97 protein-coding genes and 4 tRNA genes (2 of these 101 running past the window's edge) are annotated in these 115,343 nt (G+C 60.6%); 64 read left to right on the top strand and 37 right to left on the bottom strand.

Going from position 1 to position 115,343, the window contains the following annotated elements; translation table 11 throughout:
- Both lon and hupB read left to right on the top strand, forming a co-directional pair.
- On the top strand, positions 1-425 hold the 3' end of the coding sequence (gene lon, locus ACQZ6J_RS19525) for an endopeptidase La (protein ID WP_163986154.1). It extends 1,996 nt beyond the left edge of the window; 425 of the gene's 2,421 nt are visible here — the last part of the coding sequence; the start codon falls outside the window, past its left edge; it ends in the stop codon at positions 423-425.
- A gap of 201 nt (positions 426-626) precedes the next feature.
- Positions 627-902 (top strand): DNA-binding protein HupB, encoded by a 276-nt coding sequence (gene hupB, locus ACQZ6J_RS19530; protein ID WP_163986153.1) that lies wholly within the window; start codon positions 627-629, stop codon positions 900-902.
- An 89-nt stretch (positions 903-991) separates the two neighbouring features.
- Here the strand turns inward: hupB and ACQZ6J_RS19535 are convergent, their stop codons facing one another.
- Positions 992-1,744 carry an SDR family oxidoreductase gene (locus ACQZ6J_RS19535; RefSeq protein WP_449085268.1) on the bottom strand — a complete coding sequence of 251 codons (753 nt, stop codon included), beginning with the start codon at positions 1,742-1,744 and terminating at the stop codon, positions 992-994.
- A 139-nt stretch (positions 1,745-1,883) separates the two neighbouring features.
- Positions 1,884-2,870, bottom strand: a complete 987-nt coding sequence (locus ACQZ6J_RS19540) for an aldo/keto reductase (RefSeq protein WP_449085269.1) — start codon at positions 2,868-2,870, stop codon at positions 1,884-1,886.
- 222 nt (positions 2,871-3,092) lie between these two features.
- Here ACQZ6J_RS19540 and ACQZ6J_RS19545 point away from each other — a divergent pair, with 222 nt between their 5' ends.
- Entirely contained in the window at positions 3,093-4,328 is a 1,236-nt protein-coding gene (locus ACQZ6J_RS19545) for a metallophosphoesterase family protein (protein ID WP_449085270.1), read from the top strand.
- Positions 4,328-7,783, top strand: a complete 3,456-nt coding sequence (locus ACQZ6J_RS19550; protein WP_449085271.1) for an AAA family ATPase — start codon at positions 4,328-4,330, stop codon at positions 7,781-7,783. The genes ACQZ6J_RS19545 and ACQZ6J_RS19550 overlap by 1 nt, the downstream gene beginning before the upstream one ends.
- 27 nt (positions 7,784-7,810) lie before the next feature.
- Here the strand turns inward: ACQZ6J_RS19550 and ACQZ6J_RS19555 are convergent, their stop codons facing one another.
- From ACQZ6J_RS19555 to ACQZ6J_RS19585, 7 genes are all read right to left on the bottom strand, one after another.
- Positions 7,811-9,997, bottom strand: coding sequence for a glycosyltransferase family 2 protein (locus ACQZ6J_RS19555; RefSeq protein WP_449085272.1), 2,187 nt, complete (start codon positions 9,995-9,997; stop codon positions 7,811-7,813).
- 46 nt (positions 9,998-10,043) lie between these two features.
- Positions 10,044-10,976 (bottom strand): hypothetical protein, encoded by a 933-nt coding sequence (locus ACQZ6J_RS19560; RefSeq protein ID WP_449085273.1) that lies wholly within the window; start codon positions 10,974-10,976, stop codon positions 10,044-10,046.
- A gap of 197 nt (positions 10,977-11,173) precedes the next feature.
- Positions 11,174-12,256: a capsule biosynthesis protein gene (locus tag ACQZ6J_RS19565; RefSeq protein WP_449085274.1), complete on the bottom strand. Its 1,083-nt coding sequence runs from the start codon at positions 12,254-12,256 to the stop codon at positions 11,174-11,176.
- 212 nt (positions 12,257-12,468) lie between these two features.
- A complete protein-coding gene (locus ACQZ6J_RS19570; RefSeq protein ID WP_163986146.1) occupies positions 12,469-13,122 on the bottom strand; it encodes an ABC transporter ATP-binding protein in 654 nt (217 codons plus the stop codon).
- Positions 13,123-13,135: 13 nt separating this feature from the next.
- The gene (locus tag ACQZ6J_RS19575) at positions 13,136-14,440 is read right to left on the bottom strand and encodes a capsule biosynthesis protein (RefSeq protein WP_449085275.1); all 1,305 of its coding nucleotides are present in this window, start codon (positions 14,438-14,440) and stop codon (positions 13,136-13,138) included.
- Between the two features lie 16 nt (positions 14,441-14,456).
- Positions 14,457-15,329, bottom strand: a complete 873-nt coding sequence (locus ACQZ6J_RS19580; protein ID WP_348643454.1) for a hypothetical protein — start codon at positions 15,327-15,329, stop codon at positions 14,457-14,459.
- Positions 15,330-15,649: 320 nt separating this feature from the next.
- Entirely contained in the window at positions 15,650-16,486 is an 837-nt protein-coding gene (locus ACQZ6J_RS19585; RefSeq protein ID WP_449085276.1) for a class I SAM-dependent methyltransferase, read from the bottom strand.
- A gap of 675 nt (positions 16,487-17,161) precedes the next feature.
- On the opposite strand from ACQZ6J_RS19585, the gene ACQZ6J_RS19590 reads away from it, so the two are divergent.
- The 7 genes from ACQZ6J_RS19590 to ACQZ6J_RS19620 all read left to right on the top strand — a co-directional run bounded on the left by ACQZ6J_RS19590 (position 17,162) and on the right by ACQZ6J_RS19620 (position 31,792).
- Positions 17,162-18,340: a polysaccharide biosynthesis/export family protein gene (locus ACQZ6J_RS19590; RefSeq protein ID WP_163986142.1), complete on the top strand. Its 1,179-nt coding sequence runs from the start codon at positions 17,162-17,164 to the stop codon at positions 18,338-18,340.
- A gap of 393 nt (positions 18,341-18,733) precedes the next feature.
- Positions 18,734-26,191 (top strand): type I polyketide synthase, encoded by a 7,458-nt coding sequence (locus ACQZ6J_RS19595; protein WP_449085277.1) that lies wholly within the window; start codon positions 18,734-18,736, stop codon positions 26,189-26,191.
- A gap of 62 nt (positions 26,192-26,253) precedes the next feature.
- A complete protein-coding gene (locus ACQZ6J_RS19600; RefSeq protein ID WP_449085329.1) occupies positions 26,254-27,612 on the top strand; it encodes an aminotransferase class I/II-fold pyridoxal phosphate-dependent enzyme in 1,359 nt (452 codons plus the stop codon).
- 18 nt (positions 27,613-27,630) lie between these two features.
- Positions 27,631-28,440 (top strand): SDR family oxidoreductase, encoded by an 810-nt coding sequence (locus tag ACQZ6J_RS19605; RefSeq protein WP_449085278.1) that lies wholly within the window; start codon positions 27,631-27,633, stop codon positions 28,438-28,440.
- 173 nt (positions 28,441-28,613) lie between these two features.
- The gene (locus ACQZ6J_RS19610) at positions 28,614-30,191 is read left to right on the top strand and encodes an LTA synthase family protein (RefSeq protein WP_449085279.1); all 1,578 of its coding nucleotides are present in this window, start codon (positions 28,614-28,616) and stop codon (positions 30,189-30,191) included.
- Positions 30,188-31,483, top strand: coding sequence for a capsule biosynthesis protein (locus ACQZ6J_RS19615; protein ID WP_449085280.1), 1,296 nt, complete (start codon positions 30,188-30,190; stop codon positions 31,481-31,483). The genes ACQZ6J_RS19610 and ACQZ6J_RS19615 overlap by 4 nt, the downstream gene beginning before the upstream one ends.
- Positions 31,484-31,498: 15 nt before the next feature.
- Positions 31,499-31,792, top strand: a complete 294-nt coding sequence (locus tag ACQZ6J_RS19620; RefSeq protein ID WP_449085281.1) for a hypothetical protein — start codon at positions 31,499-31,501, stop codon at positions 31,790-31,792.
- Positions 31,793-31,867: 75 nt separating this feature from the next.
- On the opposite strand, the gene ACQZ6J_RS19625 is transcribed toward ACQZ6J_RS19620, so the two are convergent.
- Positions 31,868-31,943, bottom strand: a tRNA-Val gene (locus ACQZ6J_RS19625).
- A gap of 390 nt (positions 31,944-32,333) precedes the next feature.
- Here ACQZ6J_RS19625 and ACQZ6J_RS19630 point away from each other — a divergent pair.
- From ACQZ6J_RS19630 to ACQZ6J_RS19750, 25 genes are all read left to right on the top strand, one after another.
- Positions 32,334-32,410, top strand: a tRNA-Asp gene (locus tag ACQZ6J_RS19630).
- 50 nt (positions 32,411-32,460) lie between these two features.
- A tRNA-Asp gene (locus ACQZ6J_RS19635) sits at positions 32,461-32,537 on the top strand.
- A 259-nt stretch (positions 32,538-32,796) separates the two neighbouring features.
- Complete coding sequence (locus ACQZ6J_RS19640) at positions 32,797-33,162, top strand: NADH-quinone oxidoreductase subunit A (protein WP_113392144.1); 366 nt, start codon at positions 32,797-32,799, stop codon at positions 33,160-33,162.
- Complete coding sequence (locus ACQZ6J_RS19645) at positions 33,153-33,734, top strand: NuoB/complex I 20 kDa subunit family protein (protein ID WP_015339504.1); 582 nt, start codon at positions 33,153-33,155, stop codon at positions 33,732-33,734. Before ACQZ6J_RS19640 ends, ACQZ6J_RS19645 begins: the two co-directional genes overlap by 10 nt.
- A gap of 18 nt (positions 33,735-33,752) precedes the next feature.
- Complete coding sequence (locus ACQZ6J_RS19650; protein ID WP_163986136.1) at positions 33,753-34,355, top strand: NADH-quinone oxidoreductase subunit C; 603 nt, start codon at positions 33,753-33,755, stop codon at positions 34,353-34,355.
- A 66-nt stretch (positions 34,356-34,421) separates the two neighbouring features.
- Positions 34,422-35,612, top strand: coding sequence for an NADH-quinone oxidoreductase subunit D (locus tag ACQZ6J_RS19655; protein WP_047627059.1), 1,191 nt, complete (start codon positions 34,422-34,424; stop codon positions 35,610-35,612).
- Positions 35,612-35,932 carry a hypothetical protein gene (locus ACQZ6J_RS19660; protein ID WP_449085282.1) on the top strand — a complete coding sequence of 107 codons (321 nt, stop codon included), beginning with the start codon at positions 35,612-35,614 and terminating at the stop codon, positions 35,930-35,932. Before ACQZ6J_RS19655 ends, ACQZ6J_RS19660 begins: the two co-directional genes overlap by 1 nt.
- A gap of 15 nt (positions 35,933-35,947) precedes the next feature.
- Complete coding sequence (locus ACQZ6J_RS19665; protein ID WP_449085283.1) at positions 35,948-37,069, top strand: NADH-quinone oxidoreductase subunit E; 1,122 nt, start codon at positions 35,948-35,950, stop codon at positions 37,067-37,069.
- Positions 37,070-37,079: 10 nt separating this feature from the next.
- A complete protein-coding gene (gene nuoF, locus ACQZ6J_RS19670; protein ID WP_163986133.1) occupies positions 37,080-38,384 on the top strand; it encodes an NADH-quinone oxidoreductase subunit NuoF in 1,305 nt (434 codons plus the stop codon).
- Between the two features lie 8 nt (positions 38,385-38,392).
- The gene (locus ACQZ6J_RS19675) at positions 38,393-39,151 is read left to right on the top strand and encodes a 5' DNA nuclease (protein WP_449085284.1); all 759 of its coding nucleotides are present in this window, start codon (positions 38,393-38,395) and stop codon (positions 39,149-39,151) included.
- 242 nt (positions 39,152-39,393) lie between these two features.
- Positions 39,394-41,475 (top strand): NADH-quinone oxidoreductase subunit NuoG, encoded by a 2,082-nt coding sequence (gene nuoG / locus ACQZ6J_RS19680; RefSeq protein WP_449085285.1) that lies wholly within the window; start codon positions 39,394-39,396, stop codon positions 41,473-41,475.
- 12 nt (positions 41,476-41,487) lie between these two features.
- Entirely contained in the window at positions 41,488-42,531 is a 1,044-nt protein-coding gene (gene nuoH, locus ACQZ6J_RS19685; protein WP_034507519.1) for an NADH-quinone oxidoreductase subunit NuoH, read from the top strand.
- A 40-nt stretch (positions 42,532-42,571) separates the two neighbouring features.
- Positions 42,572-43,063, top strand: coding sequence for an NADH-quinone oxidoreductase subunit NuoI (gene nuoI, locus ACQZ6J_RS19690; protein ID WP_068385913.1), 492 nt, complete (start codon positions 42,572-42,574; stop codon positions 43,061-43,063).
- 150 nt (positions 43,064-43,213) lie between these two features.
- Entirely contained in the window at positions 43,214-43,828 is a 615-nt protein-coding gene (locus ACQZ6J_RS19695; protein WP_163986130.1) for an NADH-quinone oxidoreductase subunit J, read from the top strand.
- 31 nt (positions 43,829-43,859) lie between these two features.
- Positions 43,860-44,168: an NADH-quinone oxidoreductase subunit NuoK gene (gene nuoK, locus ACQZ6J_RS19700; protein WP_007689961.1), complete on the top strand. Its 309-nt coding sequence runs from the start codon at positions 43,860-43,862 to the stop codon at positions 44,166-44,168.
- A gap of 7 nt (positions 44,169-44,175) precedes the next feature.
- On the top strand, positions 44,176-46,170 hold the full coding sequence (nuoL, locus tag ACQZ6J_RS19705) for an NADH-quinone oxidoreductase subunit L (RefSeq protein ID WP_449085286.1): 1,995 nt from the start codon (positions 44,176-44,178) through the stop codon (positions 46,168-46,170).
- On the top strand, positions 46,170-47,681 hold the full coding sequence (locus tag ACQZ6J_RS19710; RefSeq protein ID WP_163986128.1) for an NADH-quinone oxidoreductase subunit M: 1,512 nt from the start codon (positions 46,170-46,172) through the stop codon (positions 47,679-47,681). The genes nuoL and ACQZ6J_RS19710 overlap by 1 nt, the downstream gene beginning before the upstream one ends.
- A gap of 18 nt (positions 47,682-47,699) precedes the next feature.
- Entirely contained in the window at positions 47,700-49,142 is a 1,443-nt protein-coding gene (gene nuoN / locus ACQZ6J_RS19715; RefSeq protein WP_163986127.1) for an NADH-quinone oxidoreductase subunit NuoN, read from the top strand.
- A complete protein-coding gene (locus ACQZ6J_RS19720) occupies positions 49,142-49,906 on the top strand; it encodes a biotin--[acetyl-CoA-carboxylase] ligase (RefSeq protein ID WP_449085287.1) in 765 nt (254 codons plus the stop codon). The genes nuoN and ACQZ6J_RS19720 overlap by 1 nt, the downstream gene beginning before the upstream one ends.
- 14 nt (positions 49,907-49,920) lie before the next feature.
- The gene (locus tag ACQZ6J_RS19725) at positions 49,921-51,594 is read left to right on the top strand and encodes a ribonuclease J (RefSeq protein WP_163986125.1); all 1,674 of its coding nucleotides are present in this window, start codon (positions 49,921-49,923) and stop codon (positions 51,592-51,594) included.
- Positions 51,595-51,625: 31 nt separating this feature from the next.
- Positions 51,626-52,030: a methylmalonyl-CoA epimerase gene (mce, locus tag ACQZ6J_RS19730; protein ID WP_449085288.1), complete on the top strand. Its 405-nt coding sequence runs from the start codon at positions 51,626-51,628 to the stop codon at positions 52,028-52,030.
- Between the two features lie 99 nt (positions 52,031-52,129).
- Complete coding sequence (locus ACQZ6J_RS19735; protein WP_449085289.1) at positions 52,130-52,405, top strand: DUF1467 family protein; 276 nt, start codon at positions 52,130-52,132, stop codon at positions 52,403-52,405.
- 611 nt (positions 52,406-53,016) lie between these two features.
- Positions 53,017-54,339, top strand: coding sequence for a proline--tRNA ligase (gene proS, locus ACQZ6J_RS19740; RefSeq protein ID WP_449085290.1), 1,323 nt, complete (start codon positions 53,017-53,019; stop codon positions 54,337-54,339).
- A 26-nt stretch (positions 54,340-54,365) separates the two neighbouring features.
- Positions 54,366-55,676, top strand: a complete 1,311-nt coding sequence (locus ACQZ6J_RS19745; protein WP_449085291.1) for a lipoprotein-releasing ABC transporter permease subunit — start codon at positions 54,366-54,368, stop codon at positions 55,674-55,676.
- A 14-nt stretch (positions 55,677-55,690) separates the two neighbouring features.
- A complete protein-coding gene (locus ACQZ6J_RS19750) occupies positions 55,691-56,374 on the top strand; it encodes an ABC transporter ATP-binding protein (RefSeq protein ID WP_163986120.1) in 684 nt (227 codons plus the stop codon).
- 9 nt (positions 56,375-56,383) lie between these two features.
- Here ACQZ6J_RS19750 and ACQZ6J_RS19755 read toward each other — a convergent pair whose 3' ends face one another.
- Complete coding sequence (locus ACQZ6J_RS19755; RefSeq protein WP_449085292.1) at positions 56,384-56,851, bottom strand: DUF5680 domain-containing protein; 468 nt, start codon at positions 56,849-56,851, stop codon at positions 56,384-56,386.
- Positions 56,852-56,930: 79 nt separating this feature from the next.
- Positions 56,931-57,524 (bottom strand): hypothetical protein, encoded by a 594-nt coding sequence (locus ACQZ6J_RS19760; protein WP_449085293.1) that lies wholly within the window; start codon positions 57,522-57,524, stop codon positions 56,931-56,933.
- Positions 57,525-57,879: 355 nt separating this feature from the next.
- Between ACQZ6J_RS19760 and dnaE the strand changes: the two genes are divergently transcribed.
- Positions 57,880-61,374, top strand: a complete 3,495-nt coding sequence (gene dnaE / locus ACQZ6J_RS19765) for a DNA polymerase III subunit alpha (RefSeq protein ID WP_449085294.1) — start codon at positions 57,880-57,882, stop codon at positions 61,372-61,374.
- A gap of 60 nt (positions 61,375-61,434) precedes the next feature.
- On the opposite strand, the gene ACQZ6J_RS19770 is transcribed toward dnaE, so the two are convergent.
- The 3 genes from ACQZ6J_RS19770 to ACQZ6J_RS19780 all read right to left on the bottom strand — a co-directional run bounded on the left by ACQZ6J_RS19770 (position 61,435) and on the right by ACQZ6J_RS19780 (position 65,414).
- Positions 61,435-62,706 (bottom strand): L,D-transpeptidase family protein, encoded by a 1,272-nt coding sequence (locus ACQZ6J_RS19770; RefSeq protein WP_449085295.1) that lies wholly within the window; start codon positions 62,704-62,706, stop codon positions 61,435-61,437.
- A gap of 186 nt (positions 62,707-62,892) precedes the next feature.
- Positions 62,893-63,933: a glycoside hydrolase family 25 protein gene (locus ACQZ6J_RS19775; protein WP_449085296.1), complete on the bottom strand. Its 1,041-nt coding sequence runs from the start codon at positions 63,931-63,933 to the stop codon at positions 62,893-62,895.
- Between the two features lie 191 nt (positions 63,934-64,124).
- Positions 64,125-65,414 (bottom strand): DNA polymerase IV, encoded by a 1,290-nt coding sequence (locus ACQZ6J_RS19780; protein WP_163986114.1) that lies wholly within the window; start codon positions 65,412-65,414, stop codon positions 64,125-64,127.
- Between the two features lie 83 nt (positions 65,415-65,497).
- Here ACQZ6J_RS19780 and ACQZ6J_RS19785 point away from each other — a divergent pair, with 83 nt between their 5' ends.
- Positions 65,498-66,076, top strand: a complete 579-nt coding sequence (locus ACQZ6J_RS19785) for a GNAT family N-acetyltransferase (RefSeq protein WP_449085297.1) — start codon at positions 65,498-65,500, stop codon at positions 66,074-66,076.
- A 17-nt stretch (positions 66,077-66,093) separates the two neighbouring features.
- On the opposite strand, the gene ACQZ6J_RS19790 is transcribed toward ACQZ6J_RS19785, so the two are convergent.
- Both ACQZ6J_RS19790 and ACQZ6J_RS19795 read right to left on the bottom strand, forming a co-directional pair.
- Complete coding sequence (locus ACQZ6J_RS19790; protein WP_163986113.1) at positions 66,094-66,741, bottom strand: hypothetical protein; 648 nt, start codon at positions 66,739-66,741, stop codon at positions 66,094-66,096.
- Between the two features lie 2 nt (positions 66,742-66,743).
- Complete coding sequence (locus tag ACQZ6J_RS19795) at positions 66,744-67,052, bottom strand: DUF3572 domain-containing protein (protein WP_163986112.1); 309 nt, start codon at positions 67,050-67,052, stop codon at positions 66,744-66,746.
- A gap of 131 nt (positions 67,053-67,183) precedes the next feature.
- On the opposite strand from ACQZ6J_RS19795, the gene ACQZ6J_RS19800 reads away from it, so the two are divergent.
- Positions 67,184-67,555, top strand: coding sequence for a response regulator (locus ACQZ6J_RS19800; protein ID WP_028754034.1), 372 nt, complete (start codon positions 67,184-67,186; stop codon positions 67,553-67,555).
- A gap of 16 nt (positions 67,556-67,571) precedes the next feature.
- Positions 67,572-68,945 carry a PleD family two-component system response regulator gene (locus ACQZ6J_RS19805; RefSeq protein ID WP_163986111.1) on the top strand — a complete coding sequence of 458 codons (1,374 nt, stop codon included), beginning with the start codon at positions 67,572-67,574 and terminating at the stop codon, positions 68,943-68,945.
- Positions 68,946-69,750: 805 nt separating this feature from the next.
- Here the strand turns inward: ACQZ6J_RS19805 and rpmG are convergent.
- The 9 genes from rpmG to ACQZ6J_RS19850 form a co-directional block, all read right to left on the bottom strand.
- A complete protein-coding gene (gene rpmG, locus ACQZ6J_RS19810; protein ID WP_003587245.1) occupies positions 69,751-69,918 on the bottom strand; it encodes a 50S ribosomal protein L33 in 168 nt (55 codons plus the stop codon).
- Positions 69,919-70,014: 96 nt separating this feature from the next.
- The gene (locus ACQZ6J_RS19815; RefSeq protein WP_163986110.1) at positions 70,015-71,199 is read right to left on the bottom strand and encodes an MFS transporter; all 1,185 of its coding nucleotides are present in this window, start codon (positions 71,197-71,199) and stop codon (positions 70,015-70,017) included.
- 305 nt (positions 71,200-71,504) lie between these two features.
- On the bottom strand, positions 71,505-71,960 hold the full coding sequence (locus ACQZ6J_RS19820; protein ID WP_163986109.1) for a DUF983 domain-containing protein: 456 nt from the start codon (positions 71,958-71,960) through the stop codon (positions 71,505-71,507).
- Between the two features lie 33 nt (positions 71,961-71,993).
- Positions 71,994-74,372, bottom strand: a complete 2,379-nt coding sequence (gene rnr, locus ACQZ6J_RS19825) for a ribonuclease R (RefSeq protein ID WP_449085298.1) — start codon at positions 74,370-74,372, stop codon at positions 71,994-71,996.
- Positions 74,369-77,041 carry a type I DNA topoisomerase gene (gene topA, locus ACQZ6J_RS19830; RefSeq protein WP_449085330.1) on the bottom strand — a complete coding sequence of 891 codons (2,673 nt, stop codon included), beginning with the start codon at positions 77,039-77,041 and terminating at the stop codon, positions 74,369-74,371. Before topA ends, rnr begins: the two co-directional genes overlap by 4 nt.
- Before the next feature lie 175 nt (positions 77,042-77,216).
- Positions 77,217-78,365: a DNA-processing protein DprA gene (gene dprA / locus ACQZ6J_RS19835; RefSeq protein ID WP_449085299.1), complete on the bottom strand. Its 1,149-nt coding sequence runs from the start codon at positions 78,363-78,365 to the stop codon at positions 77,217-77,219.
- Positions 78,365-78,985, bottom strand: coding sequence for a glycerol-3-phosphate 1-O-acyltransferase PlsY (gene plsY / locus ACQZ6J_RS19840; protein ID WP_348643453.1), 621 nt, complete (start codon positions 78,983-78,985; stop codon positions 78,365-78,367). Before plsY ends, dprA begins: the two co-directional genes overlap by 1 nt.
- Positions 78,986-79,015: 30 nt before the next feature.
- A complete protein-coding gene (locus tag ACQZ6J_RS19845; RefSeq protein ID WP_449085300.1) occupies positions 79,016-80,305 on the bottom strand; it encodes a dihydroorotase in 1,290 nt (429 codons plus the stop codon).
- A complete protein-coding gene (locus tag ACQZ6J_RS19850) occupies positions 80,302-81,258 on the bottom strand; it encodes an aspartate carbamoyltransferase catalytic subunit (protein ID WP_113351558.1) in 957 nt (318 codons plus the stop codon). The genes ACQZ6J_RS19845 and ACQZ6J_RS19850 overlap by 4 nt, the downstream gene beginning before the upstream one ends.
- A gap of 185 nt (positions 81,259-81,443) precedes the next feature.
- Here ACQZ6J_RS19850 and ACQZ6J_RS19855 point away from each other — a divergent pair, with 185 nt between their 5' ends.
- From ACQZ6J_RS19855 to ACQZ6J_RS19880, 6 genes are all read left to right on the top strand, one after another.
- Positions 81,444-83,102, top strand: a complete 1,659-nt coding sequence (locus ACQZ6J_RS19855; RefSeq protein WP_163986104.1) for an acyl-CoA dehydrogenase family protein — start codon at positions 81,444-81,446, stop codon at positions 83,100-83,102.
- A gap of 82 nt (positions 83,103-83,184) precedes the next feature.
- Positions 83,185-83,430, top strand: coding sequence for a type II toxin-antitoxin system ParD family antitoxin (locus ACQZ6J_RS19860; protein WP_163986103.1), 246 nt, complete (start codon positions 83,185-83,187; stop codon positions 83,428-83,430).
- The gene (locus ACQZ6J_RS19865; RefSeq protein WP_449085301.1) at positions 83,420-83,719 is read left to right on the top strand and encodes a type II toxin-antitoxin system RelE/ParE family toxin; all 300 of its coding nucleotides are present in this window, start codon (positions 83,420-83,422) and stop codon (positions 83,717-83,719) included. The genes ACQZ6J_RS19860 and ACQZ6J_RS19865 overlap by 11 nt, the downstream gene beginning before the upstream one ends.
- 50 nt (positions 83,720-83,769) lie before the next feature.
- Positions 83,770-84,387 (top strand): GNAT family N-acetyltransferase, encoded by a 618-nt coding sequence (locus tag ACQZ6J_RS19870; RefSeq protein ID WP_449085302.1) that lies wholly within the window; start codon positions 83,770-83,772, stop codon positions 84,385-84,387.
- A 104-nt stretch (positions 84,388-84,491) separates the two neighbouring features.
- Positions 84,492-85,148, top strand: a complete 657-nt coding sequence (locus ACQZ6J_RS19875) for a TetR/AcrR family transcriptional regulator (protein WP_163986100.1) — start codon at positions 84,492-84,494, stop codon at positions 85,146-85,148.
- 300 nt (positions 85,149-85,448) lie between these two features.
- Positions 85,449-85,781 carry a DUF6105 family protein gene (locus ACQZ6J_RS19880; protein WP_449085303.1) on the top strand — a complete coding sequence of 111 codons (333 nt, stop codon included), beginning with the start codon at positions 85,449-85,451 and terminating at the stop codon, positions 85,779-85,781.
- Here the strand turns inward: ACQZ6J_RS19880 and ruvX are convergent.
- A complete protein-coding gene (gene ruvX, locus ACQZ6J_RS19885; protein WP_163986098.1) occupies positions 85,718-86,212 on the bottom strand; it encodes a Holliday junction resolvase RuvX in 495 nt (164 codons plus the stop codon). The genes ACQZ6J_RS19880 and ruvX overlap by 64 nt on opposite strands.
- 220 nt (positions 86,213-86,432) lie before the next feature.
- Here ruvX and ACQZ6J_RS19890 point away from each other — a divergent pair, with 220 nt between their 5' ends.
- The 5 genes from ACQZ6J_RS19890 (at position 86,433) to ACQZ6J_RS19910 (ending at position 93,258) form a co-directional block, all read left to right on the top strand.
- Positions 86,433-87,143: a metal-dependent hydrolase gene (locus ACQZ6J_RS19890; protein WP_449085304.1), complete on the top strand. Its 711-nt coding sequence runs from the start codon at positions 86,433-86,435 to the stop codon at positions 87,141-87,143.
- Between the two features lie 92 nt (positions 87,144-87,235).
- A complete protein-coding gene (gatC, locus tag ACQZ6J_RS19895) occupies positions 87,236-87,523 on the top strand; it encodes an Asp-tRNA(Asn)/Glu-tRNA(Gln) amidotransferase subunit GatC (RefSeq protein WP_015339557.1) in 288 nt (95 codons plus the stop codon).
- 59 nt (positions 87,524-87,582) lie between these two features.
- Positions 87,583-89,064 carry an Asp-tRNA(Asn)/Glu-tRNA(Gln) amidotransferase subunit GatA gene (gene gatA / locus ACQZ6J_RS19900; protein WP_163986096.1) on the top strand — a complete coding sequence of 494 codons (1,482 nt, stop codon included), beginning with the start codon at positions 87,583-87,585 and terminating at the stop codon, positions 89,062-89,064.
- A gap of 1,253 nt (positions 89,065-90,317) precedes the next feature.
- A complete protein-coding gene (locus ACQZ6J_RS19905; protein WP_449085305.1) occupies positions 90,318-90,692 on the top strand; it encodes a hypothetical protein in 375 nt (124 codons plus the stop codon).
- Positions 90,693-91,248: 556 nt separating this feature from the next.
- Entirely contained in the window at positions 91,249-93,258 is a 2,010-nt protein-coding gene (locus ACQZ6J_RS19910; protein ID WP_449085306.1) for a DUF4139 domain-containing protein, read from the top strand.
- Positions 93,259-93,330: 72 nt separating this feature from the next.
- Here ACQZ6J_RS19910 and ACQZ6J_RS19915 read toward each other — a convergent pair whose 3' ends face one another.
- Complete coding sequence (locus ACQZ6J_RS19915) at positions 93,331-93,588, bottom strand: YjhX family toxin (RefSeq protein ID WP_163986094.1); 258 nt, start codon at positions 93,586-93,588, stop codon at positions 93,331-93,333.
- A gap of 301 nt (positions 93,589-93,889) precedes the next feature.
- Between ACQZ6J_RS19915 and ACQZ6J_RS19920 the strand changes: the two genes are divergently transcribed.
- The 6 genes from ACQZ6J_RS19920 (at position 93,890) to ACQZ6J_RS19945 (ending at position 98,037) form a co-directional block, all read left to right on the top strand.
- Positions 93,890-94,399 (top strand): GNAT family N-acetyltransferase, encoded by a 510-nt coding sequence (locus ACQZ6J_RS19920; protein WP_449085307.1) that lies wholly within the window; start codon positions 93,890-93,892, stop codon positions 94,397-94,399.
- 88 nt (positions 94,400-94,487) lie between these two features.
- Entirely contained in the window at positions 94,488-95,993 is a 1,506-nt protein-coding gene (gene gatB / locus ACQZ6J_RS19925) for an Asp-tRNA(Asn)/Glu-tRNA(Gln) amidotransferase subunit GatB (protein WP_449085308.1), read from the top strand.
- Between the two features lie 3 nt (positions 95,994-95,996).
- Positions 95,997-96,500, top strand: coding sequence for an N-acetyltransferase family protein (locus ACQZ6J_RS19930; RefSeq protein ID WP_449085309.1), 504 nt, complete (start codon positions 95,997-95,999; stop codon positions 96,498-96,500).
- 20 nt (positions 96,501-96,520) lie between these two features.
- Positions 96,521-96,988, top strand: coding sequence for a GNAT family N-acetyltransferase (locus ACQZ6J_RS19935; RefSeq protein WP_449085310.1), 468 nt, complete (start codon positions 96,521-96,523; stop codon positions 96,986-96,988).
- A 106-nt stretch (positions 96,989-97,094) separates the two neighbouring features.
- Positions 97,095-97,493, top strand: a complete 399-nt coding sequence (locus ACQZ6J_RS19940; RefSeq protein WP_163986088.1) for an NADH:ubiquinone oxidoreductase subunit NDUFA12 — start codon at positions 97,095-97,097, stop codon at positions 97,491-97,493.
- A gap of 103 nt (positions 97,494-97,596) precedes the next feature.
- Positions 97,597-98,037 (top strand): DUF2155 domain-containing protein, encoded by a 441-nt coding sequence (locus ACQZ6J_RS19945; RefSeq protein ID WP_449085311.1) that lies wholly within the window; start codon positions 97,597-97,599, stop codon positions 98,035-98,037.
- Between the two features lie 79 nt (positions 98,038-98,116).
- Here the strand turns inward: ACQZ6J_RS19945 and ACQZ6J_RS19950 are convergent, their stop codons facing one another.
- The 6 genes from ACQZ6J_RS19950 to ACQZ6J_RS19975 all read right to left on the bottom strand — a co-directional run bounded on the left by ACQZ6J_RS19950 (position 98,117) and on the right by ACQZ6J_RS19975 (position 102,982).
- Complete coding sequence (locus tag ACQZ6J_RS19950) at positions 98,117-98,656, bottom strand: DUF1062 domain-containing protein (protein ID WP_449085312.1); 540 nt, start codon at positions 98,654-98,656, stop codon at positions 98,117-98,119.
- A gap of 421 nt (positions 98,657-99,077) precedes the next feature.
- Positions 99,078-99,707 carry a leucyl/phenylalanyl-tRNA--protein transferase gene (gene aat / locus ACQZ6J_RS19955; RefSeq protein ID WP_449085313.1) on the bottom strand — a complete coding sequence of 210 codons (630 nt, stop codon included), beginning with the start codon at positions 99,705-99,707 and terminating at the stop codon, positions 99,078-99,080.
- Positions 99,708-99,710: 3 nt separating this feature from the next.
- The gene (gene accC, locus ACQZ6J_RS19960; protein WP_449085314.1) at positions 99,711-101,063 is read right to left on the bottom strand and encodes an acetyl-CoA carboxylase biotin carboxylase subunit; all 1,353 of its coding nucleotides are present in this window, start codon (positions 101,061-101,063) and stop codon (positions 99,711-99,713) included.
- A 9-nt stretch (positions 101,064-101,072) separates the two neighbouring features.
- Positions 101,073-101,546, bottom strand: coding sequence for an acetyl-CoA carboxylase biotin carboxyl carrier protein (gene accB / locus ACQZ6J_RS19965; protein WP_163986086.1), 474 nt, complete (start codon positions 101,544-101,546; stop codon positions 101,073-101,075).
- A gap of 24 nt (positions 101,547-101,570) precedes the next feature.
- On the bottom strand, positions 101,571-102,008 hold the full coding sequence (gene aroQ, locus ACQZ6J_RS19970) for a type II 3-dehydroquinate dehydratase (protein WP_163986085.1): 438 nt from the start codon (positions 102,006-102,008) through the stop codon (positions 101,571-101,573).
- 206 nt (positions 102,009-102,214) lie between these two features.
- On the bottom strand, positions 102,215-102,982 hold the full coding sequence (locus tag ACQZ6J_RS19975; protein ID WP_163986084.1) for a DsbA family protein: 768 nt from the start codon (positions 102,980-102,982) through the stop codon (positions 102,215-102,217).
- Positions 102,983-103,194: 212 nt separating this feature from the next.
- On the opposite strand from ACQZ6J_RS19975, the gene ACQZ6J_RS19980 reads away from it, so the two are divergent.
- Complete coding sequence (locus tag ACQZ6J_RS19980; protein ID WP_449085315.1) at positions 103,195-104,352, top strand: pyridoxal phosphate-dependent aminotransferase; 1,158 nt, start codon at positions 103,195-103,197, stop codon at positions 104,350-104,352.
- A 158-nt stretch (positions 104,353-104,510) separates the two neighbouring features.
- Here the strand turns inward: ACQZ6J_RS19980 and ACQZ6J_RS19985 are convergent, their stop codons facing one another.
- Positions 104,511-107,420 (bottom strand): Rne/Rng family ribonuclease, encoded by a 2,910-nt coding sequence (locus ACQZ6J_RS19985; RefSeq protein WP_449085316.1) that lies wholly within the window; start codon positions 107,418-107,420, stop codon positions 104,511-104,513.
- Between the two features lie 644 nt (positions 107,421-108,064).
- Here ACQZ6J_RS19985 and ACQZ6J_RS19990 point away from each other — a divergent pair.
- From ACQZ6J_RS19990 to prfB, 3 genes are all read left to right on the top strand, one after another.
- Complete coding sequence (locus ACQZ6J_RS19990; protein ID WP_449085317.1) at positions 108,065-109,315, top strand: N-acetylmuramoyl-L-alanine amidase; 1,251 nt, start codon at positions 108,065-108,067, stop codon at positions 109,313-109,315.
- A gap of 259 nt (positions 109,316-109,574) precedes the next feature.
- The gene (locus ACQZ6J_RS19995; protein ID WP_163986080.1) at positions 109,575-112,034 is read left to right on the top strand and encodes a penicillin-binding protein 1A; all 2,460 of its coding nucleotides are present in this window, start codon (positions 109,575-109,577) and stop codon (positions 112,032-112,034) included.
- 128 nt (positions 112,035-112,162) lie between these two features.
- A protein-coding gene (prfB, locus tag ACQZ6J_RS20000) for a peptide chain release factor 2 (protein ID WP_163986079.1) occupies positions 112,163-113,294 on the top strand; the annotation gives its coding sequence in 2 pieces (ribosomal slippage) (positions 112,163-112,231 and positions 112,233-113,294; 1,131 coding nt in all).
- A gap of 71 nt (positions 113,295-113,365) precedes the next feature.
- Here prfB and ACQZ6J_RS20005 read toward each other — a convergent pair.
- Entirely contained in the window at positions 113,366-114,139 is a 774-nt protein-coding gene (locus tag ACQZ6J_RS20005; RefSeq protein WP_449085318.1) for an NAD kinase, read from the bottom strand.
- Between the two features lie 157 nt (positions 114,140-114,296).
- Here ACQZ6J_RS20005 and ACQZ6J_RS20010 point away from each other — a divergent pair.
- The 3 genes from ACQZ6J_RS20010 (at position 114,297) to ACQZ6J_RS20020 (ending at position 115,174) form a co-directional block, all read left to right on the top strand.
- Positions 114,297-114,372: transfer RNA gene (locus ACQZ6J_RS20010), tRNA-Thr, on the top strand.
- A 133-nt stretch (positions 114,373-114,505) separates the two neighbouring features.
- Positions 114,506-114,775 carry a hypothetical protein gene (locus ACQZ6J_RS20015; protein ID WP_449085319.1) on the top strand — a complete coding sequence of 90 codons (270 nt, stop codon included), beginning with the start codon at positions 114,506-114,508 and terminating at the stop codon, positions 114,773-114,775.
- A 105-nt stretch (positions 114,776-114,880) separates the two neighbouring features.
- On the top strand, positions 114,881-115,174 hold the full coding sequence (locus ACQZ6J_RS20020) for a hypothetical protein (protein ID WP_449085320.1): 294 nt from the start codon (positions 114,881-114,883) through the stop codon (positions 115,172-115,174).
- Positions 115,175-115,190: 16 nt separating this feature from the next.
- On the opposite strand, the gene ACQZ6J_RS20025 is transcribed toward ACQZ6J_RS20020, so the two are convergent.
- Positions 115,191-115,343 carry the 3' end of a class I SAM-dependent methyltransferase gene (locus ACQZ6J_RS20025; RefSeq protein ID WP_449085321.1) on the bottom strand. The gene runs 642 nt beyond the window's last position, so only the last 153 of its 795 coding nucleotides appear in the window; its start codon lies beyond the right edge, outside the window; it ends in the stop codon at positions 115,191-115,193.

Consider the following 115,343-nt stretch of genomic DNA (forward strand, 5'->3'; position numbering starts at 1 on the left):
TCCATGTGCACGTGCCGGAAGGTGCGACGCCGAAGGATGGTCCGTCTGCTGGTGTCGCCATGGCAACCGCGATCGTTTCGATCATGACCGGCATCCCGGTTTCCAAGGATGTCGCGATGACCGGCGAAATCACGCTGCGCGGTCGCGTGCTGCCGATCGGCGGCCTGAAGGAAAAGCTGCTGGCAGCAATGCGCGGCGGCATCAAGAAGGTGCTGATCCCGGAAGAAAACGCCAAGGATCTGGCGGAGATTCCGGACAACGTGAAGAACAGCATGGAAATCATCCCCGTGTCGCGCATGGGCGAGGTTATCAAGCACGCGCTTGTTCGCCGGCCCGAGCCGATCGAGTGGGATGGCACCGTGGAAACGCCTGTAATTGCTACGGTTGAGGGCGTTGACGAAGTGGGTTCGACCATCGCTCATTGAGGCCCTTTGCCTCAATTCCGTCGAATTGACCTAAAAGGCGAAAAGACCGGCAATTTTGCCGGTCTTTTTTTGTGAAAAGCGTATGGCAACGCTTGCTTTTCCTTGATTTGCAGGGTTTTTGGGGGTGCGGCGGGTAAGAGCATTCCTATTTGCGCCCCGCTTACTGATAAGTCGTTTCATACCAAAGAAAGGGGTGGAAACATGAACAAGAATGAGCTCGTGTCCGCAGTGGCTGAGAAGGCCGGTATCACGAAGGCTGACGCTGCTTCCGCTGTTGACGCTGTTTTCGAGACCGTCCAGGCTGAACTGAAAAAGGGCGGCGACATTCGCCTCGCTGGTTTCGGCAGCTTCACCGTTTCCCACCGTGCAGCCACGAAGGGCCGTAACCCGTCCACCGGCGCTGAGGTCGATATTCCGGCCCGCAACGTACCGAAGTTCACGCCCGGCAAGGGCCTGAAGGACTCGGTCAACAGCTAATTCGTTTTCACCCGCCGCGAGGCTTTTGCCTTGCGGGTGGATACATTGGGGCCCGCCTAAGCGGGCCCTTTTTTATTGCCTTCGTGCCGTCAGAGCAGCGTCCGGCCACCGTTGACGGCGAGCTTCTGTCCCGTGATGAAATCCGCCTTACTCGAGGCAAGGAACGCCACCGCATTGGCGATATCTTCAGGCCTGCCGAAGTGGGCCAGCGGCGTGTGGGCGAGATAGCCGTCCTTTGCCTGCTGCGAAGCGTCGGCATGGCGCTCCACCGGAATCCACCCCGGAGCCACGAGGTTGACGGTGATCCCTTCCGGCGCCAGCTCTCTTGCCCAGGAGCGCGTCATCGCCAGCATGGCGCCCTTGGCGGAGGCATAGTTGCCGAAATTGGGATTGCCGAGCTCCGCGACTTCCGAGCCGATGTTGATGACGCGGCCCGACTTGCGCGCCCGCCAATCCGGCAGAACCGCCTGCAGCAGTTCCAGCGGCGCCTTGACGAAGAACTCGAGCTGATCGAGATAGGTCCGCCAGGATTGCTCCATGAGAGGCATTTCCGGCTGCTGGCCGGTCGCATTGTTGACGATCAGGTCGACCGGCCCGAGCGACGCCTTGATCTTCTCGATGCCGCCAACGATCTGGTCCTTGTCGATCACGCTGAATTGAGCGGCATAAGCCTGTCCGCCGCGCTGCCGAATGGTGTCGACGACCCTCTCGGCTCGCTGCGTGTCGCTTGCGTAATTGACGGCGACCGCCCAGCCGGCCTCGGCAAGCTCCAGCGCAATCACCGCGCCCAGGCCGCGAGAGGCGCCCGTTACCAGCGCTACCTTCATTGCATCCTCCTCCATGTCCGCTCCTAACGCGGACCTCTTCTCCCATATGTCTCCCGACCGGGCGGGCCCCGTGCATCGGTAAGGCCGAGCCGACCGAAAGACATCGTCAGGGTGGCCGAAGGCGTGCCCCCGGCCACCCGTTTCGAACCGGCTGCTACCAGCGGTGATGAACGTGCGGCGCGATCAGGCGTTCGTAGATTTCGCGCATCGCCGCCATGACGTCGGCGGAAAGCGGAGCCAGGCCGGCCGCGGCCGCATTGGCCTTTGCCTGCTCGGCATTACGCGCGCCGGGGATAACGACGGTAACGGCCTCGTTCATCAGGATCCAGCGCAGGGCGAAGGCCGCCATGCTGGCGCCGGCCGGCACCAGCTTGCGCACTTCTTCCACGGCCTGGAGGCCCACGTCGAAGGGAACGCCCGCAAAGGTCTCGCCGACATCGAAGGCCTCGCCATGACGGTTGAAGTTGCGGTGATCGTCGCTGGCAAACTGCGTATCGCGGGTAATCTTGCCGGAGAGCAGGCCGGAGGCGAGAGGCACGCGGGCGATGACCGCCACGTTCTTCCGCTTCGCTTCCTTGAAGAACAGATGGTCGGGCCGCTGGCGGAAGATGTTGTAGATGATCTGGATGCTGAGCACGCCCGGATATTCGATCGCTTTCAGCGCCTCTTCGACCTTCTCGACGCTGACGCCGTATCCCTTGATCTTGCCGGCCTTCTGCAATTCGTCGAGACCGGCGAAAACCTCCGGCCGATAGAGAACCTCGGTCGGCGGGCAGTGAAGCTGCACCAGGTCCAGGCTTTCCACGCCGAGGTTCTTCAGGCTGCGGTCGATGAAGCCTTCGAGATTGGCCTTGGTGTAGCCATCGGCTACATGCGGGCTCAACCGGCGGCCGGCCTTGGTCGCCACCATCGGGCGCTCGCCGCCACGGGCCTTCAAGACGTCGGCAATGATCTTTTCCGAGCGGCCGTCGCCGTAGACGTCGGCCGTATCGATGAAGGTCATGCCGGCATCGAGAGCGGCGTTGAGGGCCGCACGGCCATCGGCCTCGCTGACATCGCCCCATGCGCCGCCGATCTGCCAGGCGCCAAAACCTACATCCGTAACGATAAAGGGCGTGCGTCCGAAAGCATGATGTCTCATGAGATGTCTCCTCTCTTTTGATCGCTGGATAACAGCGCAGTAGCAGCCGCCCGGGCATGCCACAAGCGCGCATCCGCAATGAAGGATCGCAATCGCGTGAACCAGGCGTATGACAGCCCGGCTTCCCCGACGAAACCGTTGGATGACGTCGCCGGCGCGGTATTCATCGCGCCTCCGTTTCCTTAAGAAGGAAAGATCGCATATCTGACGCCATCGGAACCCATGTCCTCTTTCAGCTTCATCCATGCCGCCGATCTGCATCTTGGCAGCCCCTTCCAGGGCTTGGCCCTGAAGGACGCCGCCGTCGCTGCCGTCTTCGTCGAGGCCAGCCGCAAGGCCTTCTCGACGCTCGTCGGCTTGGCGATCGAAAAGCGCGTCGATTTCTTCGTGATCGCCGGCGATGTCTATGACGGCGATTGGAAGGACAACAAGATCGGCCTGTTCTTCAATCGTGAAATGGCGCGGCTGGAGCGGGCGGGAATTCCCGTTTATCTGCTGCGCGGCAATCACGACGCGGCAAGCGTCATCACCAAGACCATCACCTTGCCGCCGAACGTCCATGAGTTTCCGACCGCCAAGCCGGGCAGCTTCAAGCTCGAAGCGCTCCGGGTGGCGCTGCACGGCCAGGGCTTCGCCGAGCGCTCCGCCAACGACAATCTGGCGCTTTCCTATCCGGCACCCGTCGCCGGCTGGTTCAACCTGGGCATTCTCCACACCTCGCTCACCGGCCGAGAGCCGCATGCGCCCTATGCGCCGTGCTCGGTCGATGATCTGCGCTCGCGCGGTTATGATTACTGGGCGCTTGGCCACGTTCATGACTATGAAGTCGTGGCGCAGGATCCGCTCGTTATCTTTCCCGGCAACCTGCAGGGGCGCAATATCCGCGAGCGCGGTGCCAAGGGTGCTGTGCTGGTGACGGTCGAAGACGGACGGATCGAGCACGAGCGCCTGATCGTCGATGAGGCGCGCTTTGCACAGGTCGATATCGTCATCGGTCCGGAGGACGATCAGACGGCGATCCTGCGCCGTGTCGAGCATGCGGTGCAGCCCATGGCTGACGACATGGCTGGACGGATGACCGCGCTGCGCGTCCGGCTTTCCGGCGAAACGCCGCTGCACGGCGCGATAGCCGCCAACCGCCAGCAATGGCGCGACGAGGTGGAGGCCGCCTGCCATCGCGTACATGAGGATATCTGGCTCGAAAAGCTGGAACTGAGGCTGGAACCGCCAGCGGAGAGAGCTGCGGATGCGGACGGTGCGCTGGATCTGCGTCAGCTCCTGGCCGAACATGCCGGCGATACCGATATCGCGGTGGAAGCGGGCCGCCTGATCGATGAGATCGCGGTGCGCCTGCCGGGCGGCCTTGGTGCGACGGAGCAGCCGCTGGACGACAGCATGGAAGCCCTCATCGAAGAGGCGCGGCAATTGCTGCTTGCCCGCGGGCAGGGGGCAGCCTGATGCGCTTTACCCGGCTCGATATTCTCCGCTATGGCGCGCTGACCGATCGCACGCTCGATTTCCGGGCCGGTGCAAGGCTGCATGTCATCTATGGCCCGAACGAGGCGGGGAAATCCTCGGCGCTGAGCGCGATCTCCGATCTTCTTTTCGGCTTCCCGACCGCCGCCGAACAGAGTTTCCTGCACGAACCCAATACATTGCGGATCGGAGCCGATATCAATGCACGCGACGGCGCGCGGCTGAGCTTCCGCCGCCGCCGTGGCCGGAAGGGAACGCTTCTCGCCCCTGACGACAAGGAGACGCCGCTGGCCGAGGATGCGCTTGCACCCTTCCTCGGCAATTTGAGCCGTGACGTCTTCGAACGCGCCTTCGGGCTGGACTCGCAACGACTTCGGCAGGGCGCGACCGCGATGCTGCGCAGCGGCGGCGAGATCGGCAGCCTGCTGTTTTCGGCGGCGTCCGGTCTGACCGGCCTGTCCCGGCTGCGTCAGTCGCTGGAAACGGAGGCCGACGGCATCTATGCCGCCAGGCGTTCGAAGGATCGCGGTTTCTACCAGGCTCTCGATCGCTACGAGGATGCGCGCAAGGCCGAGCGGGACAACGAGCTGAAGTCCGGCGATTGGAAGAAGCTCCTCGCAGAAGTGGCCGAGCTGGAGACTGAGCTGGAGCGCCTGCGGACGGAACGTCGCGGCACGCGGGAGGCACTGGACCGGTTGAAGAGGCTCAAAACCTTGCAGCCCTTGCTCGCCGAAATCGATGCGGAAAGCATGGCGCTCGATCGCCTTGCCGATCTCGCCGCCATACCGGACAGTTTCGCCGATACGCTTGAACAGAGGCTGCGCGACCGGCAAGCGAGCGAAGAAGAGCTGCGCCGGGCCCGGCAGGCCGTTGCGCGCGCGGAAGAGGATCTCTCGCGCATACAAGTCGATGACGCGCTGTTGCAGATATCAGGCGATGTAACCCAGCTCTTTGCCGATACAGGCAACTACCGCGCCCAGCGTCACGACCTGCCGCGCGTCGATCAGGAGCTTGCCGGTTATGACACGACGCTTTCGCAGCTCGCCCGCCGCCTCGGTCTTGCCGAGATCGAGCTGGAGCGGCAGCAACCGAGCGATATCGATCGTGTACGCCTGTCCGAGCTGGTGGAGCAGGGCAGGCAGCTTGCGCGGCAGATGCAATCTCTTGCCGAGCAATCCGAGAACGAGCGCAGACAGCTGGCTGCTTTGGAGAGGGACAGCCTTGCGGGCCGGTTGATCGATCCCAGACCCTATATCGATCAGCTTGAGGCATTGGCTGGCGATCTCTCGGCCTTGAGCAGGCTTGACGGCTTGGAAACGCAGATACGGCGCATCGAGGTCGATCTCGATGAAGCGGCCCGGCGGCTGCAGCCACCGGTTGGTGACATCGATGCCCTTTTTTCGGTGCCGCTTCCGGAAGCGACGGAGATTACGGGACATCGCGACGTCATCGATGACGCTCGTTCGAAGATGCGCGAGGCGGCCGGAAAACTGCAGAGCTATGATGAACAGCTGGCGGAGATAGAACGCACGCTTGCCGACGCGGAACGTACCGGGCCGATCGTCACGCGCGAGCAGATCGCAGCGGCACGCGAGGGCCGTGACGGGCAATGGGTTTCGATCCAGCAAAGATGGTCGGATGGCGCCGCTCCCGAGGCCAAGCTGCTTGCCGCCCTGACCATGAGCCTAGCCGAGGCCGACCGTCTCGCCGATGCCGCCTTGAGCGATGCGGATCGTGTTGCGCGCCACGCCGATTACCGCCTGCGTCAGGCGCGCTTGCTGCAGGAGCGGGAAGAGGCCTCTCGCCGCCTCAAGATCTGCGAGAAGTCTTTCAAGGACGCTCAGGCGACCTTCGCTGCCCTTTTCGAGCCCTGCGGTATCAATGCCCTCGACCCTTCGACGATGCTGGAGTGGCGACGCGGAGTGGAATTGCTGCGCCGCGAGCGCAAGGCGTTGCGGGATCTGCTCGACGAGCGCGATGAGAATGCGCTGGCGGAAGGCCGCGTCCTGCCTGCCTTGCAGGACATCGTCGAAGCGACCGGCTACAGGAGCGGCCGCCTTCCGCCCGCTGCGATTGCCGAAGGGCTGCGCAAGCATCTGCGCCTTCTTTCGGAACGCTGGAGCGAAAGCCGGACACGCGAAGGAGAGATCGGTGCTGCGCGCGACCGGCTGGCCCGGTTCGACGATCAGCAACAGATATTGGAACGGCGGCATGCCGACTGGCGCGGCGCGTTCGGCAAGGCCGTGGAGCTTTTGGGCCTGCCATCCGATACGACGCTGGACATGGCGAATGCTGCGCTGAAGGCATGGGAGGAGCTGCCCGATCTTCTGGCGGAGCGAGAAAACCGTTTGCGCCGGGTCAATGGCATGCGGCGTGACATGGCGGATTTCGAGCGGCGGCTGGCGACGCTTGCTGCCACCAGCGGTTACGAACTGGACCATCTGCCGCCGGATGGTGCTGCCGAGGCGCTGCACACCCGCATCAACGCCATGCGCGGCGAATTGAAGAAGCGCGACAGCCTCGAAGAGGAACGGCAGCGCGGGGAAGGGCTGGTGGCGCGCCAGGAAGCAGCGCTTGCCGCCATCGCGACCGATCTCGACCTTCTGACTGGCGATCTGGGCGGCGTGGAGGACCTGCCGGCCTTGCTATCGCGACTGCGCGAGCGCCTGCGTCTCTCCGGACGGCTTGCCGAAAGTCGCGACCGCTTCCGTCAGCAGGCCGACGGCAAGGCCGAAGACGACCTTCGTGCCGAGCTTGCCGGCTTCGAACGGGTCGCTGCCGATCTCGAAATCGAGCGCCTGACCGAAGAGGATCAGCGTCAGTTCGCCATGCATGGCGAGCTTTCGGCGCGACTGGCGGAGAACCGCCGTCAGCGGCAGTCCTTGGAAACGGGCGTCAGCGCCGAATACGCGGTCTTCGAAAAGCTCTCGGCCGAGCAGGAGGCAAAGGACCTCGCGCGGCAATGGGTGGTGCTGAGGATTGCGGCCCGCATGCTGGCAGGCTCGATGGAGGCCTATCGCGAGAAGCAGGCCGATCCCGTCGTCAGGCGGGCCGGCGAGCTATTCTCGCAGTTGACCGGCGGCCGCTTCTCCCGTCTCGTGGAGGCGCACGACGAAAGCGATGCGCTGCAGCTGCTGGCGGAACGCGCCGCCGGCGAACGCGTGCCGCTGGATGGCTTGAGCGAGGGTACGGGCGACCAGCTCTATCTCGCCTTGCGTCTGGCGTTTCTCGAGGATTATTCCGCCCGCAACGAGCCGGCGCCGCTGATCGTCGACGATATATTCCAGACGTTCGACGACGAACGCGCGCGCGCCGGACTGCAGGTTCTGGCCGCAACGGCCGACCGCTTCCAGACGATCCTGTTTACCCACGAGAAGAGCGTGGTCGAGATCGCTGAAAGCGAGATCGGCAAGGGGCTCGACCTGATCCAGCTCTGATCGGGGCCGGCTGCGGCCCCGGGGTTTCTACGAGGCCGACGGGATGTGCAGTCGTGTCGGTATCACGATCCTTGGATCTGACTTGTCCCGGCTGTAGGCCGGATTGAGCGAGCGGTCGATGAAATTCTGCGTGGCGTGCAGCCGTCGCAGGTTCTGCTTCTCCTGCTCGAACCGCTTCTTGCGCTCGCCGGATTTGTCGGACCCGCGCGACAGCGATTCGTGATGATATAGGCAGGCAAACGGTGTCCAGACGATGCGATAGCCAGCCTTGTGCGCGCGCAGGCAATAGTCGACGTCGTTGTAGGCCACCGCGAAATTCTCCTCGTCGAACAGGCCGATCTTCCGGAGGCAATCGCCCGAAATCAGCATCACCGCCCCGGTCACGCAGGTCATGGTGTTGCGCACATGCAGCCGGTTCATCGGCCCGCCGAACTCCTTCGGCTTGTTCATGTACCAGTGGCCGGCCAGCCCGCCGAAGCCGATCACCACGCCGGCGTGCTGCATCTTGTCATTCGAGAATAGCAGCTTGGCGCCGACGATGCCGGTTCTGTCGTAAGCGAGGCAGGAGACCATTTCCTTCAACCAGCCTGGTTCTATGACTTCGACATCGTTGTTGAGGATGAGGCAGTGTTCCCCGGTCGCCGCCTGCAGGCCACGATTGATCGAGCGGGAGAAATTGAAGGCCTCCGCCGTAACGGATGCGGAGAATCGCGGCTCGGTCTGGCGGTAACGATCGTAGAGATCGAGAACCGATTGATCCGTGGAGCCGTTGTCGATGACCAGAACTTCGAAGTTGGGATAGTCGGTCTTTGTGAAGATATCGCCGAGGATGCGCGAGATCAGATCCAAATTATCCTTGCTCGGAATGACGATCGAAATCTTCGGCCACTCGCGCGGCGCTTCAAAAATGACGCGATGGAGCGTCTTGGTGAGAGCGCCTTCCACATCGATCGCCTGCTGCAGCCGCTCGAACCTCTCGGTCAACGCCTTCCTGGCATTGCTGGTGGCGGCATCCATGAATTTGCGCGAGTAGGTTTTGCCGTTCCGGCGCCACCAGTAGGCGGGATAGGGCAAGTGGAGAATGCTCTCCTCGGGAAGGCTCTCCAGATAGCGCAGCAGCAGATCATAATCCTGCGAGCCGTCGTAGCCGGTGCGCAGATAGCCGATCTCGCGAAGCCGGCTGTGGCGATAGATGGAGAAATGATTGATGTAGTTCACGCCCGTCAGCAGTACGGAATCATAGGCCGGCTTCAGCATGACGCCGGTCGGCTTCAGGGTGTCGTCCACCACCAGTTCGTCCGTATAGAGGAAGTTCGCCTCCGGATTTCGCTCCAGCGTATGCCGGATGAGCCTGAAGGCATGGGGCGCGATGACATCGTCATGGTCGAGAAAGGCGATCCATTGTCCTTGCGCATGCGCCAATCCGGCATTGGTGGCAGCAGCGATCCCACCGTTGCGCTCGTTCAGTACGAAGCGGATGTTATCCTTCGATTGCTGGCTTTCATACCATTGCCGCGTTTCCGATGAGGTCGAACCATCGTCGCTCAGGATAAGTTCGGTCCCTTGCTCGCTTTGTGCTTCGAAGGATTTGACGAGGTCGTCCAGATAGCGAGGCGGCGCGTTGTAGACGGGAACGACGATGCTCAGCCAGTTCCCGGCGGTTGCCGATACCGGTGGCGCGGCCAACTCGGCGGCGAGCCGATAGTTCGCGTCGGCATATTGCACGGTCAGGCTTGCTCCGCGCCGGCCAAAGCGCAGCCTGGGCAGCTTCATCCAGTGCCGCGGCAGCTTGCCGAGATCGATGCGTCTGGTTGTTTCGTCCGCGCCGAGGACCTCGGAAATATATCTCTCGGCCGACTTGGCGGATGCAAAGGTCCTGGCATCGAACTGGAAACGCGTTGGAAACGTCGCTGGATCGGCGCGCAATGAGCAGATGGTGCCGACCGAACCGATATCTGCCGTGACGATGAAGCGACGGCCCTCCGGGAATGAGACGGCATCCTTTTCACGGAAGCCATAACCGCGGTTGATATAGAACTTCGGGTCTATGGGCTCGTCAACCGCGGCAATATGAATGACCAGCAGCCTTTTGCGTACCGGCGAAAACCTGATCTCGAACGCGGGATCGTCGCCCACGGACGTCCATAGGTCGGGAGGAGCATCGGCGGATATTTCGCGTTCGAGGTCGGCGTTCGGTACGATTTTGAGTGTCATCGAAATATTGTTTATCCGGACGCCTTGAGGCGTCGTTTATGAGATTTCAGATCTGGGCTACGCCGCTGAGCGGCTCGAAACATATGCCGGGAAATGCCGGGTTCGCATGCAGGCGCATTTTCTCGATCGAATTTCTTGTGGCATCGCGAGCGGCGAGCCGACGCTCCCGGTTGCCCACCAGCTGGTCTATGGCTGTCAGCCACGCCTCCGGAGTATTGTCGATGTGAAACTCTCCGGCGACGGCGCAACGCGCGAACGTCGGGCATCGGGAGAAGATCGCGGCCGCCTGCAGGCGGCTGATGTCGATCCGCTTGGTGTCGGAACGGCTCGCATTCGTCTTTCCCGCCAGGAGGGGCGCCAGGGCGATGTCGGCGGCATGATGCGTTGTCTTGGCAAGATAGGCCGGCCACGACAGGGGTGGCCTGATCGCAATCCGCGTGGCATCGATTCCCTGCCGGCTCCATCGGCGCGCGAGGCCGCCCCCGGCGAACACTTCAAAATGCAGGTTGACGTGCTTTTCCATCGCGGTTCTGACGACGGGCATCAGGAACTCATGCTCGCGGCGATGAACGCCGGTGGCGTGATAGACCATCTGCAGCGGGGCAGCAGCCTGGTCTTCGGCAGATGCCGCGCCGTGAGCCGGCTCCGCCGGCAGCGGGGCGAGAACATCGATCCGGTGGCCCGCAGTAGCGAGGGAATCCGCCAGGGTTTCGGTGGAGGACCAGATGTCCGTCAGGAGCCGGTTGACCCGGGGCAACGGGCGAATGGCCAATCTCAGCAATCTGAACTTATAGTCCCAGTTTGCCTCGTTGCCGGCGACCACGGCGGCGATATCGTCGTCAACGAAGTACGCCACTCCGGCGAGACGTTCGCGCCGCTGCTCCAGCCAGCGAATATGCGGCGGCTTGATGTAACGGCAAATAATCACAAAAAGCCCGTCGCTTTCGATCCCATCCAGGGGGTCGTCGAGGCCTTTCATGATCACAGGGATCTCGCCCAGCGTTTTGGTTCGCTCGTCAAGATAATAGCTGACGCTGGGATTGGGATATCGCGACAGGATAAGAAGCCGTTTCGCGATACGATGCCTATTCTCCGCCGGCCTTCCCAGCGACCGGGGCCGGGGAAGCAGTTTGTAGATGACGTTGCGTAGAATCTGCATGGGGCCGCCTGCGCAACTTACGTCAAACGACTTCGGATATTCGACAGCACGCCGACGACGATGCCCCAGATCGCCAGGCTCGCCGCAAGAATGACGCCGATCCAAAGCGCTCGCTTGGGATATTCGGCCTCGTCCGGCAGGCTGGGTGCGAGAAATGTGTCGAGGTAAAGAAGCTGCTGCTTGCTTACGAACTGAACCTGTTCCAGCGTCTTCATGCTCGTTGCGAACTGCTGCTCCGCAAGACTTTGCTCGAGCTCCCGCTGGGACAGATCCACCGACACATCCGCGAGGTTCTGTTCCGATTTGTTCTGCCCGGCAATCTGGCTGTTCAATTGATCCAGCTGCTTCTGCTTGCTATCGATTTCGCGTTTGAGAATGCGCATCTGAGGAGCATCGGCGGACACCGTGCCCAGCATCGCATCATATTTTTGTTGGAGGCCTATTCTCTCGGTTTGCACCGTCGATATCAACGTCGACAAGATGGTCGACGACCCTTCGACGCTGAGAACGCCCGATTGATTGCGGGCGCTCAAAAGATGTTCTCGCGCCGTCTGCAATTGATTTTTTGCGTTGTCCAGGTTGGTTTGCGCCGTGGTGATGACATCCCGCCAGATGCGATTGTTGACCTCGTTGACCGCCCCTTCGGAAGCCTCGACGACCGCCTCTAAAACCCGCTGGGAATCGGCCGCCGAAAAAGCGCGTAGCTTGACCGTTACGATACCGCTGTTCGCGTCGACTTTCACCGATACGATATCTTCCCAGTAGTCGAGCAGCTTTTCCGAGCTGGCATCCTTTTTCAGCCGCGCGATCGGATCGATCGATGAATCGCCATAGATTTTCCGCAGATCGATCTTGCCCTCAAGAGCCGTCAGCATGTCCTTGCTTTGAATGAAGTTCGTGACGATCTGGGTATCCTGGACGATTTGCGTGGTCGGCAAGCCGGTGACCTTCGCCAACTGGTTCTTGCCGAGCGCCGGGCTCGATGAACGGACCGTGAAGCGTGCTTCGGATTGATATTGATCGGAAGCCACGCACGTAAAATAATAGATGGAAGCCAGGTTGGGCACGACAAGCAAAAGAACAGCCGAAAGCAGCGACACTTTTTGAATGACTTGCTCTAGCGGGCGCGGTCTGAGGCCGACAGCCTTGAACAGCTGACTCCTTCTCGACGTCGAGAAACGCAGTTTGCGCGCAGTAACCGACAGCCTCGCCGCAACCTCGCGGCTTTGCTTGGTCGCCGTGAGCTCAACGGCCTTGGACGTGTTTCCGCTATCTTGAGCCATATTGGGCCGTACCGGCAATCCTTCTAACGTTATCGGTTCAATCTGTAATAGGCTTCAATAGCTTGCTCGACCTTGTCGAAAACAACAAGCCTGCCGTCCACGAGCACCATGCCTTTATCGCAGTGCTTCTTAATCATGTTCATGCTGTGCGAGACCATGATGATGTCGGAAGTCTTGCGTCGACTTTCGAATGCCGCCCGACAGCGCTCTTGAAACCGGGCGTCGCCGACGGCCAGCACCTCGTCGACCAGATAGCATTCGAACTCGATCGCCATCGAGAGCCCGAAGGCCAGTCGCGCGCTCATCCCCGAAGAGTAAGTGCGCACCGGCGCATCAATATAATCGCCAAGCTCGGCGAACTCCTCCACAAAACGGGAGACGCGTCGCACGTCTTCGCCGTAAGCCCGGGCGACGAAATGCAGATTGGCCCGGCCGGTCATGTAGGGATTGAAGCCGCTGCTGAGCCCCAGGGGCCAGGATACCCGCACATCCTTTGAAATCTTTCCGGAGTTGGCCAGGATGGTGCCCGCGATCATTCGGATCGTCGTCGATTTTCCCGCGCCGTTCACGCCGAGAAGGCCGTAAGAGTAGCCGGACGCAAATTCACAGCTCACCCGGTCCAGAATGATCTTCCTGCCGTTTGGGGTCTTGAAGAACTTGGAGACGTTCTTGAAGCGGATCATGGTGCATCGCCGCTCATACTCGGTGATCCTCCACGGACGCCCAGATGAGCGAGAGGGTCGCCCAGGCAACCGTGAGGGCGAGCAATATGATCAGCGGCGTGCTGATGCGCCTGGGGAACATTGCTTCTTCCGGTAGCGTCGGCCTGACGAAGACTGCGAGATACAGCGTCTTGCGCAAGGCTTCCGCGAGCACGGTGTCGTAGTTCTTCTGCGAACTCTCGTATAGCTTTTGCGCTATCATGCGATCGGTATCGAGCCTGGAATATTCCAGCAAAGCCTTTGCAAGGCTTGCGTTCTCAGGACCGGTCAGTCCCGATTTCATCTTGTCGATCTGGGCATCCAAGCTGTCTTTGGCGAGACTCAGCTGTTGATAGGTCGGAGAGCCGTCGGCGTTGGATTGCCGCATGACGAAAAGGCGCGTTTCGAAGTCCAGCTTCTGCGCCAGAAGGCCCGTGAGAATTGCGCCGCTGTCCTTGGCCTGCGCTTCGGGGCTGAGCAGGCCCGATGTGTGCTGAAACTGGTTCAACGCCAGTAGCGCGTCGCTGTAGGTCTTTCCGCTCTTCTCAAGGTCGGCCTTCATGCTCTGCACGATATCGTTGCGTGCTCGTTCGGACAGCTCATTGATAAGCTTTTCGCTTTCCTGAATGACCGCATTCGCGAGCCTCACCGAATCCTCGGGAGAGAATGCCCTGATCTTCAGCGTTATGATGCCGGAGGAGACGTCGATATAGGCGCTGACATGATCGTTCCAATACTTCAGGAATTCCTCGTCAGGCTCGGACGCGGAGAAGCGGGAAAGAAAATCCGTATCGCCTTTCGTGAATATCGCCTTGTAGTCGATCTCGCCACTGATCCTCTTTAGGATCTCTGAGGAGTGGATAAAGCTGGTGACGACATAGGCGTCCTGGGTGGCGGAGCGCATGGAAAGAGCACCGACGCCCGAACCGGTATTCTGTGCGGTGTCGTTATTGTCCGATTTGTCATCCGCATCGGAACCGGAACCCGAGACCGAGCGAACGGCAAAGCGGGCCTCGGCAACATATTGGTCCGAAGCGATGAAGGCATAATAGACGGAGCAGGCCAGGAACGGCAGAACAACGAGCAACAGGAAGCCCAACAGCCTGAGCGGCGGCTTTCCTCCGGATTGCGTCTTGGGCGCCGGTCCGTCAAGAACCGGGATATATTCAATCTCTTCGATGTCGTTGCGGTCGCGGCTGGCAGGCGTGCGACGGCGAAACAGCGACGGCAGCAGATGCCTGCCTGAGACCGCTTTCGTAAACGATTCTTTCGTCTTATCTTCAATCGCTGCTTTAGGCATGTTGGCTTACATCCGTCTATCGCAATCCGGGCGTAGTCGGTTTGATCGCCTCCCGCACGTAGTGATCGAAAATCAGATCCTCTTCAAGCATCAATTCGGCAATATGCAATGAACGCAACCTCGCTGCAATCTCCTCCAGCGTACTATGTCTTGCATGTAGCGGAAGATCTCCGATCGAAATTCCAAGTAATTCCCCGAGCGCATTCTGAAACCGGATGCTATCGGTGTCATGACCGACAATAGCAAATCGGGACAATAGGTCTATCGCGGCAGCAACATCGCCGCGTGTGATGTGTTGTTCCGGTGTCGTTGTGACCAGCTGTCGTGTCACCGGGGATACCAGAACATTTCTTACATTTTGCGACGCCTTTTTCAGCGCCATCTTTAGTGCGGTTTCGCTGACGAGATCGATGTCCGCAAAGTGCTCGGCAGCCGGAGCCAGGATGATCTTGTCTCGATCGCCAAAAAACGAAATCTGGGTCGTCGCCATCCGCTTGAGAAGGAAGATGCGCAAGGCCATTTCGTAGTAAGGGTCGGTGAGCAGGACGAACGCCTTGAAGCCCTTATCCAGAAACTCCTCGTAATTGCGCATCAGCAGGCGCCCGCTGATGTAGATCGACTGGATCGCGTTCAGGTGAAAGGCTTGGAGCGCGGTCTCATGGCCGAAGCGTTCGACGGACGAGAGTTCATACTGGAACTGGCGGCCGCAATGGTAGTCGAATTTCACCATGGGCAGAAGCTGGGTCTCGAGCCGCACGACTTTCATCGGCACCACTTTCGGCACCTGGGGGCGCCGATATATCAGCAAGCCGGATTTTGCGTCGTGGATCATGAGCGTGGTGCGGCTCGCAAGATCGGGAATGATCTTCGTATCCAGCTTGAATCCCACTCGCCCGTTCTCATGCCTGCCGGAATCGATGACCGCCTGCTTGATCTGGTCGCAGGGAAGGACCATCAGTTCGCCGTCGGCATCCGATACTCTGATGGACGGGAGGTCGGAAAAGCCATCGGGAATAAGGTAGCCTTCGAGAACCGTGCCGCGATCGTATTCGAGATTAAAAAGCAAACAGATCCTCCGGCATCTCGGCACGGCTCGTTCCGCCAGTGCTGCCGCAGTTGAAAGATGGAGAATTCGCAAGCATGGGTCTCAAGACGGCAAGGCGCATCGCGTTGCTGCTGGGATCAATCCACGGCATGGCCTTCCCTCCGTCAAGGCGTGGCAGAGGCTTTACGGGCAAGAAGCGAAAAACTCGGGCCGCCAGCGTGCTTGAGGTTCTCGTCCCTGATGGTGATTTCGCTATAGCCGAGTTTCTCCAGCAGCATCAATATGTCGTCACGATGCATCCAGAAATGGCGATCTTTCATGCCGCCGCAGAACGATGCATTGGCGTTGGCGTGCTGGTAGCTCCGCTCATAGTAGCGAAGCGGAACGCCGTCGATTATCTTTGTTTCCACTTTGCCGCTGAAAGGGATTCGGCGTACGTCGCCCTCGGGCATCGCCTCTTCCAGAAAAAAATGCGTCCAGATGAACACGGCGTTCGCGCGGGCGGCCAGCAAGCGGAGAAATTCGCCGGGATCGGCCATATGGTAGAGCACGCCGGATGCCAGCGCGAAATCATACGCGTCTTCTTGCTCTATCAGCCATTTTTGTATGTCGCCCAGCATGAACGAAGCACTGCCGATATTCAAAATCTGCTTCGTGACGAGGCATCTGAGAAAACAGAGACGATTCGCCTCGATCGAGTCGATATGTGCCGGGCGTCGGCTGTGCAGCATGTAGGTATGCATCCCTTCCAGCGGCCCGACTTCCAGGATCTTTTTTCCTTCGATAGAGCCGAAGGTCTTCAAAGCCCATTCGATACGGTCGTCCGCGTAGAGAGGCAGATTTCCTGCATTGAGATTGAGATTCTTCGGAAAAGCGCAGTTCCAGCCGGAAAGGGCATCGATAGCATTTTGGTGGCTTGGCACACCTTGCTCGTATTGATCGAATATTTCCAAGGGTTCTTTCGGCTTCTTTTTTTGCAATAGCCTTGAAAAACCGAGCATCGACTCAACCTTCATTTCAACAGATATTGGTGCCAAGAAGACGAATTACTGGAGAGATTCCAACAGATACGATTATAATCATCCATTATTCACCGAGATGGCAATTCTCTGCATCAAGTTGATATAAACTACAGAAACCAATCATTAGCTTGCAAATCATTATCGCAGCGGTGTCGCAAGCAAAATCTGCGTTACCTCTGGAAATCGAAATCTTTTTCAGGCGGCGGCGTTGTCGATCCTAAAGCTTGAAACGCTGGAATGCGTTAGATCAAACCGTCAAAAACTCCTTATAAGATGACCCGGGCGTTCGTTTCTCCAAATAGGAAATCGCTTTTCGAAAACCTGAAGTTGATATCATTTCCGGATATCTCGATATATCGGAGGCTGCTTGCTTGGATGACATCTTGTCCGATTCAGTGAATTTTAATTTAAATACTTCAATTCGTAACAGTACCGTTGCGTTTTTGCCCTTCTGCTTGAGCCTGGAGCTCGGGCAGTCGTAGAAAATCAGGTGTCACCCAATGATCGCATCCGATTTTTTTGATTGTATTCCGAGTATACGGGCTTGTTGATGCGCGCCCGTTATGCTTTTCAAGGCGTCGATAGATTTGATGCATTCCATGTCGGTGCATGCCATCAGGTATCGCGGCAGCTAATAAGTTTGAGGTTTTGCAATTGATTCGTATTGGCGCCGTACTTTGTTGCGTAGTTCTGGCGGGTTGTAATTCGGTCTCAAGCGAAGGCCCGCTGGCAGGTACCATCGTAGACGACGCCGGTCAGTCCGGCGCCGAGCTCGGTCGCAGGAATGCTGCGGTTTTCGATGTCGTCGATATAGACAGCCGTAGCGCGCGCCTCGTTTCCGATTATGTTTCCTCCACCCTCAATCGCCGTTTCGGCATAGGCGGTGGCGTCGGGCCTGTCGTTATCGGCGTCGGCGATGCGCTGAAGGTCACGATTTTCGAAGCGGGTGTCGATGGTCTGTTTTCGACGGCACAGTCGAAGCAGGTGTCGCTGGATATCGTTGTGCAGCCGGATGGCACGGCCGCAATTCCCTACGCCGGCTCGGTGCGTTTCGTCGGCAAGACGCTTGAGCAAGCGCGCAAGGCTATCCTCGCGGCTCTGGCGACCAAGGCCGTCGAACCGGATGTCATCGTCACGAGCACGGGTACGGCGTCGCGGACCGTCACCGTTTCAGGCGCGGTCGGGCGCCCTTCGCTGGTTCCGTTGGACCTGACCAAGGAAAAGATCACGGAGGTCGTTGCCAAGGCCGGTGGGCCCGTAACGCAGCCTTATGAAACCTACGTCACGCTGGTTCGTGGTAACCGGACCGGAACGGTTCTGCTGAAATCGATCATCGAGCATCCCACGGAAGACATCTATGTCCAGCCCGGCGATCAGATTTTCCTCATGCGTGATCCGAGAACCTTCACCTTGCTTGGTTCCGTTCGCGGAAGCGGACGCATCGAATTTGGCGCCAACGACCTCAATCTGCTCGAAGCCGTTGCCCTGGGGCATGGCGCGGTCGATGCGGCAAGCAATGCCACAGGCTTCTTCCTGTTCCGCTACGAAGAGCCCGAAATCGCCAGGAGCCTGCTGGGTCCGGCCCGTTTCCAGGACCTGCTGCGCAAGGGGATGGCGCCGGATGACAAGGGACGCTATCCGATCGTCTATCGCTTCGACATGTCCCATCCGGACAGCTTGATCGTTGGGCAGACCTTCCCGGTCAAGAGCCGCGATGTCATCTATGTCTCGCGTCATCCTTCCGTCGATATTCGCAAGTTCCTGAGCCTTATCGGCACGCCGTTGGGCATTGCATCTCAAGGGGCGGCAACGGCAGCGAACCTGGGGCAATAGACCGGAAAGTGGAAGCCTGAGGCTGTGCGTGGCGGGGCGACTGGATTTAAACCAGCGCCCGCGTGGCCCTGGTTGTTTGCGACGAGGTTGTTTCGCCTCCATACGTCGGTTCGTGACGACCGTTTCTGATCGTGGCGGATCATGCGCTGAAAGCGAGGGAAATTCATCGCGGAGCGATTTGCAGAGACGACGCCGATGATGCGAGCAGATGCTGTGATTTTCGACGGGAGCCGGGGGTGCGAGAGATCGCATATTGCATCGGCTATTGCGCTGCCGCATATTGGCCGTACACGCAGATTTTTCGTCGTTAACAACCACTGATATTTATGGTGCAAGCCGTTAATATTGAAATTGGCCAATTTGGTGCACTTTGTGAACTATTGCTGAGAGATCATGACGGTTGAAATTATCGGACGCGCAAGCGTCGCCCCCGGGGCGAGTTCGATTGAAGAATTGCAACTTGTCCTCAAGGAAGGGCGCTGCACGATAAGCCGGATTCCTGAAGAGCGTTGGGATCTTGCGCGCTTTTGGCATCCGGCTGTGGGTATTCCGGGCAAGACCTACACCTATGCGGCCGGCGTTCTCGATGATGTCTACGCCTTTGATCCCGCGGTTTTCGGTCTCTCCCAGCGCGAGGCGATGCAGATGGATCCGCAGCAGCGCATCCTTCTGAATGTCGTCTGGCGAGCGCTAGAGGACGCAAATCTGCCGATCGACGGCTTCGAGGGGCAGCGGGTCGGCGTCTATGTCGGCGCATCCTCGCTTGAGCACGGCAACCTCACGCTCGAAGATCCGGCATCGGGCGGCCCGTATTTCATGACGGGCAATACGCTTTCCATCGTTTCCAACCGCATCTCGCACATATTCGGGCTGCGCGGCCCGAGCATGACGATCGATACGGCCTGTTCGTCGTCGTTGGTCGCACTCGACCAGGCCGTCAGGGCGTTGGAAGGCGGCGAGATCGACACGGCAATCGTCGGCGGCATCAATATCCTGCTTAACCCCATGTCCTTCGTGGGTTTCGCGCAGGCGCGCATGTTGTCGCCGGAGGGGCTTTGCCGCGCCTACGACGACAATGGTCGCGGGTATGTCCGCGCGGAAGGTGGCGCAGCGATCGTGCTGCGCCGGACGGATGTCGCCTTGCGTGAGAAGGACCGCAGCCACGGCCGGATCCATGCCGTCGGGGTCAATTCCTCGGGGCGCACCAACGGCATTTCCATGCCCTCCCGCGAAGCGCAGGCAGCGCTGCTGCAGTCGATTTATGAAGGGCGGGGCATCGACGTCAATCGCATCGCCTTCATCGAGGGCCATGGAACGGGGACGAAGGTCGGCGATCCCGCCGAAATCTGGGCGATCGGCGAAATCATCGGACGCAATCGGCGGGCGCCGGTGCCGATCGGGTCGATCAAGACCAATATCGGCCATACCGAACCCGCATCCGGCCTTTTCGGGCTGCTGAAGGCCGTCATAGCGCTGGAGAACAATTTCCTCCCGGCCTCGCTGCACTTCGACCACCCGAACGAGTCGATCGATTTCGAGGGTTTGAACGTCCGGGTCAACACGTCGGCGATCGAACTTCTTCCTGCGAAGCAGCCGCGCTTTGCCGGCGTCAACTCCTTCGGCTTCGGCGGCACGAACGCTCACGTTGTAATCAGCGACCCCGATCCGGTAGCCCCGCCCGAACCGCAGATCCGAGGCGAGGGAGTGGTTTTCGCCGCAAGCGCCCATACGGCGTCCGCTCTTTCGGCGCTGCTTGAGGGATACAAGGCGCGTCTCCAAAGTGCGGAGCCCAAGGAGGCTCGCCAGATCGTTGCTTCGGCCGCGGCCAATCGCGAACCGATGCGCCATCGCTTCGCCGCGCGCGCCAGGGACAATGCCGCCATTCTGGCCGCGATAGACGCACATCTGGCCGGCAAGCAATCGGTCGGCGAGGTGGGCGAGGCGCCGGCACAAGCAGCCAAGATCGCTTTCGTTTTTTCCGGCAACGGTTCTCAGTGGGCGGGCATGGGCGTCAGCGCCTATCAGGAAAACCGTCATTTCCGGCAATGCTTTCAGTCCTTCAGCGCGCTTTTCGAATATTACCTCGACGAGAAGCTGACCGATATTCTCGTCGCGCCGGACCTTGCCGCGCGGTTGGCCGACACCAAGATCGCGCAACCGCTGCTGTTTGCGATTCAGGCGTCCCTTTCGGACTGCTTCTGGTCCATGGGCGTCAAGCCGGATGCCGTCTTCGGCCATTCGGTCGGCGAAATCGCCGCGGCCTATGCCGCCAAGGCGTTGACGGCCGCCGACGCCGTCGCGATCGTCGCCAAGCGTTCGCTGCATCAGGATCTTCTGGCCGGCGAAGGCAAGATGGCCGCGGTGGTCCTCGGCGAGGATGCCGCGCTGGCCTTCGCGAAATCGCATGGCCTCGACAACATCCATATCGCAGCCATCAATGCGCCGAATTCAGTGACGATTTCCGGCCCGGCTGGTGAGATAGAGGCGTATCGGGACACGGCGCGCAAATTCCAGATCGTCGCCCATGTCCTCGACATCAACTATCCGTTCCACCATCCCATCATCGATCGTGCCAGGGACGCCTTCTTCGCGGACCTGCCCGATTTGGCGCCGGATAGCGGGGCAGGGACCTTCATTTCGACGGTGACCGGCGAATTGCGGGACGGGCGCCTGCTGGACACGCAATACTGGTGGCGCAATGTGCGCGATCCCGTGCTCTTCAAGGCTGGCTGCCAGGCGGCTATCGCCATGGGGTGCAATCTGTTCATCGAAATTTCGCCGCGCCCGATCCTGTCCAACTACGTGGCGGAGATTGCAAAGCACGCATCGGTTCAGGTCATCGCCATACCGACCTTGCTGCGGGAAGCCGCCGTTGCCGGTCATGATCCGGTTTCGCAATCGTTCGCCCGGGCTGTCGCCAATGGCGCGCCTGCGTTGCGCGCGCGTGGAAGCGCGACGCGCAACGCCTTCGTCACGCTGCCGCCTCTGCCGTTCGAGCCGGTGGAGCTTCGCACGCAAAGGACGACCGACGAGATCGATATTTTCGGTCGTGACCGAGAGAGCCACTATACGCTGCTCGGCTGGCGGACCGACCTGAACGGCACGAACTGGAAAAACCACCTGGATGCCCGTCTCTTCCCGGACATCGCCGAACATGTGGTCGATGGCAAGGCAATCATGCCCGGCAGCGGTTTCGTCGAAATCGCGGTTACCGCCGCACAGCAGCATTACCAAACGGACGAGGTTGAAATCGGCAACCTCGAAATCATCCGGCCGCTCGAATTGCTCCAGGATCGCATCGTCGAGCTGTCGACCGTCCTGTCGGCCGAGACCGGAGATATAGAGATCCGGTCGCGCGAGCGCCTCAGCCATGATGAATGGACGGTTCATGCCGTCGGGCGCTGCCGCAGGCCGCTTGGCGGCGAAGGGCTCGGCGAGCCGGCCCGTCGATCGGGCAAGGATCGCAAATCCGTTTTGACCGCTGAAGCGACCTACGAAACGGCGGAGCGTTTCGGGTTGCACTACGGCCCGCATTTCCAGCTTCTCTCCAAGGCCGTGGCCTTCGGTCATGAGGTGATTGAGGTGGATCTGAAGCCGGCGGCTCCGTCTTCGCATCCCTTCGGAACCTATAATCTCAACCCTATGTCGGTCGATGCCGCGTTTCACGGTCTCGTCGCCTTGTTCGATCAGTTCTCGGGTGACGACACCGGGGCGCCCTATATTCCCGTTCACTTCGGCACCGTGAAGGCGTTCGGAAAGGGTAGGTCGATTGTAAAGGCGCGGATCGAGATCGGCAGGTTCAGTGCAAATTCGGTCAAAGCGCGTTTCAGCTTGTTTGACGCAAGCGGCAAGCCCGTTGCCGTTCTCGATGATTGCCGCTTCCGCCGCACCCAGTTACGACGTCGGGCGACTCTCGATTCCGTCGCCTTCCATTACGAGAGCACGCCCTCGGCCATTTTCACGGCCCTTGGAAAATCGGATGCGACTGCACTGCAAATTGCACCGCAGTCCCACTCCGAGGAGAGCCATGAGGCGAACAATGCGAGCCTTCTTCTCGATGCCGCGATCTATCGCGCCTGCCACGATATAGCGTTGAAGGTTGCCGGTCGTAGCGGCACCGTCGCATTTTCGAACCTTCCCGGCGATTCCGAGTTCAGGTCTTTCCTCGTCAATTGCCTGTATATTATCGAGGATGCCGGCATAGCGACTGCAAGGGATGGCAAGTGGGAAATTCCCCCGGAGCCGACCCTGCCGCCGGTGGCTGAGTTGCTGCAGGAAATCTATCGCGAGGACGCCGGTCGCGTGGCGGAGAGCGTTCTCGTCGGCAATGCCTATCGCGAGACGCTGGAGCATCTGGCGATGATCCGACCGCACGTCCTGGAGGATGAGCCTGCGACCCGGGGAGCGGGTTCGCCGAGCGCGGCGACGCTGGAGCATGTGCTTGTTCATTCTCCCTTGAGCAGGAGGCGGCTTTCGATGCTGGTGGAGGCATTGGCCTCGTCCCTCGAAGCCAATGCCGGAGCGATTGGGCGAATTCTCGAGATTGGTTCCGTATCGGCCGCTTTCAGCCGAAAGTTGGCGGCGGTTGCCGCTGCCGCGGATGCATGCCTCATCATTGCCGAACCGCGCGAGCAGACGCGCCGGGCATTGGAGATCGCTTTCGAGCGCGATGCGCATGTCATCGTGGCGGACCCGGCCAAACTGGCGGATCGCACTGTCGCCGATATCGCCGTTGCCTCCGGCGAACAGAGCCAGCATCTGATGCGGCATAGCGATGACATCAAGCGGATTGTCCGATCGGTCGCCGCCGGCGGCGGCCAGCTGCTCCTGGCGGATCGCGCGCCGAGCGCCTTCAATGATTTCGTCTTCGGCCTTACCGAAGGCTGGTTTGCCGGCAGCCAATCGCCGGAATTCCCGGTCGGGCGGCTTGGCACACCGAAACAGATCGAGGATATCCTCGGCACGTTGGGTTTTGCCAAGCCCCGGATCCAAGAATTGACCTTCCCGGAAGGTTCGTTGATCGCGGTGTCGGCCGTGGCGGGGCGGCAACCGGATACCGGCATCACGGTGGAGGCTGCAGAGCCGCGTCTGATCGTGTCGGAGCGGGGCAGGAAAGGCCTCGGCAAGCCGGGCAAGGGAGTGACGGTCATCGATCTCGGCGCGCTGTCTACGGATCTTGCCGGCGCCCTCGATACGATCGATCCCGATACGCGGCGGATCGTATACATTGCGGACGCGCAACGTGGCGATGCGACGGAACGCTCGCTGTCGCGTCTCTCGATCTTCACCGAACTGGCCAATCTGTTGTCGCAGAACGGTGATGGAGCAAGGCCCCGGCTGGTCATTGTCGCCCCGGGCGGTTCTCCGCTGGCTGCTGGCTCCGTCAATGACGCCAATGCAGGCCTCTGGGCCTTCGGACGTGTCCTTCAGAACGAGTATGACGCCTTTGACGTTCACCTGCTGGATGCCGATGCGGATGGCAAGCGAACGCTTTCCATCGTCGACACCCTGATGACGGCGCAGACCGACAACCGGGAGTGGTTCCTGGACCGCGCGACCGAAACGGTCCGCGAGATCAGGGCCGCCGCCGGTCCCTTCGATGCCGTCGAAGCAAGCCGCCGCGATTTTGCTGCGGCAACGATCCGCCAGCATGCGGGCGGCCGGCTGGATAGCCTGGGCTGGGAGGAGACGCGTCTTCCCGTGCCCGACGAAGGAGAGGTTGTCGTCTCCGTCGAAGCCACCGGTCTCAATTTCCGGGATGTCATGTGGGCGATGGGCCTTTTGCCCGAAGAGGCCCTGGAGGACGGTTTTGCCGGCGCCACGATCGGAATGGAATTCGCCGGGCGAATTCTTGCCGTAGGCGATAAGGTCGATGACCTGAGGCCCGGCGACAAGGTCATGGGTATCGGGCCCGCTGCATTCTCGACCCATGTGCAGGTTCGCCGCGATGGCGTGACCAAGCTGCCGGAGCAGATGGAAACCGTCGCCGCTGCGACTGTGCCGGTTGCCTTCCTGACCGCCTATTATGCGATGGTCGAACTCGGACGAATTCAGCCGGGCGAAACCATTCTCATCCATGGGGCTGCCGGCGGTGTCGGTCTTGCTGCGCTCCAGATCGCCAAGCTCAAGGGCGCCAGGGTGATCGCCACTGCCGGCACGGTCGAGAAGCGCAGCTTCCTCGATATGCTGGGCGCCGATCATGTGCTCGATTCGCGCTCTCTGGATTTCGTCTCCGGCGTGCAGCGTCTTACGGATGGCGAGGGGGTGGATCTCGTTCTCAATTCGCTCTTTGCCGAAGCGATGGAACGCAGCATCGAACTGGTCAAACCCTTCGGTCGCTTCCTGGAGTTGGGCAAGCGCGACTACTATGCCGACCGCAAGATCGGTCTGCGCCCGTTCCGGCGCAATGTCAGCTATTTCGGCATCGATGCCGATCAGCTTCTGGTCAACGTACCCGACCTTACGCGGCGCATTTTCACGGAAATCGGCCAGCTCTTCGCAGAGGAAAAGTTGACGCCGCTGCCGTATCGCGCCTTCGCTTACGATGAGATCGGCAATGCATTCCGATTGATGCAGAACGCCGGTCATATCGGCAAGATCGTGGTGCGGCCGCCCGTTGCCGGCGTCGATAGCGTCTTGCGGGCTCCGGCGAAATCCTTGCGCTTCGATGCCAAGGGCGTTTTCCTTGTGGCGGGCGGTATCGGCGGCTTCGGACTTTCCGCTGCCGATTGGCTCGTTTCCAGGGGCGCGCGCCGCATAGCGCTGTGCTCGCGTCGAGGCATCGCCGACGCGGAAACGAAGAAGGCGATCGGCGATTGGGCAAAGCGGGGCGTGGTAACGACGCTGCATGCCTGCGACATCACCGATGCGGCCGCAGTCGAGACGCTGCTTGTCTCGCTTCGCGTCGAAGGCGTGCTCAAGGGTGTCGTTCACGCCGCCATGGTTCTGGACGACGCGCTGCTTGCCAATCTGACGCCGGAGCGCAACCGTCCCGTTCTCGAGGTCAAGATCCGTGGCGCGGAAAACCTGGATCGCCTGACGCGAGACGACAAACTCGAGCTCTTCCTGCTCTTCTCTTCGGCGACGACCATGCTCGGCAATCCGGGTCAGGCCAACTACGTGATCGCGAACGGCTATCTGGAAGGCCTGGCGCGGGCGCGTCGAGCTGCCGGCAAGCCTGCGCTCGCGGTGGGCTTCGGCGCCATCGCCGATAAGGGCTTCCTGGCCCGCAACAGCGAGGTCAATGATCTCCTGTCCAAGCGCATCGGCAAGGCCGCCCTGAAGGCGCGCGATGCGCTGGAGCAGGTCGAGCGCTACATGCTGGCGGATAAAGGTGCCGTCGATGCGGCAGCGGTCATGATCGCCGAGATCGATTGGAACGCCGTTCGCCTGCTGCCGATCGCCGGCAAGTCGCTGTTCGAGCCGCTGATGCGGCACGCCGGCAGCCATCAGGCCTTGAACGAAGGGGACAGCATCGACCTCCAGGAGCTGATCAAAGGCAAATCGGAAGAGGAAGCCCAGGCCGCCTTGCATGCGCTCGTCGCCGCCGAGATCGCCGCCATTCTGCGCGTAACGGAGGATACCGTGACGCCCGACAAGGTATTGAAGGATATCGGCCTCGACAGCCTGATGGCCATGGAGCTCGGAATGAGCTTCCAGCAGAAGACCGGCTTTGATATTCCCTTGAGCGGCGTAGGCGACGGTACGACCGTGGGCGATGTCGTCAGCCGTTTGCGCGATCGGGTGATGAATCGCGGCGGCGATGCGAAGGACACCGCAGGCGACGACCAGCTGGTCGAGCGTCTGGCGCGCAGCCACGCCGCGGAACAGGAAAGAAGGGCGGTTCAGTGACTACGCATGATGCCAATGGCGGCGGCCCGGCAGAGCAGAAGAAAAACAAGCTGCTCGAACAGATGCGCCACGTCGGCGAATCCTCCGGGCGTAACCGGGCCGAACGTCTGAACAGGCCGCCGCCGCAGCAGCAGCGCCAGGCGGTCCGTTTCGAGGATCTGCCGGAATACAAACGCGTTGCAACGCAGCGGATCGCAGGGGAACTGCTCGGGGTTGCCAATCCCTTCTATCGCTCGCACGATGTCGCTGCCGGCGCTACCACGCGCATCGGCGGACGCGAGTTCATCAATTTTGCCTCTTACGATTACCTGGGCACCAATACGGACCCGCATGTCGCCGAAAGCGCCAAGCAGGCGATCGACCGCTTCGGAATATCGGCTTCCGCCAGTCGTCTGGTGGCGGGGGAGAGGCCAGGCCATGTCGAGTTGGAACGCAAGCTTGCGGCAGTCTACGGCGTGGATGCCGCCGTCTGTTTCGTCAGCGGCTACCTGACCAATGTCGCGGCGATCAGTTGCCTCATGGGCCCGCAGGATCTGGTGATTCACGACGAATTCATTCACAACAGCGCGCTCGCGGGCATCAAGCTTTCCGGCGCGGCGCGGCGCCTTTTCCAGCATAACGACGTCGAGAATCTCGAGAACATCCTGAAGTCTCTGTCGTCGGAATTCCGGCGCATCCTTGTGATCGTCGAAGGCATCTATTCGATGGATGGCGATATCGCCGACCTGCCGGCTCTGCTGGAGCTGAAATCGCGCTATGGCTTCTGGCTCATGGTCGACGAGGCGCATGCGCTCGGCATTCTCGGCAAGACGGGCCGCGGCAGTTTCGAGCATTTCGGTCTCGATCCGCGAGACGTCGATATCTGGATGGGCACGCTGTCGAAGACGACCTCGAGCTGCGGCGGTTATATCGCAGGCAGCAGCGCGCTCGCCGACATTCTGAAAGCGGAAGCCGGCGGTTTCGTCTATAGCGTCGGGCTCTCGCCCGTTCTGGCCGCCGCCGCCATTGCCGGCCTCGATATCCTTCGATCCGAGCCGGAGCGAACCGAGCGTCTCAGGCGCAACGGCCAGCTGTTCCTCGAGCAGGCCAAGGCCGCCGGCCTCGATACCGGCATCAGCATGGGCCACTCGGTCGTGCCCGTCATCGTCGGCGATTCGCTTCGGGCGGCGCAGCTGTCGAACGATCTGCTGGCCGAAGGCATCAACGTACTTCCCATTATCCATCCGGCCGTGCCGGAAGGCATGGCGCGCCTGCGCTTCTTCATCACCTGCAATCACACCGAAGAGCAAATCCGGCGGGCCGTCGCGGTCACGGCGGAAAAGCTCAGGAGCCTGCTGGATCGGAACTTCGGTCTCGCATCGCTTGACATGGACAAGATGATGCAGTTGTTGCCCGCGGGTGTCGTTCCCGGCGGCCCTTGAAATCAGGACGATCGTCTCATGCACGTTATCGTCACGGGAGGTTCAAGCGGAATTGGTCTGGCGATAGCGAAGCTCTATGCGGCCAGAGGCGACCGGGTTTCGCTTCTTGCCCGCCATTCCGGGCGGCTTGACGAGGCGAAAGCCGAGATCGCAGCACTTCAAGGTGTCGACGGATCCCTTATTCGGACGGTCTCCGTCGATGTCGCCTCGGCCGAACGGACGGCGGAAGCCGTGGAGCTTTGCGAGGCATCCCTCGGTCCCTGCGATATCCTTGTCACTTCCGCAGGGATCGTCGAACCGCTGGCCTTCGATGCGATGCCGGTGTCGGTTTTCGACGAGCAGGTCATCACCAATTTTCTCGGAACGGCAAATGCCGTGCGCGCCGTCTACCACGGCATGAAGAGCCGGCGTCGCGGCCGAATCCTGATGGTTTCCTCGGGCGCGGCCTTGATCGGCATCTTCGGCTACACCGCGTACTGTGCATCAAAGTCGGCGCTCACCGGCTTTGCCGAAGCCCTGAGCGCCGAGGCGGATGCCTGTGGCGTAGATGTTTCCATCTGCTTCCCGCCCGATACGCTGACGCCGCAATATCGGCGGGAAATCTCTCGGAGACCTCCCGAAGCGGAGATATTGATGGGGTCCGTCAGGCCCTGGAGCGCCGAGGCGGTGGCCGCACGAATCGTGCGTGGGCTCGATCGCGGCAAGCCGAGAATCCATTTCGGATTCTCGCTGATGGCGCTCGCCTATTTCGGTTCGCTGATAAAGCCGTTTCTTATGTGGTGGTTTTCTCGGAAAACGCGAAAAATAACTGGTAAAGAAGCAAGTTAAAGTCTTGCCGATGGGTCGGCCCGCGGCTTTGATGATGGTAAGTAATACGAAGCAATTGTCGTTGTTGCGCTATCGACGGCGCAGGGACAAGAAGGTGTTAGGGAATTGGTGGCCAGTTCCTCGCGGATTTGGAAAGCGCTGCGGCAGGCAGTGGGCATTTGGATGGCGCAATCTTGAAGCTGCATGATTTTCCAGTTCTTTTGACGCTTGCCTGCTTCGCGTTTTCCTGCGTCATCGTATTTCTGACCGATCCTTTTGCGATGCCACTGGCAGTCAACGCGCAGAATCGCACGCAGCGGCGCTGGCTGCGCCTGGTTTGCGACTGGGCTGTAAGAATTCCGGTCATCGCGTTGATCTATATCGCCTTCTTCGCGATTTCCTGGCGTCCGCTCTACAGCACGCAGGCGGTTATCAGCTTCTTCGTCATTTTCACGGGGATTTCGAGGGCGAAATTTGAATTCATCCGGGAGCCCCTGGTATTTTCGGACATTGCGCTTGTGGTCGATGTCTTCAAATACAAGGAGATCTTCTACGCGACATCGCTGAACATTGTTTTCTGGGTCATCGCCTTCGCCTATGTGTTCGGCATCAGCGGCCTCTACATGTACCTGGAGCCATCGGTGCTTCCGGCGTCGAACGGCGTGCTTTGGGTACTCTTGGTGCTGGTTCTCGCCTTTGCACCCTGGCTTGCATTGTTCAGCCGGATCGTCAGCGAGCCGGTCTGCCGTTTCACGCAGAGGTTTTTGGGCAGGGTCGACGTCAAGATAGATACCGTGCGATTCGGCACCTTTGCTTCCGTCGTGTTTCATTTCGTCATTTGGGTCGGTGTCCGGCGCGAGGCAATCGTCTCGGAGCTGTCGGGGCGCTTGATCTCGGCGCTTCAGGAACTCTGGGAGCACGGTGAAGACGAGCCGCTCATCGTCATCTGGCAATCCGAATCCTTTATCGATCTCCGGCATTTCGGTGTCGAGAAGATCAAGCTGCCGAATCTCGATCGACTGCGTGAGCAGGCCGCGCAGTGGGGCCGCATGACCAGCGTCTTCGAGGGTGGTTATACGCTGCGCACTGAATTTGCGGTGCTGAGCGGGTTGCTGCCCGAGAATGTGCACATCGATGCCAGCTATCCCTATCTGCGAGCCAGCCATTACAAGGACGTCGTCTGGCCGGCGCGGCTCAAGAAGGCGGGCTGGAAGACGCAGTTCATCCATCCCTATGACAAGACCTTCTTCCTGCGTCACAAGGCCATGCCGCAGCTTGGCTTCGACCGGATGATGATGCTGGACGAGTTCGATCACAATTCCGAGCGCGATGGCCCCTATGTCAGCGACCTGTCGCTGACGAAGAGCGTGATTCGAACGATCGATGACGACGGCACGAGCAAGAATTTCGTCTTCGTGGCGTCCATGGCGAATCACGGCCCCTGGGAGCCGGGCCGCTGCGGCGACCTGGTCAATCCGGTGGATATATACGGCGAACTCCTGATGCGCGCCGATCATGCGCTCGGCAATCTGGCCCATCACCTCGACAAGCTGGATCGCCCGGTATGGCTGCTTTTCTACGGCGATCACGCGCCCTTGCTGAAGGCCTTCGCCGATCCGTTCCCGGATCCGCGGACCGATTATATCATCGTTCCCCTGGGCCGCGCGCGGGCCCATTCGCAGAAGCCGCAACCGTCGCAGGAAGAGGCTCCCTGGAACCTGATCGGTACATTGCTGCGCTATGCCGGCCTTAGCACCGAGGTCTCGGAGTGAGGGCTGTCGGGGAAGGAGCCGTTTCCCCGCGTGTATTCCTGTTCTTGCAGGGGCCGTCGTCGCCGCTGTTCGCCGAGATCGCCGGGATACTGGAAAGGGCCGGCGGCCGCTGCATCCGCATCAACCTGAACGCCGGGGACCGGATTTCGTGGCGCCGGAACAATGCCTTCAATTATCGCGGCGGCTTTGGCGACTGGCGCGCCTATGTCAGGCGGCGAATCGAGGCCGAAGGCGTCAGCGACATGATTCTGCACGGCGAGGAGCGCCCCTATCACCGTGTCGCCATCGAGGAGGCACATCGCGCCGGCGTCCGCGTCAACGTCGTGGAGATGGGATATTTGCGGCCGGACTGGGTAACGCTTGAGCGAGACGGCCTGTCTTCCAACTCCCATTTTCCCGCCGATCCCGACTATATCCTCGAATCAGCGTCCGATCTGCCGGAGCCGGACTGGACGCGCCGCTTCAGCCAGACTTTCCTCGCGGAAGCGCTCTATGATCTCGCTTACTATCTTCCGACTACTTTTCTGTGGTTTCTGTATCCGGGCTATAGGCGGCACGGGATCTACCATCCGCTGCTGGAATATGCCGGCTGGCTGAGGAAGCTTCCATCAAGCGGCGGAAGGACGCGTCAGGCGGAAGGCGTGATCGAGGATCTGATCGCCAGCGGCAAACGATTCTTCGTCTATCCGCTGCAGCTTCAGACCGATTTTCAGCTTCGTGCTCACTCGCCCTTCCATCTGCAGCAGGATGCCATCAGACTGATTCTCCGCTCCTTTGCGGAAAATGCCGGTCCGGAGGCGTATCTGGTTCTCAAGATACATCCGCTCGACAACGGCCTTGTGGACTGGCGAGCCTATGTCGATCATATCGGCGCCTCGTGCGGATTGTCTGCCCGCGTCCATGTCATAGACGGCGGCAACCTCGACCGTTTGAACGCCGCCAGCCTGGGCATGGTGACGGTCAATTCGACCGCCGCCCTCTCGGCCCTGCAGGCGGGCAAGCCGGTCAAGGCGCTTGGAGCGGCGATCTACGATATCGAGGGCTTGAGCGATCGAAAGGATTTGGATCGATTCTGGCGGGACCCGATGCCGCCGTCGCCGAAACTTCGCGATGCATTCTTCCGCTTGCTTGCGGCGGCCGTGCAGGTGCGCGGCAATTTCTGTTCCGGGGAGGGCGCCCGCGCCGCCGCCGCGCAGATTGCGGAAAGGTTGCTGTCGCGCACGGTCAACTTGCCAGGCGGCTACATCCGGTCACCGCCGAGGCAGCGACCGGTGAAGGTTCATGTCCCTTGAGCGAAAAGAAGGGGAATGGCCGCCGAGGTGCGTCTATGGATGGCTGCCAACTGGCCGCCGCGGTCAGGCGGCCGCGATGCTGTTGCCCCTGAAATTGACAACATGGCTACTTATATGCGGACTGGAGTTCATCTTGGCGCCGTGATTCGACGCCGGGAACAAAAAGCGGATAGCGGTTTGCAGGGAGCAAACATCATGGATGACAGCAGTATGGAACGATTCATGTTGAAGGAGCTGCTCATGATCATAGCGGCTCTCGTGCTTGTTTCCGGCGTGCTTCTGACTGTCGTTATTTTCGGTAATTACTGAACGGCGCGCGGCCGCATACCGTGAGCGCGTTAAGCCGCTCATATCCATCAAGCTGACAATTGAGTTCTTGAAGAGTGGTGGGCGATGAGAGACTCGAACTCCCGACATCCTCGGTGTAAACGAGGCGCTCTACCAACTGAGCTAATCGCCCTTCAGCGAAGCGGGTCATTGGCCCGCCGCGTTCGGTGGCCGTGATCTATGCGGAACGAGGAAAAACCGCAAGAGTGTTTGTGAAGAATTTTTGATTTTTTTGATTTTTACACATCCCAACCGCGCTCATCCACATGGACCGATCCGGCTCCGGTTCGCTCGACCCTGTGCATATCCGGCCCGGATGAAATGCGTGAGGCGGGAACCTGCCATGCTAAATCGCCGGGACGGAAATTTGCGGGCGAGCTTGTCCAAAACAATTCGCACTCTGTCATCGATTTGTATTCAAACCTGCTTGACACCCAAACGCGAACCCCGTAGTTAGCCGCTCATCGAACGGCGAGGGCCGCTTTGATGGGTGCGAAAGCATCCGGAATGCTTGAAATGAAATGCGGGTGTAGCTCAGTCGGTTAGAGTGCCGGCCTGTCACGCCGGAGGTCGCGGGTTCGAGCCCCGTCACTCGCGCCATTTCAGGGTCAATTCCGGTTCGGGCACTCGGCTGAAAGGCCAAACAATGCGCGGGTGTAGCTCAGTCGGTTAGAGTGCCGGCCTGTCACGCCGGAGGTCGCGGGTTCGAGCCCCGTCACTCGCGCCATTCTTCCCAAGCCATTACAATCAAACATCAATTTGTTGCGATTGCGAAGAAGCCTTTTCGCGTTTGCGCCCATTTGTCGCGATACCGTCGCAACACATTGATAAATCCCGCTCGATAGTACGCTAACGGACCGATTCAAAAGGCTTGCGCGCGCGCTCCGGCTGCGCTAACCACGGCTTTGTTGCAACGCTCTTTCGCTTGCTGGGCAATTGCTCAAAAGCGCCCGCCCCGGCGCTCACCGCAAGCAGGGATGGACATGATGACTGGACTGCTCAGTTCCTATATTCCGATAGCGATTTTCATAGGTATTTCCTTGGTGATTGGCCTGGCGCTGTTGATCACGCCGTTCGCCGTCGCCTTCAAGGCGCCTGACTCGGAAAAGCTCTCGGCTTATGAATGCGGCTTCAACGCATTCGATGACGCCCGCATGAAGTTCGATATCCGTTTCTACCTGGTATCGATTCTCTTCATCATCTTCGACCTGGAAGTCGCCTTCCTTTTCCCGTGGGCCGTGTCGTTCGGTGCGATCGGCTGGTTCGGGTTCTGGTCGATGATGGTATTCCTCGCGGTGCTGACCATCGGCTTTATCTATGAATGGAAGAAGGGAGCCCTGGAATGGGAGTAGCCCCAAGCAACACGACGCTCGTAGCGCCGCAGCCGAAGGGGATTATCGATCCCGCGACCGGCCGGCCGGTTGGCAGCAACGATCCGTTCTTCGGCGAGATCAACAACGAACTCGCCGACAAGGGCTTTCTGGTCACCTCCACCGATGAGCTGATCAATTGGGCCCGCACCGGCTCCCTGATGTGGATGACCTTCGGTCTCGCATGCTGCGCCGTCGAGATGATGCAGGTTTCCATGCCGCGCTACGACGTCGAGCGCTTCGGCTTTGCGCCGCGCGCTTCGCCGCGCCAGTCCGACGTCATGATCGTCGCCGGCACGCTGACCAACAAGATGGCGCCCGCCCTGCGCAAGGTCTACGACCAGATGCCCGAGCCGCGCTACGTCATCTCCATGGGTTCCTGCGCGAACGGTGGCGGCTACTATCACTATTCCTATTCCGTCGTGCGCGGATGCGACCGTGTCGTTCCCATCGACATTTATATTCCGGGCTGTCCTCCCACGGCAGAGGCGCTGCTTTACGGCGTGCTTCTGCTGCAGAAGAAGATCCGGCGCACCGGCACGATCGAACGGTAAGGCAGGGGACAAGGTATCATGAGTGAAGCCCTGAACGAGCTCGCCGCTTATCTCACGGAAGTTCGCAGCGCCCTGATCTCCTCGAGCGAGATCAAGTACGGCGAGCTGAACGTGACGACGACGGCCGAAAACGTTATCGCCCTGCTGACCTTCCTGCGTGACGATGCCAAGTGCGGTTTCGTCAACATAACGGACATTTGCGGTGTCGACTGGCCGCAGCGCGCCGAGCGTTTCGACGTCGTCTACCATCTCCTGTCGCCGAAAAAGAACATTCGCATCCGCGTCAAGGTTCCCGTCGGCGAAGATCAGGCCGTTCCGTCCGTTTGCGGCATCTATCCCGGCGCCGATTGGTTCGAGCGTGAAACCTGGGACATGTACGGCGTTCTCTTCACCGGACACCCGGATCTGCGCCGTATCCTCACCGACTACGGTTTCGAAGGCCATCCGCTGCGCAAGGATTTCCCGACGACCGGTTTCGTCGAGGTTCGCTATGACGACGCCGCCAAGCGCGTCGTCTACGAGCCGGTGGAGCTGAAGCAGGAATTCCGCAATTTCGACTTCCTGTCGCCGTGGGAGGGCACCGACTACGTGCTCCCGGGCGATGAGAAGGCGAAGGCCTAATTTATGGCGTGTGGCGGGCTCGAGCCTGCCATTCTCTGAATATCTGACAACGCGAGCATCGCCGCCATGACAGAACATAACGTTCGCAACTTCAACATCAATTTCGGTCCGCAGCATCCGGCTGCGCACGGCGTTTTGCGTCTTGTCCTCGAATTGGACGGCGAAATTGTGGAACGCGTCGATCCCCATATCGGCCTGCTGCATCGCGGCACTGAAAAGCTGATCGAGACGAAGACCTATCTGCAGGCCGTTCCTTATTTCGACCGCCTCGACTACGTGGCGCCGATGAACCAGGAGCATGCCTATGCGCTGGCCGTCGAGAAGCTGCTCGGCATCGATATCCCGATCCGTGGCCAGCTGATCCGTGTTCTCTACTCGGAAATCGGCCGTATCCTGTCGCATCTGCTCAACGTCACGACGCAGGCCATGGACGTCGGCGCGCTGACGCCGCCGCTTTGGGGCTTTGAAGAGCGCGAGAAGCTGATGGTGTTCTATGAGCGCGCCTCCGGCTCGCGCATGCACGCCGCTTACGTTCGTCCGGGCGGCGTTCACCAGGACCTTCCCGAGAAGCTCGTGCAGGATATCGGCGACTGGTGCGATCCTTTCCTGAAGGCGCTCGACGATATCGACGACCTTTTGACCGGCAACCGTATCTTCAAGCAGCGCAACGTCGATATCGGCGTGGTTTCGCTGGAAGACTGTTGGGCCTGGGGCTTCTCCGGCGTCATGGTCCGCGGCTCCGGCGCCGCATGGGACCTGCGCAAGGCGCAGCCCTATGAATGCTATTCGGATCTGGAATTCGACATTCCGATCGGCAAGAACGGCGACTGCTACGACCGTTATCTCATCCGCATGATCGAAATGCGCGAATCCGTCCGCATCATGAAGCAGTGCGTCAATCGCCTGCTGGGTGACGCCAAGACGGGGCCGGTTTCGTCGCTGGACGGCAAGGTCGTTCCGCCGAAGCGCGGCGAGATGAAGCGCTCGATGGAAGCGCTGATCCACCATTTCAAGCTTTACACCGAAGGCTATCACGTACCGGCCGGCGAGGTTTATGCGGCCGTCGAAGCGCCGAAGGGCGAGTTCGGCGTCTATCTCGTCTCCGACGGCTCCAACAAGCCTTATCGCTGCAAGATCCGTGCGCCGGGCTATGCGCATCTGCAGGCCATGGACTTCATGTGCCGCGGCCATCAGCTCGCCGACGTGGCAGCGGTGCTCGGTTCGCTCGATATCGTGTTCGGTGAGGTGGATCGCTGATGCGAGCCTGGCAGGTCGTCATTCCTGTGATCCTCGTCGCCTGCGGCGCTTCGGCGCAGCAGGCCGGCAAGACGCAGACCCTGCCGAACATCACCACGCAGGGTTCGAATGCGATCGGCGCGAATTCTGCGAAGGGCGGAAATGAGGTGACGTCGGGCGAGGGGGATTCGACCATGACCGACCTTCTTTCCCGCGGTTATCAGATCAAGGCCGCTGTGCCGAACGGCGGCAAGTTTGTTGTGTTTATGCAGAAAGACCAGTCGGCCTATGCCTGCGAATTCTCGTCTCTGACGAATACGCGGTGTGGGTCCTTAAACTGAGATAAGGCGTGAAAGATGTCCGTTCGTCGACTAGCCGAAGATCAATTCCAGCCTGCCGCCTTCGCCTTCAGCAAGGAGAATGCGGTCTGGGCGGAAAAGACGATCAATAAATATCCCGAGGGCCGCCAGCAGTCCGCGATCATCCCGCTGATGATGCGCGCGCAGGAGCAGGAAGGCTGGGTCACCAAGGCCGCTATCGAAAAGATCGCCGACATGCTGGATATGGCCTATATCCGCGCGCTCGAAGTCGCGACCTTCTACACGCAGTTTCAGTTGCATCCGGTCGGCACGCGCGCTCACGTTCAGGTTTGCGGCACGACGCCCTGCATGCTGCGCGGCGCCGAAGGGCTGATCAAGATCTGTAAGAGCCGGATCAGCGACCATGCTTTCGAGCGCACCGCCGACGGCACGCTCTCCTGGGAAGAGGTCGAGTGTCAGGGCGCCTGCGTCAACGCACCGATGGTCGTGATCGGCAAGGATACCTATGAGGATCTGACCCCGACACGTCTCGAAGAGATCATCGATGCGTTCGCCGCAGGCAAGGGCCATGAAATTCCGACCGGTCCGCAGATCGACCGCGTTTTCTCCGCTCCGGAAGGTGGCTTGACGTCCCTCCTGTCGGACGAGGCGCAGGCAAAGAGCACCGCAGGCAAGGTGGCCAAGGCCACTGCCGAGGCTGTTTCGATACCGCCGTCCGAGGCCGGCCGTGCCAAGAGCACGGATGCTGAAACCAATCAGAGCCTGAAGACGCCGGCAACGGCTCCGGCGGAAGCGGCCAAGAATGCCAAGGCAGCCGAAACGCAGCCGCTTTCGGGAACTGCGGCTGCGGAGCCCGTTGCCGGAAAGCCTTCGCTTGACGACAAGAATCGCCCTGCCGGTATCGAAAGACCCGCACAGCCGGACGATTTGCAGCTCATTTCAGGCGTCGGTCCGAAGATCGAGGGCACCTTGCACGAGCTCGGCATCTTTACCTTCGCGCAGATTGCGAGCTGGCATGAGGCCGAACGCCACTGGGTCGACGGTTATCTGAATTTCAAGGGCCGGATCGAGCGCGACGACTGGGTCAGGCAGGCAGAGGCACTCGCTAAGGGTGGCGAAGCGGAATATATCAAGGTCTTCGGCAAGAAGCCGCGGTAAGAGGTGAAGCATGTTACAGGATCAGGATCGCATCTTTACCAATATCTACGGCCTCAAGGACAAATCCCTGAAGGGCGCGATGTCGCGCGGCCACTGGGATGGCACGAAGCAAATCCTCGAAAAGGGTCGTGACTGGATCATCAACGAGATGAAGGCTTCCGGCCTTCGCGGTCGTGGCGGCGCCGGCTTCCCGACGGGCCTGAAGTGGTCCTTCATGCCGAAGGAAAGCGATGGCCGTCCGCACTATCTCGTCGTCAACGCCGACGAATCCGAGCCGGGCACCTGCAAGGACCGCGACATCATGCGCCACGATCCGCATACGCTGATCGAAGGCTGCGTCATTGCCGGTTTTGCCATGGGTGCAAACGCCGCGTACATCTACGTCCGAGGCGAATACATGCGCGAACGCGAAGCCCTTCAGGCTGCGATCGACGAATGCTACGATGCCGGACTTCTGGGCAAAAACAACAAGCTCGGCTGGGATTATGATGTTTACGTTCATCATGGCGCCGGCGCTTACATCTGCGGCGAAGAAACCGCGCTGCTCGAAAGCCTCGAAGGCAAGAAGGGCCAGCCGCGCCTGAAGCCGCCGTTCCCGGCCAACATGGGTCTCTACGGCTGCCCGACCACGGTCAACAACGTCGAATCCATCGCCGTAGCGCCGACGATCCTGCGCCGTGGCGCAGGCTGGTTCTCCTCCTTCGGCCGCCCGAACAATGTCGGCACCAAGCTGTTCATGCTGTCCGGCCACGTCAATCGTCCTTGCACGGTCGAAGAGACGATGGGCATCACCTTCCGCGAGCTGGTCGAAAAGCACGGCGGCGGTATTCGCGGCGGTTGGGACAATCTGCTTGCCGTCATTCCCGGCGGCGCGTCGTGCCCGGTCGTTCCGGCTGCCGACATCATCGATTGCCCGATGGATTTCGACGGTCTGCGCGAAGTCAAGTCGTCCTTCGGTACGGCTGCGGCGATCGTCATGGACAAGTCGACCGACATCATCAAGGCGATTGCCCGCATCTCGGCCTTCTTCAAGCATGAAAGCTGCGGCCAGTGTACGCCTTGCCGCGAAGGCACGGGCTGGATGTGGCGCGTTCTTGAGCGTATGGCTCGCGGCAACGCCCAGAAGCGCGAGATCGACATGCTGTTCCAGGTGACGAAGCAGATCGAAGGTCATACTATCTGTGCGCTCGGTGACGCAGCCGCATGGCCGGTTCAGGGTCTGATCCGCAATTTCCGTCCCGAGATCGAAAAGCGTATAGACCAGTACACCGCCAACGCGACTAGCCACGGCGCGGTTCTGGAAGCAGCCGAGTAGGGATTGTCATGGCGAAGACCACGGATATCAGGCAGGACAGCGGAGCGGCCGATGATGCATCGGCCGGTTTCGGTCGCGTCGCCGCCGATATGCTGCGGAACGCGCCCATGATGCCGATCCATCCGTTGGTTGCCCATCAGGCGGCGGCGTTTGCCGCGGCGGCGGCCATAGGCTTCAGCGTTACATCGCAGATCGCCGGTGCCTTCTTCGGTGCGCTTCAAGGGGCGGTCGAGGCTTCCGGCAAGCGCGCGGCCGAGACGGACGCAAGGGATGCTGTCGTCTCCAAGGAGGAGCCGGCGGTAAAGAAGGACGAGGCAGGGGAAGCGAAGCCGGTAAAGGCATCGCCCGCTGTCAAGCCGGTCGTCTCGAAGCCGGTGGCTGCAAAGCCGAAGCCCGCGGTCGCAAAACCTGCGGGTGCCAAGAAGGTCGAGCCAAAACCGGTTGTGCCTGCAACGCCGGTGGCGGCAGCCGCCCGGGGCAAGGCCAAGGCCAAGGTCGAAGCGGCGAAACCGGTTTCGACAGACCCGGCTCCCTCGCGCGGTCGCAAAGCTGCGGCAAAGGCTGACGATCTGAAGCGGATTTCCGGCATCGGTCCCAAGCTGGAGCAGGTGCTGAACGGACGCGGCGTCAAGCGATTTGCCGATATCGCCGCCTGGAGCGATGCGGATATCGAGCGGATCGACGCCGAACTCGGCTTCGACGGCCGCATAAGGCGCGACGACTGGGTTGGCCAGGCGAAGGCGCTGCTGCCGAAAGGCCGGAGTTGAGAATTTCCTCGGCTGTATCCGACGGCCGGGGAGGGTGAATGAAGGCGATGGGGACGGTGCGGGCGCGATCCGCACGGTTCGATCGTAAAGCTGGTCTTGCGGGGACAAGTATCGGCAAAGCTTATTGTGAGCGAACCGGTGCCATCGGGCATTTGAGCCGTCCCGATGGAAACCTGGCTTGCGATCATGAAATTGTCTCCGGCCAGGTTGGGCTGAAGACGTGACATAGGACTGAGTGGACGATGGCTAAACTGAAGATTGACGGTAAAGAGATCGAAGTTCCGGATCACTACACGCTTATCCAGGCGTGCGAGGAAGCCGGCGCCGAAGTCCCGCGCTTCTGCTTCCATGAACGACTGTCGGTGGCCGGCAATTGCCGCATGTGCCTCGTCGAAGTGAAGGGTGGCCCGCCGAAGCCGCAGGCATCCTGCGCCATGGGCGTTCGCGATATCCGCGGCGGCCCGAACGGCGAGCTTCCGGAAGTTTTCACCAACACGCCGATGGTCAAGAAGGCCCGCGAAGGCGTGATGGAATTCCTGCTGATCAACCACCCGCTGGATTGCCCGATCTGCGACCAGGGCGGTGAATGCGACCTGCAGGACCAGGCGATGGCCTTCGGCATCGATAGTTCGCGCTATCAGGAAGACAAGCGCGCCGTCGAAGACAAGTATATCGGCCCGCTCGTCAAGACGGTCATGAACCGCTGCATCCACTGCACGCGTTGCGTTCGCTTCACGACGGAAGTTGCCGGCATCTCCGAGCTCGGCCTGATCGGCCGCGGCGAAGACGCCGAAATCACCACCTATCTCGAGCAGGCAATGACCTCCGAGCTGCAGGGCAACATCGTTGATCTTTGCCCGGTCGGCGCGCTGACCTCGAAGCCCTTTGCCTTCACGGCTCGCCCGTGGGAACTGAACAAGACCGAATCGATCGACGTCATGGACGCGCTCGGCTCTGCCATCCGTGTCGATACCCGCGGCCGCGAAGTTATGCGCGTGCTGCCCAGGGTCAACGAGCAGATCAACGAAGAGTGGATCTCCGATAAGACGCGCTTCATCTGGGATGGTCTGAAGACGCAGCGCCTAGACAAGCCCTATGTCCGCAAGGACGGCCGCCTGCAGCCGGCAAGCTGGAGCGACGCCTTCGCCGCCATCAAGTCGGCGGTTTCGGCCACCAGCGGAGACAAGATCGGCGCAATCGCCGGCGACCTTGGCTCGGTTGAGGAAATGTACGCTCTCGGCGAACTGCTGCGATCGCTCGGATCGGAAAACCTCGACTGTCGCCAGGACGGGACGGCGCTTGATCCGTCGCTCGGCCGCGCAAGCTACATCTTCAACCCGAGCATCCAGGGCATCGAAGCCGCCGATGCGCTGCTGATCGTCGGCGCCAATCCGCGCTTCGAGGCTGCCGTGCTGAATTCGCGCATCCGCAAGCGCTGGCGTCGTGGCAAGTTCCCGATCGGCGTGATCGGCGAAGCTGCCGACCTCCGCTATTCTTATGACTATCTCGGTGCCGGCCCGGATACCTTGGCTGATATCGTCAACGGTTCGCACAGCTTTGCCGATGTCCTGAAGAATGCCCAGAAGCCGATGATCATCATCGGGCAGGGCGCCTTGATCCGCGAAGACGGTGCGGAAGTGCTGGCGAACGCCGCCAAGCTCGCCGCAGCCGTTGGCGTCGTCAAGGAAGACTGGAACGGCTTTGCCGTGCTGCACACGGCGGCTTCGCGTGTCGGCGGCCTCGATCTCGGCTTCGTGCCGGGCGAAAAGGGCGTCAACGCCGCTGCCATGCTGTCTTCGATGGACGTTCTCTTCCTGCTGGGTGCCGATGAACTGGATTTCAGCCGCAAGGGCGCGAAGTTCACGGTCTATATCGGCTCGCACGGCGACAACGGCGCACAGAGCGCCGACGTCATCCTTCCGGCAGCCGCCTACACCGAAAAGTCGGGCACCTGGGTCAACACCGAGGGCCGCGTCCAGATGGGCAACCGCGCCGGTTTCGCACCGGGCGACGCCCGCGAGGACTGGGCCATCATCCGCGCCCTTTCCGACGTACTCGGCAAGAAGCTTCCCTTTGATTCGCTGAGGGAATTGCGCGCGAAGCTCTATGCAGCCTTCCCGCATTTCGCCGGCATCGACGAGATTGCCGAAGCCGATAGCGCCCAAATTGCCGCACTTGCGAAAAAAGCCGGCGCTATGGCCAAATCGGCATTTGCTTCGCCGATCAAAGACTTCTATTTGACGAACCCGATAACGCGCGCATCGGCTGTCATGGCCGAGTGCTCGGCATTGGCCCGCAACAATTTCCGCGTTGCGGCAGAGTAAGGGCACAGGACTATGGACTCATTCGTTTCGACCTATCTCTGGCCCGCGCTGATCATGATCGGCCAGTCCCTGCTGCTCCTGGTCTGCCTGCTGATTTTCATCGCCTACATTCTGCTTGCCGACCGCAAGATCTGGGCTGCCGTCCAGCTGCGCCGCGGCCCGAACGTCGTCGGCCCCTTCGGCCTGTTCCAGTCCTTCGCCGACTTGCTCAAGTTCATGTTCAAGGAGCCGATCATCCCGGCCGGCGCCAACAAGACCGTGTTCCTGCTGGCTCCTCTGGTTTCCGTGGTGCTGGCGCTCTCCACCTGGGCCGTCGTGCCGGTGGCGCAGAACTGGGTCGTCGCCGACATCAACGTCGGCATCCTCTACATTCTGGCGATCTCGTCGCTGGAAGTTTACGGCATCATCATGGGCGGCTGGGCTTCAAACTCGAAGTATCCGTTCCTCGGTGCGCTGCGCTCGGCGGCGCAGATGGTGTCCTACGAAGTCTCGATCGGCCTCGTCATCGTCACCGTGCTGCTGTGCGTCGGTTCGCTGAACCTGACGGACATCGTGCTCTCGCAGCAGACCGGTCTCGGCACCAAGCTCGGCCTGCCGGCGTCGTTCCTCGACTGGCACTGGCTGTCGCTGTTCCCGATGTTCATCGTGTTCTTCATTTCGGCGCTGGCTGAAACCAACCGCCCGCCGTTCGACCTTCCGGAAGCGGAATCGGAGCTGGTTGCCGGTTTCATGGTCGAATACGGTTCTTCGCCCTACATGATGTTCATGCTCGGCGAATATGCCGCCGTCGTCCTGATGTGCTCGCTGACGACGATCCTTTTCCTCGGCGGCTGGCTGCCTCCGGTCGATATCTGGATCCTGAACTGGGTTCCGGGCATCATCTGGTTCCTGCTGAAGTCGTGCCTGGTATTCTTCATGTTCGCGATGGTGAAGGCTTTCGTGCCGCGCTACCGCTATGACCAGCTCATGCGTCTCGGCTGGAAGGTTTTCCTGCCGCTGTCGCTCGCCATGGTCGTTATCGTTGCATTCGTGCTGAAGCTGACGGGATGGGCATGATGATGTCGATCCTCGCTTCAAGCAGATTTGGAGGTTGAAGATGGCCGGAATTTCCAACGCCGTCAGCTCGCTGTTCCTCAAGGAATTCGTCGGCGCATTCTTTTTGTCGATGCGTTACTTCTTCAAACAGAAGGCGACGATCAATTATCCGTTCGAAAAGGGGCCGGTCAGCCCGCGCTTCCGCGGCGAGCATGCGCTGCGCCGTTATCCGAACGGTGAAGAGCGCTGCATCGCATGCAAGCTCTGCGAAGCCATCTGTCCTGCCCAGGCCATCACCATCGAGGCCGGGCCGCGCCGCAATGACGGCACCCGCCGTACGGTGCGTTACGACATCGACATGGTGAAGTGCATCTATTGCGGCTTCTGCCAGGAAGCCTGCCCGGTCGACGCCATCGTCGAGGGGCCCAACTTCGAATTCGCCACCGAAACCCGCGAAGAACTCTACTTCGACAAGGCGCGGCTTTTGGACAACGGCGACCGCTGGGAACGCGAAATCGCGCACAACATTGCGCTGGATTCGCCATACCGCTGAGCGGAGTTTTGAATATGCCGTGGCAGGCGGCCACAAGTGTCGCCGCCGCGGTCGAATCTAGACCGGGGCTTTGCCGGACGTTAGTCCGGTCGAGCTCCATCGGGCAGGGAAACTCCCGGCTGCCCGGGGGAAGACGAAAAAGGCACCAACATGGGTCTGCAGGCTCTTTTTTTCTATATCTTCGCCTTTGTCGCTGTGGCGTCGGCGTTCATGGTCATCTCGGCGCGGAATCCGGTCCATTCGGTCCTGTTCCTCATCCTGGTTTTCTTCAACGCGGCCGGCCTCTTCCTGCTGATGGGGGCTGAATTCCTGGCGATGATCCTGCTGGTCGTCTATGTCGGCGCGGTGGCGGTCCTCTTCCTCTTCGTCGTGATGATGCTCGATATCGACTTCTCCGAGCTCAGGGCGGGTATTCTGGAATATGCACCGATCGGCGCATTGATCGGTGTCATTCTCGCCGCCGAGCTGATCGTCGTTATCGGCGGCAGCGTGATTTCGCCCGAGATCGCCAAATCGGTCGCCATGCCGATCCCGGCGCCGGCGACCCGAACGAACACGGCCGCCCTCGGCGACGTGCTCTACACCAACTACGTTTATTTCTTCGAGATCGCCGGTCTCGTGCTGCTGGTGGCGATGATCGGCGCGATCGTGCTGACCTTGAAGCATCGCACGCACATCAAGCGCCAGAACATTCCCCAACAGGTCGCCCGCACGCCCGCGACCGCCGTCGAGGTGGTCAAGGTCAAGCCGGGGCAGGGCGTCTGAGGCGAGGCACGAGGATCAAAGGAACAAGAACATGGTCATCGGACTTTCCCACTACCTCACGGTTAGCGCCATCCTCTTCGTGCTCGGCGTCTTCGGTATCTTTCTCAACCGCAAGAACGTCATCATCATCCTGATGTCCGTCGAACTCATACTGCTCGCGGTCAACATCAACATGGTCGCCTTCTCGTCGTTCCTTAACGACATTGTCGGCCAGGTCTTCGCTCTGTTCATTTTGACCGTTGCTGCCGCCGAGGCTGCGATCGGTCTTGCAATTCTCGTCGTCTTCTACCGTAACCGCGGCTCCATCGCGGTTGAAGACGTCAACGTGATGAAGGGCTGATACAGCTATGTTTTTATATAAGGCTATCGTCTTTCTTCCCCTTATCGGCGCCATCATCGCCGGCCTTTTCGGCCGCGCCATCGGTGCCAAGGCTTCGGAATACGTCACCACCGGCTTGATGATCATTGCCGCGATCCTGTCCTGGGTCGTCTTCTTCACGGTGGCGCTCGGCCATACCGACGGCCCGATCAAGGTTGAAGTCCTGCGCTGGATTCAGTCCGGCGGCATCGACGTATCGTGGTCGCTGCGCGTGGACACGCTGACATCGGTGATGCTGATCGTCGTGAACTCGGTCTCGACCCTCGTTCACGTCTACTCGATCGGATACATGCATCACGATCCGCATCGTCCGCGCTTCTTCGCCTATCTCTCGCTCTTCACCTTCGCCATGCTCATGCTGGTGACGTCGGACAACCTCGCGCAGATGTTCTTCGGCTGGGAAGGCGTCGGTCTGGCCTCGTACCTGCTGATCGGCTTCTGGTTCAAGAAGCCGTCCGCGTCGGCAGCCGCCATGAAGGCCTTCATCGTCAACCGCGTCGGCGACTTCGGCTTCGTGCTCGGCATTGCAGGCGTCTTCGTCCTGTTCGGTTCGATCAATTTCGACGTGATCTTCGGCAATGCCCAGAGCTTTGCCGCAGGGCAGGGCGGCCAGCCGGGTGACATCGTGCTCAATTTCCTGGGCATGCACCTCGATCGCGGCCACGCCCTGACGGCCGTCTGCCTGCTGCTCTTCATGGGCGCGATGGGCAAGTCGGCGCAGTTCCTGCTGCACACCTGGCTGCCGGACGCCATGGAAGGCCCGACGCCGGTCTCCGCGCTCATCCATGCCGCAACCATGGTCACCGCCGGCGTCTTCCTCGTCGCCCGCATGTCGCCGATCTTCGAACTGTCTCCGGATGCGCTGACCTTCGTCACCATCATTGGCGCGATCACGGCCTTCTTCGCCGCGACCGTCGGCCTCGTACAGAACGACATCAAGCGCGTCATCGCCTACTCGACCTGTTCGCAGCTTGGCTACATGTTCGTCGCTCTCGGCGTCGGCGCTTACGGCGCTGCGATCTTCCATCTGTTCACGCATGCCTTCTTCAAGGCGCTGCTCTTCCTCTGCGCCGGCTCGGTCATCCACGCCGTCGATGGCGAGCAGGACATGCGCCATATGGGCGGCCTGCGCACCCATATCAAGAAGACCTACTGGATGATGATCATCGGCACGCTGGCCATCACCGGCGTCGGCATTCCGTTCTCGCCGATCGGCTTCGCCGGCTTCTTCTCGAAGGACGCGATCATCGAGGCTTCGTACACGTCGCACAATCCGGCCTCGGGCTTCGCCTTCACGCTGCTGGTCATCGCCGCGCTGTTCACCAGCTTCTATTCCTGGCGCCTGATCTTCATGACCTTCTTCGGCAAGCCGCGCGCCTCGCACGAGGTCATGCATCATGTGCATGAATCGCCGAATGTCATGCTGATCCCGCTCTACCTGCTGGCGATCGGCGCCGTCTTCGCCGGCTGGTATTTCCATGACTATTTCGTCGGTCACGCCTACGAGGAATTCTGGAAGCAGGCACTCTTCACGCTGCCCGACAACAAGATCCTCGAGGAAATGGAGCATGCCCCGCACTGGGTCGAGCTCAGCCCGTTCATCGCGATGGTCGTCGGTTTCGTGGTCGCCTGGTATTTCTACATCAAGTCGCCGGAAACGCCGCGCCGCCTCGCTCAGCAGCAGCGCCCGCTCTACGAGTTCCTGTTGAACAAGTGGTACTTCGACGAACTCTATGACTTCATCTTCGTTCGCTCCGCAAAGGCGCTTGGCCGCTTCCTCTGGAAGAAGGGCGACGTCGGAGTGATCGATACCTACGGCCCGAACGGCATTGCCGCGCGTGTCGTCGATGTCACCAACCGCGTCGTGCGCCTGCAGACCGGCTACCTCTATCACTATGCCTTCGCGATGCTGCTCGGCATTGCAGCCCTCGTTACCTGGATGATGCTCGGGAGTTCCCTCTGATGACCGATTGGCCCATTCTTTCAACGGTCACGTTCCTGCCGCTGGTGGGTGTCCTGCTCCTGCTGTTCACGCAGGACGACGGCCCCAACGGCCGCCGCAACATCCTGAACATTTCGCTGGCGACGACGGTCTTCACCTTCATCGTATCGCTGTTCGTCTGGATCTGGTTCGACAACGCCAATCCGGGCTTCCAGATGGTCGAGAAGCATGAGTGGCTGACCAGCGGCATCAGCTATCACATGGGCGTCGACGGCATTTCCATGCTGTTCGTCATCCTGTCGACCTTCCTGATGCCCTTCTGTGTCCTGGCAAGCTGGCTCTCGGTCGAAAAGCGGCTGAAGGACTACATGATCGCCTTCCTCGTCCTCGAGACGATGATGATCGGCGTGTTCGTCTCGCTGGATATCGTGCTGTTCTACGTCTTCTTCGAAGCCGGCCTCATCCCGATGTTCCTGATCATCGGCGTCTGGGGCGGCAAGGATCGCGTCTACGCCAGCTACAAGTTCTTCCTCTACACGCTGCTCGGCTCGGTGCTGATGCTGCTCGCCATCATGGCGATGTACTGGCAGGCAGGCACGACGGACATCCAGGCGCTCCTGCAGTACAAGTTCCCGCCGCAGCTGCAGACATGGCTATGGCTGGCCTTCTTCGCCTCCTTCGCGGTGAAGATGCCGATGTGGCCGGTCCACACGTGGCTGCCCGACGCGCACGTTCAGGCGCCGACGGCCGGCTCGGTCATCCTGGCAGGCGTGCTGCTGAAGCTCGGCGGCTATGGTCTCATCCGCTTCTCGCTCGGCATGTTCCCGAATGCGTCGGAATATTTCGCGCCGCTCGTCTTCGCGCTGTCGGTCATCGCCATCATCTACACCTCGCTGGTGGCGCTGATGCAGGAAGACATCAAGAAGCTGATCGCCTATTCGTCGGTCGCCCACATGGGTTACGTGACGATGGGTATCTTCGCGGCGAACCAGCAGGGCGTGCAGGGTGCGATCTTCCAGATGCTGTCGCACGGTATCGTTTCGGGCGCGCTCTTCCTTTGCGTCGGCGTGATCTACGACCGCACCCATACCCGCGAAATCGCGGCATACGGCGGCCTGGTCAATAACATGCCGAAATACGCCGTTGCGATGATGGTCTTCACCATGGCCAATGTCGGCCTGCCTGGCACCTCCGGCTTCATCGGCGAGTTCCTGACCCTGATCGGCGTCTTCCGCGCCAACACCTGGGTTGCGCTCTTTGCCGCCACCGGCGTCATCCTGTCGGCCGCCTATGCGCTCTGGCTCTACCGCCGTGTCATTTTCGGCGTGCTGGACAAGGAGAACCTGAAGAAGCTCCTGGATCTGTCGCCGCGTGAACAGCTGATCCTTTATCCGCTGATCGCACTCACGATCCTGTTCGGCGTCTATCCGGCTCCGATCTTCGACGCCACGGCCGCCTCGGTGGATCTGTTGGTGAACAACTATACCGCTGCCCTGCACGCTGCGCAGAATGTTGCGCTGTCGATGAATTGATGACGGGACCTATTCGACATGACTGCTGACACAATTCTTGCAAGCCTGCATCTTTCCATTCCGGAGCTCATCCTCGCGGTCGGTGCGCTTGCGTTGCTCATGATCGGCGTCTTCTCGGGCGAGCGGTCGGGACCCATGGTTACCGGTCTTGCCATCGCGCTTCTTGCGGTGGCCGGCCTGTGGATCATCTTCGTGCCGGGTGACGGGCTCGCTTATGGCGGCGCCTATCTCGCCGACGGCTTCTCGCGCTTCATGAAGGTCGTCGCCCTTATCGGCTCGATCGTCGCCATGTTCCTCAGCATGGGGCAGGCGCGCGAGCAGCAGCTCGATCGCTTCGAGTTTCCGGTTCTGCTGGTGCTCGCGACCCTCGGCATCCTGCTGATGATCTCCGCGCACGACCTGATCTCGCTCTACCTCTCGCTGGAATTGCAATCGCTGGCGCTCTACGTCGTGGCCGCCATCAACCGCGACAGCCTGAAGTCGACTGAGGCGGGCCTGAAGTACTTCGTCCTCGGCGCGCTTTCCTCCGGTATGCTGCTTTACGGCATGTCGCTGGTCTACGGCTTCACCGGCCACACGAGCTTCGACGCCATCGCCGCGGCGCTGAGCGCCGAGACCCGCTCGCTCGGTCTCGTTTTCGGCCTGGTTTTCGTTCTTGCCGGTCTTGCCTTCAAGATCTCCGCCGTGCCGTTCCATATGTGGACGCCGGACGTTTACGAAGGCGCTCCGACCCCGGTTACCGCCTTCTTCGCAGGCGCGCCGAAGGTTGCCGCCATGGCGATCCTGACGCGCATCGTCGTCACGGCCTTCCATCCGGTGCTCGCCGACTGGCAGCAGATCATCGTGTTCATCTCGATCGCGTCGATGCTGCTCGGTTCCTTCGCCGCGATCGGACAGCGCAACTTCAAGCGACTGATGGCCTATTCGTCGATCGGTCACATGGGTTATGCGCTGGTGGGCCTTGCCGCCGGCACCAAGACCGGCGTGTCCGGCGTCATGCTCTACATGGTCATCTACATGGCCATGACGCTCGGCTCCTTCGCCATCATCATGGCGATGCGCCGCAAGGACGGACGTCAGGTCGAGACCATCGAGGACCTCGCCGGCCTTTCCACCACCAACCCGTTCATGGCGGTCGTGCTGACGGCGCTGATGTTCTCGCTGGCCGGTATTCCGCCGCTTGCAGGCTTCTTCGGAAAGTACTTCGTCTTCGTCGCGGCCATCCAGGCGCATCTCTATGCGCTCGCCATCATCGGCGTTCTGGCCTCGGTCGTCGGCGCTTACTACTATCTGCGCGTCATCAAGGTGATGTGGTTCGATGAAGCCAAGGACGAATTTGCGCGCACGGCCGGTTCGCTGCGCCTCGTCTTCGGTCTTTCCGGCCTCTTCGTCGTTGCCTACGTCTTCTTTGGCGGCGCGATCGGCGGGGCTGCCGATCTGGCCGCTGCGACGCTGTTTTGATGGCCTCTGACATGAATAACCGGAAGTCGCTCGCCGACTTCCGGCATGATGCCCTTCAGGAAACGTCATCCACAAACAGCGTGTGCCTCGATCGCGCACGCGCCGGCGATCACGGGAACCTGTGGGTGACCGCCGAACGCCAGACGGGTGGACGCGGTCGCCGCGGTCGCCCCTGGGTGTCGGAGCCCGGCAATCTCTATGCATCTCTCCTTCTGATCGACCCCGCTCCCATGGACCGCATCGGCTCATTGCCGCTAGCGGTCGCGGTTGCCGTGCATCAGGCTGTGCGCAGCGTGCTGCCGCTGGCTGCAGAACCGGTAGAGATCAAGTGGCCGAATGACATCCTGATCGGCCGAAAGAAGACTTGCGGCATCCTGATTGAAGGCGAAGCCATGCCGGACGGGCGTTATGCGCTTGTCATCGGCATCGGCATCAATATTGCGGTCATGCCTGACAATCCGATGTATCCGGTCACCTGCCTCAGGCAGCAGGGTTCGATGGTTTCGCCGGACGAGTTGTTTGCCCATCTCTATGCGACCATGTCCGAGGCGCTCGGCGCCTGGAATCGCGGCAAGGGCATTCGGGAAATCACCGCGCGCTGGCGCGAGGTCGCTTGCGGTATCGGCGAAAAGATCACGGTGAACCTGCCGGATCGCTCGATTTTGGGCCATTTCACCGGAATCGATGATAATGGCTTGTTGATGCTCGAGACGGAGGACGGCAGGATCATGCCGATCGCCGCGGGCGACGTTTTCTTTAGATGATAGTTGGGGATCAGATGGCGAAGCAAGACGAATTGGTGTTTCTGCCCCTCGGCGGCGTTGGCGAAATCGGCATGAATCTCGCGCTGTACGGCTATGGCCCGCCCGAGCAGCGCCAGTGGATCATGGTCGATTGCGGCGTAACGTTCCCGGGGCCGGATCTGCCGGGCGTCGATCTGGTGTTGCCGGATATCCGTTTCCTCGCCAAGGAGCGCAAGAACCTCAAGGGCATCATCATCACTCATGCGCACGAAGATCACTACGGCGCGCTGAACGATCTTTGGCCCGGGCTGAATGTTCCCATCTATGCCTCGGCTTTCACCGCAGGCCTTCTGGAAGCCAAGCGCGATTATGAGAAGTCGATGGGCGAGATTCCCGTGACGCTCTTCAAGGCCGGTGACCGCATCAATGTCGGCCCCTTCAATATCGAAGGCGTGGCCGTCAACCATTCGATCCCCGAGCCGATGTCGCTGGTGATCCGCACGCCGCTCGGCAACGTCGTCCATACGGGCGACTGGAAGATCGATCATGAGCCCTCGCTGGGGCCGTTGACGGACGAGACCCGGTTCCGCCAGATCGGCGACGAAGGCGTGCTGGCGCTGATGTGCGATTCCACCAATGCGCTCCGCGATGGCGTTTCGCCTTCCGAAAAGGATGTTTCGGAAAGCCTGCGCAAGATCATCGAGAACGCCGAGGGCCGGGTTGCGATCACCACCTTCTCATCCAATGTCGGCCGTATCCGCACGGTCGCCGAGGCCGCCGAGGCTGCCGGCCGCGAAGTGCTGCTATTGGGCAGCTCGCTTAAGCGGGTCGTCGATGTTGCCCGTGACATCGGCCTGATGGAGGGCATCAAGCCTTTCATCGCGGAAGACGAATATGGCTATATCCCGCGCGACAAGGTCGTGGTCATCCTGACTGGCAGTCAGGGAGAGCCGCGCGCGGCTCTTGCCAAGCTCTCCCGCGACGAGATGCGCAATGTTGCGCTGGCTGCCGGCGATATCGTCGTCTTTTCATCGCGCGCCATTCCCGGCAACGAAAAGGCGATCCAGGATATCAAGAACGGCCTGATCGAGCAGGGCGTGCATGTCGTGACCGATGCCGAAGCGCTCGTGCATGTCTCCGGCCATCCGAGACGCAACGAGCTGCAGAAGATGTATGAGTGGACGCGTCCGGCCGTCGTCGTGCCTGTGCACGGCGAGGCGACGCATCTGACCGCCCATAAGGAACTGGCCGAACAGAGCGGCATTTCCACCGTACCGCGCGTGCGCAACGGCGATATATTGCGCCTCGCGCCCGGACCGGTCGAAGTCATCGGTGAGGCGCCGCATGGGCGTATCTTCAAGGACGGTACGCTCATCGGCGATTTCGACGAGATGGGCATCGGCGAGCGCAAGAAGCTGTCCTATGTCGGCCATGTCGCCGTCAACGTCGTGCTGGATGCCCGTTACGATATCGTCGGCGATCCGGATGTCGTACCCATCGGCTTGCCGGCCTATGACGACGAAGGCGAGGAGATGGAAGATACGCTCTTCGACGCCATCGTCAGCGCCATCGAAAGCATCCCCAGAGCACGCCGCAAGGATCTGGACATGCTGCAGGAGGCCGCTCGTCGCGCGGTGCGTTCCGCCGCCAACCAGGGCTGGGGCAAAAAGCCGATTGTAACCGTATTCGTCACGCGCACGGCCAATTGAGGTCGGCGATCCGGTCGGGGAGGAGAGTGCCGTGCTGGGACGCATCAATCACATCGCGATAGCCGTCCCCGATATCGCGGCGGCTTCCGAAGCCTATCGTGAAACGCTCGGCGCCAAGGTGTCCGCTCCGCAGCTATTGCCGGAGCACGGCGTTACCGTCGTTTTCGTGGAACTGCCCAATACCAAGGTGGAACTGCTGGAGCCGCTGGGCGAAACCTCGCCCATCGCGTCCTTCCTCGCCAAGAACCCGGATGGCGGCATGCACCATATCTGCTACGAGGTCGCGGATATCCTGGCGGCCCGCGATCAATTGGTCGCCAAGGGCGCGCGGGTGCTCGGAAATGGCGAACCGAAGATCGGCGCGCATGGCAAGCCGGTGCTCTTCCTGCACCCGAAGGATTTCTTCGGTACGCTCATCGAGCTTGAGCAAGTGTGACATTAAAACGCTGATCGGCGCTTTGAAAGACGACTGCTTTGCCCCTATAAGCAGCTTGGAAGAGGAGGAGACGGGCAGGCTCGTCTCGAAGGGAGCATAATGGCACAGCAGATCGCCGCCGGTTTAGCCGTCTATTTCGTCATCTGGTGGATTACGCTTTTCGCCGTCCTGCCCTTCGGCCTGCGAACCCAGGCCGAAGACGAGCATGTGATCCTCGGTACCGTCGAAAGCGCGCCGGCGAAGTTTCGCGCGTGGCGCGTGGTTTTCACCACGACGCTGGTGTCGGCCCTCATCTATGGCACCTGGTATGTCGCTTCGCATTATTTCGGGCTGAGTATAGATTCCATTCCCCAGATCGTTCCAAGCTACAAGTGATCCATGAAAACCGTAGATTGACGGCGCCCGGAATGGCGGCGCCTTGCGATCGCCATCAATTTGTCACACGCCTGTCATGAGCGTAGAGCAAAGAATTTACAGCTTGTGTATATTATTTCGGCTGAAGACCGGTCCAATACTTCCGGGTGATTGAAGAGCGGGCCGAGAAAGCAAAAAAAAACAAGGCTGTAAGCCTTGTTTTAAAGTATCGCGTGATCCTTATCCGTTACCGGGGCAGCGAGCGAGCGCGCCTAAGATCTGATCCTCCCAAGACTTGACCGCGAAACGGCAAGAATTTAGCCTTCTTGCCTCTTTTGTGAGCTAAAATTAGCTCAAAGATTGAGCTTTGTCATCCTTTTTTTTGCTTTTTTGCTACAGTCGAGCAGAATTTTTCTGTTGACAGATTTTCGTCTTAAATCCTTATAAACGTGCGCTTTTTCGAAACATCGAAAATAGGCTGTATCGCCTGTATTCTCAGGTGTTTGCCAAAATCTTCCATTGCAGAATGCGGGTTTCCTTCCTCCGCCGAAGCAGTTATGAACTGCCTCCAGTACATAATTTGCTAACGATTCCGCGGGGCGCGGAATATCAAACCATCTGGAACAAGCGTCATGCGTCTGTCTCGTTACTTCATGCCCATTCTGAAGGAAAATCCTAAAGAGGCTGAAATCGTCTCCCATCGGCTCATGCTGCGAACCGGCATGATCCGTCAGCAGTCGCAGGGCATCTATTCCTGGCTGCCATTGGGCAAGCGCGTGCTCGACAAGGTCAATGCCATCATCCGCGAGGAGCAGAACCGTTCCGGCGCCATCGAGCTGCTGATGCCGACGCTGCAGTCGGCCGAGCTCTGGCAGGAAAGCGGCCGCTACGACGCCTACGGCAAGGAAATGCTGCGCATCAAGGACCGGCAGGACCGGCCTATGCTCTATGGCCCGACCAATGAGGAAATGGTCACCGACATCTTCCGGTCCTACGTCAAGTCCTACAAGGACCTGCCGCTGAACCTCTATCATATCCAGCTGAAGTTCCGTGACGAGATTCGCCCCCGTTTCGGCACCATGCGTTCGCGCGAGTTCATGATGAAGGACGCCTATTCCTTCGATCTGACGCTCGAAGGCGCCGTGCATGCCTATAACAAGATGTTCACGGCCTATCTACGCACCTTCAATCGCCTCGGTCTGAGGGCGATTCCGATGCGCGCCGACACCGGCCCCATCGGCGGCAAGCTCAGCCATGAATTCATCATCCTCGCCGATACCGGTGAGTCCGAAGTGTTCTGCCACAAGGATTTCGTCAATTTCGACATCCCTGGCGACGACACGAATTTCGACGAGGTCGCCGGCCTGAAGGCTATCTTCGACAAGTGGACTTCGGTCTATGCCGCCACGTCGGAAATGCACGACGAAGCCGCGTTCAACGCCATTCCCGAAGGCGAGCGCCTGTCCGCGCGCGGCATCGAGGTTGGTCACATCTTCTATTTCGGCACGAAATATTCCGAGCCGATGGGCGCGAAAGTGCAGGGTCCGGACGGCAAGGAACATCCTGTCCACATGGGATCTTACGGTATCGGCCCGACCCGCCTTGTTCCCGCCATCATCGAAGCATCGCATGACGAGAACGGAATCATCTGGCCGGATTCGGTCGCGCCGTTTGATGTCGTGGTGATTAACATGAAGGCCGGGGATCAAGCGTGTGACGAGGCTTGCGAAACGGTTTATGCCGCGCTGTCGAAAGCCGGCAAGGACGTGCTGTTCGACGATCGCGATGAACGCGCCGGAACGAAGTTTGCGACGGCCGACCTTATCGGCGTGCCGGTACAGCTTATTGTCGGCCCGCGTTCGATCGCGAGCGGCGAAGTGGAATTGAAGAACCGCAAGACCAGCGCTCGCGAGACGATGACGGTCGAGGCAGCAATAAAGCGGCTGGCGGGCTGATTGACGATAGATGGGATGGAAGGCGGATGGCGGTGAGCGCGGCAGTGGAACAGCAGGAAAATTCGTTCAAGGCCAGCCCATCGTCTCGTCCGTTTTCCGGATTTGAGCGGCTTGTTGCCTGGCGCTATCTGCGCTCAAGGCGCAAGGAAGCGTCCATTTCGGTCATCGCCGGCTTTTCGCTGGTCGGCATCATGCTGGGCGTTGCGGCGCTGATCATCGTCATGGCCGTCATGAACGGTTTCCGCGCCGAGCTCTTCAAGCAGATCCTCGGCTTCAACGGCCATGTGGTCGTGCAGCCGATCGATTCGCCTTTGAACGACTATGCGGAGCTGGCCAAGAAGTTTTCCGCGGTGCCCGGTGTCACCATGGCGCTGCCGCTGGTCGAGGGCGAGACGCTTGCCTCCGGCCGCGGCGGCTCCGGAACCGGGGCGCTGGTGCGCGGCATCCGCTCGGAGGATCTGACCAAGCTGAAGACAGTTTCCGATCACATCGTTTCCGGCGACATGGTCGGTTTCGCCTCAGGGCAGGGCGTGCTGGTCGGAAGCCGCCTCGCGCGGCAACTGGGTCTGACGGTGGGCGATCAGATCACGCTCACGGCGCCGGATGGCGACGTCACGCCTTTCGGCGTCAATCCGCGCGTCAAGGCATATACGATCTCCGGTCTCTTCGAGGTCGGCATGTCGGAATATGATTCCTCCGTTGTCTTCATGCCGCTGGAGGAGGCGCAGGTCTTTTTCAACGCCGAGGGCATCGTCGAGAAGATAGAGCTTTTCGTCACCAACCCGGATGACATCGATCAGTTGCGGCCGAAGATCGAGGACGCGGCCGGGCGGCAGATCTTCCTGACCGACTGGCGGCAGGTCAACGCCACTTTCTTCTCGGCCTTGCAGGTCGAGCGCAATACGATGTTCATGATCCTGACATTGATCGTCCTTGTCGCCGCATTGAACATCATTTCAGGCCTGATCATGCTGGTGAAGGACAAGGGCAGCGACATCGCCATCCTGCGCACCATGGGCGCGACGTCCGGCGCGATCATGCGCATATTCTTCATGACGGGGGCCGCTATCGGCGTCGTCGGCACGCTTGCGGGCGTGATACTCGGCGTCGTGGTCTGCCTGAACATCGAGTCCATCCGCCAGTTCTTCTCCTGGATTTCGGGCACGGTGATCTTCAATCCGGAAGTCTATTTCCTGAGCAAACTGCCGGCCCAGATGAATTTCAGTGAAACCATCTCCGTTATCGTGATGGCGCTCACGCTTTCCTTCCTTGCTACGATCTTTCCGGCCTGGCGTGCCTCGAGGCTCGATCCGGTGCAGGCGCTGCGCTACGAATAAGGAATTCGCATTTGATGAAACGCAAGGTCGTTCTCCAGCTCTCGGGCGTGGAGCGTCATTACGGGCAGGGTGAGACGAGCCTGTCGATCCTGAAAGGCGCGGATTTCGCCCTGCACAGCGGGGAGATCGTCGCACTTGTCGCACCGTCCGGTACGGGCAAGTCGACGCTGCTGCATGTCGCCGGCCTGCTTGAACACCCGGATGCCGGCGAGGTGCTGATCAACGGCCAGGCTTGCGAAGGCTTGTCCGATGACAAGCGTACGGCCGTGCGCCGGAGCGAGATCGGCTTCGTCTATCAGTTCCATCACCTCCTGCCGGAATTCTCGGCTCTTGAAAACATCATGATGCCGCAGCTCATTTCCGGCCTCTCGCGCAAGGATGCAAGCGAGCGGGCTGCCCAGCTTCTCGACTACATGCGCATCGGCCATCGCGCCGATCATCGCCCGGCCGAGCTCTCCGGCGGCGAGCAGCAACGTGTCGCCATCGCCCGCGCCGTCGCCAACGCCCCGCTGGTGCTGCTGGCCGACGAGCCTACCGGCAACCTCGACCCCGCAACCGCCCACTATGTCTTCGATGCGCTGGAGGCGCTGGTGCGTCAATCGGGCCTTGCGGCCCTGATCGCCACTCACAATCACGAGCTTGCCATCCGCATGGACCGCCGCGTGACGTTGAGCGACGGCAAGGTGGTCGAAGTCTGATCGGCTCCATCAGGGGACGATCAGGCCGCCGCGATAGTCCAGCTCATAGGCCTTGCTATCCCTCACCATGATGGCCTCGTGGCCGGTGAAATGGTCGCAAGTTCCGTTGCTGCGGTCGATATAGCGACCGTACGCGTGCTCGAACTCGAAGCCCCCGAGAAAGCGGTTTTCGTCCAGATAGAGCCGCAGCAGCGCTGCCTTGATGACCATGCCGGCGCGCCTGCCGTCGATCAGATCCGGCTCTATGATATGGCCGAAGTAATTCATCGCCCAGACCGGCTCGTCATCGTACCAGACGAGCTCCTGCCCGGCAAAATCCGTGCCGCCGAAATAGCTGTCGAGGTAGCGCCAGCGGCCGTTGACGTAGCCGATGTCATGCGAGCCGCTGCGGCAGGACGGCAACCTCTCGCCGTCGCCGACATAGGTTTCCGCCTTGGCGGTGACAATGAAATCGTTCAGCTCGGCAAGGCCCGGCATGACGCTCTCCAATTTTGGTGAGCAACGACAATGCCATTAGTTGGGCGGATTGTAAAGAACAAAAAGAGAACAAAGATAACTATTGGCCGCTCTCGCACGCCTTCTGACCGATATCGTCCTGCCAGTCCTGGATGCTGACGGTCTTGGCATCGGCCTTCAGCGTCTTGCCGTCCTTCGTCACCTTGCCGGTCAGCACGTTGTAGTCGCAGCTGTGGCTGTTATCCGGTTCGAGCGTGTCGCGGGAGTCGTATGTATAGCCGGCGACCACGAAGCCGCTGTTGCGATAGGCAAGGGTCAGCGTCTGTTCCCAGCGGTCTCGGCCGATGCTGTCATTCTGCGAGACGATTGCGATCGAACCGTTCGGCAGCGCGGAGATGGACGGTTCCTGGCCGACAACGCCGCCGGGCTCGACGCTGCCCCATATCTTGTCTGGAACGCTTGCTGTCAGCTTCAGCAAGGAATGCTCGTCGTCGCGCAGGTAGATGTAGATGCCGATCGGATTGTCCGCCTGATCGTCAGGGGAAGACGCCGCTAGAAGGGCGAGATCCGGCTTGCCGTCCTTGTTCCAGTCGCCGATCGCGGCATCGATGATGCGCCCGGGCGGGACGGGATCCCCGGCATGGGCTGCGGTTGCGAGCGAAAGAAGAATGAGAGCGCAGGCAGGTGTTTTCATGGTGATCTCCCGGTTGCCTTTGCATAGCGTCACGCCGTTTCCGCGTCTATCGGAGGCCCAAAAAAGTCCGGTGATGAAATTTATTGATGCTTCTATTGACTCTCGAACAAAAATAGAACAAAAAAGAAACATAACGAGTAAGGAGCGCGTAAATGACCGATATCATTCGAGACGTTGCAGCATTCACCTCCATCGTCATGTTCGTTGCCAGCTTTTCCCTCATCATGATGGCGATGTGAGTCTTATCCCCAGATGCATATGGTGCTCCCGTATTTGATGGGAGCAACTTCTGGACTTTATGATCCGTAATGCCGACAATGCCGCCGATTCATTTGGGCATGCGGAAGGGTTTGAGATGGCGGATGTGAGTGGCGGCGGCGCGGTTGTGCCGGTCGGCGAAATGCCGGAATTCGTGCACCTCCGGGTTCATTCCGCCTACTCCCTGCTGGAGGGAGCGCTGCCGCTCAAGAAGATACTGGCCAAGGCTGCCGGCGACAGCCAGCCGGCCATCGCCATCACCGATACCAACAATCTTTTCGTTGCCCTCGAATTCTCACAGAAGGCAATGGACGAGGGGCTGCAGCCGATTATCGGCTGCCAGGTATCGATCGACATGGAAGATGGCGGCGAGGGCGAGAAGCGCGGGCCGCAGCAGGCACTGGCCAAGCTGCCGTCCATCGTGCTGCTTGCCGCCACGGAGCAGGGCTATGAGCGCCTCGTCGATCTGGTCAGCCGCGCTTATCTCGGCGGCGAAGGCAATAGCGCCGTCCACATCACCGCCTCCTGGCTTGAGGAGATCGGCACGGAAGGCATGATCGCGCTCACCGGCTCGCTCACAGGCCCGGTCGATATGGCGCTGAAGGAAGGCCATGCGCCGCAGGCGCTCTCCCGGCTGTTGACGTTGAAGCGGTTGTTCGGCGACCGGCTCTATGTCGAGCTGCAGCGTCACGGCACCTACGATCGTCGCCACGAGCAGAAGATGATCGCGATGGCCTATGAGCACGAGCTTCCGCTCGTGGCCACCAACGAAGCCTTTTTCCCGACGCGCGACGACTACGATGCGCACGACGCGCTGATGGCGGTTGCCCACAACGCCATCGTCTCCGACGACACGCGTTTCCGCCTGACGCCGGATCATTATCTCAAGAGCCGCGCCGACATGGCGAAACTCTTCGCCAATCTTCCGGAGGCGCTGGACAGCACCGTCGAGATCGCTCGCCGCTGCTCTTTCGTGCTGAAGACGCGCAAGCCGATCCTGCCGCGCTTCACCGGCGCCACCGACGATGCCGAGGAAGCCGAACGTGCCGAGACGGCGGAGCTGCGTGCCCAGGCTATCGAGGGACTGGACCAGCGTCTCGCCTCGCTCGGCATGGCGCCGGGCTATGAGGAAAAGGACTATCGCGAGCGGCTGGAATTCGAACTGAGCGTCATCGAGCGCATGAAGTTCCCCGGCTACTTCCTGATCGTTGCCGACTTCATCAAATGGGCGAAGCGGCATGATATTCCGGTTGGCCCCGGCCGCGGCTCGGGCGCGGGCTCGCTGGTCGCCTACGCGCTGACCATCACCGATGTCGATCCGCTGCGTTTCTCGCTGCTGTTCGAGCGCTTCCTCAATCCGGAACGCGTCTCGATGCCGGACTTCGATATCGACTTCTGCCAGGACCGGCGCGAAGAGGTGATCCGCTACGTGCAGGCCAAATATGGCCGCGAGCAGGTGGCGCAGATCATTACCTTCGGTTCGCTGCAGGCGCGTGCTGCCCTGCGCGACGTGGGCCGCGTGCTGGAAATGCCCTATGGCCAGGTCGACAAGATCTGCAAGCTCGTGCCGAACAATCCTGCCAATCCGACGCCGCTCAGCAAGGCGATCGAAGAGGAGCCGCGCCTGCAGGAGGAGGCGGACAAGGAGCCGGTCGTCGCCCGCCTTCTCGATATCGCTCAGAAGATCGAGGGCCTTTATCGCCACGCCTCGACGCACGCCGCCGGTATCGTCATCGGCGACCGCCCGCTGTCGAAGCTGGTGCCGATGTATCGCGATCCGCGTTCCGACATGCCGGTCACCCAGTTCAACATGAAATGGGTGGAGCAGGCCGGCCTCGTGAAGTTCGACTTCCTCGGGCTCAAGACCCTGACAGTCCTGAAGACGGCCGTCGATTTCGTCGCCAAGCGGGGTATCAGCATCGATCTTGCCAGCATCCCGCTCGACGACAAGAAGACTTATGACATGCTCTCGCGCGGCGAGACGGTCGGCGTGTTCCAGGTGGAAAGCGCGGGTATGCGCAAGGCGCTGATCGGCATGCGCCCGGACTGCATCGAGGACATCATCGCGCTGGTGGCGCTCTACCGTCCCGGCCCGATGGAAAATATCCCGGTCTATAATGCCCGCAAGCATGGCGAGGAAGAAATCGAGTCGATCCATCCGAAGATCGATTATCTTCTGAAGGAAACGCAGGGCGTCATCGTCTACCAGGAGCAGGTGATGCAGGTCGCCCAGGTGCTCTCGGGCTATTCGCTCGGCGAGGCCGACCTTCTGCGCCGCGCCATGGGCAAGAAGATCAAGGCGGAGATGGACCAGCAGCGCGAGCGCTTCGTCGATGGTGCCATCAGGAACGAAGTTTCCAAGGGCCAGGCCGACGTCATCTTCGATCTTCTGGCGAAATTCGCCAACTATGGCTTCAACAAGTCGCACGCCGCCGCCTATGCCATCGTCTCCTACCAGACCGCCTATATGAAGGCGCACTATCCGGTGGAGTTCCTTGCGGCGTCGATGACGCTCGATATGTCCAATACCGAGAAGGTCAACGACTTTCGCCAGGATGCCAAGCGCCTGGGCATCGAGGTCATCGCGCCTTCCGTTCAGACCTCGTTCCGTCATTTCGAGACGGGCGACAACCGGATCTACTATGCGCTTGCTGCCATCAAGGGCGTCGGCGAATCCGCCGTGGACCATATCGTCGAGGTGCGCGGCGAGCAGCCCTTTGCCGGCATCGAGGATTTCTGCCTGCGCATCGATCCCAAGCAGATCAACCGCCGCGTTCTGGAAAGCCTGATCTGCGCCGGCGCCTTCGATTGCTTCGAGATCGACCGCGCGCAGCTGATCGCCGGTATCGACCGCATCATGGGCTATGCCCAGGTGGCGCAGGAAAACAAGCGCAGCGGCCAGCACGACATGTTCGGAAGCGCGGCGTCAGGGCCGGAAAAGATCGTCTTCCCGACCTACACGCCCTGGCTCGCCTCGGAGCGGCTGCTGCGCGAATTCCAGGTGCTCGGCTTCTATCTGACGGCGCATCCGCTCGACACCTACAAGAGCGTGCTCGACAAGATGCGCGTCCAGCCCTTCGCCGACTTTTCCGCTGCGGTGAAGCAAGGGGCCAGCAACGGTCGCCTGGCCGGCACAGTCATCTCGAAGCAGGAGCGCAAGACGCGCACCGGCAACAAGATGGGTATCTTCGTGTTTTCCGATGCTTCGGGCCAGTTCGAGGCCGTGCTCTTCTCGGAGACGCTCAACCAGTATCGCGACGTTCTCGAAGTCGGGAAATCCTTCGTCATCACCGCCCAGGCGGATGAGCGCCCGGAAGGCATCAGCCTGCGTCTGCAGACCGCGCAATCGCTGGAGGAGAAATCGCTGCAGATGCAGAAGGCCCTGCGCGTCTATGTTCGCGATTCCGGGCCGCTGAAGGCAGTGGCCGCGCATCTCAACGCCAGGGGCGACGGCCTCGTTTCCTTCATCGTCATCAAGGAAGAAGGGATGCGCGAGGTCGAGGTGGCTTTGCCGGAGAAATATCGCATCACGCCGGAAATCGCCGCCGCATTGCGCACGGCGCCTGGCGTGATCGATGTGGAGCTGGTTTAGAGCAATCCCGGGAAAAGCGCATGGCGGCTTCCGTCCGGAATTACGTGAAGACAAAAGGCTTTAGCCCTTCTTCCCGAGCGCGCCATTGTTGGTGATGGTGATGAAATCGGTCTCGTTGCCGGTTTCGGGCCCGATGCCGGTGTCGGAAATCGTCAGCGACGATCCGGCCGTCAACAGATCCTCGATGCGATGGCGGACATCATCGGGGATGGTGATGCGGCCAAGCGCTTGCCCTGCGGCGTCGAGCGATTGCGATTGCTCCTCGCTGGTGATGCCGTAGCGCTTTTTCGCCTGCTTGCTGAGATCTTCTTCCAGCGTCATGCCGAACCAGTCGGCCTTGCCGCTGATGCGGTCGATCGCATTGGCGGTGAAGAAATGCACGCCGAGCGCCTCTTGCGGTTCGGCGATGATGGCAGGGCCCTCGAAGAGCGGCGCGAAATTCTGCCGAACCATGATCGCGCCGTTCGGAGGCTCGCCCTTGCCGGCGGCGGCATAGACCGCCTTCATCAGATCCTGACTGACGAGACTGCCTGCCGCCTTGATGTCATGCGCCTTCTTGAAGTCTTCGATGGCCTGCACCGTCGCGGGCCCGAGCATGCCGTCGGGCGTTCCGGTGATGAAACCCATGCCGTTCAGCAGGCCCTGGAGGTCGCGTACGTTCTCACGCAGGCCGCGCCGGGTAATCAGGATGCTGAGCGGTGCGGGATCGGCAGGCGGGGCGATGATTTCCTGCGCTTTCGGGATCTGGATCGAAGTGACATCGTTCGTCGCGACCTGCAGCGATTGCCCCTGTGGCAGAAAGCTCGCGGTCATGGGGCGAAGTTCGATGCCGGAGAACAGCGCCGGCGGTGGAGCGGCCTGCGGCTGGAACAGCATGGAATTGTCGAAGGGCTGCGGCACCAGCGGCTGATCGGCGATGACCACATGCACGCCGCGCTCGGTCATCTGGTAAAGCGTCTTTGCAAAGGCCTTCGGCATGCGCACGCAGCCGTGGGAAGCCGGATAATTCGGAACCGAATTGGATTCGTGCAACGCGATTCCAGACCATGTCAGCCGTTGCATGAATGGCATCGGCGAGGCCGAATAGAGATTGGACTCGTGATAGACCTTCTTTTCCAGAATGGAGAAGATGCCGCTCGGCGTCGTATGCCCGCGCTTGCCGGTCGAAACCTTCGAGGTCGCAACCACTGTATCGCCATCATAGACCGCAAGCGATTGCCTGTCCTTCGACACCACGATCTGCAGGGTGCGGGCATCCTGCGCGGCAAGAGCGGGATGAGAAAGGGCCGTGGCTGAGAGCAGCCCGAGCCCAAGCAATAAAAACGGCTTCATAGACACAAACCAAAACGCAATACTCGTAGCGCCCAAGGTTAGAGATCGAAGTTTAAGGAAGACTTGCCGACGAGACGCTTCTTGTCGCCATGAGGCGGGCCTCTGCAGCCATGAACTATACAACAACGCCGAGACGGAGCGTTCGGCTCTGTCTCGGCGCTATTCCGTCAACGAAGGCGGAAAGGTTCAGTGCGCGCTGGACGCTACCCAGTTATGCCAATCCCGCTCGGTGCCGTGGAAGGCATTGAGGTCGATCCTGCCATCGACACCGTGGGAAACGCCCGAGCCCGAATACTGCCAGAACAGCCAGTTGCGGCCGGGATAGACCTTGGAAGGATGGGCAGCCACGGAGCGCAGCCAGAAGGGATAGTTGAGCAACTCGCCCCGCAGATTGTCGCGATAGAAATCCGGAGCGGTGTAGACGATCGGGCGCTGGCCGTAGTGCTTTTCCAGCTTGTCCATGAAGACCTGCATCTTGGCGAGCACCTGCTCGCGCGAAGGCCGGCGCTTGCAGCTCGATTCGCCATTCCACTCCACATCGATCACCGGCGGCAGGGCGCCGGCTTCCTTCGGAACGTTGCGAATGAACCAGTCGGCCTGTTCCCCGGCTGTCCGGCACCAATAGAAGAAGTGATAGGCGCCGTGCTTCAGGCCGGCCTGTTGAGCAGCCCGCCAGTTCTTCCTGAACATCGGATCGAGATGATCGCCGCCATCCGTCGCCTTGATATAGACGAAGTTCGCTCCCTGCGTGCGCAGCGTATCCCAGTCTATCTCGCCCTGCCATCGCGAGACATCGACGCCGTGGACGGCGAGGGTTCGGGGCGAGGTGGAGGAGCCGAAGTTGATCGGCTTGGCGTCGCGGAAGCGGTGCGTGTAGATCTGCATCGGCTGCTGGCGCAGGGCGCGAGGGATCGGGTTTGAGGGCGCGAGCATGGCAAGCGGCCGTTGAAGCGGTACGGGCGTGTCGTTGCCCTCTTGGTCGGAGGGCAGCAATCCTTCCGGCCGGATATCCGTCGGCATAGCAACCGCGAGAGCCTGCTGCTGTTCGACGCGCGAAACCGTTTCGCCGATTTCGACCGACGGCACGGGCCTGCCGGTCTTTGCGATGGAGCTGGTCAATTCCTTCGAAGGCGGGCTGGCTTGCGCGGCTTCGCGCTCACCTCGGGCGGCGCAGCCTGAGATCGTCAGGCAGGCGAGAAGAATAGTCGATACAGCCGATAGACGCATAGGAACCCGTACGCAAAACACAATCGACGGCGGATCCGCGCCGTTCGGAAGTTACAGATTCCAAGTCCTAATGGAAATTTACCAAAAAAGTTTGAATCCGAGCTTTTCGGCGCGAAGATTCACGCGCGTAGCACGATCATCTGCGCGCGCAGACTTTTGTCGCCGTGCGGTGACTTTATTTTAAGCCATTGTTATTTATGGCGTTTATCGCCGAATGTATAACCGGTCTCGACGGTCTTGTTTCCGAATTTTTCTCGAAGCTTGTCCATGGCGGCTTCCGCAGCCGCGCGCCGGGTGGCCTGTTCGTCGATGAGATCTGGCGGGTCGGCGCGTGCGGCATCGCCAAGATCGGAAACGCCGATACCGATGAGACGGAATTTCGTGCCGTCCGTTTCGTGTTCGAGCAGGCGCAGACCGGTCCGGAAAATCCGGTCCGCAAGCTGGGTCGGATCTTCCAGGCGGCGGTTGCGCGTGCGGGTCTTGAAATCGGCTGTCTTCAGCTTCAGCACCACCGTCTGGCCGGCAATGCCGCTGCGCTTCAGACGTCGCGAAACCTTCTCCGAAAGATCGCGCAGGATCGGCACGAGATCGTCATGGCGGGAGATATCTTCGAAGAAGGTGGTTTCGGCGGAGACGCTCTTTGCTGCTTCGTTCGGATGGACGGTGCGGTCGTCGATCCCTCGCGAAAGGCGGAAGAGCCGTTGCCCGATGACACCGTAGCGGCGCATGAGATCGCCTTCCTCCATGGCCTGCAATTGCCCGATGGTTCGGATGCCGTCGTTTTCCAGCGTCGCGGCAAAGGCCTTGCCGACACCCCATATCGTTGTGACGGATCGCGGCTCCAGGAAGGAGAGCGCCTCTTCTCGGCCGATGACGGAAAAGCCGCGCGGCTTCTGCAGGTCGGAAGCCACCTTGGCGAGGAACTTGCAATAGGAAAGGCCGACCGAGATGGTGATGCCGATTTCCTGCTCCACCCGCTTGACGAACTTGGCCAGGATGCGGGCCGGCGGATCGTGGTGGAGCCGCTGCGTGCCGTCGAGTTCGAGAAAGGCCTCATCGATCGAAAGCGGTTGCACCAGTGGCGTCAGTTCCTGCATCATGGCTCGGACCTCACGGCCGACGCGGACGTATTTTTCCATGTTGGGATGGATGACGACAGCCTGCGGGCAGGCTTCCAGCGCCTTGAACATCGGCATGGCGGACCGTACCCCGTGGATGCGGGCGATATAGCAGGCGGTTGAGACGACGCCGCGTTTGCCGCCGCCGATGATGACCGGCTTGTCAGCCAGCTCCGGATTGTCGCGTTTCTCGATCGAGGCATAGAAGGCATCGCAATCGATGTGCGCGAGCGTCAGCGCGTAGAGTTCGCGATGATAGACGAGGCGAGGGCTGCCACAGCTCCGGCAACGCGGTCGTGCTGCCGATTGCTCGCTCAGGCAATCGCGACAGAAGCCGGAGATCTTGTCTGGTGCATTGGTCATCGGATGAGAACAAAAATTGAACATTGCCACTTTATGTTCTAAGCTTGCGAGTCTCAAGCCGGAAAACTGCAGGGGGAGGAGAGGTGCAGAATTTAAGCGTGCAGCCGTTGACGCCCGATCGATGGGACGATTTTGAAACGCTGTTCGGGCCGAGTGGCGCCTGCTATGGATGCTGGTGCACTTACTTTCGCGTTCCGACATCGCAGCGCAAGACGATGGACGCGACGGCAAAGAAGCAGTTCATTCAGGAGCGCGTTGCGGAAGGGCCGCCGCCCGGCCTCCTCGGCTATATCGGCGGTCAGGTGATCGCCTGGGTGCAGGTCGGTCCACGCGCCGATCTGCCGCAATGGAATTCGCCGAAGACCGTATCGCGCCCGCTCGATCCGGCAGATGCGGAAGATCGCTCGGTCTGGGCCGTGAGCTGTTTCTTCATGAACTCGCGGGATCGCGGCAAGGGCCATAGCCATCGCATGCTGTCGGAGGCCGTGAATTTCGCCCGGGCTTCCGGGGCGCGACTTCTGGAAGGCTGTCCGATCGAACGCACGAAACAATCAAAATCCGTCGGCCTCTATGTCGGTTCGCGACGTATATTCGAGGCGGCCGGATTTTCTGAAGTGGCGAAGCGCAAGGATGGCCGGCCTTTGATGCGCCTCGCTCTTTGAGATCGGATCGGGTCGCGTCAGCGCACGATATGGGCCTGGATCAGCGTTGCTGCCTGGCCCCATTCGTTTGCTTGCGGGATGCCCGCGGGGGCTGCCGGCGCCATGCGATGGACGATGGAATCGGGTTTCAGATTGATCAGGAGGCATTCCGGAACATGCTCGCTGACCGAATGCAGATTATGGGCCATGTCGTCGACGAAGGCGACGGGCATCGTGCGCTGTCGGTGCAGCGAGCGCACGATCGGCCCCTTCGGCTGCAGCGATGCCAGCAGAGGATAGGCAAGCTCGAGCCTGTCGAGCAGCCGTCGTCTCTGCGCCCAGAATTGCGGCGGCATGGCCGTGAGGAAGACGATGTCGGCATCCTTCGAGAATTCGCCGAGCGTATCGACGACGCGATCGAAAGGCGTTTGCCAGTGTTCCTGCGCTTCGAAGAAGGTTTCGATCAGCCGGTGAACATCCTTTTCCTCCAGCGCCGAGCCGGTAGCCTTGGAGACGAGATTGCCCGTCAGCCGGAAGGAACGCGGCAGGAATTCATAGCCTTCGCCGTCAATGAAGGTCAGGAAAGGCGCAAAGAAATGCAAGACGACATCGTCGACATCGCAAACGATCAGCGGCCGCTCCTGCAGCTGGATATGCGAAACGTCGAATTCGAGCGGGGCATCCATGGTCAATATTCTCCAGAGGCGAGGCCGGGCGGCGACAAATGCACCGATGCGGCAGCGACGGCCTCCGGCGAAATACCGCTGGCTTCGCAAAAGGCCAGCAATGTCGGTTCGTGGTTCATCAGGAAATCGAGCATCCCGGCAAGGAAGGCAGGCTCGTTGATGGCGTTGCGCACTTGCGCCGGTTCTACGCCGGTCAGCGCCAAGAATCGGCCGAACATATCCGGTTCGTTCGCCAGCCAGCCGAGTACCGCGATCGCAGTCTCGTGCGGGTCGGCCGCATTCTTCTTCGGGTTCTTGAAGTTACTTTGCATTTTGAAGGGGGAGTTACCTATTTTTCAACCAAATGCCGGTAGTTTGCGATTCAAGTATTTCTGGAATCGGTTCCTCGCGACCCTATATTTCGAGAGAATGGATACAGTACCGGATGCAGGGACATCTTTCCATGCCTAAGCAGGTAATGATTGTAGAAGACAATGAGCTGAATATGAAGCTCTTTCGCGACCTGATCGAGGCTTCCGGCTATACGACGATCCAGACCCGAAATGGCATGGAGGCGCTCGACCTCGCGCGCAAGCACCGTCCGGATCTGATTCTCATGGATATCCAGCTTCCGGAGGTTTCCGGCCTGGAAGTCACCAAATGGCTGAAGGAGGACGACGATCTCCACGTCATCCCCGTGATCGCCGTCACGGCATTCGCCATGAAGGGTGACGAGGAGCGCATTCGTCAGGGCGGATGCGAAGCCTATGTCTCGAAGCCGATCTCCGTGCCGAAATTCATAGAGACGATCAAGACCTATCTGGGCGACGCCTGATGATGGGGAAGAGCTGATGACCGCACGCATCCTCGTAGTCGACGATATTCCGGCCAATGTGAAGCTCCTGGAAGCCCGGCTGTTGGCGGAATACTTCGAAGTGCTGACGGCCGAGGATGGGTTGAAGGCGCTCGCCATCTGCGCGAATACCCAGGTCGATCTCATCCTTCTCGACATCATGATGCCTGGCATGGACGGCTTCGAGGTGTGCGAGCATCTGAAGTCGGATCCCCGCACGGCGCACATCCCGGTGGTCATGGTGACGGCGCTCGATCAACCCGCCGACCGCGTGCGCGGCCTGAAGGCCGGTGCCGACGATTTCCTGACCAAGCCGGTCAACGATCTGCAGCTCATTTCCCGCGTCAAGAGCCTGCTTCGCCTGAAGACGCTGAGTGACGAACTGCGCATGCGCAATGAGACCGCGCGCAATTTCGGCATTGAGGATTTGTTGCGGATCGGCGATGGCCGCGCCGACGAAGCCGGCCAGGTGCTTCTGGTCGATGGCCGCGCCAATTCGCAGGAGCGAATCATCCGCGCCCTCAAGCCGATCGCCCAGGTTATCGCCATGTCCGATCCGCAGGCGGCTCTGTTCGAGGCGGCCGAGCGTCCGTTCGAACTGGTGATCGTGAATTCGAATTTCGAGGATTACGATCCGTTGCGGCTTTGCTCGCAGCTCCGCTCGCTGGAGCGGACGCGTTTCCTGCCGGTGCTATTGGTGACGGAGCAGGGGGCCGACGAGATGATCGTCCGCGCGCTCGACCTCGGCGTCAACGACTACATCGTCCGGCCGATCGATCCGAACGAGCTGGTGGCCCGCTGCCTGACGCAGATCCGCCGCAAGCGCTACAACGACCGCCTGCGCGCCAGCGTGCAGCAGACCATCGAGCTGGCCGTCACCGATGCGCTGACGGGCCTCAACAACAGGCGCTATCTGGACAATCACCTCAAGGTGCTTTTCGACCGGTCGCTGGCGCGGGGGCGCCCGCTCTCGGTGCTGATAACCGACATCGACAGATTCAAGAGCGTCAACGACACCCACGGTCACGATGCCGGCGATGAAGTGTTGAAGGAGTTTGCCGCACGCATCCGCTCCACGGTGCGCGGCGCCGACCTTGCCTGCCGCTACGGCGGCGAGGAATTCGTGGTGGTCATGCCGGACACGCCAGCCGATATCGCCGCCGCCGTCGCGGAGCGCTTGCGCGCTGCGGTAGAAAATATGCCGGTGAAGCTGCGCGATAGTGGCGTTGCGCTCAACATCACGGCGTCCTTCGGGATTTCGTGCCGTTTGGAGACGATCGAGACGCCGGAGCAGCTTATGAAACAAGCCGACCTTGCGCTCTACGAGGCCAAAAGAGCAGGCCGCAACCGGGTCGTCGCTTCGGCAGCCTGAAGCTGCCGCTCTCAGGAGACGGGTATCATCCGCGAATATTGGGGGTATTTCACAGGTTTTGAACAATGCTGAAAGGTTTTTGCTCATTGTTCCGAGCTTGGAAGAAGTTTGGCGTCGTTTAAAGAAAAGGATCGGATCTTTACTTTTGATTTGGAAGATTTTGTTCGGTTTTGGAATAACTTTGAAATATTTCTGTTATTTTATTATATAGTTTTGTTTTGATTTTTATTTTCTTGTAATGAGCCAATTGGGAGATGCGAGCTCAACTGGCGGTAATTTATATATTCAAATATTCTTGAATATCTGTATTCGAACTTTGCTGTCGTCGGAGGAGATGTTTCTTTATTCTTGGTACTTCCGGAGAATTAGCTGATTAAAACTATCGATGATTTCTCTTCGCCGAAGTCATGAATTTTAACCATCCCAACAGACAAGTATTTTTTATCATTAAGAATTTGTTGATTTCCTTTCGATTTCGCGCGAATTTAGTCCCATACACAGACAGCCCGCAAGGGTTCAGGAATACCCCATGATGCTCAGGTCCGCCGCATCTCCTGGGTCGTGGGGTCGGTCGGCTGACAGGCAAAAAAGAACGGTTCCTCGTGCCGTTTTGCAGGTCAGCCGACCCCCAATTCAAACGCCGCTCTTCGTTGCCGAAGGCGGCGTTTTTTCTTTCTGGCGGGGCGGTCGAGTATTGTCCCGGATGATGTAGCAAAACCGGACGGTTCGCGGAAAACGTCTCCGAAGAACAAAAAAGGCGCTAACCCGGAGGTTGCGCCTTTTTGTAACCTGAAGTTTAGGAAACTTACTTGATCTTCGTTTCCTTGAACTCGACGTGCTTCTTAGCAATCGGGTCGTACTTCGTCTTCGTCATCTTGTCCGTCATCGTACGGCTGTTCTTCGTCGTGACGTAGAAGAAACCGGTGTCGGCCGTCGACAGCAGCTTGATCTTGATGGTGGTAGCCTTGGCCATAGTCGTCCTGCCTTTAATAAAAATGAACGCCGTGGACGGCCAGTGCGGAGGTCCACGGCGAATTCTGGCGCGAAACTACAAATAGCGCCCGAAAAGTCAACCCCTGTTGCCCATGAAAAGCAGTCGTATCCCCGAAAGCAGGACATAAAGCCCAAAGAAAAAGGCAACAGCCCAGGCAAAACCGCTGGGATTGACGAAATCCATGGCGGTGCCGATCGTCGGCGGCCCCAGGACCATGCCGACGGCATAGCAGAACACGAAGGCTGCGTTGGCCGCGACGAGATCCACGCCGGTCAGCCGCGTGCCGAGGTGGCTGAGGCCGACCGTGTACATGCCCGAAACGCAGCCGCCCCAGAAGAGCAGAATGATGGCGAGAATGACCCAGTTCGACGCCAGCGACGGCAGTAGAAGCGCGCCGACAAGGCCTATGGTGGCCATGATCGACAGCAATGGCCGCTTGTCGCGCATGCGGTCGGCAAGCAGCCCCAGCGGGATCTGGAAGACGAAGTTGCCCACGCCCATGACCGTCAGCAGCAGCGCGGCCTGTGATTCGTTGAACCCGAGGCGCGTCGCGTAGCTGGTGAACAGCGATCCGCCGCCGACCGTGACCGCGCCGAACACGAAGACCGCCGCCGTCGCCGTCGGCACGAGGAAGATATAGCGAACGAAATGCAGTTCCGGCTTCTCGTCGACGAGCGGGCTCTCGTTACGCGCAATGAAGATCGGAATGGCGGCCGCCAGGATGATGCAGGCGCCGATGACGAAGGGCATCAGGCCCTCGCTGCCGACGGCGGAGAAGAGCAGGGGGCCGGCGGCAAAGCCGAGGGAGAAAACCGTGGAGTAGAGGCCGAGCACGAAGCCGCGCTTGGAAGGCGGCGAGGCTGCATTGATCCAGAATTCCGACAGGATGAAAAGCGTGGTCGTTGCCCCATGGAAGACGAGGCGCAGGGGGAACCATAGGAGCAGGTTCTCCGCATAATAGAAGCCGAGCGAACTCAGCGCCGACAGAACGACCGCCCAGATCATCGTCTGCACGACGCCGAAACGATGGGCGAGCTTGGTCGTGATGACCGCGGCCAGCATCGACGCAACTCCCATCATCGCCGTGTTGAGCCCGATCAGGCTCGAGGAAACACCGCGCTTCTCCAGAATGATGCTGAGAAGAGGCAGGCCCAGTCCGATGGCGATGCCGACGGCGGATACGGACGCGATGGCTGCGACGAGCGAAGGCCAGTGAATTGCTTCGACATGGCCGGCCTTGTCGTTCGTCGGTTCAAGCATAAACTAATTCCTGGAGCATGAGGCGGGCGAATCGATCCGGATGCGCAACATAGAAAGGCACGGCACGGCCAAATTCTGGTGACGGGTCGGCTTTCATGTGAACAGTCACACCTTCCGGAATGGTCCCTTTGATGCGGGGATGTTCAGACAAGAAATGCTGCTTATGTCAAGCGGTTGCCGCCGAAGCAGCGCGCCGGAAGCACGAATAAGCAATAAATCGACATCAACTCCCGATATGAGGGCGTAATGCGCCGAGGCACTTTCCGTCCTCGACTGAGGCAGGCAGCATACGGCTGAAAGCATGGTCACGAACGGCCATTTCCCTGATCCCACTCCTCCGGGCTGTCGTCGTGACCACCGAAGCCATGCATGCGCAGAGCCCATTGCAGGCCGATGACACCGCCCTTGATCGGCTGGATGATCGCAAGCGCTGCGATGACGGTGAGGGGCGCCCAGATGACGAAATGCGCCCAGAGCGGCAGTTTGAAGGTCATGTCCGTCAGCATGTAGCCGCCAACGATAATGTGCCCGAGAACCAGGATCACCAGATAGGGGGGCAGATCGTCGGCTCGTTGATGGGAAATATCCTCGCCGCATACGGCACAGTGATCGACCGGCTTCAGGAAGGCCTGGAAAAGCCTGCCGGTGCCGCAGCGCGGGCAGCGATTCAACATGCCACGGGCAATGGAGCGCCCGACCGGACGCTCGCTTTCGTCGGCGTCACCGAAGCGGATGGGGGAGTCGGATGGGTTGCCCGTCATGAATGCTCTTCCTCCCTGCCGGCAGTCGCCCTTTTACCTGCGGCCGCGTGGCGGTCTCGTGCCCGGCGTCTTGCGGGCCTGGTTCTTGTTGCGGCGGGTCGCCTTGTGGAAGGAGCGCACCGCCGTCGGCATGGGCTTTCCCTCGCTCAGCATTTCGAAGCGCAGCGCCCCGGCAAGCGGCACGGCTTCCGCCAGCCTCACGGTCACATCGTCGCCGAGACGATAGCCGAGCCCCGTTCTTTCGCCCGTCAGCGCCTGATGCGCCTCGTCATAGATGAAATAATCAGTACCGAGCGTAGATATAGGGATGAAACCGTCTGCACCATAGTCCGGAAGAGTGACAAAAAGTCCCGACTTGGTGACACCGCCGACGCGCGCCTCGAATTCCGCACCGACGCGACCGGCAAGATGGTGGGCGATCAGCCGGTCCACCGTCTCGCGTTCAGCCGCCATGGCGCGACGTTCGAAGGTCGAGATTTCAGCGGCGATATCGTCGAGCGATGCCTCTTCGTCCGGCGTGATTCCGCCTTCGCCGAGGCCGAGCGAGCCCACGAGCGCGCGATGCACGATCAGATCGGCGTAGCGGCGGATCGGCGAGGTGAAATGGGCATACTTCATCAGGTTCAGGCCGAAATGCCCGATATTGTCGGGGCTGTAGATCGCCTGGCTCTGCGAGCGCAGCACCATCTCGTTGACCATGGTCTGATGCGGCGTGCCCTCGGCCTTCGCCAGGATGCCGTTGAAGCTGTTGGCGCGGACATTGCCGCCCTTGGCGAGCGATATGCCGAGCGTCGCCAGGAATTCGCGCAGCACTTCCTGCTTGGCGAGCGTGGGGCCATCATGGATGCGATAGATGAGAGCCTGCTTTTTCTTTTCCAGTGTCTCGGCGGCGGCGACGTTCGCCTGGATCATCATCTCTTCGATGAGCTTGTGCGCATCGAGCCGCGGCGGCACGATAACAGTGTCGACCGTGCCGTCCGGCTTCAGCAGGATCTTGCGTTCCGGCATGTCGAGCTCGAGTGGCTGGCGCCGCTCGCGGCCCTTCTTCAGGATCTCGTAGGCGTGCCAGAGAGGCTTCAGAATCGGTTCCAGCATCGGCCCGGTCTTGTCGTCGGGTTTGCCGTCGATGGCCGCCTGCGCCTGCTGATAGGAAAGCTTGGCCGCGCTCTTCATCATCACGCGATGGAAGGTATGGCCGGCCTTGCGTCCCTCACGGGAAAAGATCATCCGCACGGCGAGGGCAGGGCGATCGACGCCTTCCTTCAGCGAGCAGAGGTCGTTGGAGATGCGCTCGGGTAGCATCGGTACGACGCGATCCGGAAAATAGACCGAATTGCCGCGCTTCAGTGCCTCGCGGTCGAGCGGCGAGTTCGGGCGCACATACCAGGAAACGTCGGCGATGGCGACGGTGACGATCACGCCGTCCGGATTGTCGGGCGAGGGGTCCATTTCGGCGTAGACCGCGTCGTCATGGTCCTTGGCGTCGGCCGGATCGATGGTGATCAGCGGCAGGCTGCGCCAGTCCTCGCGATGCGACATCGTCGCGGGCTTGGCCGCGTCGGCCTCTGCGATCACGGCGGCAGGAAAGACGTGCGGAATGCCATGGGCGTAGATGGCGATCATCGAGATCGCCTTTTCGGACGCGACAGAGCCGACGACGGAGAGAACCTTGGCGCGCGCCAGTCCGAAGCGACCGAGGCGGGCCACCTCGACCTCGACCAGATCGCCGTCCTTGGCGCCGCCGGTATAGTCGGGATCGATCACCATCTCTTCGCCGCGCCGCTCGATCGGCATCAGGCGGCCGCCACCACCCGGGGTCTCGCGAAAGACGCCCATGGAGGCGCCCTGCCGCTTGTCGATGACCTTGATGATGCGCGCGGTGTAGGCCGGGCCGCCGCGATCGACCGCCGGAAATATCTTGGCAAGGATGCGGTCGCCCATGCCGGCGACGGGCGCCTTGCCCTTGCCGTTGCGGCCGGCGGAGGAAGAGGATTGCTTGATCATCACGGCCGGCGCGACGCCACTTTCCTCAGCCCATTCGGCCGGGCGGCCGATCAGCATGCCGTCCTTGTCGCGTGTCGTGATATCGAGAACGGCGATCGGCGGCAGTGCGCCCGGGCGGATGAGCGATTTGCGGCTCTTCTGCACCATGCCGTCTTCTTCGAGTTCGCGCAGCAGGTTCTTGAGCGCGACGCGGCTCTCGCCCTTCAAACCGAAGGCCCTTGCAAGCTCGCGTTTGGAAGCCTGCTCCGGATGATCGGCAATGAAGCGCAGGATGACTTCGCGTGGCGGCAGCGTGCCGTGAACGATTGCCATCATCGGTTCGGCGTCGCCGCCGGGCTTACCGGCGCGGCCGGGCTTGCCGGAACGTCGTTCCGACGATGGATTCCTGCCGCGCGGTTCTCTGCTCACTCTGCACTCTTCTTTTTCGCTGTCGCCTTGGCCGCGGGCTTCTTTGCAGCAGCCTTGGGCTTGGCGGTCGTCTTCGTTGCTTTCGCACCGGCTGCCGCGGCCTTTGCCTTGGCGGGTGCCTTCTTGGTCGTGCCGCCGCTCTTGCCGGCCTTTGCCGCGATCAGAACCAGAGCTTCCTCGACCGTGATCGCCTGCGGGTCCGTGCCCTTCGGCAGAGTGGCGTTGACCTTGCCCCAGTTGACATAGGGGCCGTATTTGCCGTCGCGAACGGTGATCGAGCCGCCGCCATCCGGATGCGCGCCGAGATCCTTCAGCGCCGCCGGCGTGCCGCCGCGTGCTCCGCCACCCGCCTTGCTCTGCTTTTCGGCAAGCACGGTCACGGCCCGGTTCAGGCCGACGGTGAACACGTCTTCGACGGTCTCGAGATTGGCATAGCTGCCGTCATGCAGCAGGAACGGACCGTAGCGTCCGATGCCGGACGAGATCATCTTGCCGCTTTCCGGATGCTTGCCGATGTCGCGAGGCAGCGAGATCAGCGCCATTGCCTTCTCATAATCGATATCCTCCGGCTTCCAGCCCTTCGGCAGCGAGGCACGCTTGGCCTCCTTGCCGTCGCCGCGCTGGATATAAGGCCCGAAGCGGCCGGAGCGTAGCGTCAGTTCTTCGCCGGTCACCGGATCGGCGCCGAGCGCCTTCGGCTCGTTCAATCCGTTGGATTCGGCCTCCGCGCCGCCCTCGGAAGAAAGCTGGCGGGTATAGTTGCATTCCGGATAGTTCGAGCAGCCGACGAACGCGCCGTATTTGCCGAGCTTCAGCGAGAGGTTGCCGGTGCCGCACACCTGGCAGATGCGCGGGTCGCTGCCGTCTTCACGCTTCGGGAAGACGAGCGGGGCGAGCGTCTCGTTCAGCGCGTCGAGAACGTTGGTGACGCGCAGCTCCTTGGTGTCCTCGATCTGGGCGAAGAAGTCGCGCCAGAAATCGCGCAGCACGTCCTTCCAGTTCAGCTCGCCGGCGGAGATGCGGTCGAGCTTTTCTTCCAGATCGGCCGTGAAATCATATTCCACGTATTTGGTGAAGAAGCTTTCGAGGAAGGCCGTTACCAGCCGGCCCTTGGCCTGCGGCAACAGCTTGCGCTTGTCGATCGTCACATAATCGCGGTCACGCAGCGTCGCGAGCGTCGCAGCATAGGTCGACGGACGGCCGATGCCGAGTTCTTCCATCTTCTTGATGAGTGACGCTTCCGAATAGCGCGGCGGCGGTTCGGTGAAATGCTGCGTCGAATTGATCTTCTGCTTGGCGAGATTTTCGCGTGCGTTGATCTCCGGCAGGCGGCCATCTTCGTCGTCGGCATCGTCGCTCTGCTCGCCGTCTTCCTTCTGGTCGGTATAGGCGGCAATGAAGCCATCGAAGCGGATCACGGAGCCGACGGCGCGCAGGCCGGCCTTCTGGCCGGCATTGTCGGCAAGAATCTCGACGGTGGTGCGCTCTATCTCGGCGGAGGCCATCTGGCTGGCGATGCCGCGCTTCCAGATCAGGTCGTAGAGTCTCAGCTGATCGGCATCGAGGAATTTGCGGACACGGTCCGGCGTGCGATCGAAATCCGTCGGGCGAATCGCTTCGTGCGCTTCCTGGGCGTTCTTCGCCTTGGTCGAATAGAAGCGGGCCTTCTCCGGCAGGTAGCGGTTGCCGAACTGGTCGGCGATGGCATGCCGTGCCGCATCGATCGCTTCGGGCGCCATCTGCACGCCGTCTGTACGCATATAGGTGATGAGACCGACGGTCTCGCCGCCGATGTCGACGCCTTCATAGAGCTTCTGCGCCACCTGCATGGTGCGCGAAGCCGAGAAGCCGAGCTTGGAGGAGGCGGCCTGCTGCAGGGTCGACGTGGTGAAGGGCGGGCTTGGATTGCGCTTGACCGGCTTCGCCTCGACGCTGTCGACGACATAGGCGGCGCCTTCCAGCAACGCCTTCAGCTTGCCGGCATCTTCGCCGTTGCCGATCGCGCGTGGCTGCAGGCGCTTGCCGTCGGCCGATACGAGGCGCGCCTCGAATTCATCGCCGCGCGGCGTCTTCAGGATTGCCGAAAGATTCCAGTATTCTTCCGAGATGAAGCGCTCGATCTCGGATTCGCGGTCGCAGACCAGACGGAGCGCGACGGACTGCACGCGGCCGGCCGAGCGGGCGCCCGGCAGCTTGCGCCACAGCACCGGCGACAGGTTGAAGCCGACGAGATAATCGAGGGCGCGGCGGGCGAGGTAGGCATCGACCAGCGGCACGTCGATGTCGCGCGGGTCGGCCATGGCGTCGAGCACGGCCTTCTTGGTAATGGCGTTGAAGACGACGCGCTTCACCGGCTTGCCGTTGATGACGCGCTTCTTGTTGAGCAGGTCGAGCACATGCCAGGAGATCGCTTCACCCTCGCGATCCGGGTCGGTTGCGAGAAACAGGCCGTCGGAGGATTTCACCGCGTCGGCGATGTCCTTCATGCGCTTTTGCGAAGCGCCGTCGACTTCCCACAGCATTTCGAAATCCTGGTCCGGCAGCACCGAGCCATCTTTGGCGGGCAGGTCGCGCACATGGCCAAAGGAAGCAAGAACCTTATATCCGGGTCCCAGATATTTATTGATTGTCTTGGCCTTGGCAGGCGATTCCACCACTACAACGTTCATCATTAAGTCTCTGAATACGAGGTCGCGCCGAGATAAAGGCGCGGGAGATACCGGTTTTTCCGGCTTCCCGGCCTTCCGACATGGACAGGGAATTCGTCGCGGTCAAGAGGCGATGGCAATTTTTGCGCTTGGCGCGACGATGCGATGCTTAGAATTGGTATGCGTGTCACAGTTTTCAATCCAGCATGGAGATCGACACAAGTCCGCCGGGATGGCGATGCAGCCGGCCGGCCATGTCCAATTCGAGAAGGATGGAATGAACAGCCGATATCGGCAGGCCGGTGTGACGCACGATATCGTCGATCTCGACCGGCGTCGGCCCGAGCGCTTCGACGATATGGTCGCGCTCTGCGTCGTCCGGCGGCGTGGAAAGCGGCTTGCTCCTTTCGACGGGTGCTTCGGCCGGGCGCGGACGAAAGAGGTCCGGTTCGGCGAGCGGTCGCAGCGCCTCGACGATATCGTCCGGCCTCGTCACGATCATCGCGCCGTCCTTGAGCAGGCCGTTGGTGCCTTCGCAGCGCGGATCGAGTGGTGAGCCGGGAACGGCGAAAACGAGCCTGCCGAATTCTCCGGCAAGGCGCGCCGTTATCAGCGAGCCGGAGCGGGTCGCCGCTTCGACGACCACGACACCGAGCGAGATACCGGCGATCAGCCGGTTGCGGCGCGGAAAGTCGCGCGCCCTGGGCTCCCAGCCGAACGGCATTTCGCTGACGGCGAGCCCGCTGCCGTCCCAGATTTCGTTGAGCAGTCCGATATTTTCAGGCGGATAAGGCTTGTCGAGCCCGCCGGCCATGGCGGCAATCGTACCCGTCGCAAGGCTGGCGCGATGGGCCGCGGTATCGATGCCGCGTGCCAGGCCGGAGACCACGGCATAACCGGCCTCGCCACAGATGCGCGCGATCATAGCGGTGAATTTGACGCCGCTGATCGACGCGTTGCGCGAGCCGACCATGCCGATGGCCGGGCGTGTCGCTGTCGGCATGTTGCCCTTGACGGCGAGGAGTGGCGGGGCACCGTCGATCTCCCGCAAGGCCGGCGGATAATCCGGCTCGCCGATGCCGACGAAGCGTGCTCCGAAGCGATGTGCCGTCTCCAGTTCCCGAAGAGCGTCGCGTTCATCGGCGATGCGGACCGCGCGCGTCGAGCCGCCGCGCTGCGAAAGCTCCGGCAGCATGGCAAGGGCCGCTTCAGCCGAACCGTAGTGATGGATGAGATCGCGAAAGGTGAACGGGCCGACATTGTCGGAGCGGATGAGCCTGAGCCAGGCGATCCTTTGTTTTTCGGTCAGCGCAACTCCGGTCCGTCTTGCGCTGCCTGTGTCCATTATCCCTTCGCTCCGATCTTGCCTTCCGTTCCGGCGGTCAGCCGGGCAATATTGGCCCTGTGCTTGTACCAGGAGATGACGGTCATCAGCGCCATGACGGCGGCGATCTTGTCGACGCCCAATATCCACAATACAACCGGGATGACAAGAGTTGCAACCAGTGCGGAAAGCGAGGAGTAGCGGGTGGTGAAGGCGATGACCAGCCAGATGATGGCGAAAATCAGCGCCATCAGCGGCGCCAGGCCGAGCAGGATGCCGAGATAGGTCGCAACACCCTTGCCGCCCTTGAAGCCGATCCAGACCGGGAAGATGTGGCCGATGAAGGCGGCGAAACCGGCCAGCACGCCGGCATCCTCGCCGAAGAAATGCGCGACGATCAGGACGGCGGCCGTGCCCTTGAAGGCATCGAGCAGCAGCGTCGCCGCAGCGAGGCCCTTATGGCCGGTGCGCAGCACGTTGGTCGCGCCGATGTTGCCGGAGCCGATGTTGCGCACATCTCCGAGCCCGGCCATGCGCGTCAGCAAGAGGCCGAATGGAATGGAGCCGAGCAGGTAGCCGATGACGAGGGCGGCCAGCACGGTCTGCGGGGTAAGCTGCCAAGTCCAGAAGTCCGCCATCACGTCTTATTCTCCATAAACTCCGGGCTCGCCCTAGAGGCTGTGAACCAGCTTGCCGGCGACATAGGTTGCAACCGCGCGGCCGCTCATTCTCGCATCTTCGAAGGGCGTATTCTTCGAGCGCGACAGAAGCATGTCTTTGGCGACAAGCCAAGGCTCGTCAAGATCGACAAGGGCGATATCCGCCTTGGCGCCGGGCTTCAGCGTACCGGCGGCGAGCCCGAAGATCTGCGCCGGCCGCGTCGAAAGCGCATCGACAAGGCGCATCAAGCCGACCTGGCCGCTGTGATAGAGCCGGAGTGCCGCCGGAAGTAGTGTTTCGAGCCCCACGGCACCGTCTTCTGCCTCCCCGAACGGCAGGCGTTTCGTGTCGACGTCCTGCGGATCGTGCGAGGAGACGATGATGTCGATCGTGCCGTCCGCCAGCGCTTCGATCATGCCCATGCGGTCGTCCTCGGAGCGCAGCGGCGGATAGAGCTTGAAGAAGGTCCGGTACTCGCCGATGTCGTTCTCGTTGAGCGCGAGATTGTTGATCGAGATGCCGCAGGTGACCTTGGCGCCGCGCGAGCGGGCGAGGCGGATGGCTTCAGCCGATTCCGGCACCGAAATCATCGCGGCGTGATAGTGGCTGCGCGTCAGTGCGGCTATGCGCAGGTCACGCTCGAGCGGAATGAGCTCGGCTTCCTTCGGAATGCCCGACAGGCCGAGCCAGCTCGCCAGCAGGCCTTCGTGCATGACGCCGTTTGCGCCGAGATATTTGTCGCGCGTCTCGCAGGAGATCACCGCGCCGAATTCCCGCGCATAGGTCATGATGCGACGCAGGACCTGCGTGTCGTGGACGCTGGAATGGGCATCGGTGAAGACCACGGCGCCGGCTTCCCGCAGCAGGCCGATTTCGGTCATCTCTTCGCCCGCGAGGCCCTTGGTGAGGGCCGCCGCCGGATAGACATTGACGACCGCCGTATCGCGCGCCGTCTTGCTGACGAACTCGACCAGCGCGATATCGTCGATGACCGGATCCGTGTCCGGCATCATGATGAAGGAGGTGACGCCGCCGGCCGCTGCCGCACGGCTGGCGGAGGCGATCGTTTCGCGATGCTCGCCGCCGGGCTCGCCGACATGGACGCGCGCATCGACGAGGCCGGGGATGGCAACGAGGCCGCTGCAATCGCGAACGGTCGCGCCCTTGGGAACGCCGTGGCTCTTGGCATCCTTGCCGCAGGCAACGATCACGCCGTCTTCCACGACGATGCTGCCGACCTCATCGAGATCGCGCGAGGGATCGATGATGCGGACGTTCTGGAGGACGATCGAGTTGGTCATGCGCCCACTCCCTCGGTGCGAGGTCCCTGGTTCTGCGAAACGAGCAGGGTCTCCATCACGGCCATGCGCACGGCGACACCCATCTCCACCTGTTCGGCGATGACGCTTTGCGGGCCATCCGCCACTTCGGAGGCGATTTCCACCCCACGGTTCATCGGACCCGGATGCATGACGAGCGCATCCTCCTTGGCGACCTTGAGCGTTTCTGCGTCGAGCCCGTAGAAGTGATAGTATTCGCGGACCGAGGGCACGAAGGCGCCGGACATGCGCTCGCGTTGCAGCCGCAGCATCATGACGACGTCGGCGTCCTTCAGCCCTTCCTTCATCGAATGGAAGACTTCGACGCCCATGTCGGCGATGCCGGCCGGCAGCAGCGTGGCGGGGGCGACGACGCGGACGCGCGCGCCCATGGCGTTCAGAAGCAGGATGTTGGAGCGGGCAACGCGCGAATGCAGCACATCGCCGCAGATGGCGACGATGATGCGCGAAAGCTTGCCCTTGGCGCGGCGGATCGTCAGCGCGTCGAGCAGGGCCTGCGTCGGATGCTCGTGCTGGCCGTCGCCGGCATTGACCACGGAGCAGGAGACCTTCTGCGCCAGCAGCGCGGCAGCGCCGGCGCTCGAATGGCGAATGACAAGCACGTCCGGCCGCATGGCATTCAGCGTCATCGCCGTATCGATCAGCGTCTCGCCCTTTTTGACCGAGGAATTGCCGACCGACATGTTCATCACATCGGCGCCGAGCCGTTTGCCGGCCAGCTCGAAGGAGGATTGCGTGCGCGTCGAGGCCTCGAAGAAAAGGTTGATTTGCGTCAGCCCGCGAAGCGTGGATGTCTTTTTTTCGCGCTGGCGGCTGATCTTGACCGCCTCGTCGGCCTTGTCGAGAAGATAGGTGATATCTTGTTCGGTGAGGCCTTTGATGCCGATGAGGTGGCGGTGGGGAAAGAAGACCATGGACCTGCCCTCTGGATTTCGTCAGGCGGTCTATAAAGAGGGAGCGCCCACGGGGCAAGCGGGGGCGTGCGCCGAGCCCGTTTGTTCCCCATGCAATTTCGCCCGAATCCCGCTACAGGAGCTATGCTGTTGGGAGATATAACTTCCAGTTTCCCTTTGCTACCTTCTTGCTCTACAAGCGATTCATGACCCAAGCGACCCGGACTGACGACCCTTTTGCCGACCTGAACCAGCCGAGCCTCTGGACCGGCATCAATGCCTATCGTTCCGATCCGCTGATCGTCGATCTCACCTCCGGCCTGCCGCGTTCGACGCGTGAAGAGCTGGAGCAGCATGGTCGTTTCGTCACCTCGCACGAGGCACAGGAACTGGCGCGCATGGCGAACCAGGGCGCGCCGCAGCTTCGCACCCACGGCCCGCGTGGCGAGCGCCTGGATGTCGTCGAATTTCACCCGGCCTGGCATGCGCTGATGCGCCGCTCCATGGCGATGGGCCTGCATTCCTCGATCTGGGATGCGCAGGCCGATCCGGAAGCGAAAGGCCAGTCGCACAAAGTGCGCGCCGCCCGCTTCTATCTGACGGCCCAGCTCGAATGCGGCCATCTCTGCCCGTTGACCATGACCAGCGCTTCGGTGGCGGCGATGATGGCCTCGCCGGCCGTGCAGAAGGACTGGGCGCCGAAAATTCTCTCGCGCAAGTACGATTCGTCCAACAAGCCCGCCATGCAGAAGAGCGCCGTCACCATCGGCATGGGCATGACGGAAAAGCAGGGCGGCACGGATGTCCGCGCCAACAGGACGAGTGCCGACAAGGTCAGCGAGGGCATATACCGGCTTTCGGGCCACAAGTGGTTCATGTCGGCGCCGATGAGCGATGCCTTCATCATGCTCGCCCAGACCAAGGACGGCATGGGCTGCTTCCTCGTGCCGCGGCTGCTGGAGGATGGCTCGGCGAACGGCCTGCATTTCCAGAGGCTGAAGGACAAGCTCGGCAACCGCTCGAACGCCTCCTCGGAAGTCGAGTTCACCGACACGTTCGGCTTCCTGCTCGGCGCGCCCGATGCCGGCATCCGCACCATTCTCGACATGGTGACGCTGACGCGGCTCGATTGCGCGCTGGCCTCTGCCGGTATCATGCGCGCGTCGCTGGCCGAAGCCGTGCATCATGCGCGCGGCCGCAGCGTTTTCGGCAAGATGCTGGTCAACCAGCCGATCATGACGCGCGTGCTCGCCGACATGGCGCTCGATGTCGCCGCGGCGACGGCGCTTGCCTTCCGTCTCGCCGAAGCCTTCGACAAGGCCAGCGGCAGCAGCGAGGATGCGGCTTATGCCCGCGTCATGACGCCTGTTGCCAAATACTGGTGCTGCAAGATCGCGCCGGCGCTGATCTATGAAGCCATGGAGTGCATCGGCGGCAGCGGTTACATCGAGGAACGCCCGATCGCCCGCCATTATCGGGAAGCGCCCGTCAACGCGATCTGGGAAGGCTCCGGCAATGTCATGGCGCTGGATGTGCTGCGCGTGCTGAACCGGGGCAAGGACCTGTTCGAGACCGTCTTTGCCGGTCTTGCCCGCGATCTCGGTCCGGCCGGCAAGAAGACCATCGATGTGCTGCGTGCCGCCATGGCGCTTTGCGAGCAGGATGAGGGCGCCGCCCGTCTGCTGGTCGAACAGATGGCGCTCGCGGCCGGCGCCGCCGAGCTCTATCGCCTCGGAGCCGGCAAGATCGCCGACGCCTTCATCGAAACGCGTCTGGCCGGCGGCTGGCGCGCGACCTATGGCATGCTCGATTCGCGCTTCGACGCCAGCTACATCGTCGATCTGCTTTATCCGCCAGCGACCTAGGTTGCGCGGTTTCCGCAGATTTTGGCCGCATTGATGTGATACCAACAGATATTATATATTGGTATCGACGCAGGAGGTTTCGATGGCTCGTAACACGTCCGTTTCGCTTGGCGACCATTTTAGCGCCTTCATTGAAGCTCAGATTCAGACAGGCCGATATGGTTCCGCTAGTGACGTTGTCCGTGCGGGTTTGCGTCTTCTGGAAGAGCACGAAGCCAAGGTAAAGTCTCTCCAGGACGCGCTGATTGCCGGCGAGGCGTCCGGGCAGCCGGCTTCCTTCGACAATGCTGCGTTCGTGAAGCGGATGCGTGCGACATATGGCGAATAAGCAGCGCCGCTACGCCTTATCTCCGCTTGCCGAGAGAGACCTTGAGGACATTTGGCGATATACCGTCGAGCGCTGGTCGGTAAAACAGGCGGAAACCTATCATGCAGAGGTCATTAGGGCATTCGAAGGATTGGCATCCGGTCTAAATATCGGCCGTCACGCTGATGTTCGTGAAGGCTATTTCAAATATATCGTTGGTTCCCATGTCATTTACTATCTCTTGCAGGATTCGCAGATCGCTATCATCCGTGTGCTGCACAAGCGGATGGATGTAAATCGAAACCTCTGAAAAGACGTTCGAAGTTCAATCGGCTGAAAGGCCTGTATCCAGAGGCCGTCATGATCAATCTTCGCCAAGTGCGCTCGAAAGACATCGACCAGCTCTACGCCATTTCGCTGGCAACGGGCGATGCCGGCAAGGATGCGGCGCCGTTGCATCGCGACGGCCGCCTGATCGGGCATATCTATTCCGCGCCTTACGCCACGCTTCATCCCGAGCTGGTTTTCGTCGCCGAGGATGACGAGGGCGTCACTGGCTATATTTCCGGTGCCTTCGACACGATTGCCTTCGATGAGCGGCTGGAGCGCGAATGGTGGCCGCGGCTGCGTCGGCTCTATGCCGATCCGCAAGGCGATCCGGCGCTCTGGGATGCGGACCAGAAGCGGATATCGGCGATCCATCATCCGAAGCAGGCGCCCGCGTTCCTGATCGAGCGGTTCCCCGCACATATTCATATGAACCTGCTGCCGCGAGCACAGGGCAAGGGTATCGGCACCGCACTCCTCGATCGATGGATCGCCAACGCCCGGACCAACGGTGTCACAGGCATCCATCTCGGCGCCAACGCCGGCAACCGCGGTGCCGTCCGATTCTGGTCGTCGCGCGGTTTCGTGCCCGTGGAACTCCCTGCGGGTCTGGTGTCCGAAACCACTGTGTGGTTTGGTCGGTTTCTCTAATCTGTGGATTCGCGGGTTTTGACGGGCTCGCATCCTGGCATCTTTGTTGTTTGAGGCCGCCTGGCTTGCTATTCACCGCCCGGTGACAGATTGGAGTCGAGTCGATGGCCGTCGCAAACGCTGCCGTGAAAATCCCCTTGGACGTGCCTGTCGTGGAAAAGCGCGTGCGCAATCGCGCCGCAACCCAGCAGGCGATCCTGGATGCCGCCAAGCGGCTTCTGGCGGAGGAGGGGTTCCAGAATTTCGGTATCAATGCGGTCGCCCGCGGCGCCGGCTGCGACAAGCAGCTGATCTACCGCTACTACGGCGGTCTCGACGGCCTCGTGGAAGCGATCGGCACGGATCTCGGCAGCTGGGTGGCGGATCGCATTCCCGACGATACCGGCGGCATGTTCCTGCTGACCTACGGCGACCTGATGGAGAGGCTCTCGCTTCTGTTTCTCGATGCGCTGCGTGCCGATCCCCTGATGCGCCGCATCGTCGCCTGGGAGGTTTCCGAAAGCAGCGAGCAGGTTCGCCGGCTGTCGGAGGCGCGCTCCAAGGCGCTGGCCGGCTGGATCGAGCGCATGCGGGGCTCGCTGGTGCCCCCCAAGGGCGTCGATGCGCAGGCGGTCAACGCCATGATTTTTGCGGCCATCCAGCATATCGTGCTGGCTTCGGCCGTCAGCGACCAATGCGCCGGTCTTGCCTTGAAAAACTCAAAGGACTGGGAGAAGGCGGCAACGGCTTTGAAGCGCATCGTGCGCGGCGTCTACGGCTGACGGCGGCGCTTCGGCAGGGGATATCCACAAGCCTGCTCGGCCGTTAACCTTAACAAATGGTTTACATTGCGCCGCAACGGTTAACTCGTCACTGTGAAAAGACGAATAGTTAACCATCAAGCGTGCAGCCATGGGGTTGAGACCCGCAAAATTGGTGTTTCTTGTCACGGCGATGATGTTCTTCGCCGTGCTCGCACTAGATATAACGCTGCCCGCTGTGGTGTTGAGCGCCATGGCATTGTCGAACTGGCTCGTCCTGTCGGCTGGCACGACGCAATATCCGCGTCGAAGAGGTACCGCATGAAGTGGTTGTTGATTTGCTGGGCCGCCCCCGTCTCGTTTCTCGGGGCATGGTACTATTTGTCGTACTACGACATGAGCTTCGGCATCTTCATGCTGACGCGGCAGATGCATGATCTGGTGTTTGCCATCTACGGCAAGGTCCTCGGCATTCCGCCGGAAATCATCCCACCGCTCGTCGCGCGCGCCATTGCCTTCGACAGCCTGCTGGTATTCGCGATCTTCGGTTTTCGCCGCCGTGCCGCCATCATGGGCTGGTGGCGCCGCCGTCAGGCATCGAGATCGGGCAAGGTCTCCCTGCCGAGCGCCGACAGCCTGTCCAAGGCTCCCTGAAGAATGAAGCTGGCGGCGGCCGAGTCGATGCGCTCGGCGCGTTTGGCCCGCGAGACGTCCATTTCCAGCAGAGCCCGCTCGGCCGCAACGGTCGACAGCCGCTCGTCCCAGAAGACGAAGGGCAGGGCGGTCTTTTCCGACATGCTGCGCACGAAGGCGCGGGTCGCCTGGACGCGCGGCCCCGATGAACCATCCATGTTGACGGGCAACCCTATGACGAAGGCCGCGACCTTTTCCTTCCCGGCAAAGGCGAGCAGCGTTTCCGCATCCTGAGTGAACTTCACCCGCTTGATCACCGGGCGCGGGGTCGCAAAACGCCGTCCGAGATCGGACATGGCAAGCCCGATGGTCTTCGTGCCGAGGTCGAGGCCGGCAATCGGCTGGCCGGGCAGAAGCATCACGGCTAGGTCTTCGATGGTCAGCGTCGTCATCGGGGTCTCGCTCTCGTCAAAACAAATTGAAGTCAAAGCCGCTTTTCTTTGCAGCGGTTTGAGATATCTCCTAGAGCATTTCCAGCAAAAGCGCACAGCGGTTTTGCGTCCGGAGATGCGGAAGAACAAACAGATAGGGCGTTTCCACCGGCTTGGCTCCAACCGGAAACGCTCTGGACATCGGCCTTCCTTTTCAAATCAAGCATTAAGGAGAAATCCAATGAAGATCACCTGGCTCGGCCATTCCGCGTTTCGCATCGAAACGGGCAAGGCAAAAATACTGATCGATCCTTTTCTCAGCTACAATTCTTCCTTTGCCGCCGCCGGTCTCAACCTCAAGGACGTTGCCGCCGGCGTGACCCACATCCTCTTGACGCACGGTCATGCCGACCATGTCGGCGATGCGGTTCAGATCGCCAAGGACACTGGCGCGGTCGTTCTCGCCAATGCTGATCTCGCTTCCTGGCTCGGCACCAAGGGCGTGGAGAAGCTGGAAATGGGCAATACCGGCGGCACCGTCGGCCTCGGCGGTTTCTCGGCCACCTTTACCAACGCTCTGCATTCCTCCGCACAGATCACCGAGGATGGCGTCTCCCACGCGCTTGGCAATCCGAACGGCCTGATGCTGCATTTCGATGACGAGCCGACGCTGTTCCATATGGGCGATACCGACATCTTCTCGGATATGGGCCTCATCAACGAACTGCATCAGCCCGATATCGGCATCCTGCCGATCGGCGACCGCTTCACCATGGGCGGCGCGGTGGCCGCGCTCGCCTGCCAGCGCTTCTTCAACTTCAAGACCGCCATTCCCTGCCACTACGGCACTTTCCCGATCATCGACCAGACGCCGGAAAAGTTCATCGCCGGCATGGAAGGCTCGAAGACCGCGGTTGCGGCACCGAAGGCGGGCGAGAGCGTTTCTGCCTAACGATACCCGTTGCGTATGGCGGGCATGGCCTTTATAGCGAGTGTGAAAAATACCTACTTGCAATGTAGGTAAAACCTACCTCGGAGAATGCCATGTCCGTCGATCTCGCCACTGTCAAACGCGTCGCCCATCTTGCCCGCATCGCCGTCAACGAAGACGAAGCGCAGCGGATGATGGGCGAGCTGAACGGCATTCTGGGCTTCGTCGAGCAGCTTTCCGAAGTGAATGTCGATGGCGTCGAGGCCATGACCTCGGTCACGCCGATGGCGATGAAGAAGCGCACCGACGAAGTGACCGACGGTAACAAGGCCGCCGATATCGTCGCCAATGCGCCGAATACCGATCAGAATTTCTTCCTGGTGCCCAAAGTCGTCGAATAACGGCTCGCTTCGAGCCCGTTCCGACCCATTGCCCAATTCCAGATCTGAAGCGAAACAAAATGAGCGAATTGACCAGCCTGACCATTGCCGAAGCCCGCGACAAGCTGCGCGCCAAGCAGATCACCGCCACCGAGCTGACCGAGGCCTATATCTCGGCGATCGACGCGGCCAACGGTCAGATTAACGCCTATATCGCCGTGACGCCCGATAAAGCCCGCGAGATGGCCAAGGCCTCGGATGCGCGCCTGGCCAGCGGCCAGGCCGGCGCGCTCGAAGGCATCCCGCTCGGCATCAAGGACCTGTTCGGCACCGAAGGCATCCATACCCAGGCCTGCAGCCACATCCTCGACGGCTTCAAGCCGCGCTATGAATCGACGGTGACGCAGAACCTCTGGAACGACGGCGCCGTCATGCTGGGCAAGCTCAACATGGACGAGTTCGCCATGGGCTCCTCCAACGAGACCTCCTATTACGGCCCGGTCATCAACCCCTGGCGTGCCGAAGGGTCCAACCAGCAGCTCGTTCCGGGCGGCTCGTCCGGCGGTTCGGCCGCTGCCGTTGCCGCGCATCTCTGCGCCGGCGCCACCGCGACCGATACGGGCGGCTCCATCCGCCAGCCCGCCGCCTTCACCGGCACCGTCGGCATCAAGCCGACCTATGGCCGCTGCTCGCGCTGGGGCATCGCCGCCTTCGCCTCGTCGCTCGACCAGGCCGGCCCGATCGCCCGCGACGTGCGCGATGCCGCCATCCTGCTGAAGTCGATGGCAAGCGTCGATGCGAAGGACACGACCTCCGTCGACCTGCCGGTGCCGGATTACGAAGCCTCGCTCGGCCAGTCGCTGAAGGGCATGAAGATCGGCATCCCCAACGAATATCGCGTCGACGGCATGCCGGACGAGATCGAAACGCTCTGGCAGCAGGGCATCGCCTGGCTGAAGGATGCCGGCGCCGAGATCGTCAATATCTCCCTGCCGCACACGAAATATGCGCTGCCGGCTTACTACATCGTCGCGCCCGCTGAAGCTTCCTCGAACCTTGCCCGCTACGACGGCGTTCGCTACGGCCTGCGCGTCGATGGCAAGGATATCGTCGACATGTACGAAAAGACGCGCGCTGCCGGCTTTGGCCAGGAAGTGAAGCGCCGCATCATGATCGGAACCTACGTTCTGTCGGCCGGCTATTACGACGCCTACTATCTGCGCGCCCAGAAGGTTCGCACGCTGATCAAGCGTGACTTCGAGCTGGCCTTCAATGCGGGCGTCGACGCCATCCTGACGCCCGCAACGCCGTCCTCGGCCTTCGGCATAGCCGACGAGAACCTTGCTTCCGATCCGGTGAAGATGTACCTCAACGACATCTTCACGGTGACGGTCAACATGGCCGGTCTCCCCGGCATCGCCGTCCCCGCCGGCCTCGACCCGAAGGGCCTGCCGCTCGGCCTGCAGCTCATCGGCAAGCCGTTCGAAGAAGAGACCTTGTTCAAGACCGCCCACGTCATCGAACAGGCCGCCGGCAAGTTCACGCCGGCGAAGTGGTGGTAGGCATCGCCTCATTCTGACCGCGCCGAGCAGGCAATCGGCGCGGTTGTTCTTGAATAAGCTGCGCATCAATAAGTCGTGTTGCGACTGCAGCCACACGCGCGCATAGGCGTGTGTCGTTATTTCTCCACCTTGAAGCGATTCTAAACTGTGGCCATACGCGCACTTCCGATCGTCGTGCCGATGCGAGCGTTGATGGTTGAAGCTCCCAAACTCCTCCCATGCAGGCGGTTTGCCGTTCTGTATACGAATGCCGTATCGGGAGACGGGAAAGCTTTTAGAGTATAGCTCAGTTAGGCGGAGGGAGCGAAAATAGCCTGTCTATCCGTATCGCGCCACCTTATTTAGGAAGCTGCTATCGCGGACCCGTATGTCAGCAACAACGTATACGAACTCCTCGCCTGTTCGGTCGCAATGCTTGATGGTCATCATAGTGGTAGGTTCCTATGGTAGGTGGTTGGCGGTAATGAAAAACCCGACCAGCGTGTGCCGATCGGGCTGTGATACATGCCTGCCTCCAGGCTTACGGATAATTCAGGATAGTGACCGGGAACGAACCCCAATCCTTGGATATCCGGCTTATGCGAGCATTCCCGCTGCGGGCCGTCCTGTCCTCTGGTGGGGAACTGGTCGGGAAGCCAGAGTGTTTCCCACACAAGCAAACTTAGATGCCTTGCAATCTGGTAGCAGGATGGGTTTTCTACTTAAGGTACGCGTATCTCAGCGGGAGGGAAATTCTTGAAACGGGCCGTAACGATCTTTTCGACGATAGCACTTTTTTCCACTTTCGCCGTCGGCAGCGTAGCCTCGGAGCTACCCGCGGACTTCCCCCAGATCGATAGCGCCAACTATTGCCGCGAACTTACATCGAAAATGCTGGATGAAGCCGAGCGCAAACGCGAATTTACAAAGTGCACAGAGATTGAAGCCGTTTCTCGCGAACATCTTACGAGGACATGGAAACTTGTTTCGCCTGCAGGGTTAAAAGAGTGCATGAAATCCCCCAGCGCAACCGCCGGGAAATCTTACGTGTACCTCGAACTGTGCATTGCTCACGACCTCGGCTATCAGTGCCTTAGAGGCGACATACGCTGTGAAGCCAAATAATAGCTGACGCGCGGCGCCGCCTCGTTGGAGCGGATAGATGCACCTCTTCCCGATCCGTTCGCGCCCCTGGCTCGTTGGGCCTGTTCGCGCCATTTCTAATATGCGTGATCTATGGTATAACTCTCGCATTCAACCGGAGGCCGCCGGGAATGTTCCGATTTATCCGTTTTTTGGTTGTCGTCTACATTGCAATCGTCGCCGTTGACTATGTGCGAGACAATATTCCAAATTGGGGAAACTTCCTGAAGCTGCCTTTGCCGCAGCTTCCACCGAACATTGCGAATATGCTTGGAGATCCGGTGGCAGACATCAACAAGCAATCGGATAAGCTTGAAAAGATGGTAGACAATCTTCTCAAGAACCCACCACCGGGTCTAAATGCGCTTAATCCGCTATCCACCCCTTCCGCCGGCTCTGCGTCACAAGACATACAGAAGACAACTCAGGAGATTCATGAGCAAACGCAAAAGCTGACAAAGCAATTGCACTTGCCTAACCCGCCGAACCCAATACCAAAGCTCTGACAGAGCTGATGCAAACGCACGGTCCAACTGCCTTCTCCGCTCGCCTTGTATCACCGTGCTCCGATTGGCTGCCTTCCTGTCGCCCTACGCGGTTGCCAGAAATTCCGAGATCCCCTGGAAACTACCCCAATGTGCAAAGCCGAGCTCTGGAACAAACAAGCCGCACCGGTCTTTTCCAAATATATGGCGCTCTGCCCGAGCAGCCTTCAGAGGAGATGGCTATGAATCAAAAATCCGTCGATCGGCTCGATACACTCATCCAACAGCTTCACAATCGAGCTCTTGCTCTACCCCGTGGGCGACGTTGATCTAGCAGTGTAGATCTCTTGAATAAGCTGACGATCCACAACGGCACGAGCGGCTTGACGAACGATCTCGTCAAGCTTCGCGATATCTGATGCCAAAGACAGGAAGGGTCGCCGGGAAATCCGAGCGGCCCTTTTTGCACATGCCAATATTCCGCCCACGCGCCATCACACTTTGGACCGAAATACGATCATAAATTGCAGAAGGCCGCTTGGTCTTGTTCTCTGCAACCGAATCGGAAGGTCTCTTCATGCTCAAGCACGTCACGGCGATCCTGCTTCTCAGCGCGTCATTTCCAGCGTTTTCGCTGGCGGCCGACAATGGGGCCATCCGATCCATCACCCTGTCCTCGGGCGGCCTGGCCCAGGTTTCGCGATCGGCCGATATCAATGGCGACGGCGTGATCCGGATCGAGGTGCCGCTCGATCAGGTCGATGACATTCTCAAGAGCCTTGTGGTCAACGGGTCCGCGGGCTCGGTTGCCGGCATGTCGCTGGCAGGGCCGCAGCCGTTGCAGGAGGCCTTCAAGGGCCTGCCGTTCAGCCTGGAAGCGCTCTCCTCCGTGCCGTCGCTTCTGACATCGATGCAGGGCGCCAAAGTGGCAGTCGCCAGCGGGGGGAAGACGGTTGAGGGCAACATTCTTGGAATCGAGACGAGGAAGGCCGACGGGAAAGCAACGGTGTACCTGCTGACCGTCATCGACAAGGATGGCGCGGTGGAGACGCTGGCGCTCGGCGAGGATGCGTCCGTCCGGTTTGACGATCCCAACACGAGAGCAAAGCTCGCCCAGGCGACGGCGGCCATAGCCCGAGGCAAGAACGATCGCACCCGCGCCATCGATATCAAGGTGAACGGTGTGAAGAACAGCAGCGATATCGGCCTCACCTATGTCGTCCCGTCGCCGATCTGGAAAACGGCCTACAAGGTCGTCATCGAGGGAAATGAAAAGGCGCGCCTGCAGGCATGGACGGTGCTGGAAAATGCCAGCGGCGAGGATTGGAAGGGCGTCAAGCTGACGCTGACGTCGGCCGAGCCGGTGACGCTGAAGCAGGGTCTGCACCAGCTTTATTGGAGAGAGCGGCAGGAAGTGCCTGTTAATACGGCTTCCGACAATGTCCCTGATCCCGATAGCGGCGACCTGTCCAACAGGCGGCGTCTGGCTTCGAGTATCGGGCTGCCGGCAATGCCCGCCCCCGCAGGAGCGGCGAGGAGCGAGGCCAGAAAAATGGCAGACGCGCAGGCCTACGCAACCGACGAACTGGAACAGCCTGCCGCACCAATGCAAGTTGCCGCCGGCAACCCCACCGCTGCGACCGAAAGCGATATTTCCGCCACGTTCGAACTTCCGGGGACTTACGATCTGGCCAATGGCGACACGTTGTCGGTGCCGATCATGGATGCGGATGTGGAGGCCGACATGGTGGATATGTATCGGGCAGGCAGCGCCTTGCACAATCCTATCGCCGCCGTGATGCTGAAGAACACCACCGGGGTCAGCATGCCGGCGGGAATTCTGACGCTATACGACAGCAAGACCGGCTATATCGGTGATTCCCAGCTATCGGCGCTGCCCAAGGACGATACGCGCCTCGCCAGCTTCGCAACCGATCGCAAGGTATCGATCAGCGAGCAGCAGACGCCGACGGAGGAGATCGCCTCTCTGAAGGTTTCCGATGGCATGATGCAGGCCGTCGTCAAATATCGCCAGACGACGACATATACCGTGTCGGGAGCGCTCGACGGCGAAAGGACCGTCATCATCGAGCACCCGATCAGGGACGGCTGGTCGTTCTCCTCGACCGATAGTTTCGGCAAGACGGCAACGCACCAGCGGCTCAAGGCGGTTGTGCCCGCCGGCTCCGAAAAGACGCTGACGGCAGTCGACGAGCAGCTTCAGAGCAACAGCTACGCTCTGGTCGATGCGGAGCCTGACACGCTGATCGGGTGGTCGGCTTCGACACACGACAAGGCACTCACTGACAAGCTCGCAAATCTCGCCGACGCGCGCAAAAGGCAGGTCGCCGTCCAGAACGATCTGGCGAGCCTCGACAGCGAAATCGAGAAGACCACCAGCGAGCAGGAGCGGATAAGACAGAATCTCGGCGCCGTGCCTGAGAATAGCGATTTGAAAAAGCGCTATTTGAAGGCTCTGGCGGACAGCGAGGATCAAATCGCCGCGCTGAACGAAAGGCGCGTTGCGGTGCAGGAGGAAAGCGATCGCCGGAGCGACAAGGTGGCGGAAATCATCAGCGCGTTCTGATCGCCACGCGGTCTCATATCAACGGCTCAATCGGCGAGAGCCGCCTCGAATCGGGCGGCTCTCGTGCTTGTTCTATCGATTGTTCAATTGCGAGCGCACCAACCGCAGCCCCTTTTCACTAATGCGATAGGGATGGCCGTCGCTGGATTTGATGGCCTTGAGGCGTTTGAGCCTGCGGAAAAGATCGATATCGAAGTCGGGATAGACCCAGCCGTCGCGGGTGAAGCAGAAGGCGTTCTCGACCTTCTTGTTTTCGCTGCGTTCGATTTCGATGCGCCCGCCTTGGGCGAGCAAGTGCAGGATGCGCTGTTCGGCGCGGGAAATGTCCATTGTTGTCAGAATCCGTATAGCGCCAAGAGGCGCACAAAAACGATCCGAGGCTTCCCTTTGGGGAAGTCGGGGCTTCGTTTTTCAGGCCCGGCACGCAAGAAGACTTGCGAGCGAGGCCTTTACCGGGACTGACGAAAGCTAGACATCAAAACTCCGTTGAGATGCCCTGTGTAAGGCAGGTTGCGTGCGGCAGTCAAGCGCAACCCGTTTCATGTACCTCGTCCGTGGCCGTGATTGCGAATCTCGCCGCTGGCAAAAGCCTTTCGCCGGTGCTTTACTGCTTGCAAATGGCGGGGGCCCGATGATCCATATTCGCAATGCCCATGAAGGTGAAACCGAGGTGTTGGCGAGCATCGGCCTGCGCTCCTGGCAGAAGGCGATGGGCGCGATCGGCGGCACGGGCGAGCTGCTGGAAACCGCGAGCGAGGCCTTCTCGAGTTTCACCCGCAATCTGTGGCTGACGATCACGGTCATCGAGCTGAACGGAGAGGCGGTCGGATGGGCCGCGCGCGAGGGGCTGGACGAAGCGATCTCCGATTTCTGGATCGATCCGGATTTCGTGAGACGAGGCCTCGGCTCCGCGCTTCTCGCGCGGATCGAGCAGGACGTGCGCGAGCAGGGGCTGGAAAAGGTTTCCCTGCACACGCATGCCGGCAACACGGATGCCATCGCCTTCTTCAAGGCGCGCGGCTATCAGATACACTGGCTGTCGGTCGTCTACTCTCCGAAACTCGACAGCGACGTGCCGACCGTGGGGCTTTCGAAATCGCTGGTCGAGGATAGCGACGGCGCTTACGGACCGGGCATATAGCGCATCGGCGCATGCCGAAAGCCTTGCGCCGCCCGGCCAATTGCTCTACCTCACAAAGTTCAGAAGAACAGCATTTCAAGAGCTTCCCATGACCCTTGTCGACGTCCGCACGCCAGATCCAAAACGCTTCATTCCCGGTGCCACCGGCGATTGGGAAATCGTTATCGGCATGGAGGTCCATGCCCAGGTGTTGAGCAATTCCAAGCTCTTCTCCGGAGCCTCGACCGAGTTCGGCAAGCCGCAGAATTCCAACGTCTCGCTGGTCGATGCCGCCATGCCCGGCATGCTGCCCGTCATCAACGAGGAATGCGTCAAGCAGGCCGTGCGCACCGGCCTCGGCCTGAAGGCGCAGATCAACAAGCGCTCGATCTTCGACCGCAAGAACTACTTCTATCCCGACCTGCCGCAGGGCTATCAGATCTCGCAGTTCAAGGATCCGATCGTTGGCGAAGGCAAGATCGTCATTTCGCTCGGCCCCGATCGCCAGGGCCAGTTCGAAGATATCGAGATCGGCATCGAGCGCCTGCATCTCGAGCAGGATGCCGGCAAGTCGCTGCACGACCAGCACGCCACCATGTCCTACGTCGATCTTAACCGCTCCGGCGTGGCGCTGATGGAGATCGTCTCCAAACCGGACATCCGCTCGTCCGACGAAGCCAAGGCCTATATGACGAAGCTGCGCTCGATCGTGCGCTATCTCGGCACCTGCGACGGCAACATGGACGAAGGTTCGATGCGCGCCGACGTCAACGTTTCGGTCCGTCGCCCCGGCGGCGAATTCGGTACGCGCTGCGAAATCAAGAACGTCAACTCCATCCGCTTCATCGGTCAGGCGATCGAATACGAAGCGCGCCGGCAGATCGGCATTCTGGAAGACGGCGGCACGATCGACCAGGAAACCCGACTGTTCGATCCGAACAAGGGCGAGACCCGCTCGCTGCGCACCAAGGAAGATGCGCATGACTACCGCTATTTCCCCGATCCGGACCTGTTGCCGCTCGAATTCGATGATGCCTTCGTCAAGGAGCTTGCCGAGCATCTGCCGGAATTGCCCGACGACAAGAAGGAGCGTTTCGTTCGCGAGCTCGGCCTATCGATCTATGACGCCTCCGTGCTCGTCTCGGAAAAGGCGATCGCCGACTACTTCGAAGCGGTTGCCGCCGGCCGTGACGGCAAGGCCGCCGCAAACTGGGTCATCAACGACTTGCTCGGCGCCTTGAACAAAACCGGCAAAGACATTGAAGAGACTCCGGTTTCGCCCGCTCAGCTCGGCGCGATCATCGATCTCATCAAGGCCGAAACCATCTCCGGCAAGATCGCCAAGGATCTGTTCGAAATCGTACTCAACGAAGGCGGCGATCCCGCTGAAATCGTCGAGTCCCGCGGCATGAAGCAGGTCACCGATACCGGCGCCATCGAAAAGGCGGTCGACGAGATCATCGCCGCCAACCCGGATCAGGTCGCCAAGGTCAAGGCCAAGCCGACGCTTGCCGGCTGGTTCGTCGGCCAGGTGATGAAATCGACCGGCGGCAAGGCCAACCCGCAGGCCGTGCAGGCGCTGGTCAAGGCCAAGCTCGGCATCGAAGAGGAATAATCGGTGTTCTTCGTCCGCACCGCCGGCGAGCAGGACCTGGAAAAGGTCCGCGCTCTGCTGGGCGAGACTTGGCACGCGACCTACGACCGGATCTACGGAGCGGAGAAGGTCAGCGAGCTGCACGCCTCCTGGCATTCACCGGCTTCGCTGAAAGCCCGGCTGGCGAACAAGAACTCCGAATTCCTCGTCGCCGATGACGGCAGGACGATCGGCGGCATGGGCTATGCCGCCATGTCGACCGAACTGACGAAGACCGTGATGCTCCACATGCTCTATGTCGGTCCCCGCTATCAGCGCCAGGGTGTCGGCCGCGATATCTTCGCGGAACTTGAGACCTGCTTTCCGGACGCGGAGATCATGCGCCTGGAGGTCGATCCGCAAAACGAGCCCGCACTTGCCTTCTACAAGGCGCACGGCTTCGTCGAGGTCGGCCGCGCCGACAACAGCGGGCAGGGGCAATCGGGCTTGCCGACGCTGATATTCGAAAAGCCGCTGGCGGGTCGCTGAAAGAACAGGCGAGATTGTTGATGGAAGAGGCCCGTCTGGTGATCCGCGAAGCGAAAGAATCTGACCTTCCGTCCTTGATCGGCCTGTTCGCCGCCGACGCTATGGGTGGCCACGGCGATACGACCGATCCCTCTGCCCACGACGATTATCTGCGTGCCTTTCGCACTATCGCGTCATCGCCGGACCAGACGCTCTACGCCGCCGAGCTTGGCGGCGAGATCGTCGGTACATTCCAGACGATCGTGGTCACTTCGCTGCACGGCCGGGGATCGTCGGCGATGATCATCGAGTCGGTCCAGACGCGGGCGGACATGCGCGGGCAGGGGATCGGCGCCGCAATGATCGATTTCTGTATCGACGAGGCAAAAGGCCGCGGCATGCGCATGGTGCAATTGACCTCGAATGCCGTACGCAAAGATGCCCATCGCTTCTATGAAAGATTGGGTTTCAAGCCGACGCATCTGGGCTTCAAGATGACATTGAAATGAGGCCGTTTGCTTGCTGGAATCACTGGACAAGCCGGTCCGGTGGCGGCATAAGCAAACTATCGAATTCTGGTATCGCTCGCCCCTCAGCGGGTATCGAGGAAAAGACATGTGGAATCTCATCGTACAGACCTTCACCTGGTGGAACAGTCAGACAATGGGGACGCGCTTCGCGACCTGGCGTTTTGGCAAGCGTGTCGGCGAGGATGAGCTCGGCAACGTCTATTACGAAGGCGGCATGTCCTCCTACGGCCTTCCGAAGCGCTGGGTGATCTACAAGGGCTATGCCGAAGCCTCCGCCATTCCTCCGGGCTGGCACGGCTGGATGCATCACCGCACCGATGTTCCGCCCTCCAAGGAAAACTACGTCGCCAAGGAGTGGCAGAAAGAGCATCGCGCCAACCCGACCGGCTCGCCGCAGGCTTACCGTCCGCCGGGCTCGCTCGCCGTTGCCGGCGAGCGTCCGCGCGTGACTGGCGACTACGACGCCTGGACCCCGGGCAACTGAGCTGAAGGGCCGGCTCGTCCTTTGGCCACAATTGGCCTTTAGGCGCGACATATGCCGGCTTTTGCTCGGCGCCTTGACCGAGACCAAGCGGAGATTGGCGGATATGACGTTTTCCACGCGGAGCGCTTCTTTGCGTGTATTATCGGGAGCAGGCATTGCTCTCCTGGCCGGCATCATGTCCGCGCCTTCCGCCGAGGCGGCCCGCATCGCCAATCCGGTCGCCGTTTTCTCCGGCCTGGACAAGATCACCGGCCGCATCACGACTTTCGATGTCTATGTGAACGAAACCGTGCAGTTCGGAGCGTTGCAGGTGACGCCGCGCGCCTGCTATTCGCGAGACGATACCGAGCAGCAGAAGGTGGATGGTTTTGTCGAGGTGGACGAAATCACTCTTGATCGCCGTATTCGGCGCATCTTCACCGGCTGGATGTTTGCCGACAGCCCCGGTCTCAATGCTGTCGAGCACCCGATCTATGACGTCTGGTTGAAAGAGTGCAAACAGAAGTCCGACGTTCCGCCCCCCGATACTGCCGGCGCAAAATAATCGGTTTCTGGATTTCCGCTGTTGAACCGTACCGCCCGCAGAAGCCTGGCTCCTGCGGGCTGAATTTTTAGAATCTTTCTCAATCGGCGGCGGCACGTCCGATCGCCTGGCGATCGGAGATCTCCGACAGGTCGAGGGCAATCCTCATTCCGTCCTGGAGCCTGTGACGCAGAAAATTGCTGCGGTCCGGCTCGGCTTTCAATTGACCGCCTTTGCTGAGAGCTTGCAGCCTCGAACGCGAGATGGCCAGCTCCGAAGACAGCAACCGGTCAAGGCGCAGGCTCGTGGAGAGTTCGGCGACTATTTCTATCTCCAGTATTGTCCAGTCGCGCGCTTCCCGCGTTACCCTTTTCCGAATGAATACATCGGATATTTCGTCAACGCGCCTGACTTTCCGCTTCAATCCGTCGAGATCGAATTCCCGAGCGCGTACCCAATGCGGGTCGCTGTGTTGCAGCGCCTCCAGGGTGTAGGGAGAGATATCGTGAACCACCTTCCGCTCGAAAAGCGCTCGGTTCCAGGTCTTGTCGCAATCGACGCATTTGTAGACGAGCCAGGCATCGAGCCTCTTGCCATTGGCGTTGAGCCGGATCTTGCCGCTCGATCTGAAGGGTTTCAAACATCCGCAGCCGCTGCAGGCAATCCATGGCTGAGGCGCCGTTCGGGGCGAAATGGTCCAACGGACCTGAAGAATATTGCACATACCGTCTTGGTCTTCCGTCTGGAAGTCCACCAGACTGGCGGTGAGACAAGCCCGTCAGGGCGCGGCATGGCGATGTTGCGGGACGGCTGAAGAGCTGAGACAGCAATGGCTGCGCTGGGCGCGTTGTGACAATGCCAAACCGGTCTCAGGCCATCACCCGATGGACACGAATACGCATCGGACGGCGGTGCGCCGCCCCGATGCATTGGGTGATTTAAATGAGACCGGTATTTACGACGGCAAAGTGGAACCTCTATGCACCAACGCTCTTCACGTTTAGCGATAGCAGGTTGCAATCAGAGTTTGAAGTGCCCTGAACTTGATAGTGGCCGGGTTCTCAGTGTCTCTCGTCGGAGAAGCCCAGATTGGGGGATTCCATCGCCTTTTCCAGCATCGTGGCATAGGCGTCTTTCGGCACGTCGATGGCGCCGAATGTCTTCAGGTGTTCCGTGGTGAATTGCGTGTCGAGCAGGGTGAAGCCGCGCTCCCGCAGGCGCTCGACCAGATAGACGAGGCAGATCTTGGAGGCATCCGTGCGGCGGGAAAACATGCTTTCGCCGAAGAAGGCAGACCCCAGCGAAACGCCGTAGAGGCCGCCCACCAGCCGGTCGCCTTCCCAGGCCTCAACCGAATGGGCATGGCCGATATGATGCAGGACGGAATAGAGGGAGCGGATCGTATCGTTGATCCAGGTGCTCGGGCGACCGCTCGTCTGTTCGGCGCAAGCCGCGATAACAGCCTCGAAATCGCTATCGAAGCGGATGTCGAAAGGATCCTGGCGGATTTTCTTGGCGAGGCTCTTGGAGACGTGAAACGTATCGAGAGGGATGATGCCCCGCAATTCCGGCTCGACCCAGAATATCTCCGGGTCGTCAGCCGATTCCGCCATCGGAAAAAGCCCGATGGAATAGGCGCGCAGCAAAATCTCCGGGGTAACGCCGGGATGTCTGCCGCGCGCTCCTGGCACAGGCTAGGCCGATGTCTTCGCCAGGTAGTTTTCCAGCCAATGGATATCGTAATCGCCGTTGGCGATATCCTGATTGGAAACCAGATCCTGGAAGAGCGGCAGAGTGGTCTTGATACCGTCCACCACGAATTCGTCGAGCGCGCGGCGCAGACGCATCATGCATTCGACGCGGGTGCGTCCATGCACGATCAGCTTGCCGATCAGGCTGTCGTAGTATGGAGGGATCTTGTAGCCCTGATAGGCGCCGGAATCGATGCGCACGCCGAGGCCGCCGGGCGCATGGAAATGCGTGATCGTGCCCGGCGAGGGGACGAAGGTGCGCGGGTCTTCGGCGTTGATGCGGCACTCGATGGCGTGGCCATGGAAATGCACTTCGTCCTGCGTCACGGAGAGGCCGCCTCCGGAAGCGACGCGGATCTGCTCGTGCACAAGATCGATACCGGTGATGGCTTCCGTCACCGGATGCTCCACCTGCAGGCGGGTGTTCATTTCGATGAAATAGAACTCGCCGTTCTCATAGAGGAACTCGATGGTGCCGGCGCCGCGATACTTCAGCTTCATCATGGCGTCCGCGCAGATCTTGCCGATCTTCATGCGCTGCTCGACATTGAGTGCCGGAGAATTGGCCTCTTCCCAGACTTTCTGGTGACGGCGCTGCAGCGAGCAGTCGCGTTCGCCGAGATGGATCGCATTGCCTTCGCCGTCGCCGAACACCTGGATCTCGATGTGGCGCGGCTTGCCCAGATACTTTTCCATGTAGACGGATTCGTTGCCGAAGGCGGCTGCAGCCTCCGTGCGTGCCGTCGACCATGCCTCGATCAGGTCTTCCTCGGTGCGAGCGACCTTCATGCCGCGGCCGCCGCCGCCGGCGGTCGCCTTTATGAGAACCGGATAGCCGATCTCGCGCGCCGTCTTCAGCGCCTCCGCCTCGGTCTTCACCTCGCCGTCGGAACCCGGAACGACCGGAATGCCGAGCTGCTGCGCGGTGGTCTTGGCGGTGATCTTGTCGCCCATGATACGGATGTGTTCCGCCGTGGGGCCAATGAAGGTGATGCCATGCGCTTCGAGGATATCGGCGAACTTGGCATTCTCCGACAGGAAACCATAGCCGGGATGCACGGCGTCGGCGCCGGTGATCTCACAGGCGGCAACGATCTGGTGGATATTGAGATAGCTGTCGCGCGACGGCGGCGGGCCGATGCAAACGCTTTCATCCGCCAGGCGCACATGCATAGCGTCGCCATCGGCGGTCGAATGGACCGCAACGGTCGCGATGCCGAGCTCTTTGCAGGCGCGCAGCACCCGCAGGGCGATCTCTCCGCGATTGGCTATGAGAATCTTCGAAATCATGGGCATGGGGCCGGCCTACTCGACGACGACCAGGGCTTCGCCGTATTCGACCGGGCGTCCATCCTGAACGAGGATTTCTGTTACGGTGCCGGACTTCGGCGCAGGGATCTGGTTCATCGTTTTCATTGCTTCGATGATCAGCAGTGTCTGGCCTTCCTTGACGACCGAGCCGACCTGAATGAAGGCAGCCGAACCCGGCGCCGGCGCCAGATAGACGGTTCCGACCATCGGTGCGCTGATGACGTGGTCAGGATTGCGGGTCTTGCCGGCGGGTGCTGCGGCAGCAGGAGCGGCGGCGGCAGCTGCCGGAACGGCGTAACCGGCCGGAGCGGCGATCGGCGCCTGCACATATTGGGGTGTGCCGGCACGCGACACGCGGATGCGCAGATCTTCCTGTTCGACTTCGATCTCGGTCAGATCCGTGTCGTTGAGAATGTTGGCGAGATCGCGAATCAGCGCCTGGTCGATACCCGATTTCTTTTCAGCCATTGGATTTCTTGCCCTGTATTTTTGTTATTGGGTGATGGATTTCAGCGCATGAAGCGCCAGGATGTAGCTATAAGGCCCAAAACCGCAGATCACGCCCTTTGCGGCAGGCGCGATCATCGATTTGTGCCGGAATTCCTCGCGTGCGTGGATGTTCGATATATGCACTTCCACGACGGGAACGGTGATGGCGCGGATCGCGTCATGCAGCGCGATCGATGTGTGACCATAGGCTCCGGGATTGATCGCGACGCCGGCAGCCTTGTCGCCAGCTTCGTGCATCCAGTCGACCAGCACGCCTTCATGATTGCTCTGCCGGAAATCGACGACGAAGCCCAGGCTTTCACCTGCGGACTTGCAGTCTGCTTCGATATCCTTGAGCGTCTTGCCGCCATAGATGCCCGGCTCGCGCTTGCCCAGGGCATTCAAATTGGGTCCGTTCAGGACAAAAATCGTTTGCGCCATCAGATGTTCCGTCAAAGTACAGCGCAACCTATAGACTCCCGAGGCCCTGTAGAAAAGCCCCGGAGCGAAGGTTGCATGTCTCTAGGTGTGGAAACGCCACGATTTTGGCATTTTTGCGCCGCGCGATAACGCGGCGCGTTTCAAAGCTCTGTCAAAATCAGAGCAAGCGATCGGTTTCCCCTGGCCAAGCCGGCCCGTGGCGCCGATCAGCAGGTGGTCTTGCCGCAGCTGCGGACGTTGGCGATCTTCTCCTTGATGGCATCGAGGCCGATGGCGCCGGAGATCATTTCGTTGCCGATCACGTAGGCGGGTGTGCCGGTGACATTGAGATCGGACGCAAGCTGGTAGGTTGCCTTGATCGTTGCGGTATTCGGGCTCTTTGCCATTTCCGCGCGGATGGCCGCTTCGCTGACGCCGAGCGATGTCGCGACCTCGATGGCGCTGTCTTCCGACGCCCGGCCGTCGCTGCCCAGCAGCTTGCGATGGAACTGTTCGTATTTTTCAGGCGCGAGCTGGCGGAAGGCGTTGGAAACACGGGAAGCCGCAACCGAATCCGGACCGAGGATCGGGAACTCCTTCAGGACGAAACGCACGTCCTTGTCCTGCTTCAGCAGCGTGTCCATGTCGCCGAGGGCATGCCGGCAATAGGTGCAGTTGTAGTCGAAGAACTCGACGACGGTGATATTGCCCTTCGGATTGCCGATGGCCACATCGTCCTTGGAGCTGAAGATCTCGTCCTTGTTCTGGCTGATTACCTGGGCCGACTGGCTAATTCGGGCTTCGTCCTGCTTCTTTTCGAGCGCGGCCTGTGCATCCAGCAGCACTTCCGGATGCTCGACGAGATATTCCTTGATGAAATCCCCGATTTCCTTCTTCTGCTGGTCGTCCAGCGCGGCAGCTGGCTGGATTATGGCGAATGACGCTGTCAGGGCAATCGCCGAAACCGTCAGCAGGCTTTTGAGAGAAAAGGTCATTGGGTCCTCGTTTGGATCTGGGCGGAGACGCCGCTTTCGGATGCGGCATAACATCGTCGGGTTAACATCCGCAAATATCGATCGACAATTTACGGTGCGTCCTTAATTCCAGAAACAGGAATTTTCACGACAAAGCCTCAATCGCAGGATTGTGAACGAGCCCATATTGCGGCAAATGTCGCATGCCGATCCGACCCAGGAGAGAATTGACCTTGTTTTCCCTATCCAAACGCAGCGATGTCGAACCCTTCCATGCGATGGATGTGCTGGCCGAGGCGACGCTGCGCCGTCAGGCCGGACACCCGGTCATTTCCATGGCGGTGGGGCAGCCGTCCCATCCGGCGCCCCAGGCGGCACTGGAGGCCGCGCGGGCGGCCCTCGGTCATGGGCGCATCGGCTATACGGATGCGCTCGGCACGCTGGCCCTGCGGCAGGCGCTTTCCCAGCACTATCGGGCACGCCATGGCTTGGTCATTGATCCGAAACGCATTGCCATTACCACCGGCTCGTCGGCCGGTTTCAATCTTGCCTTTCTGACATTGTTCGATGCGGGCGACAGCGTCGCCATCGCGCGGCCGGGCTATCCGGCCTATCGCAATATCCTTGCCGCCCTCGGCCTCGATGCCGTCGAAGTGCCGGTCACCGAGGAAACGCAGTTTACGCTCACGCCCGAGAGCCTCGAGGCGGCACAGGCGGCGAGCGGCAAGCGCCTGAAGGGCGTGCTGCTGGCAAGCCCGGCCAATCCGACCGGAACGGTGACGGGCAGGGCGGCATTGAAGGCGCTTGCCGACTACTGCGCCGATCGTTCGATTGCCTTCATCTCCGATGAAATCTATCACGGACTGACCTTCGTCGGCGAGGAGACGAGCGCGCTGGAGCTGACGGACGAGGCGATCGTCATCAACTCCTTCTCGAAATATTACTGCATGACCGGCTGGCGCATCGGGTGGATGGTCTTGCCGGAGCGGCTGGTCCGTCCAATCGAGCGTGTGGCGCAGAGCCTCTACATTTCCGCGCCGGAACTGTCGCAGATTGCCGCCGAGGCTGCGCTCGGCGCGGGTGCCGAACTCGATATCTATCGCGAAAGCTATGGACGCAACCGCGATTTTCTCATGCGCCGACTGCCGGAAATCGGCTTCCGCATCGCCTCGCCGATGGACGGCGCCTTCTATGCTTATGTGGATGTCAGCCGCTTCACCAACGACAGCATGGCCTTCGCACGCAAGATGCTGGCGGAAATCAATGTGGCCGCCACGCCCGGCCTCGATTTCGATCCGGTGGAGGGGCATCGCGCCATGCGCATCTCCTATGCCGGTTCCAATGCCGAGATCGAGGAAGCCACCGAACGCATGGCTGCCTGGCTGAAATAGAATCCGGGAACAATGGCTTGCACGGACTTGCGAATGTGTTTTCGCAAGTCGCGAAGTCGTGCGCCGATGTGCGAGCGGCAAATCAACACTTACGGCAATAAAAAATCCGGCCGTGTCGCCACGGCCGGATTTTAAAAATTCATTCTAAATCAGTCTTCTCAAAAGAAGCCGCGGCGTTGCCACCAGCCGGCCTTCTTCGGCTTGGTCGGTTCTCCGTCACCGTCCCCACCTTCATTGGTGCGTGTCGACGTTACGACCGGAGCGGAGGAGGAAACGTTGGATTCGCGGTTGGCGCGTGCCGGCTTGGCCGCATCGTCCGCTGCGTCGGACGCTGCCGGCTCAGCCGTTGTGTCCAAAGCTTCGGTGATTTCGGCAACCACTTCGGTTTCGACATCTGCCGCGGGCGCTTCTTCGACAATCGGCGTTTCCACTGGCGATGCCTCGACAGCCTTTGCCTTCCGGCGACTGCGGCCCTTGGCGGGCTTCACGTCTTCGGTGACAACCGCTGCGGTCTCGACGGCGGCCATGGCAGGCTGCCCCTCGACGGCGGCTTCGCCTTCGGCAATCGCAATTTCCACTACGGATACGCTTGCTTCTTCTTCGCCTTCACCGGATGCAACGGTCTCGAGCGCTTCGTCCGAGCCTTCGTCATCACCCGCGGTCTGCTCGTTACCTTCGTTTTCACGATTGCGACGGCCACCACGCTTGCCGCGACGGCGGCGCTTGCGCTTCTGCTGTGCGTCATCGTCGCTTCCGGCGGATGCGGCGTTTTCTACGCCGGCATCGGCTTCATCGTCGTCGCCTTCATCCCCGTCCGCATCCTCTGCGGCATCGTCCGCGGAAGCATCGCCGGAAACCGAGGCCGCATGGCCATCATTGCCGCGGCCGCGACGCCGACGACGGCGCTTGCGCTTGCGGTTGCCGTCATTGTTTTCGGAGCGGGCAGAGGGTTGCTGTTCGACGCTCGTTGCCTTCTCTTCCAGCTCTTCGTCTTCATCCTCCTCGGCCTCGATGACGATATCGTCGTCATCGTCCTCGGGGATGGCTGCGAAGTTGAACAGGCTTTCGATCTTCACCGGATTGGCGACGGGTTCGCCGCGGTCGATCGCGAAATGCTGCGTGCCGACAGCGTTGTCGGCATCGATGACGATCGCAACGCCGAAGCGGCTTTCGTAGTCGATGATCGTCTGGCGCTTGTGATTGAGCAGATAGAGCGCAATGTCAGGCGTCGTGCGCACGGTGATGTCATGCGTCGTGTTCTTCAGCAGGTATTCCTCGATGCCGCGCAGGACATGCAGCGCGACGGAGGACTGGGAGCGCACATGGCCGGTTCCGCCGCAATGCGAGCAGATCTGCGTCGTGCTTTCGAGAACCGATGCGCGGATGCGCTGGCGCGACATTTCCAGAAGGCCGAAATGCGAGATGCGGCCGACCTGGATGCGGGCGCGATCGTTCTTCAGGCATTCCTTCAGCTTCTTTTCGACAGCGCGGTTGTTGCGCTTCTCTTCCATGTCGATGAAGTCGATGACGATCAGGCCGGCAAGGTCGCGCAGGCGCAGCTGGCGAGCGATTTCCTCGGCTGCTTCCAGATTGGTCTGGAGCGCGGTGTCCTCGATCGAATGCTCGCGGGTCGAGCGGCCGGAGTTGACGTCGATCGAGACCAGGGCTTCCGTCTGGTTCATGATCAGGTAGCCGCCCGAACGCAGGGTTACCTGCGGCTGCAGCATGCGGTCGAGCTGGGCCTCGATGCCGGAGCGGGAGAAGATCGGGTGAATGTCGCGATAGGGCTGAACCACCTTGGCGTGGCTCGGCATCAGCATCTTCATGAAGTCCTTGGCTTCACGATAGCCTTCTTCGCCGGCAACGATGATCTCGCTGATATCCTTGTTGTAGAGGTCGCGGATCGAGCGCTTGATCAGGCTGCCTTCTTCATAGACCAGGCAAGGAGCGGTCGATGACAGCGTCAGCGTGCGGACGTTTTCCCACAGGCGCATCAGATACTCGAAGTCGCGCTTGACTTCGACCTTGGTGCGGTTGGCGCCGGCGGTACGCAGGATGACGCCCATGCCTTGCGGCACTTCGAGCATCTTGGCGATTTCCTTCAGGCGCTTGCGATCCTGCGGATTGGTGATCTTGCGGGAGATGCCGCCGCCGCGAGCCGTATTCGGCATCAGAACCGAGTAACGGCCTGCGAGCGAGAGATAGGTGGTCAGCGCCGCGCCCTTGTTGCCGCGCTCTTCCTTGGCCACCTGCACCAGCAGGATCTGCCGGCGCTTGATGACTTCCTGGATGCGATACTGCTTGCGCGGCTTGCGCTGCACGCGGTCCGGAACCTCTTCCATCGCGTCTTCGGCGCCGACGGATTCGATCACTTCCTCTTCATGATCATGATCATCATCGTCGTCGTCATCGTGGCGGCGCTTGGAAACGGTGACGTCCTCGGATATCGAATCGGTCTCCACCATCGCGGCCATTTCGCCCGATGGACCTTCCTCATCTTCGCTCGGCGCATCGACGGCAGCGGTTGCTTCCGGAGCAGGCGTTTCCTCGGCGGGGGCTTCGGCAGCAACCTTCTTGCGGCTGCGGCGGGGCTTGGCCTTCTTGGCAGGGGCCGCTTCCTCGGCAGGTGCCGCTGCCTCGGCGGCGGAAGCATCTTCAGCGGTCGCGGCAGGCGCTTCGGTTTCGCCGCTCGCCTTGGGGACGATGCCGATATCCGGCTGTTCCTGCTGGGAAAGATCGAGCGCCGTTTCGACATGCTCGACATCGTCTTCGTGCCGATGCTCTTCGGCTTCGGCCTTCAGCAGCGCCTGACGATCGGCAAGGGGGATCTGGTAATAGTCGGGATGAATTTCGGCGAAGGCCAGGAAGCCGTGCCGGTTGCCGCCGTAGTCAACGAAAGCAGCCTGAAGCGAGGGCTCGACCCTCGTTACTTTTGCAAGATAGATGTTGCCGCGGATTTGCTTCTTGTGCTGCGACTCGAAGTCAAATTCTTCTATGCGGTTCCCGCGAACGACAACGACGCGCGTCTCTTCCTCGTGAGACGCATCGATAAGCATTTTGTCTGCCATGAAAGCTGTGCTCCTCGGCGCAGACAACCGGACGGAGGCCTGCTTGTCACAGGGACAAGCGGGACATGCTCCGCCTTTGCTGCACCGGATAATGAAAGTCGCGATTGGTTCGGCGATGACAGTATCCAGACGGCAGCCGGGGCATCATTTCCCTGGGGTCTGTTCACTCTCTCAAAAAGCTGCTGCGGTAGCATCCGTAACCAAGCGAGATCAACTATGCCTTAGACCCACAAATGGGCCCGATGAATGTGCTCTCTAAAGAGCGTTTGGTGGCTCTCCACCGATGAACTTCCCGTCTGAAACCGGAAATTCAGATATCCACTGTTCGGAGCAGAAGCACTGCAGACGGCGGATGAATGCCGCTTTTTGGCGCCTGGTACTCGAAGGCGGCTGCCTTTGCGACGACTCTATCCCGTCAACACTTCTACCCTAATATGCGTTGTATGTTTTATCTGTCACAATAGCAAGGGAAAAGCCAAGTATGCCATAATATTGATGGATTCGTCCGTTGATGAGAACACGGGAGGGTGTCTCGTCGATTCGCCCTCCGGCGCATCATCGGGTGTGGCCATCACGTCAAACCTGGTTCCCGCTATTGGGACTTCAAAAGCAACGTCGAAACCAATATGGGGCGCGTTGGATACTTGGTAAAGGGATTGCGGCATGTGGCGGAGATTTGCGTGAGGGCTTTGCGATTTGCGGCAGCGGCCTTCGCCCTGGTGATTCTTCTGGCAGCCTCGGCATTTGCACCCGTCGCTGCTGCGGCCGACCCCTTGCTTGCCTACGGAGCGCGCATCGCCGGCGACGACGCCCGAACGCGCATCGTCATCGACATGGATCGCGAGCCCGCCTTCACGGTTCATTATCTCGACAATCCCGTCCGCATCGTCGTCGATCTTCCGGCGACGGCATTCGGTTTCCCGGCCACGGATCTCAAGCCGACCGGCCTTTTCAAGGATATCCGGTTTGGTGCGATGGATGCGGACAGCGCTCGTATCGTGCTGACGGCGAAGAAGCCGGTGAAGCTGGTCGTGGCCAAGGTGCAGGCGGATGAAAGCGGTAAAGGCCAGCGCCTAGTGCTCGATGCCGAGATGCTGCCGGCCGAGCAATTCGCCGATCTCGTGAAGAAGCAGAGCTGGACCGGCGAGGATACCGCCAAGGATGTCGGGCCCGTCGAGCCGACGCAGAAGGCCGACCCGAATACGTTCCTCGTCGCCGTCGATGCCGGTCACGGCGGCATCGACGCGGGCGCGACCGGCAGCGACGGCGTCACGCAAGAGAAGGATATTACGCTCGCCTTCGCCAAGCTCTTCGCCGACAAGCTGAACGCCCAGCCCGGCATCAAGGCCTTTCTGACGCGCGACAAGGACCAGTATCTCTCCCTGTCGGAGCGCGTGACGATAGCCCGGCAGAATCATGCCTCGCTCTTCATCTCGCTGCATGCCGACACGCTCAAGCAGAAGGACATTCGCGGCGCGACCGTCTATACGATCTCGGACAAGGCTTCGGACCGGCTTGCCGGGGAGGTGGCCGACCGCGAAAACAACTCCGATCGGATCGCCGGGGCGGAGGCCCAGACACAGCCTGCCGCTGTCACCGACATCCTGATGGATCTGACCCGCCGCGAGACGCAGGCGTTCTCCATTTCGCTGGCGCAGGATGTCTTGTCCTCGTTCAACGGCCAGATTTCCATGATCAACAATCCGCATCGCCATGCAGGTTTCCAGGTCTTGCAGGCGCCGGATGTCCCCTCGATCCTGCTCGAACTGGGCTTTCTCTCCAACAAGGAGGATGAAAAGCTTCTGCTCGACGCGGACTGGCGGCAGAAGGTGGCCGACCGGCTGACGGAGGCCGTGAAGCAGTATCGCGTGGCGATCGTCGCAAATGGCGGTTAGCACCGGCAGGTGTGCCGGCCGGTCGTGGCTTCCATGTAACAGCGCGGAACATTAGAACCGAATGAAACTGGGAATACCGGAGGCAAGCCCTATTTTGCTCACATTCCCGCCTTTACAGCGAAGTATCATTCGCTCGCGAGCGACACACGGCTTTGTCTCGATGCCGTATTGCATTCACGCCGCGAGCGTGCAAAACGCCCGTGGTTGTGCGATGATCTCGCACGCGTGCCTCATGAAGAACAAGCACCGGTAGTATCACATGATCAGACTGATTGGATATTTCTTTGGGCTGGGCTGCCTCCTGTTTCTGGGTGCAGCGGCTGCAGCTGCCATCTATCTGAGCGTGGTCTCGAAGGAGCTTCCCGATTACGAGGTCCTGGCGAAGTACGCTCCGCCGGTGACGACGCGCATTCACGCCGGCAACGGCGCGCTGATGAAGGAATATTCGCGGGAGAACCGGCTTTTCGTGCCGATCCAGGCGATCCCCGATCGCGTCAAGGCAGCGTTCCTTTCGGCTGAAGACAAGAATTTCTACAATCATCCCGGCGTCGACGTCGGCGGCCTCATCCGCGCGGTGGCGGTAAACCTGCAGAACATCGGCTCCGGCCGCCGCTTCGTCGGTGCGTCCACCATCACGCAGCAGGTCGCCAAAAACTTCCTTCTGTCCGCCGACCAGACCTTCGACCGCAAGATCAAGGAAGCGATTCTGTCCTTCCGCATCGAGCAGGCCTATAGCAAGGACAAGATCCTCGAGCTTTACCTGAACGAAATCTATTTCGGCCTTAATTCCTACGGTATCGCCGGCGCGGCGCTCACCTATTTCGACAAGTCGGTCAACGAATTGACCATTGCCGAATCGGCCTATCTGGCCTCGCTTCCCAAAGGGCCTGCCAACTACAATCCGTTCCGTCGCGCCGAAGCAGCGCTCACCCGCCGTAACTGGGTGATCGATCGCATGGTGGAGAATGGCTATGTCAGCCCGAGCGACGGCGAAGAGGCGAAGAAGCAGCCGCTCGGCGTCGTACCGCCGAAGAGCGGCCCCTCGCTGTTCGCCTCAGACTATTTCGCCGAGGAAGTTCGCCGCCAGCTGATCGACCAATATGGCGAGAAGACCCTCTATGAGGGCGGTCTTTCCGTCCGCACCTCGCTTGACCCGCAGATGCAGCTCGAGGCACGCAAGGCGCTGCAGGACGGTCTGGTCGATTATGACGAGCGTCGTGGCTATCGCGGTCCCATCAAGCAGATCGCGACCTCGCAGGATTGGGGTGCCGAGCTCGCCAAGGTTCCCGCGCTGAGCGACGTGCCGGAATGGCAGGTCGCCGTCGTCCTTTCCGTATCGGATCAGGCCGTCGACATCGGAGTGCAGCCGAGCGTTGATGCTGCCGGCAAGGTTTCGACGGAGCGCACGCGCGGCACGATCGCCGCGGCCGACATGCGCTGGGCTTTCCGTTCGGCCGGCGGCAAGTCGGCAAAATCGCCGAGCGGGGTCTTGAACCCGGGCGACGTGATCTACGTGCAGAAGACCGGTGCTGCCGATTCGAGCAGCTATCGCCTGCGTCAGCCGCCGAAGGTGCAGGGCGGCCTGGTCGCCATGGATCCGCATACCGGCCGCGTGCTCGCCATGGTCGGCGGCTTCTCCTATTCCCAGTCCGAGTTCAATCGCGCAACGCAGGCCAAGCGTCAGCCGGGTTCCTCGTTCAAGCCCTTCGTCTACGCGGCTGCGATGGACAACGGCTATACGCCGGCCTCGGTCATTCTGGACGATCCGCTGCAGATCACGCTCAGCAACGGCGATGTGTGGAAGCCGACGAACTACGAAGGCGAGGGCGGCGGCGTCCATACGCTGCGCTTCGCCATCGAGCACTCGCGCAACCTGATGACGGTTCGTCTGGCGGCGGATATGGGCATGCCGCTGGTTGCCGAATATGCCGAGCGTTTCGGCATCTACGACCACATGAACCCCGTGCTCGCCATGTCGCTGGGTGCCGGCGAAACGACCGTGCTGCGCATGGTGTCGGCCTACTCGGTGATCGCCAACGGCGGCAAGCAGATCAAGCCGACGCTGATCGACCGCATTCAGGACCGCTACGGCAAGACCATCTTCAAACACGAGGAACGCGTCTGCGACAGCTGCAATGTCAGCGCCTGGCAGAATCAGGATGAACCGGTCATCGCCGACAATCGCGAGCAGGTGCTCGATCCGATGACGGCCTATCAGGTCACGTCGATGATGCAGGGCGTCGTCATCCGCGGCACGGCCGCCGGCAAGATCAAGCTCAACACGGATGTCGCCGGCAAGACCGGTACGACCAACGATGAAAAGGATTCCTGGTTCGTAGGCTTCACGCCAAGCCTCGTTGCCGGCCTCTATATCGGCTACGACACCCCGGCCACGCTGGGCAGGGGCGGCACGGGCGGCGCTCTCGCTGCGCCGATCTTCAACGAGTTCATGCAGGCAGCCACCAAGGACGAGGCACCCGAGAAATTCCAGGTTCCGGCCGGAATGACGATGATTGCGGTCAATCGCGCCACGGGCATGGCGGCGCAACCGGGCGATCCGAGCGCCATCATGGAAGCCTTCAAGCCAGGCACCGGCCCTGCCACGAGCCTGCAGGTCATCGGCGGCGGCGATGCCACCCAGGCCCCGCCGGAGGAAATCCTGAGAACGTCGCCGCAGGCGAACCAGGCCGTCACTTCGGGATCCGGCGGGCTCTTCTGACCCGACCCTATTTGTCCGATCGGCATGCCGCGGGGCTTTACAGCCGCGGCATGTATAATTATGTCACCAGCACTCTTTTTGAATTGGATAATCGCTCGTCTTGAGCGGTGAAATGAAGAAACAGGATCATGAGAGCCGAAATCGAGAAAATAGTCGATGAAACCAAGCAGGCTATCACCCTGCTGAGGAGGCATCTTTGACTGGGATCAGGCGGTAAGACGACTGGACTGGTTGAATAACAAGTCAGAGGATCCGACCCTCTGGAACGATGCTTCCGAAGCGCAGAAGCTGATGCGCGAGCGCCAGCAGCTCGACGATGGCATCAGCGGCGTTCGCGCGCTGGAGCGTCAGCTTGCCGACAATGTCGAGCTGATCGAGCTTGGCGAGGAAGAGGGCGACGCGGATGTCGTCCGCGAGGCGGAAGAGGCCCTCAAGGGCCTGAAGACGGAAGCGGCCCGCCGGCAGGTGGAGGCCATGCTCTCCGGCGAGGCCGATTCGAACGATACCTATGTGGAAGTCCATTCGGGTGCGGGCGGCACCGAGAGCCAGGATTGGGCGAACATGCTGCTGCGCATGTATACCCGCTGGGCCGAACGCCAGCGCTTCAAGGTGGAGCTGCTCGAAGTTCATGACGGCGAAGAAGCCGGCATCAAGTCGGCAACGCTTCTGGTCAAGGGCCACAATGCCTATGGCTGGCTGAAAACCGAATCGGGCGTTCATCGTCTCGTTCGCATCTCGCCCTATGACAGCAATGCGCGTCGCCATACGTCTTTCTCATCGATCTGGGTCTACCCGGTCGTCGACGATTCGATCCAGATCGATATCAACGAAAGCGACTGCCGCATCGACACCTATCGTTCGTCCGGCGCCGGCGGCCAGCACGTCAACACGACCGATTCGGCTGTGCGCATCACGCATATCCCGACCGGTATCGTCGTGCAGTGCCAGCAGGAGCGCTCGCAGCACAAGAACCGTGCCAAGGCCTGGGACATGCTGCGTGCCCGCATGTACGAGGCGGAGTTGATGAAGCGGGAAGAGGCTGCCAATGCCGAGGCTGCTTCGAAGACGGATATCGGCTGGGGTCACCAGATCCGGTCCTATGTCCTGCAGCCCTACCAGCTCGTCAAGGACCTGCGCACCGGCGTCGCCAGCACGGCGCCTAGCGACGTTCTGGACGGTGATCTCAACGAATTCATGGAAGCGGCTCTTGCACATCGCATCAGCGGCGCCGCCGATGCCGTCGTGGATGACGTCGAATAAGGCTGGATCCACTCAAATTGACGATAAAAGCCCCGGGAACGGGGCTTTTTTTATGTCTTCACGGCACTGCTTCAATCGGCGAACTGTTCGGCCAATATCCGTTCCGACCATGAGCGGTCCGGATCGGACAGAATGCGCGCGGTGGTGTCTTCTGTCTGGGCAATCCGGACACGGAGCACGGACTTGACCTCGGCATTGTCGGCAACCGCGTTGACCGGCCGCTTTTCCGGCTCGAGCACGCTGATATCGATCGATACCCTGTTGGGCAGCAACGCACCACGCCAGCGGCGCGGGCGGAAGGCGCTGACGGGCGTCATGGCCAGCAGCGGCGCTTCGAGAGGGAGAATGGGGCCGTGCGCGGAGAGATTATAGGCGGTGGAGCCGGCCGGCGTCGTCACCATCAGGCCATCGCAGATCAGCTCGGGCAGCCGGACATGGCCGTCGATTTCGACCTTCAGCTTTGCCGCCTGATAGGATTGGCGGAACAGGGAGACCTCGTTGATGGCAAGAGCGCTCGACGTGCTGCCATCGTCATTATGCGTATTCATCTGCAACGGATGGAATGCGTTCTCGACTGCCATTTCGATGCGTTCGGCCAGGCAATCCGTGCGATAGTCGTTCATCAGGAAGCCGATGGAACCCCGGTTCATGCCATAGACGCATTTGCCTGAGTTCATCGTATTGTGCAGTGTCTGAAGCATGAAACCGTCGCCGCCAAGCGCCACGACGACATCCGCTTCCTCCTGCGACGTCTGGCCGTAAAGACGGATCAGGTCTTCCCGGGCCGCCTGGGCTTCCGGTGCGGTGGAGGCGAGAAAACAAACGGATTGAAGATTGCGTGACATGCAACGTCCTTTGAATGGCGATTCTAGGTAATGTTATTCCCTTCTCGCGACAAGGCGTTTTGCTGGAACTGGTGAATCGCCGATCCCCAGCTTTGACGCCGACCGACCGATTTTCCCTTTACAGGATTTCAAAATCTGTTACTTGGCATGCGCATACGCCCTTGTAGCTCAGTTGGTAGAGCACCTGATTTGTAATCAGGGGGTCCCGGGTTCGAACCCTGGCGGGGGCACCAGATTTTCCTTGGAAATTGGTCATCATCGCATCTCCGGTATGGAAAACCGGTGGCGGCGAGATAATATGTGGTTGCGCACGAGATCGGAACGCTCGTGGCAGCCACCAGTACCATATCGTATGCTTGGAAAAATATGCCCAATAAGCCCAAGAAGCCTAAGCTGGAACACTCCGAACTCTCGGGTGAATTCACCGATGACGATGTGACCGTCCTCGTGGATATCTTTCGTCCCGCCGGCACCAATGCCGATTGGCGGATGGAGGTCATCACGCCGGAGGAGGATCTGATCGAATGGGAAGAGCCCTTCGGGACCGACCGCGAAGCCTTTGACGAATTCCTGGCGACCGTCGCGCGTGACGGTATCCGGTCGTTCTTCGACGACGAGGATCCCGCCGTTCACTGAGCCCGCCTTCGCGTCCCTGTCGGTTATGCGCGGAAATACAGGCACATTTACAATGTCTGAAATAGGCATAGACTTCATGCGTCAATGGCGGGTGAGGATATGGTCATGCACGAAATATCGAGGCATGTCGTCTTGGGATTGCCGCTTGTCGTGATCGCGGTGATTGCAAGCGTGCCGGCGCTGGCCGGTGAGAATTGCTACTGCAAGAATACGGATGGAAAGCAGCATGCAGTCGGCGAGGTCGCCTGCATGACCGTAGGCGGCAAAAGCTATCTCGCGCAATGCGAGATGAACCTCAATGTCACTTCATGGTCCAAGCTGCAGGACGGATGTCCGGTCACGGAAAGATCGCTTTGGCGACAGTCTGCCTGGCAGCCCGCGCCGGTGACAGTGCAATGAGCATTGTCAGCCCGATCTAGTGGCACCGATAGGCGCGCTCGGAAATTGCTCCCATGCCGGAGCGGGTCATCAGCTCGTAGAGAAGACGGCGGCTGAAGGGATTGTGGACGCGCACCGCATCGCAGCCCAGAAAATGCGTCTCGGCCAGGTCAAATGCGCCCAGGTCCGG

Source organism: Rhizobium sp. A37_96 (genome assembly GCF_053521765.1).

Coding starts and splice junctions, on each gene's coding strand:
- accB (WP_163986086.1), bottom strand. CDS start 101,546: ATGGCTGAAAAGAAATCGGGTATCGACCAGGCGCTGATTCGCGATCTC.
- ACQZ6J_RS19805 (WP_163986111.1), top strand. CDS start 67,572: ATGACCGCACGCATCCTCGTAGTCGACGATATTCCGGCCAATGTGAAG.
- nuoG (WP_449085285.1), top strand. CDS start 39,394: ATGGCTAAACTGAAGATTGACGGTAAAGAGATCGAAGTTCCGGATCAC.
- dprA (WP_449085299.1), bottom strand. CDS start 78,365: ATGGACACAGGCAGCGCAAGACGGACCGGAGTTGCGCTGACCGAAAAA.
- ACQZ6J_RS19665 (WP_449085283.1), top strand. CDS start 35,948: ATGTCCGTTCGTCGACTAGCCGAAGATCAATTCCAGCCTGCCGCCTTC.
- aroQ (WP_163986085.1), bottom strand. CDS start 102,008: ATGGCGCAAACGATTTTTGTCCTGAACGGACCCAATTTGAATGCCCTG.
- ruvX (WP_163986098.1), bottom strand. CDS start 86,212: ATGACGACGCTGACCATCGAAGACCTAGCCGTGATGCTTCTGCCCGGC.
- ACQZ6J_RS19540 (WP_449085269.1), bottom strand. CDS start 2,870: ATGAGACATCATGCTTTCGGACGCACGCCCTTTATCGTTACGGATGTA.
- hupB (WP_163986153.1), top strand. CDS start 627: ATGAACAAGAATGAGCTCGTGTCCGCAGTGGCTGAGAAGGCCGGTATC.
- ACQZ6J_RS19720 (WP_449085287.1), top strand. CDS start 49,142: ATGGCCTCTGACATGAATAACCGGAAGTCGCTCGCCGACTTCCGGCAT.
- ACQZ6J_RS19845 (WP_449085300.1), bottom strand. CDS start 80,305: ATGACCAACTCGATCGTCCTCCAGAACGTCCGCATCATCGATCCCTCG.
- dnaE (WP_449085294.1), top strand. CDS start 57,880: ATGGCGGATGTGAGTGGCGGCGGCGCGGTTGTGCCGGTCGGCGAAATG.
- ACQZ6J_RS19595 (WP_449085277.1), top strand. CDS start 18,734: ATGACGGTTGAAATTATCGGACGCGCAAGCGTCGCCCCCGGGGCGAGT.
- gatB (WP_449085308.1), top strand. CDS start 94,488: ATGACCCTTGTCGACGTCCGCACGCCAGATCCAAAACGCTTCATTCCC.
- ACQZ6J_RS19735 (WP_449085289.1), top strand. CDS start 52,130: ATGGCACAGCAGATCGCCGCCGGTTTAGCCGTCTATTTCGTCATCTGG.
- ACQZ6J_RS19760 (WP_449085293.1), bottom strand. CDS start 57,524: ATGAAAACACCTGCCTGCGCTCTCATTCTTCTTTCGCTCGCAACCGCA.
- ACQZ6J_RS19850 (WP_113351558.1), bottom strand. CDS start 81,258: ATGGTCTTCTTTCCCCACCGCCACCTCATCGGCATCAAAGGCCTCACC.
- ACQZ6J_RS19620 (WP_449085281.1), top strand. CDS start 31,499: ATGGCCGCCGAGGTGCGTCTATGGATGGCTGCCAACTGGCCGCCGCGG.
- ACQZ6J_RS19535 (WP_449085268.1), bottom strand. CDS start 1,744: ATGGAGGAGGATGCAATGAAGGTAGCGCTGGTAACGGGCGCCTCTCGC.
- gatC (WP_015339557.1), top strand. CDS start 87,236: ATGTCCGTCGATCTCGCCACTGTCAAACGCGTCGCCCATCTTGCCCGC.
- ACQZ6J_RS19865 (WP_449085301.1), top strand. CDS start 83,420: ATGGCGAATAAGCAGCGCCGCTACGCCTTATCTCCGCTTGCCGAGAGA.
- ACQZ6J_RS19815 (WP_163986110.1), bottom strand. CDS start 71,199: ATGCTTGAACCGACGAACGACAAGGCCGGCCATGTCGAAGCAATTCAC.
- topA (WP_449085330.1), bottom strand. CDS start 77,041: ATGAACGTTGTAGTGGTGGAATCGCCTGCCAAGGCCAAGACAATCAAT.
- ACQZ6J_RS19855 (WP_163986104.1), top strand. CDS start 81,444: ATGACCCAAGCGACCCGGACTGACGACCCTTTTGCCGACCTGAACCAG.
- ACQZ6J_RS19695 (WP_163986130.1), top strand. CDS start 43,214: ATGGGTCTGCAGGCTCTTTTTTTCTATATCTTCGCCTTTGTCGCTGTG.
- ACQZ6J_RS19710 (WP_163986128.1), top strand. CDS start 46,170: ATGACCGATTGGCCCATTCTTTCAACGGTCACGTTCCTGCCGCTGGTG.
- nuoF (WP_163986133.1), top strand. CDS start 37,080: ATGTTACAGGATCAGGATCGCATCTTTACCAATATCTACGGCCTCAAG.
- ACQZ6J_RS19910 (WP_449085306.1), top strand. CDS start 91,249: ATGCTCAAGCACGTCACGGCGATCCTGCTTCTCAGCGCGTCATTTCCA.
- ACQZ6J_RS19555 (WP_449085272.1), bottom strand. CDS start 9,997: ATGACACTCAAAATCGTACCGAACGCCGACCTCGAACGCGAAATATCC.
- gatA (WP_163986096.1), top strand. CDS start 87,583: ATGAGCGAATTGACCAGCCTGACCATTGCCGAAGCCCGCGACAAGCTG.
- ACQZ6J_RS19975 (WP_163986084.1), bottom strand. CDS start 102,982: ATGACCTTTTCTCTCAAAAGCCTGCTGACGGTTTCGGCGATTGCCCTG.
- ACQZ6J_RS19890 (WP_449085304.1), top strand. CDS start 86,433: ATGAAGATCACCTGGCTCGGCCATTCCGCGTTTCGCATCGAAACGGGC.
- nuoK (WP_007689961.1), top strand. CDS start 43,860: ATGGTCATCGGACTTTCCCACTACCTCACGGTTAGCGCCATCCTCTTC.
- ACQZ6J_RS19780 (WP_163986114.1), bottom strand. CDS start 65,414: ATGACCAATGCACCAGACAAGATCTCCGGCTTCTGTCGCGATTGCCTG.
- ACQZ6J_RS20015 (WP_449085319.1), top strand. CDS start 114,506: ATGCCCAATAAGCCCAAGAAGCCTAAGCTGGAACACTCCGAACTCTCG.
- ACQZ6J_RS19870 (WP_449085302.1), top strand. CDS start 83,770: ATGATCAATCTTCGCCAAGTGCGCTCGAAAGACATCGACCAGCTCTAC.
- ACQZ6J_RS20020 (WP_449085320.1), top strand. CDS start 114,881: ATGCACGAAATATCGAGGCATGTCGTCTTGGGATTGCCGCTTGTCGTG.
- ACQZ6J_RS19545 (WP_449085270.1), top strand. CDS start 3,093: ATGTCCTCTTTCAGCTTCATCCATGCCGCCGATCTGCATCTTGGCAGC.
- ACQZ6J_RS19745 (WP_449085291.1), top strand. CDS start 54,366: ATGGCGGTGAGCGCGGCAGTGGAACAGCAGGAAAATTCGTTCAAGGCC.
- accC (WP_449085314.1), bottom strand. CDS start 101,063: ATGCCCATGATTTCGAAGATTCTCATAGCCAATCGCGGAGAGATCGCC.
- ACQZ6J_RS19915 (WP_163986094.1), bottom strand. CDS start 93,588: ATGGACATTTCCCGCGCCGAACAGCGCATCCTGCACTTGCTCGCCCAA.
- nuoL (WP_449085286.1), top strand. CDS start 44,176: ATGTTTTTATATAAGGCTATCGTCTTTCTTCCCCTTATCGGCGCCATC.
- ACQZ6J_RS19800 (WP_028754034.1), top strand. CDS start 67,184: ATGCCTAAGCAGGTAATGATTGTAGAAGACAATGAGCTGAATATGAAG.
- ACQZ6J_RS19905 (WP_449085305.1), top strand. CDS start 90,318: ATGTTCCGATTTATCCGTTTTTTGGTTGTCGTCTACATTGCAATCGTC.
- nuoH (WP_034507519.1), top strand. CDS start 41,488: ATGGACTCATTCGTTTCGACCTATCTCTGGCCCGCGCTGATCATGATC.
- ACQZ6J_RS19875 (WP_163986100.1), top strand. CDS start 84,492: ATGGCCGTCGCAAACGCTGCCGTGAAAATCCCCTTGGACGTGCCTGTC.
- ACQZ6J_RS19995 (WP_163986080.1), top strand. CDS start 109,575: ATGATCAGACTGATTGGATATTTCTTTGGGCTGGGCTGCCTCCTGTTT.
- ACQZ6J_RS19860 (WP_163986103.1), top strand. CDS start 83,185: ATGGCTCGTAACACGTCCGTTTCGCTTGGCGACCATTTTAGCGCCTTC.
- nuoN (WP_163986127.1), top strand. CDS start 47,700: ATGACTGCTGACACAATTCTTGCAAGCCTGCATCTTTCCATTCCGGAG.
- ACQZ6J_RS20005 (WP_449085318.1), bottom strand. CDS start 114,139: ATGTCACGCAATCTTCAATCCGTTTGTTTTCTCGCCTCCACCGCACCG.
- ACQZ6J_RS19795 (WP_163986112.1), bottom strand. CDS start 67,052: ATGCAAAGTAACTTCAAGAACCCGAAGAAGAATGCGGCCGACCCGCAC.
- ACQZ6J_RS19645 (WP_015339504.1), top strand. CDS start 33,153: ATGGGAGTAGCCCCAAGCAACACGACGCTCGTAGCGCCGCAGCCGAAG.
- ACQZ6J_RS19675 (WP_449085284.1), top strand. CDS start 38,393: ATGGCGAAGACCACGGATATCAGGCAGGACAGCGGAGCGGCCGATGAT.
- nuoI (WP_068385913.1), top strand. CDS start 42,572: ATGGCCGGAATTTCCAACGCCGTCAGCTCGCTGTTCCTCAAGGAATTC.
- ACQZ6J_RS19660 (WP_449085282.1), top strand. CDS start 35,612: ATGCGAGCCTGGCAGGTCGTCATTCCTGTGATCCTCGTCGCCTGCGGC.
- ACQZ6J_RS19585 (WP_449085276.1), bottom strand. CDS start 16,486: ATGCTCGGTTTTTCAAGGCTATTGCAAAAAAAGAAGCCGAAAGAACCC.
- ACQZ6J_RS19985 (WP_449085316.1), bottom strand. CDS start 107,420: ATGGCAGACAAAATGCTTATCGATGCGTCTCACGAGGAAGAGACGCGC.
- proS (WP_449085290.1), top strand. CDS start 53,017: ATGCGTCTGTCTCGTTACTTCATGCCCATTCTGAAGGAAAATCCTAAA.
- ACQZ6J_RS19920 (WP_449085307.1), top strand. CDS start 93,890: ATGATCCATATTCGCAATGCCCATGAAGGTGAAACCGAGGTGTTGGCG.
- ACQZ6J_RS19880 (WP_449085303.1), top strand. CDS start 85,449: ATGAAGTGGTTGTTGATTTGCTGGGCCGCCCCCGTCTCGTTTCTCGGG.
- ACQZ6J_RS19575 (WP_449085275.1), bottom strand. CDS start 14,440: ATGCCTAAAGCAGCGATTGAAGATAAGACGAAAGAATCGTTTACGAAA.
- ACQZ6J_RS19655 (WP_047627059.1), top strand. CDS start 34,422: ATGACAGAACATAACGTTCGCAACTTCAACATCAATTTCGGTCCGCAG.
- ACQZ6J_RS19770 (WP_449085295.1), bottom strand. CDS start 62,706: ATGAAGCCGTTTTTATTGCTTGGGCTCGGGCTGCTCTCAGCCACGGCC.
- ACQZ6J_RS19560 (WP_449085273.1), bottom strand. CDS start 10,976: ATGAAAGGCCTCGACGACCCCCTGGATGGGATCGAAAGCGACGGGCTT.
- ACQZ6J_RS19820 (WP_163986109.1), bottom strand. CDS start 71,960: ATGACGGGCAACCCATCCGACTCCCCCATCCGCTTCGGTGACGCCGAC.
- ACQZ6J_RS19650 (WP_163986136.1), top strand. CDS start 33,753: ATGAGTGAAGCCCTGAACGAGCTCGCCGCTTATCTCACGGAAGTTCGC.
- ACQZ6J_RS19945 (WP_449085311.1), top strand. CDS start 97,597: ATGACGTTTTCCACGCGGAGCGCTTCTTTGCGTGTATTATCGGGAGCA.
- ACQZ6J_RS19570 (WP_163986146.1), bottom strand. CDS start 13,122: ATGATCCGCTTCAAGAACGTCTCCAAGTTCTTCAAGACCCCAAACGGC.
- rpmG (WP_003587245.1), bottom strand. CDS start 69,918: ATGGCCAAGGCTACCACCATCAAGATCAAGCTGCTGTCGACGGCCGAC.
- ACQZ6J_RS19750 (WP_163986120.1), top strand. CDS start 55,691: ATGAAACGCAAGGTCGTTCTCCAGCTCTCGGGCGTGGAGCGTCATTAC.
- ACQZ6J_RS19755 (WP_449085292.1), bottom strand. CDS start 56,851: ATGCCGGGCCTTGCCGAGCTGAACGATTTCATTGTCACCGCCAAGGCG.
- ACQZ6J_RS19775 (WP_449085296.1), bottom strand. CDS start 63,933: ATGCGTCTATCGGCTGTATCGACTATTCTTCTCGCCTGCCTGACGATC.
- ACQZ6J_RS19640 (WP_113392144.1), top strand. CDS start 32,797: ATGACTGGACTGCTCAGTTCCTATATTCCGATAGCGATTTTCATAGGT.
- ACQZ6J_RS19600 (WP_449085329.1), top strand. CDS start 26,254: ATGCGCCACGTCGGCGAATCCTCCGGGCGTAACCGGGCCGAACGTCTG.
- ACQZ6J_RS19550 (WP_449085271.1), top strand. CDS start 4,328: ATGCGCTTTACCCGGCTCGATATTCTCCGCTATGGCGCGCTGACCGAT.
- ACQZ6J_RS19725 (WP_163986125.1), top strand. CDS start 49,921: ATGGCGAAGCAAGACGAATTGGTGTTTCTGCCCCTCGGCGGCGTTGGC.
- ACQZ6J_RS19790 (WP_163986113.1), bottom strand. CDS start 66,741: ATGGATGCCCCGCTCGAATTCGACGTTTCGCATATCCAGCTGCAGGAG.
- ACQZ6J_RS19605 (WP_449085278.1), top strand. CDS start 27,631: ATGCACGTTATCGTCACGGGAGGTTCAAGCGGAATTGGTCTGGCGATA.
- ACQZ6J_RS19940 (WP_163986088.1), top strand. CDS start 97,095: ATGTGGAATCTCATCGTACAGACCTTCACCTGGTGGAACAGTCAGACA.
- ACQZ6J_RS19935 (WP_449085310.1), top strand. CDS start 96,521: ATGGAAGAGGCCCGTCTGGTGATCCGCGAAGCGAAAGAATCTGACCTT.